The sequence below is a fragment of the Klebsiella sp. Sb-30 genome, from assembly GCF_057652795.1.
Genome location: NZ_CM172749.1, coordinates 459,262 through 572,256, shown reverse-complemented (window position 1 = coordinate 572,256; position 112,995 = coordinate 459,262). Strand labels below are relative to the sequence as shown.

The following is a 112,995-nucleotide window of genomic DNA, read 5'->3' as shown; positions in this document are numbered from 1 at the left end:
GCGAGTTATGTGTGCCGCCATCGGAGAATGAATCTGGCGTCACGTTAAGGATACCCATTACGTGAGGATGGGAGAGATCGAGGGTTGAGCCCTGGGCTACGAGTTTCATCGCGAAATCCATGAATCCGGAAGGTTAATAAAAAGAAAAACCCCGGAGCGGCAGGCGCCCCGGGGTTTCGATAGACATAACAACATCAATAGCGGCTAACTTATTTGTCGCCCAGTTGCTCTGACATGGTGTTACCCGGGTTTGGCGTACGCGGTTCATCGACCGGACGCGGCGCACTCGGGGTGCCATTGTTGCCAGAGTTATTGGTGCCGTTCGGATCTTCCCAGCCCGCAGGTGGGCGAACTTCGCGGCGAGCCATCAGGTCATCAATCTGCGGTGCGTCGATGGTCTCATATTTCATGAGCGCATCTTTCATCGAATGCAGGATGTCCATGTTGTCATTCAGAATCTGACGAGCACGGTTGTAGTTGCGTTCAACCAGCGATTTCACTTCCTGGTCGATGATACGTGCAGTCTCATCGGACATATGTTTCGCTTTCGCAACGCTACGACCCAGGAAAACTTCGCCCTCTTCTTCCGCATACAGCAGCGGACCGAGTTTGTCGGAGAAGCCCCACTGCGTCACCATGTTACGTGCCAGGTTCGTCGCGACTTTAATGTCGTTCGACGCACCGGTAGAAACATGTTCCACACCGTAGATAATCTCTTCCGCCAGGCGACCGCCGTACAGGGTCGAAATCTGGCTTTCCAGCTTCTGACGGCTGGCGCTGATAGCATCGCCTTCCGGCAGGAAGAAGGTCACACCCAGCGCACGACCGCGCGGAATAATCGTCACTTTGTGCACCGGATCGTGTTCCGGTACCAGGCGGCCGATAATCGCATGGCCCGCTTCGTGGTATGCGGTGGATTCTTTCTGCGCTTCCGTCATCACCATGGAGCGACGTTCCGCACCCATCATGATTTTGTCTTTCGCTTTTTCGAACTCGACCATCGATACCACGCGTTTGTTGCCACGGGCAGCAAACAGAGCGGCTTCGTTGACCAGGTTCGCCAGGTCAGCACCCGAGAAGCCCGGGGTACCGCGCGCAATGATTGCCGCGTCGATATCAGGCGACAACGGTACGCGACGCATGTGAACTTTCAGAATCTGTTCACGACCGCGGACATCCGGCAGCCCTACAACAACCTGACGGTCAAAACGGCCTGGACGCAGCAGCGCCGGGTCAAGTACGTCAGGACGGTTGGTCGCCGCGATAACGATAATGCCTTCGTTACCTTCGAAGCCATCCATCTCAACCAGCATCTGGTTAAGCGTCTGTTCACGTTCATCGTGACCACCGCCAAGACCAGCGCCACGCTGGCGACCGACGGCGTCGATTTCATCGATGAAGATAATGCACGGTGCCGCTTTCTTGGCCTGTTCGAACATGTCACGCACACGAGATGCGCCCACACCGACGAACATTTCAACGAAGTCAGAACCAGAAATGGTGAAGAATGGTACTTTCGCCTCACCGGCGATAGCTTTCGCCAGCAGCGTTTTACCGGTACCCGGAGGGCCGACCATCAGGACGCCTTTCGGGATTTTACCGCCCAGTTTCTGGAAGCGGCTCGGTTCACGCAGGTATTCAACCAGTTCACCGACTTCCTCTTTCGCTTCGTCGCAACCGGCGACATCGGCAAAAGTGGTTTTGATCTGGTCTTCCGTCAGCATACGGGCTTTGCTTTTGCCGAAGGACATCGCGCCCTTTCCGCCGCCGCCCTGCATTTGCCGCATGAAGAAGATCCAGACGCCGATCAGCAACAGCATCGGGAACCAGGAAATAAAGATGGAAGCCAGCAGGCTCGGTTCTTCCGGCGGTTCGCCAACCACTTTGACGTTTTTCGTCAACAGGTTATCGAGCAGCTTCGGATCGTTGACCGGAATGTAAGTCGTGTAACGGTTACTATCTTTCTTGGTAACGTTGATCTCACGTCCGTTGATACGCGCTTCGCGAACCTGGTCCTGGTTGACCTCTTGCAGGAAGGTTGAATAATCCACCTTACGGCCATTAGACTCGCTGGGCCCAAAGCTCTGGAATACTGACATCAGCACAACGGCAATGACCAGCCAGAGTATTAGGTTTTTCGCCATGTCACTCAAGGGATTAACCTCTTATTACAACTGTGTTAAAAACAGCGTCAGGATACTCTATATCCAGCGTCTTTCAAACTTTCGTTTGAAATCTACCGGTTATGGTTTACGCCCGGTCGCTACAATGTACACTTCACGCGAACGTGCGCGAGAAGAGTCCGGCTTACGAACTTTGACCTTCGTAAACAGGGAGCGAATTTCTCTTAGATACTCATCGAAACCTTCGCCCTGGAACACCTTCACTACAAAACTACCACCCGGCGCTAATACATCACGAGCCATTCCAAGCGCCAGCTCCACCAAATACATGGCCCGGGGAATATCCACCGCCGGTGTTCCACACATGTTTGGTGCCATATCGGACATGACAACCTGCACTTTACTGTCACCTACGCGTTCAAGTAACGCTTTCAGAACTAATTCATCACGAAAGTCGCCCTGAAGGAAGTCCACACCAACGATTGGATCCATAGGTAAAAGATCGCAAGCGATGATGCGGCCGCTGTTTCCGATCTGCGTAACCGCATATTGCGACCAGCCACCGGGTGCAGCGCCGAGGTCAACAATGGTCATCCCCGGTTTAAAAATCTTGTCACTTTGCTGTATTTCATCAAGTTTAAACCAGGCACGGGAACGTAACCCCTTTTTCTGTGCCTGTTGAACATATTTATCGCTAAAGTGTTCCTGAAGCCAGCGGCTTGAGCTGGCAGAACGCTTTTTACCTGTCATTTAACATTCCCGTTTCGGGTTCATCATACTTTGCGACGTAAAAATCGACACGGTAGTTTGGCGATATATGGGAGATGGCGGTAGAATGAACCGTTTTCAATCCCAACGTAAGCAAAAAAATACGATGAATCTGAGTACTAAACAAAAACAGCACCTGAAAGGTCTGGCACATCCGCTCAAGCCGGTAGTTATGCTTGGCAACAATGGTTTGACCGAAGGGGTACTGGCCGAGATCGAACAAGCGTTAGAGCACCATGAGCTCATCAAGGTGAAAATCGCATCGGAAGACCGCGAAACTAAAACCTTGATCGTGGAAGCTATCGTGCGCGAAACCGGCGCCTGTAACGTACAGGTCATCGGTAAAACGCTGGTCCTGTATCGCCCAACTAAAGAGCGTAAAATCTCGCTGCCACGCTAAGAATATCCTGAATCTCGACACAACTTTGTGTAAAACGAGGGATTTCTACGGGTAGACGAGCAAAATGCCATGCTCCGGACGTTGATAAAAGGCCGCTATGCGGCCTTTTTCCTTTCTTTACAATCCATCAACATGGTAGCGGGAAATACGGATTAAAGGTACTCGACCTTGATAATTTCGTATTCTACTTCGCCGCCTGGTGTGCGGATTGTCACTACATCGTCCTGTTCTTTACCGATCAAACCACGGGCAATCGGTGAATTCACAGAGATCAGATTTTGCTTAAAATCAGCTTCATCATCACCCACGATGCGGTAAGTCTGTTCTTCATCGGTATCGAGGTTCAGGACCTTTACCGTTGCACCAAAAATCACCCGCCCGTTGTTCGGCATTTTGGTGATATCGATAACCTGTGCATTGGACAGCTTAGCTTCAATATCCTTAATACGGCCTTCGCAGAAACCTTGCTGCTCGCGGGCTGCGTGGTACTCAGCGTTCTCTTTCAGATCGCCATGTTCGCGCGCATCGGCAATAGCAGCGATGATTTCAGGACGACGAACGGACTTCAGAAAATCCAGTTCTTCGCGAAGTTTTTCAGCACCACGTAAGGTCATCGGAATAGCTTGCATTTGTTATACCTCTTTATCATTCCTTCATAGAACGGACGCCGCCGTTCCGCCACCAGTCAGGCCTTCAGCAGGACAGGAGCAAAAAGAAAACCGACCCGGAAAACATTCCCCAGGTCAGCAGCAATTTTCAATTTGATACGTATTTTACCCTGAAGTTCACTATGGGTCATCGTTTACTTTACAGGGTGTTGCACCGTAGTATGACGGCCTGGTTTCAGGTTGTTAGCGCGAGATTATGCGATTTCCCAGATTTATCATCGGATTGACCGCCGGTATAGCGTTTAGCGCTCAGGCGGCGAACATTGACGAATATATCACCCAGCTGCCTGCGGGTGCCAACCTCGCCTTCATGGCGCAGAAGGTTGGCTCCCCGACGCCGGAGATAGATTTCCACAGTCAGCAGATGGCGCTCCCCGCCAGTACCCAGAAGGTGATCACTGCGCTGGCTGCTCTGCTGCAGCTCGGGCCGAACTTTCGTTTTACCACCACGCTGGAAACCAAAGGCAGCCTTGATGGCGGCGTGCTAAAAGGCGACCTGATTGCCCGTTTTGGCGGCGATCCCACGCTGAAACGTCAGGATATTCGCAATATGGTGGCGACGCTAAAAAAAGCGGGCGTCCAGCGGATCGAGGGGAACGTGTTGATTGATACCTCGGTCTTCGCCAGTCATGACAAGGCCCCAGGCTGGCCGTGGAACGACATGACGCAATGCTTTAGCGCCCCGCCGGCGGCTGCTATCGTCGATCGTAACTGTTTTTCTATCTCACTTTATAGCGCGCAGAAACCTGGCGACCTGGCCTTTATTCGCGTCGCATCGTACTACCCGGTGACGATGTTTAGCCAGGTAAGAACGCTGGCCCGCGGCTCCGCGGAGGCCCAGTATTGCGAACTCGACGTGGTGACCGGCGACCTGAACCGCTACACCCTGACGGGTTGCCTGCCACAGCGTAGTGAGCCCTTACCGCTGGCTTTCGCCATTCAGGACGGCGCAAGCTATGCGGGGGTTATCCTGAAGTCCGAACTGACCCAGGCAGGGATTACCTATAGCGGGACGCTGCTGCGCCAGACTCTGGCGAACGATCCGGGAACCGTGCTGGCTACGACGCAATCAGCTCCGCTGCACGATCTCCTGCGAATCATGTTAAAAAAATCAGACAACATGATTGCGGACACCGTCTTTCGCACCATTGGTCACGCTCGTCTTGGCGTTCCAGGGACCTGGCGTGCCGGTTCGGATGCGGTGCGCCAGATCCTGCGTCAACAGGCCGGCATTGATCTAGGCAATACGATTATTGCCGACGGTTCCGGTCTGTCGCGGCATAACCTGATTGCTCCGGCGACCATGATGCAGGTGCTGCAATATATCGCCCAGCACGATAATGAACTCAACTTCATCTCCATGCTGCCGCTGGCTGGCCACGATGGCTCGCTGCAGTATCGTGCAGGCCTGAATCAGGCTGGGGTCGATGGAAAAGTGTCGGCCAAAACCGGTTCTCTGCAGGGCGTTTACAACCTCGCAGGTTTCATCACTGCCGCCAGCGGGCAAAAAATCGCCTTCGTACAATACTTATCAGGCTATGCGGTACCGCCTGCGGATCAGCGCAACCGCCGGATCCCGCTGGTACGCTTCGAGAGTCGCTTGTATAAGGATTTGTACCAGAACAACTAATACGAAAGGGCCGCATCAAATGCGGCCCTTTTTAGTGCGCTCTGAACCGCTTCCCGGCATATCCGGGCAGCAGTCCCGCCGTCGCCCCGATCGGCAATGTACCGGGGCACTCCAGCAGCTTAACGCTTATAGATGAACTCAACGCCTTCTTCGTCGTCTTCGTCCCAGTCGTCATCCCAGTCTTCGTCGTCTTCGACTTCAACTTCGGCTTCTTCAAGCTGCTGACGGTGGTAGTCGTCCCACATAAACTCGACTTTTTCAGGCGCTTTCTCTTCCTGTGCATGAACGATTGGGTTTTCGATGATAAAGGTCATCACGTCCCAGCACAGATCTTTCACGCCCTGCTGACTTGCCGCGGAGATCAGGTAGAACTTCTCTTCCCAGCCCAGCGCATCGGCAATGGCTTTCGCCTTCGCTTCAGCTTCCGCTTTATCCATCAGGTCAATCTTATTGAAGACCAACCAGCGTGGTTTTTCAGCCAGCTTCTCGCTGTATTTTTCCAGCTCACCGATGATAATGCGCGCGTTCTCAACCGGATCGGAACCGTCGATCGGTTCGATATCGATGAGGTGCAGCAGCACGCGACAGCGTTCAAGGTGCTTCAGGAAGCGAATACCGAGGCCTGCGCCTTCCGCTGCGCCTTCGATAAGCCCAGGAATATCCGCAACAACGAAGCTCTTCTCGTTATCCATACGCACAACGCCAAGGCTCGGCACCAGCGTGGTAAACGGATAATCAGCCACTTTCGGCTTCGCCGCAGAAACGGCGCGAATGAAGGTAGATTTACCGGCATTCGGCATACCCAGCATCCCGACGTCTGCCAGCAGCATCAGCTCCAGCTGCAGATCGCGCTTGTCACCCGGCGTCCCCATCGTTTTCTGACGCGGAGTACGGTTGACGGACGATTTGAAACGGGTGTTGCCCAGACCGTGCCAGCCGCCTTTAGCGACCATCAGACGCTGACCATGCTTAGTCATATCGCCCATGACTTCGCCGGTGCCTTGATCGATAACACGGGTCCCTACAGGCACTTTGATCGACACGTCTTTACCACGTTTACCGGTACAGTCGCGACTCTGGCCATTCTGTCCACGCTCAGCGCGGAAGGATTTTTCAAAACGGTAATCGATCAGGGTGTTCAGGTTTTCGTCCGCTTCCAGCCAGACATCACCACCATCACCACCGTCGCCGCCGTCCGGGCCGCCTCTCGGGATATATTTTTCACGGCGGAAGCTAACGCAACCATTGCCGCCATCACCTGCTACGACCAGGATTGTTGCTTCATCAACAAACTTCATTTTACTCTCCGAAAATCATTCGCCTGAGCGGGGCAGCGGTACAACCGCTTCACGCTTACGTAAGCCACCCCAAAGACGGTGGCCTATGGCGGAATACATCGCGCCCGCAACCACGACAAACGCACCGAGATAACCTAACAGGTTTAACATCGGTCTGGCGAAAACATCGGGCCAGGCCAGTGATAATAAATCTGAAAAAAGCAGCGTAAACAATGGCGTTAAGGTAATCAACGCGCTCACCTGAGCTGCCTGCCAGCGCGCCATGGCTTCCGCCAGCGCACCGTAGCCTACCAGGGTATTTAACCCGCAGAAAATCAGGCACGCCAGTTGCCAGTTGCTTAACGCCAGAACTTGTGAGAGCGTCGCCAACGGCAGCAACGCTATCGTACATAAAGTGTACAGCAAAAAGAGGATCTGCTGTGACGCCAGGCGGCGTAATAACACCTTTTGCGCGACGCCGTAGCTGACCCAAACCGCAGCCGCTGCAACGCCAAAAATTACCCCCCACGTGTAATCCGTCAGGCGGGTAAAAATCTCAATCAGGCTGGTGTTAAAGAACATCACCAGCCCGCAAATCAACATCAGCGCCCCCACAACCTGGGTACCGCGCATTTTCTCCTTAAGGATGAATACGCTGGCCACCATCATGCCGACCGGAGATAGCTGTCCGATCACCTGAGAAGCCGTGGGGCTAAGATATTGCAGGGAAGAGCTGAACAGAATGAAGTTACCAAACAGGCCGCCCGTCGCAATGGCCAGTAGTACCAGCCAGCGCGGTTTGCGAAAGAGGCGCAGCGGCGGCAGTTTACCTCTGATAGCGAGGATTGTGCCAAGGCCGATACTTGCCATCAAAAAGCGATAAAACACCACCGTCGGCGGCGCCATCACTTCAAGAACCTGCTTCATTGCAATTGGCAACGCACCCCAGCACATCGCGGTGGTGAGGGCCAAAAGAATGCCAATGCCGGCCTGCTGCTTCATACCCGTTTTCCCTGCAGAAAAATATCCGGGATTCTAATGTAAAAAGCCCCGCAACACGTTGCGGGGCTTTAATCCGTTACCGGACCACGAAAAACTTACTCAGCAACGATGCTGATGTATTTACGGTTATTCGGGCCTTTAACTTCAAATTTCACTTTACCGTCTGCTTTAGCAAACAGAGTGTGGTCACGACCGCAACCTACGTTGGTGCCTGCGTGGAATTTGGTGCCACGCTGACGAACGATGATGCTACCCGCCAGAACGGATTCGCCACCGAAACGCTTAACGCCCAGGCGTTTAGCTTCTGAGTCGCGACCGTTACGAGTTGAGCCGCCAGCCTTTTTATGTGCCATTTAAATCTCTCCTCAGGTCTTAGGCGCTGATGCCAGTAATTTTCACATCAGTGAACCACTGACGATGGCCCTGCTGCTTACGGTAGTGTTTACGACGACGAAACTTAACGATTTTAACTTTCTCGCCACGACCGTGAGCAACAACTTCAGCTTTGATTACGCCGCCCTCAACGAAAGGAACGCCGATCTTGATTTCTTCACCGTTTGCGATCATCAGCACTTCAGCGAACTCAACAGCTTCGCCAGTTGCGATGTCCAGCTTTTCCAGGCGAATGGTCTGACCTTCGCTTACTCGGTGTTGTTTACCACCACTTTGGAAAACCGCGTACATATAAAACTCCGCTTCCGCGCACCTCTTTGTGTGATTCAGAGTGCGCTATAAATATTCACAATAGGGCGCGAATATTACGCAAAACGCGAGCCTTTGACAAGAGCGATTAGCGATCAACGCAGAAAAAAAACACAACTTTCACGCTAACGTTTATCTATGGCAATTTTTCAGTACAATCATAGCTTCGTTTAATTCTATCTTAATCCTTCTGTGAACCCACCTGGATTCGCGGTAACAGGACATGTGGCCCGGCTTTTGCGATGAATTTAGAAAAAATCAATGAGTTAACCGCGCAGGATATGGCGGGTGTCAATGCGACAATCCTTGAGCAACTTGACTCAGATGTTCAGCTTATCAATCAATTAGGCTATTACATCGTTAGCGGAGGCGGTAAACGTATTCGTCCGATGATTGCGGTTCTTGCCGCCCGGGCAGTGGGTTACCAGGGCGACGCGCACGTCACTATTGCCGCACTGATCGAATTTATTCATACCGCCACCTTGCTGCATGATGATGTCGTTGATGAATCCGATATGCGCCGCGGCAAGGCGACGGCAAACGCCGCTTTTGGCAACGCAGCCAGCGTGCTGGTTGGTGATTTTATCTATACCCGCTCTTTCCAGATGATGACCAGCCTCGGCTCGTTAAAAGTGCTGGAAGTGATGTCTAAAGCCGTTAACGTCATTGCCGAAGGCGAAGTGCTGCAGCTGATGAACGTCAACGACCCGGATATCACTGAAGAAAACTATATGCGGGTCATCTACAGCAAAACAGCCCGTCTGTTTGAAGCCGCCGCACAGTGCTCAGGCATCCTGGCCGGTTGTACCGCCGAACAGGAGCAAGCGCTTCAGGACTATGGTCGTTATCTCGGCACGGCATTCCAGCTGATCGACGATTTACTGGACTACAGCTCTGATGGCGAACGTCTCGGCAAAAACGTGGGTGATGACCTGAACGAAGGCAAACCGACTTTACCGTTATTGCATGCCATGCGTCATGGCACTCCAGAGCAGTCAGCGATGATTCGCGGAGCGATTGAACAAGGCAACGGGCGTCACCTTCTCGACGCGGTTCTCGAGACGATGGCGGCCTGCGGCTCACTGGAATGGACCCGTAAACGCGCGGAAGAAGAAGCGGACAAAGCCATTGCCGTGCTTCAGGTCTTACCGGATTCCCCGTGGCGTGAAGCGCTTATCGGTCTTGCCCATATTGCGGTTCAACGCGATCACTGATCTCCCCCTGCCCCGTTCCCGCGCCTGTCGCGGGAACGCCCCACAAAGTTCCAGCAAAATCCATATATCGCCTTGCCTCCTGGTATATTCCGAATATAAAGACACCTTACAAGAACTTGTTAGAACTTAATTAAACCTGGGAGTATAGTCATTCCGTTGCTCATATATCAGGCAATTGGGATCATCACCACCAGGAGAATTTATGGAAAAGTTCATCGACTGGCATCCGGCAGATATCATTGCTGGATTGCGCAAAAAAGGGACGTCGCTGGCAGCGGAGTCGCGGCGTAACGGCTTGAGTTCTTCAACGCTGGCGAATGCATTGACCCGGCCGTGGCCAAAAGGTGAGCTGATTATTGCTCATGCGCTGGATACCAAACCGTGGATTATCTGGCCCTCGCGCTATCATGACCCGGTGACGCATCAGTTTATCGACAGAACGCAAATGATACGTCAGAAGAAAGAGAGCCAATGAAAGCGGTTCGCTGAGTCAACAGAACGGAATAAAAAAACAGCCCCCTGACACACGTCAAGGGGCTGTTATCACGACAGAGTTACTCGCCTTTCACGCGTTCGATATTCGCGCCCAGCGCCTGCAGTTTATCTTCGATGCGCTCGTATCCACGATCGATGTGGTAGATGCGATCGACAATCGTGGTGCCTTCCGCGATACAGCCGGCCAGGACCAGGCTTGCTGACGCACGCAGGTCGGTTGCCATCACCTGCGCACCGGAGAGCTGCGCCACGCCGTGGCATATCGCCGTATTGCTTTCGATCTCCGCGTGTGCACCCATACGGATCAGTTCCGGAATATGCATGAAACGGTTTTCAAAGATCGTTTCGGTAATCACGCCGGTCCCTTCCGCAACCAGGTTCAACAGCGTGAACTGCGCCTGCATGTCGGTCGGGAAACCCGGGTGTGGCGCGGTACGCACATTGACGGCTTTCGGGCGGTTGCCGTGCATATCCAGGCTAATCCAGTCTTCGCCGGTTTCGATATCGGCGCCCGCATCGCGCAGCTTGGCCAGTACGGCATCCAGGGTATCAGGCTGTGCGTTGCGGCAAACAATTTTACCGCCGGAGATTGCCGCAGCGACCAGGAAAGTACCGGTTTCGATACGGTCAGGCAGAACGCGATATACGCCGCCACCCAGACGTTCTACGCCTTCGATGGTGATGCGGTCAGTCCCCTGACCTTTAATTTTCGCGCCCAGCGCGTTGAGGAAGTTCGCCGTATCGACGATTTCCGGCTCGCGAGCGGCGTTTTCAATCACGGTGGTGCCTTCCGCCAGCGTCGCGGCACTCATAATGGTCACGGTCGCGCCGACGCTGACCTTATCCATCACAATATGCGCGCCTTTAAGACGTCCGTTAACCGACGCCTTCACATAGCCTTCTTCCAGTTTGATCTCTGCGCCCAGCTGCTCAAGGCCAATAATATGCAGATCGACCGGACGCGCACCGATAGCACAACCGCCCGGCAGTGAAACCTGTCCCTGACCAAAGCGCGCCACCAGCGGGCCCAGCGCCCAGATAGAAGCACGCATCGTTTTGACCAGATCGTACGGCGCGCAGAAGACGTCGACCGGACCCGCATCGATCCAGACTGACCCATTGCGCTTCACTTTGGCGCCGAGCTGGCTCAGCAGTTTCATCGTGGTATCGATGTCTTTCAGTTTTGGTACGTTCTGGATCTCAATCGGCTCATCTGCCAGCAGGGCGGCAAAGAGGATCGGCAGGGCGGCATTTTTCGCACCGGAGATGGTGACTTCCCCCTGGAGGCGTGTCGGCCCCTGAACACGGAATTTATCCATTGATTCTGTTCTCTGTTAAGAATTCACATACGCTGCGGGGAACATCCCTGCAGCTTAAAAGCCGTTGAGTTTGCGGTCCCGGGCCCATTCTTGCGGGGTAAATGCTTTGATCGACAGAGCATGAATGCGGTTGTCGGCAATGTATTCCATCAGCGGAGCGTAGACAGCCTGCTGTTTCTTTACCCGGCTCATGCCGTCAAACATCTCACCCACAGCAATAACCTGAAAGTGACTGCCATCGCCAGAGACGTGGACTTCCTGAAGGGAGAGTGCGTTCATCAGCACGGTCTGAATTTCATGATTTTCCATGGGTTCAAATTTTATCTGGTAGTGAAAATAGCCCAACATCTTAGAGGAAAGTGGCGCGGTCTTAAATAAGCAAAAAGCCCCATCGAAGATATTGATGGGGCTTTCAGGATAACCTCAGCAGTAACGCACTGAAAAACTATGGGATCATATCGGCGGGAAGGTTGTAAAGACTGGCTAAAGTTTGCAGGTTGTCGCTCTTACCAATCAGTTTCGCCTCCCGGCCCTGGTGACGAATTAACGCCACAAAGTGCATCAGCAGCGCCAGGCCGGCGGTATCCACCCGGGTTAGTGCGCTCAGGTCGATAGTCGACACGCCATCGGTCGCCTGCGCACGGGCTTCCCAGAGCGGGACCAGCAGATCCTGGTCCAGCTCCCCGTGCAGCGCCAGTCGCTCGCCGTCGCGAGTCCAGCTCAGCTGCCCGGTCATTATTTTTTCTGTTCCAGAGTGATCGGCTGCGCGGAGATCGCCTTCAGTTGCGCGGTCAGGCCATCAACGCCTTTGGTGCGCAGCAGATCGCTCCACTCGTTTTGTTTGGTGGTGATCATGCTCACCCCTTCGGCAATCATATCGTAAGCCTGCCAGTTACCGGTCTGGGTGTTTTTACGCCACTGGAAATCCAGGCGTACCGGAGGGCGGCCATTGGGATCGACGATCGTCACGCGAATAGGGACGATCGTTGCATCGCCCAGCGGTTGTTCCGGAGCAATCTGGTAGGTTTGACCATGGTACATAGCCAGCGCCTGGCCGTAGGCCTGCTTCAGGTATTCACGGAAGGCGACAAAGTAGGCTTCGCGCTGCGCCGGGGTCGCATCTTTATAATACCGGCCCAGAACCAGCGCGCCGGCATACTTCACCTGGACATACGGCATCAGCTCCTGGTCAACGATATCACGCAGATAGTTCGGGTTAGCCTGAATCTTCGACTGTTCATTTTTCAGACGATCGAAGGTCTTCTGCGCCGCTTCGTTCATCAGCTTATAGGGGTTGGACTGATCCGCCGCCGTAGCAGCCGTCAAGGGAGCAATCACCAGCATGGCGATCATCAATAAACGTTTAAACATAGGGTGTCTCTCCTGAAATTAATGCGTCGTGGCGGCCGGTGGCGTGGCGTCAGTATGACTCTCTGTCGCTGCCGAATCATCGCCAGAATTCTTATTGTCACTGCCCTTACTGCTATAAAGGAACTGACCAATCAGGTCTTCCAGAACCATGGCTGACTTGGTGTCCTGAATAGTGCTGCCATCTTTAAGGATAGACGTCCCCAGTTCCGGATCGTCGAAACCGATATTCAGCGCCAGGTACTGTTCTCCCAGCAGGCCTGAGGTACGAATAGCCAGCGAGCTGGAATCAGGAATATGGTTGTAGCTCTCATCAATATCGAGCGCAACGCGCGGCAGGTAGGTTTTCGGGTCAAGCGTAATATCCGCAACCCGGCCCACGACCACACCGCCAATGCGGACCGGAGAACGCGCCTTCAGCCCACCAATATTGTCAAAGGTCGCATAGATACGGTACGTCGGTTCGGTACGTAAAGAGGTCACGTTGGCGGCTTTGAGACAGACAAACAGCGCAGCCAGCAACGCAACCAGTAAGAACACACCTACCCAGATTTCACTTTTTTTCGTTTGCATGAACTCAATTCCCAAACATCAGCGCAGTCAGCACAAAATCCAGCCCCAGAACCGCCAGCGACGAATGCACCACGGTACGCGTCGTTGCCCGGCTAATCCCGGCGGAAGTGGGGATAGCGTCATAACCATTAAATAACGCAACCCATGTCACCGTAATGGCAAACACCAGACTCTTAATCAGGCAGTTAACCAGGTCCATTCGCCAGTCAACGGCATTTTGCATCGCAGACCAGAAGAAGCCACTGTCGATCCCCTTCCAGCTTACGCCCACCAGCGAGCCGCCCCAGATGCCCACGGCGACAAAAATAATGGTCAACAGCGGCAGCGAGATAACCCCTGCCCAGAAGCGAGGGGAAATCACGCGCCGCAGCGGATCGACCGCCATCATTTCCATGCTGGAGAGCTGTTCGGTCGCACGCATCAGGCCAATTTCCGCGGTCAGCGCGGAACCCGCACGCCCGGCAAACAGCAGCGCAGCAACCACCGGCCCCAGTTCGCGCAGCAGGGATAACGCCACCAGCATGCCTAAACTGGTTTCCGCACTATAGGTGGTGAGCACCAGATAGCCCTGCAGCCCCAGCACCATGCCGATAAACAGCCCCGACACGATGATAATCAGCATCGATAGCACGCCAACGTTGTAGAGCTGACGGACCAACAGCGGCGCATGCTTACGAAATTCCGGCTTGCCCACTACCGCATTGAAAAGCATTAATCCGGCACGCCCGAAAGCCGCGGTCGTTTTAATTCCCCGGTGTCCGAGTGATGCCAGCACATTTAGCAGCATCAGTTGCTCGCTCCCTTGCCTAATAAATCATGCTGATAGTCCCCGGCCGGATAGCGGAACGGTACCGGACCATCGGCAATACCATCAATGAACTGGCGAACCCGCGGGTCGCCGTTTTCACGCAGCGACTGCGCGCTGCCGTGAGCCACGATTTTTTTGTCCGCCACGATATACGCGTAATCAGCAATGCTCAGCACTTCTGGCACGTCATGTGACACCACGATACAGGTCACGCCCAGCGTGCTGTTGAGTTCTGAGATCAGCTTAACCAGCACGCCCATGGTGATGGGATCCTGTCCGACAAACGGTTCGTCGAACATAATCAGGTCCGGCTCCAGCGCAATAGCCCTGGCCAGGGCGGCGCGGCGCGCCATCCCGCCTGAGAGTTCAGAAGGCATTAATTTCGCCGCTCCGCGCAGCCCGACCGCTTCAAGCTTCATCATGACGGTCGTATGCAGTAACGCCTCCGGCAAACGCGTATGTTCACGTAGCGGGTAGGCTACGTTATTGAACACGTTCATATCGGTGAACAGTGCTCCGGACTGGAACAGCATGCTCATGCGCTTACGCACGGTATACAGGCGCGAGCGTGACATCTGCGGCACGTTTTCACCATCGAACAGGATCTCACCTTTATCCGGCGGGATCTGCCCACCGATCAGGCGCAGCAGCGTCGTTTTACCGATCCCCGATGGTCCCATAATCGCCGTGATCTTACCGCGCGGCACTGACAGCGAGATATCGTCAAAGATGACGCGATCGCCGCGAGAGAAGCGGATACCGCGTACTTCGACCAAATTCGCCAGAGTTTGGCTCATAAAATCATCCTTACTAAACATCCCTCGGGCTAAGCATGGCGCGTACCTTCGCCACAAACCCAACATTTTTACAGAATCTTACCTGCCTGGGTTAGCGAAAGCTGGCATTTGTTTTACTTTTGACAAACATAAAGTCAAAATTAAGAATTCGTTACGCTGCAGATGGACCGCTACAGCGAATCAACGATTATACCTGAAGAAAGGACTTTAGATGCTCTTAGCGACGGCTCTGTTAATAATTGGTTTACTGCTGGTAGTCTACAGCGCCGATCGTCTGGTCTACGCCGCTTCAATACTTTGCCGCATGATAGGGATCCCCCCGCTCATTATCGGGATGACGGTGGTAAGTATCGGCACCAGCCTGCCGGAGATCATCGTTTCCGCCGCTGCGTCTCTGCACGGACAGACCGATCTGGCGATCGGCACGGCGCTCGGATCCAATATTACCAATATATTATTAATACTCGGCCTCGCTGCCTTGTTGCGTCCATTTACCGTGCATTCTGATATCCTGCGCCGCGAGTTACCGCTAATGTTGCTGGTCAGTTTGCTGGCAAGCTTTGTGCTGTACGATGGGCAACTGTCCCGTATGGACGGTCTTTTCTTACTGGCGCTCGCCCTGCTGTGGCTGCTGTTTACGATTAAAATCGCCCGGCTGGCGGAACGTCAGGGCAGCGATAGCCTGACCCGGGAACAGATGGCGGAGCTTCCGCGGGAAGGTTCGCTTCCCGTGGCCCTGCTCTGGCTGGGTGTAGCCATGATTGTGATGCCCATGGCAACCCGAATGGTCGTGGATAATGCTACCGTGCTGGCAAACTACTTCGCTATCAGCGAGCTCACCGTCGGCTTAACGGTGGTGGCGATCGGCACCAGCCTGCCGGAACTGGCAACGACGATTGCCGGGGCGCGAAAAGGGGAAGACGATATCGCTATCGGGAATATTATCGGCGCGAATATCCTGAATATCGCCCTGGTTCTCGGATTACCGGCACTGATCGCCCCGGGAGCATTCGCACCGGAGGCCTTTACGCGCGACTATGCCGTGATGCTGTTCGTCAGCGTGATATTCGTCCTGCTATGCTGGCGTCGCAAATGGCAACCCGGTCGCCTGGTGGGTGCGCTGCTGGTCGGCGGTTTTGTGGTTTGGTTGGCGATGCTGTACTGGGCAGCACCGCTCTTCGTTGAATGAATCGGGATAACACTATGTCGCAAATAGATTTGCCAACGGATTTTGACTTTCAACGGGTAGGACGTGAAGTTCTGGAAATTGAACGTGAAGGTCTGGCTCAACTCGATCAGTACATTAATGAAGATTTCACCCATGCCTGCGAGAAGATCTTCCGCTGCGCGGGCAAAGTCGTGGTGATGGGGATGGGCAAATCCGGTCATATCGGGCGTAAAATGGCGGCAACGTTTGCCAGCACCGGTACGCCGTCGTTTTTTGTGCACCCCGGCGAAGCGGCCCACGGCGATTTAGGCATGGTGACGCCGAAGGATGTGGTTATCGCGCTCTCGAATTCCGGCGAGTCGAACGAGATCCTGGCGCTGATTCCGGTACTTAAACGCCTGCAGGTGCCTCTTATCTGCATGACCAGCCGTCCGGAAAGCAGCATGGCGCGCGCCGCGGACATCCATCTTTGCGTGAAGGTACTGAAAGAAGCCTGTCCGTTAGGGCTGGCCCCGACCTCCAGCACCACCGCCGCGCTGGTTATGGGCGATGCGCTGGCGGTTGCCCTGCTGGAAGCGCGCGGCTTTACCGCTGAAGATTTTGCGCTGTCGCATCCTGGCGGCGCACTGGGTCGTAAGCTGCTGTTGCGGGTCAATGATATTATGCATACGGGTGATGAAATCCCGCACGTCAATGTGCAGGCCACCTTGCGCGATGCGCTGCTGGAAATCACACGTAAAAATTTAGGCATGACGGCTGTCTGTGATGATGACATGAACATCATCGGTATTTTCACCGATGGCGACCTGCGCCGGGTGTTTGATACCGGGGTCGATATGCGTAATGCCAGTATTGCCGATGTCATGACACCGGGCGGCATTCGCATTCGCCCCGGTATTCTTGCCGTCGATGCGCTGAACCTGATGCAATCTCGCCATATCACCTGTGTGTTAGTTGCCGATGGCGACCGCCTGTTGGGTGTGGTACATATGCACGATCTCCTGCGCGCAGGCGTAGTGTAAGTAAGGATAAAATAATGAATAATGCTGATGCTCTGCAGGAAACCTGCTACGGGCCAGTAAGCCCTGAATTTATCGATCGGGCGGCGAAGATCCGTTTATTGATCCTCGACGTAGACGGCGTGCTGTCCGATGGCCTGATCTACATGGGCAACAGCGGTGAAGAGCTGAAGGCGTTTAACGTTCGCGACGGTTACGGAATTCGCTGCGCGCTGACCTCAGGTATTGAAGTCGCGATTATTACCGGACGAAAAGCTAAACTGGTAGAAGATCGTTGTCAGACGCTGGGTATTACGCACCTGTATCAGGGGCAGTCCGATAAACTGCTGGCATTTCGCGAATTATTGCGCAAGCTGGCCGTTCGCCCGGACGAAGTTGCCTACATCGGCGATGATCTGATCGACTGGCCGGTGATGGCCGAGGTCGGTTTAAGCGTGGCAGTGGCGGATGCGCACCCGCTGCTGCTACCGCGCGCAGATTATGTTACCCGCATCAACGGTGGACGCGGAGCGGTACGCGAAGTCTGCGATTTGTTACTATTGGCGCAGGGCAAGCTGGATGAGGCCAAAGGGCAATCAATATGAGTAAAACCAGACGTTGGGTTATCATTTTACTATCGCTGGTCGCGCTTATTCTGATCGGCCTGAATCTGGCGGGTACGGACGATACCACTCAGCAAGAGATCAATCCTGATGACCCGACCTATACCAGTGAACATACCGACACCGTTGTTTACAGCCCGGAAGGGGCGCTTAACTACCGCTTAATCGCTGAGCACGTGGAGTATTTTTCCGCCCAGGAAGTCTCGTGGTTCACCAAACCGGTGATGACCACATTTGATACCAACAAGGTACCCACCTGGTCTATCAAAGCGGATAAAGCCAAACTGACTAAAGACCGCATGCTGTATCTTTACGGAAACGTAGAGGTGGACGCGCTGAGCGCGGACTCTCAATTGCGCAAAATTACGACGGATAACGCCCAGATAAACCTGGTGACGCAAGATGTTACCTCTGATGACATGGTGACGTTGTACGGGACGACATTTAATTCCAGCGGCCTGAAAATGCGCGGAAATTTACGCAGCAAAACTGCCGAGCTGATTGAAAAGGTTAGAACCTCTTATGAAATTCAGAACAAACAAACTCAGCCTTAAGATTGCGCTCGCCAGCGCCTTACTGGCCGCCAGCCTGCCGGCACTGGCAAAAACCGGCGATACCGATCAACCGATTCACATCGAATCCGATCAGCAGTCACTGGATATGCAGGGCAATGTCGTCACCTTCACCGGTAATGTCGTCGTCACCCAGGGGACCATTAAAATCAACGCCGATAAGGTGGTGGTGACCCGTCCTGGCGGTGAAAAAGGTAAAGAAGTGATCGACGGTTACGGTAATCCGGCAACCTTCTTCCAGATGCAGGACAACGGCAAGCCGGTGAAAGGCCGCGCGCAAAAAATGCACTATGAATTGCAGAATGATTTCGTCGTCCTGACCGGTAATGCGCATCTGGAACAGATCGATAGCAACATCCAGGGCGACAAAATTACCTATCTGGTGAAAGAGCAGAAAATGCAGGCGTTCAGCAATAAAGGCGGACGCGTGACGACGGTTCTGGTTCCTTCGCAGCTGCAAGACAAAAGCACCAACCAGCAAAAGAAGGGTAACTAATTCGTTATGGCAACATTAACCGCAAAGAATCTCGCCAAGGCGTATAAAGGCCGCCGCGTGGTGGAAGATGTCAGTCTGACCGTGAACTCTGGCGAGATCGTTGGCCTCCTCGGGCCAAACGGCGCCGGTAAAACCACGACCTTCTACATGGTGGTCGGCATTGTGCCGCGCGACGCTGGCAACATTATTATCGACGATGAAGATATCAGCCTGCTGCCGCTGCATGCCCGCGCGCGTCGGGGGATCGGCTATCTGCCGCAGGAAGCTTCCATTTTCCGCCGCCTGAGCGTGTACGATAATTTAATGGCGGTTTTGCAGATTCGCGACGATCTCAGCAGCGAGCAGCGTGAAGACCGCGCGAAAGAGCTGATGGAAGAATTTCACATCGAGCATCTGCGCGACAGCCTGGGACAGGCGCTTTCCGGCGGTGAACGCCGCCGCGTTGAAATCGCCCGCGCGCTGGCCGCTAATCCGAAATTCATTCTGCTGGATGAGCCTTTTGCCGGCGTTGACCCCATTTCCGTTATTGATATCAAACGCATCATCGAACATCTGCGCGACAGCGGTCTTGGCGTGCTGATCACCGACCATAACGTCAGGGAGACGCTGGCCGTCTGCGAACGCGCCTATATCGTCAGCCAGGGCCACCTGATCGCCCACGGCACCCCGCAGCAAATCCTTGAAGACGAGCAGGTTAAGCGCGTGTATCTTGGGGAAGACTTCAGACTCTGATAGGGTAGAGGTTACAGACGTTTTAGCCGGAGATATTAGCCCTGAATATGAAGCAAGGTTTGCAATTAAGGCTAAGCCAACAGCTTGCCATGACGCCACAACTGCAACAGGCTATTCGCCTGCTGCAGCTGTCCACGTTAGAACTCCAGCAAGAACTCCAGCAGGCGCTGGAGAGTAATCCGCTGCTTGAGCAAACCGATCTTCACGATGAGGTAGAAACCAAAGAGGTCGAGGACCGCGAATCGCTGGACACCGTCGACGCTCTTGAACAAAAAGATATGCCGGAAGAGCTGCCGCTCGACGCCAGCTGGGATGAAATCTACACCGCCGGCACCCCGTCCGGAAACGGCGTTGATTACCAGGACGACGAGCTGCCTGTCTATCAAGGCGAAACGACCCAAAGCCTGCAGGATTACCTGATGTGGCAGGTTGAACTGACGCCGTTTACCGACACCGACCGCGCCATTGCCACCTCGATTGTCGATGCCGTTGATGACACCGGCTATCTCACTATTCGGCTGGAAGATATTGTCGAGAGTATCGACGATGACGACATTGGTCTCGAAGAAGTGGAAGCGGTGCTAAAGCGTATCCAGCGCTTTGACCCGGTCGGCGTCGCGGCAAAAGATCTGCGCGACTGTCTGCTGGTTCAGCTTTCCCAATATGCTAAAGAGACGCCGTGGCTGGAAGAAGCCCGGCTGATCATCAGCGATCATCTCGATCTGCTCGCCAACCATGATTTCCGCTCCCTGATGCGCGTCACCCGACTGAAAGAAGAGGTGCTGAAAGAAGCCGTTAATCTCATCCAGTCCCTCGATCCGCGCCCCGGTCAGTCGATTCAGACCAGCGAGCCGGAATACGTCATTCCCGACGTGCTGGTACGTAAGGTCAGCGGCCGCTGGGTCGTGGAGCTTAACTCCGACAGCATCCCACGTCTGAAGATTAATCAGCATTACGCGGCCATGGGCAATAGCGCGCGCAATGATGCAGACAGCCAGTTTATCCGCAGCAACCTGCAGGAAGCTCGCTGGCTGATCAAGAGTCTGGAAAGCCGCAATGATACGCTGTTGCGCGTCAGCCGCTGCATCGTCGAACAGCAGCAGGCCTTCTTCGATCAGGGTGAAGAGTTCATGAAACCGATGGTGCTGGCGGATATTGCTCAGGCCGTCGAAATGCATGAATCCACCATTTCACGCGTTACCACCCAAAAATATCTGCACAGTCCGCGCGGTATTTTTGAGCTGAAATATTTCTTTTCCAGCCACGTGAATACGGAAGGCGGCGGCGAGGCATCGTCGACGGCCATTCGTGCGCTGGTGAAGAAGTTAATCGCCGCGGAGAATCCCGCGAAGCCGTTGAGTGACAGTAAGCTGACCACCATCCTGTCCGAACAGGGTATCATGGTGGCACGTCGTACCGTCGCTAAGTACCGAGAGTCTTTATCCATTCCGCCATCTAACCAGCGTAAACAACTGGTTTGATACAACCGATAAGGAAGACACTATGCAGCTCAACATTACAGGACACAACGTCGAGATCACCCCTGCACTGCGCGAATTCGTTAATGCGAAGTTCAGCAAGCTGGAGCAGTTTTTCGACAGGATCAATCAGGTCTATATTGTGTTAAAAGTAGAGAAGGTGACGCAAATTGCGGATGCCAATCTGCATGTCAACGGTGGCGAAATCCATGCCAGTGCGGAAGGGCAGGATATGTATGCCGCTATCGATGGACTCATCGATAAGCTGGCAAGACAGTTAACAAAACATAAAGATAAACTAAAACAACACTAATTGTCCGGGCGCCGCCCTTGCCTGCTGCCAGCCTTCATCGGTAGCAGGCAAGGGGCGCGCTCAGGTGAAATTATGATGAACAACGATTCGGCTCTACAACTGAGCAACGTCCTTAACCAGGAATGTACCCGTAGCCAGGTTCACTGCCAGAGCAAAAAGCGCGCGCTGGAAATCATCAGTGAACTGGCAGCAAAACAGTTAGGTTTGCCGCCGCAGGTGGTGTTTGAGGCGATCCTTACCCGCGAGAAAATGGGCAGTACCGGGATTGGCAACGGGATTGCCATTCCGCACGGTAAACTTGAAGAGGATACGCTGCGCGCCGTTGGCGTGTTTGTCCAGCTGGAGACTCCGATCGCATTTGATGCCATCGACAATCAGCCGGTCGATCTGCTGTTTGCGCTTCTGGTCCCGGCTGACCAGACCAAAACCCATCTGCATACGCTGTCTCTGGTTGCAAAACGACTGGCGGATAAAACGATTTGCCGTCGCCTGCGCGCAGCGCAAAGCGATGAAGAGCTGTATGAGATCATCACCGAAGCAGGAAGCAACGATGACGTATAACGGCCGTCGCCCCCTACCCTTTATCGTACTGAGGAGAAACGGTACATGGTACTGATGATCGTCAGCGGCCGCTCAGGCTCGGGGAAATCCGTCGCTCTGCGGGCGCTGGAAGATATGGGCTTCTACTGCGTAGATAACCTGCCGGTAGTGCTGTTGCCTGAGCTGGCGAGATCGCTGGCCGACAGAAACATCTCTGCCGCCGTCAGCATTGACGTGCGTAACATGCCGGAATCGCCAGAGATCTTTGAACAGGCGATGAAAAACCTGCCTGAGGCATTTTCCCCTCAGCTGCTGTTCCTTGATGCTGACCGCAATACGCTGATCCGCCGCTACAGCGACACCCGTCGTCTGCATCCGCTATCGAGCAAAAATCTGTCGCTGGAAAGCGCGATTGACGAAGAGAGCGCGCTGCTGGAGCCGCTGCGTTCCCGCGCCGACCTGATCGTCGACACTTCAGAGATGTCGGTACACGAGCTGGCGGAAATGCTACGTACCCGTCTGCTCGGCAAGCGCGAACGTGAGCTGACCATGGTCTTTGAATCCTTTGGCTTTAAGCACGGTATCCCGATTGATGCCGATTACGTCTTTGACGTACGCTTCCTGCCAAACCCACACTGGGATCCGAAACTGCGTCCAATGACCGGTCTGGATAAGCCGGTGGCCGCCTTCCTTGACCGGCACACGGAAGTTCACAATTTTATTTACCAGACCCGCAGCTATCTTGAGCTATGGTTACCGATGCTGGAGACCAATAATCGCAGCTATCTGACGGTGGCGATTGGTTGTACCGGCGGTAAACACCGTTCGGTCTACATTGCCGAACAGCTGGCTGATTACTTCCGCTCACGCGGTAAGAACGTGCAGTCTCGTCATCGGACGCTGGAAAAACGCAAATCATGACCGTAAAACAGATCGTTGAAATCACCAATAAACTGGGGATGCATGCCCGCCCGGCGATGAAGCTGTTTGAGCTGATGCAGAATTATGATGCGGAAGTCCTGCTGCGCAACGACGAGGGGACGGAAGCGGAGGCCAATAGCGTAATTGCCCTGCTGATGCTCGACTCGGCCAAAGGTCGGCAAATCGAGATTGAAGCCAACGGTCCGCAGGAAGTCGAGGCGCTGGCAGCGGTTATCGCGCTGTTCAACGCCGGTTTTGACGAAGACTAAACATTCCCGCCTCTTCCCCGGCTGCACGACGCTGACCGGGGCTATTGTTTCTGCCGCGACCTCACTTCAGCTTATTCGCCTGCATAAATCCTTCTCCGCCTAGCTGACGCATCTGACGCAGGATCCACGCCTGCCGACTGCGAACATAGCCGGACGGCGCATCGGCGCGAAAGCGAATCGGGTTGGGCAATACCGCAGCCAGGAGCGCCGCTTCAGAAGCCGTTAACTTGCTCGCAGGCTTGTGAAAGTAGCGCCGGGACGCCGCTTCGACGCCGAACGTTCCTTCCCCAAATTCAGCGATATTCAGGTAGACGGTCAGAATCCGTTTTTTACTCCACACCGTCTCAATCCCTACCGTTAACCCTGCCTCCAGCCCTTTGCGCAACCAGCTACGGCCATCCCACAAGAACAGGTTCTTAGCCGTTTGCTGCGAAAGCGTGGAGGCGCCGCGCACGCGGTTTTCCTGACGTTCATTGTGTGCCAGCGCTTTCTCTATCGCTGAGACATCAAAACCCCAGTGTTCAGGGAATTTTTGATCCTCCGCAGCGATTGCCGCCAGCCCCATCCACGGTGAGATCTCGTCCATCCCGACCCAGTCGGAGTGGGCGACATAATGAAAATCACCGCTCAGCCATGCGCCGATTTGTCGCTCGAGCATAACGGCTGAAAACGGCACCGGCAGTATGCTAAAGAGCGCGATGCCGCCTCCCCAAAAGGCTGCCGCAATCAGCAGAATGCGCAATAAAAGGCGTTTAATCATTCGCAACGGGGCCGAACGCACGCTCATGCAGTCAGAGCCAGCACGCGAGCCACCAGCTTCTCAATCCCGCTTGCCGCTTCCGCAATGTTCTGCGCCAGCATCCAGGCCGGGGTCGTCACCACCTTATGTTCTTCATCGACGACGATATCATCGACCGGGCAAGGAACGTGTTCTGCGCCCATCTCTTCCACCACCTCAGCGGTATCAAGATCGGTGCCGATGGTTATCCGCAGCGGGATCGGGAAAATTTTTGGCAGCAGCGCCGGGGCGATACACATAAAGCCCAGCGGTTTACCCGCCTCGTGCATCGCCAGCGTCAACGCTTTCAGGTCGCTATCGACCAGGCATTCAGCCCCTTGCGAGGCAAAATTGCTGAGGTTCTTCGCCGCGCCAAACCCGCCAGGGACAATCAGCGCATCCAGATCTTCAGCCCGGGCCGCAGCCAGAGGCTGGATATCGCCACGGGCAATACGCGCGGCCTCCACCAGAACGTTGCGGCTTTCGGCCATCGGCTCACCGGTCAGGTGGTTGATCACGTCCGTTTGCGTTTTATCCGCGGCGAAACAGATGGCCTGTGCGCCGCTACGGGCGATCGCCAACAGGGTAATGACCGCTTCATGGATCTCCGTTCCGTCATAGACGCCACAGCCGCTCAATACCACGCCAATCTTTTTCATACTGCCAGCTCCTTAGTGCAACTTGCTGAAACCAGTCAAAAATTTTGATTTACACGCATTGCTTCACATATTTTACTGATTCACGTAACAAATAATTTAAGGTTTGCTATCTTAATGAGCGAGCAAACCAAATCCTCAGGTTGCGCTACGTAAAAATATCTCTAAAAATTCTGGCGCAACGACCAGTTCCCTGGTGTTGGCGCAGTATTCGCGCACCCCGGTTTATCCGGGGTCATTTTTTATGTGCCGCCGCAACCCATGCTTTCAGCACCGCTACATCGTTCTGCCACTCGGATTTCATCTCTTCAACCCATTCACCAACGTTATCCGACCACGCCGGCAGGTCCGGAGTCTGAATCTGCTGTCCCAGCTGTTGGATATGCCGCAGGCCAATCGAGCCCGCCGCGCCTTTAATTTTATGCCCTTCATCGACGATCCCTTTCTGGTCGCGAGCGGTCAGATTAGACTCCAGTACCGCCATATAGCCCGGCATCATCTTCTCAAAAACCGCAAGACCATCGTTGATAAGCTTTGGCCCCACCAGCTCGATATACTGCTCAAGCATCGGAATATCCAGTACGGATGCCGATTTACTCACATCCACGGTCGGCATTTCGCACTCATCCTCTTCCGGCGAATCCCAGAATTTTTTAATCATTGCCGTCAGCGCCGGCACCGATAGCGGTTTACTCAGGACGTCGTCCATTCCGGCATCAAGATACTCTTTTTTATTCTTCAGGACGTTGGCGGTCAGGGCAACCAGCGGCGGTAGCTCGTCGGCGGCAAAGTGCTGCTTAAGATGACGAGAAATATCCAGGCCCGTCATATCCGGCAGCTGGATATCCAGCAGCACCAGGTCGTACTCGCCCGGTTCAAACATCTCCAGCGCGGCCTTACCGGTCATCGCCACATCGACGCTGTTACCCAGCTTCTCCAGCACCGAGCGCGCCACAATCACGTTGAGCTCGATATCCTCGACCAGCAGCACGTTCAGCGCCGGCAGGGGCATCTCATCTTCCGTCAGCATATCTTCCACTTCTTCCGCCACCGCCGGCGCATGCACGGTCAGCGTAAATGTGGCCCCCTGGCCCGGCTGGCTGGAGACGTTAATGTCGCCGCCCATATTGCGAGCCAGACGACGCGATACGGCAAGACCGATCCCGGTGCCCGTCGCAGGCTTGCCGCCGTGGCTGTCTTTCACCTGATAATACATCGCGAAGATCTTATCCTGCTCGGCTTCGGGAATGCCGATGCCGGAGTCTTCCACTTCAAAATGCAGGATATCGCCTTCATCGTAGCGAACGCGAACGGTGACGTTTCCACCTTGCGGGGTGAATTTCACGGCGTTACTGATGAGGTTCCACAGAATCTGCCGCAGACGCGTCCCGTCGGTCACCACTTTATGCGGCAGCGGCAGCGTCGGTTCCAGGACGAAGCGCAGCCCTTTCTGTTGCGCCTGCAGGCCGGAGAGGTTTTCCAGATCGGCCAGGAAACCGGTGAAGTCGACCTGCTGATTATCCAGCTGGACTTTGCGCCGCTCCATTTTATCCATGTCGATAATATCGTTGAAAATATTCCCCAGCGTAACGGCAGAGACATGGATGGTTTTGAGGTATTTTTCCTGCTCACCGGTCAGCTCGGTATCCAGCAGGATACGGCTCAGCCCGACGATGCCGTTGAGCGGCGTACGCAGCTCGTGGCTGATGGTTGAGATAAAGGTGGTCTTATCGCGGCTGGCGCGCTCCAGCGCATCCTGGTAGCGCTTACGTTCGGTAATATCGCGGCCAAAGCCCATCAGTCCACGGCGCTTGCCGACGCGGTCATAGTAAGGGACCTTGCGGATTTCAAAGCAGGCTTTACGCCCGTCCGGATAATCCAGCCACTGCTCGTAGGTCAGCGACACATTATGGCGGAAGACCTTTTCGTCAGTCTCCAGCACTTTAACCGCCGCTTCTTCGTTATAGACATCCTGAGGTTTCAGGTGGATAAGCTGCTTTTCGCTTTTCCCGGTCAGGAGCTCCATCGCCCGGTTACAGCCAGAAAACTCTTTGTCTTCATTGCGATAGAATACCAGGTCCGGCGAGGCATCAAGGAAAGAACGGAGGAAGGAGGATTGCTGTTCCAGCTGAATTTGCGTCTCTTCGCGCTCTTTCATCTCAATCTTCAGCTGTTCCAGCGTCGTCTCGCGCTCGGCTTCCGCCTTTTCACGCTCGCCAATCTCCTGATTGAGCTGCGCGATATTATCTTTGAGCTGCACGTTAAGCTGCAGGTCGCGCTCGCGCATCTCCTCCAGTTTTTCCACCAGCCGGGAGAGACGCTGCCGCGACTCTTCCAGTTGCTCCACCACCACCGACAAAAAATAAACTGCCCAGGGGGTGATCAGCAGACCAAAGAAGATAGAGCGGATAACGTCGATGCTCTCAACCTGGCCATGCAGAACCATCGTGACGGCCATCTGTACCACAATCGCCAGCACCACCAGGGCGAGGGCCAACAGCATGGAAAAACGCACCAGACCCAGCTTCATCATCAGGTCGACATAGTACTGCGCCAGCATACGGATTTGCTTCATAAGGGATTCCTTCGCGACAACTCCGCACAATAATACCCAATTCTGAGCAATACGCTGTAAGTTGTGCAAAAAATGCGGGCGCCCTTACTCTAAAGCTGCGCGCGGCACCCAGGCTCGTCCCAGCGCCGAGCCCTGCACGCCGTGTTGGTTGAGATAGCGGTCAAGTTCAACCATCCCGGTCCAGCGGTTCTCACACCACAGGGGCGCCAGCAGCGTCGGCCGCCGGGCGCTGGCGGAAATGCGGTGATAGATCACCTCGGGTGGCGTGTGGCGAATCATCTCCCCGGCAGTGATCGTATATTCATCCAGCGCAATCGCCTGCAACCGTCCCGCCTGCCAGGCTTTGGCCATCGTACTGCCGGTGACGATATGCAGCGGATGCAGTTTGATGCCATCCACGCCGGTATCCACAACCTGCTCCAGCGTTTGCAGGCAATGGCTCTGCGCCTCGCCCGGTAGCCCGACGATCAAATGCGCGCAGACCTTCAGCCCGCGCTCGCGCGCCAGCCGGGTCGTACGCTGATAACAGGCAAAATCATGCCCACGATTAATCCGCTGCAGCGTTTTGTCATGCACCGTCTGTAAGCCGAGTTCCAGCCATACTTCGTAGCCCTGTTCCCGATAGCCGCCGAGCAGATCCAGCACCGCCTCCGGGACGCAGTCAGGACGAGTACCCACGCACAGCCCGACGATATTGGCCTGACTCACCGCCTGCTGATACATCGAGCGCAGTACCTGAACTTCGGCAAAGGTGCTGGTGTAAGCCTGAAAATAAGCGAGATAGCGCCTGGCGCGATTAACCCGCTGCGCCTGATGTGCCAGCTGTTCAGCAATAGAGTGGTGCTGCTGCTCTTCGTCAGCAAAAGAGGCGACGTTGCAGAACGTGCAGCCTCCGCGGCCAATAGTGCCATCGCGATTCGGGCAGCTAAACCCGCCATGCAGCGTCAGTTTATGAACCTTTTCGCCATAGCGCCGCGAAAGATCCCCACCAAACATATTGACTAATTTTTGTAACTGCATAATCTGATAGACCGGCCTGAAGAAAGGGGCCAAGCCTGCCATTTTTAGCCACCGACGGCGATGACCTGGATCAATCGTCAGCGCGGCCGCTCACCTCATTGCATAAACACTCAAGATAACTGCAATTTCATTCACTCACTCTGTGATGACTTTTCCTTATACTTAACCTCAGGTTTGCCATTATCTTCATCAGGGCAAAAAACAGTGTTATTTACCGCGCTAGAGGTAACAGGCAGATAAATACTCTGCGATAAATAGGCAGTTCAGCACAGATCGATAATGTTACGCTATCGATATAGTGAGACAGATCACACTAGATTATGCTTTCCGCTACGTTTCAGCGCCGCTTAAAACACAGTTATTATCTTATTTATCATAATGTTAAACCATGTATAGCACATTTTTGTATAAATAAGATTGCCATTTGACGTAAGTGCCGATTCCCGATAAGTTGGGAATCCGCTGGAAGCTTTCTGGATGAGCACTCTGCTCATCATATTTATGCAGTAATTGAGATTCCCTCTTACAGCAAGTCCTCAAACTTGCGTACCGATGCGAAAAGGATTTAAAGAGGGCGAATGCGAGGTGCAAACCCCGTCGCCATGCTCTTTCTGTGCCCGTGCGCAATCGGTATCGGAGGGTGTCCCGTAGAGCCTGGGGAGGTTCACTGATATGTTGTACGATAAATCCCTTGAGAGGGATAACTGTGGTTTCGGCCTGATCGCCCACATAGAAGGCGAACCTAGCCACAAGGTAGTGCGTACCGCTATACACGCACTGGCCCGAATGCAGCACCGCGGCGCGATCCTTGCCGATGGTAAAACCGGCGACGGTTGTGGCTTGCTGCTGCAAAAACCTGACCGTTTCTTCCGTATCGTTGCGGAAGAGCGCGGCTGGCGTTTAGCCAAAAATTACGCCGTCGGGATGTTATTCCTTAATAAAGATCCTGAACTGGCGGCTACGGCACGCCGCATCGTTGAAGAAGAACTACAACGTGAAACCCTGTCTATCGTCGGCTGGCGCGAAGTGCCGACCAACGAAGGGGTTCTCGGTGAAATCGCCCTCTCCTCGCTGCCTCGTATTGAACAAATTTTTGTTAACGCCCCGGCAGGCTGGCGCCCGCGCGATATGGAACGTCGTTTGTTCATCGCCCGTCGCCGCATTGAAAAGCGTCTGCAGGAAGATAAAGATTTCTACGTTTGCAGCCTGTCGAATCTGGTGAACATTTACAAAGGTCTGTGTATGCCGGCTGACCTGCCGCGCTTCTATCTGGACCTCGCGGACCTGCGTCTGGAGTCGGCAATCTGCCTGTTCCACCAGCGCTTCTCCACCAACACCGTGCCGCGCTGGCCGCTGGCACAGCCGTTCCGCTACCTGGCGCACAACGGCGAAATCAACACCATCACCGGCAACCGCCAGTGGGCGCGCGCGCGTACCTACAAGTTCCAGACGCCGTTAATTCCGGACCTGCACGATGCGGCGCCGTTCGTGAACGAAACCGGCTCCGACTCCAGCTCGATGGATAACATGCTTGAGCTGCTGCTGGCCGGCGGGATGGATATCGTGCGCGCCATGCGTCTGCTCGTACCGCCAGCCTGGCAGAACAACCCGGATATGGATCCGGAGCTGCGCGCCTTCTTTGATTTTAACTCCATGCATATGGAGCCATGGGATGGCCCGGCGGGCATCGTGATGTCCGACGGTCGCTACGCCGCCTGTAACCTCGATCGTAACGGTCTGCGCCCGGCGCGCTACGTCATCACCAAAGACAAACTGATTACCTGCGCTTCAGAAGTCGGGATTTGGGATTACCAGCCTGACGAAGTGGTCGAAAAAGGCCGCGTAGGCCCGGGCGAACTGATGGTTATCGATACCCGCGGCGGACGTATTCTGCACTCCGCGGAAACCGATGATGACCTGAAAAGTCGCCACCCTTACAAAGAGTGGATGGAGAAAAACGTCCGCCGCCTGGTGCCGTTTGAAGATCTACCGGACGAAGACGTCGGCAGCCGCCAGCTGGATGACGACACGCTCGCCAGCTTCCAGAAACAGTTTAACTACAGCGCAGAAGAGCTGGACTCCGTCCTGCGTGTACTGGGTGAAAACGGCCAGGAAGCGGTCGGTTCAATGGGCGACGATACCCCGTTTGCCGTGCTCTCCAGCCAGCCGCGTATCATTTACGACTATTTCCGTCAGCAGTTCGCGCAGGTGACTAACCCGCCGATCGACCCGCTGCGTGAAGCTCACGTGATGTCGCTGGCCACCAGCATCGGCCGTGAAATGAACGTCTTCTGCGAAGCGGAAGGCCAGGCTCACCGCCTGAGCTTCAAATCACCGATCCTGCTGTACTCCGATTTCAAACAGCTCACCACCATGGAAGAGGAGCACTATCGCGCCGATACCCTGGATATCACCTTTAACGCCGCGGAAACCTCGCTGGCCGAAACGGTGAAGGCGCTGTGCGATAAAGCTGAACAGATGGTCCGTAACGGTACCGTTCTGCTGGTGCTCTCCGATCGTAATATCGCCAAAGATCGTCTGCCGGTTCCGGCACCGATGGCGGTAGGCGCGATTCAAACCCGCCTGGTGGATAAGAGCCTGCGCTGCGATGCCAACATTATCGTTGAGACCGCCAGCGCCCGTGACCCGCACCATTTCGCGGTGCTGCTGGGCTTCGGCGCCACGGCTATCTATCCGTACCTGGCCTATGAGACGCTGGCGAAACTGGTTGATAACAAGGCCATTGAGAAAGATTATCGTACCGTGATGCTGAACTACCGTAACGGCATCAACAAAGGCCTGTACAAGATCATGTCTAAGATGGGCATTTCGACCATCGCCTCCTACCGCTGCTCGAAGCTGTTCGAAGCGGTTGGCCTGCATCGTGAGGTTTCCGATCTGTGCTTCCTCGGCGTTGTCAGCCGCATCGGCGGCGCGGGCTTCGATGACTTCCAGCAGGATCTGCTGAATCTGTCCAAACGCGCCTGGCTGGTCCGTAAGCCGCTGGATCAGGGTGGTCTGCTGAAATACGTTCACGGCGGTGAATATCACGCCTACAACCCGGACGTCGTCCGCACGCTGCAGCAAGCGGTTCAGAGCGGTGAATACCACGACTATCAGCAGTATGCGAACCTGGTGAATGAACGCCCGGCCGCCACGCTGCGCGATCTGCTGGCGCTGAACCCTGGCGATGACGCCATCAGCATCGACCACGTCGAATCGGCCAAAGAGCTGTTCAAACGCTTCGATACCGCCGCCATGTCTATCGGTGCGTTAAGCCCGGAAGCTCATGAGTCGCTGGCGGAAGCCATGAACAGCATCGGCGGCTTCTCTAACTCCGGCGAAGGCGGCGAAGATCCGGCGCGCTATGGCACCAACAAAGTGTCGCGTATTAAACAGGTCGCTTCTGGCCGCTTCGGCGTCACACCGGCTTACCTGGTCAACGCCGACGTTATTCAGATTAAAGTCGCTCAGGGCGCGAAGCCGGGCGAAGGCGGGCAGCTGCCGGGTGACAAAGTCACCCCGTACATTGCCAAACTGCGCTATTCGGTCCCGGGTGTAACCCTGATTTCACCGCCGCCGCACCACGATATTTACTCTATCGAGGATCTGGCGCAGCTGATTTTCGACCTGAAACAGGTCAACCCGAAAGCGATGATTTCTGTGAAGCTGGTTTCCGAACCGGGCGTCGGCACCATCGCCACCGGCGTGGCCAAAGCCTATGCCGATCTTATCACCATCGCCGGTTACGACGGTGGTACGGGTGCCAGCCCGCTCTCCTCCGTGAAATACGCGGGTTGTCCGTGGGAGCTGGGTCTGGTGGAAACCCAACAGGCGCTGGTGGCGAACGGTCTGCGTCACAAGATCCGTCTGCAGGTGGATGGCGGCCTGAAAACCGGCCTCGATATCATCAAGGCGGCAATTCTTGGCGCAGAAAGCTTCGGCTTCGGCACTGGCCCGATGGTCGCGCTCGGCTGTAAATATCTGCGTATCTGCCACCTGAACAACTGCGCAACCGGCGTAGCAACTCAGGATGACAAACTGCGTAAGAATCACTATCACGGCCTGCCGTTCAAAGTGACCAACTACTTTGAATTCATCGCCCGCGAAACCCGCGAGCTGATGGCTGAGCTTGGCGTGAAGCGTCTGGTGGACCTGATTGGCCGTACCGACCTGCTGAAAGTGCTGGATGGCTTTACCGCGAAGCAGCAGAAGCTGGATCTCAGCAAACTGCTGGAAACCGCCGAGCCGCATCCGGGTAAAGCGCTGTACTGCACCGAAAGCAACCCGCCGTTTGATAACGGCGTGCTGAACGCGCAGCTGCTACAGCAGGCTAAACCGTTCGTGGACAGCAAGCAGAGCAAAACCTTCTGGTTCGATATCCGTAATACCGATCGCTCCGTTGGCGCGTCGTTGTCTGGCTATATCGCCCAGACCCATGGCGATCAGGGGCTGGCAGCAGATCCGATTACCGCGCACTTCAGCGGTACCGCAGGCCAGAGCTTCGGCGTGTGGAACGCCGGCGGCGTGGAACTGCATCTGACCGGTGACGCGAACGACTACGTGGGTAAAGGGATGGCAGGCGGTCTGCTGTCAATCCGTCCTCCGGTGGGCTCCGCCTTCCGCAGTCACGAAGCGAGCATCATCGGTAATACCTGTCTGTATGGCGCGACCGGCGGTCGTCTGTACGCTGCGGGCCGTGCAGGCGAACGCTTTGCGGTGCGTAACTCCGGTGCCATCACCGTGGTAGAAGGCATCGGCGATAACGGCTGCGAATACATGACCGGCGGCATCGTCTGCGTACTGGGTAAAACCGGCGTCAACTTTGGCGCAGGGATGACCGGCGGCTTTGCTTACGTCCTGGATGAAGACGGTGATTTCCGTAAACGTGTGAACCCGGAACTGGTGGAAGTGTTGGGCGTTGACTCTCTCGCTATCCATGAAGAGCACCTGCGTGGTCTGATTACCGAACACGTGCAGCTTACCGGTTCGTCTCGAGGCGAAGAGATCCTGGCCAACTGGCCGGCTTTTGCCGCGAAATTCGCGCTGGTTAAACCAAAGTCCAGCGATGTTAAGGCACTGTTGGGTCACCGTAGTCGTAGCGCAGCAGAGCTGCGTGTGCAGGCGCAGTAAGGAATTCAGATGAGCCAGAACGTATACCAGTTTATCGACTTACAGCGCGTTGATCCGCCAAAGAAACCGCTGAAGATCCGTAAAATTGAATTTGTTGAAATTTATGAGCCGTTTTCAGAAGGCCAGGCCAAAGCCCAGGCAGATCGCTGCCTGTCCTGCGGCAACCCGTACTGCGAATGGAAATGTCCGGTCCATAACTACATCCCGAACTGGCTGAAGCTCGCCAATGAGGGGCGTATTTTTGAAGCGGCAGAGCTGTCGCATCAGACCAACACCCTGCCGGAAGTCTGCGGGCGCGTCTGCCCGCAGGACCGTCTGTGCGAAGGCTCCTGTACGCTGAACGACGAGTTTGGCGCGGTGACTATCGGTAACATCGAACGCTACATCAACGATAAAGCGTTCGAGATGGGCTGGCGCCCGGATCTCTCCGGCGTGAAGCCCACCGGTAAAACGGTGGCGATCGTCGGTGCCGGTCCGGCAGGACTGGCCTGCGCAGATGTCCTGACCCGCAACGGCGTCAAAGCGGTAGTGTTCGATCGCCATCCGGAAATCGGTGGCCTGCTGACCTTCGGCATCCCCGCCTTTAAGCTGGAAAAAGAGATAATGACCCGTCGCCGTGAAATTTTCACCGGCATGGGTATTGAGTTCAAACTCAATACCGAAGTGGGCCGTGATGTTCAGCTCGACGCGTTACTGAAAGAGTATGATGCCGTGTTCCTCGGCGTGGGGACCTATCAGTCCATGCGCGGCGGACTGGAAAACGAAGACGCAAATGGTGTCTTTGATGCGCTGCCGTTCCTGATTGCCAACACCAAACAGACCATGGGCTTTGGCGAAACCGCCAGCGAGCCTTACGTCAATATGGAAGGCAAACGGGTGGTGGTTCTCGGCGGTGGCGACACCGCGATGGACTGCGTGCGTACTTCCGTACGTCAGGGCGCGACTCACGTTATTTGCGCCTACCGCCGTGACGAAGAAAACATGCCGGGCTCCAAACGCGAAGTGAAAAACGCGCGTGAAGAGGGCGTCGAGTTCCAGTTCAACGTTCAGCCTCTGGGCGTAGAAGTGAATGCTAACGGCAAAGTGTGCGGCGTGAAAATGGCGCGTACCGAGATGGGCCAGCCTGATGCCAAAGGGCGTCGTCGTGCGGAGATCGTCGCAGGCTCCGAGCACGTGGTCCCGGCAGATGCGGTGGTGATGGCGTTTGGTTTCCGCCCGCACAGCATGGAATGGCTGGCGAAGCACGATGTTGAGCTGGATTCTCAGGGCCGTATTATTGCGCCGGAAGGCCATGAAAACGCGTTCCAGACCAGTAACCCGAAAATCTTTGCCGGCGGCGATATCGTGCGCGGTTCCGATCTGGTGGTGACGGCGATTGCCGAAGGTCGTAAAGCGGCTGACGGGATCCTGAACTACCTGGAAGTGTAATCAACAAACCCGGACAAACTGTCTGTCCGGGTCTCTGACAGAGCCCGCTGGCGCAAGCCCGCGGGCTTTTTTTATCATGCCAGCAGGGCGGCGCGGACCTTAATGACCACTTTTTTAATCCCGGCGCTGTCCCCGACCTGGCAACCGGGTTTGTGCGGTTCATCGGGCATGAAAACCGCAAACATATCCGGATGCAATGTCAGTACCTGTTCCCCGCGTATCCGACGGCAAAGCTGATAATCCTCGTCAGGATGCGCTTCTTCGCACTCACAGGCCGACCCGGCGACGCCATAAAAGATCCGCTCTTCCCCCGCCAGTAAAATCTGGATATCAATAAACTGGCTATGCAGTTCGGCTTTTTTCTCTTCCGGCACACCGGTATGAAACGCCATGACGTTCATCAATACATTGTCGCCCTGAAGCTCATAGCTTCCGGGAGCGATAGTGTGTAAATCGTGGGCCTGCGCCAGGGCGATAGCCCGGACCAGAACCGCCGGAAGACCGGCATGCGAAGGCTGCTGTAGATGACCCAGAATCATATCTTTCCTCCCTGTGCCCATAATGCCGCTCCTGACAGGCCCGCATCATGCCGATAGTAAGCTTCCCGCAGCGGAACATGATAAAGCGCGGGTTCTTGTGACAAGTACGTCTCAACCAGCTTCAGGTAGCCGTCTGCAAGACCGATACTGCCGCCGATCACAACGCAGGCGCAGTCCGTCACGGCCTTCAGGTCGGCAATCAGTCGCGCCAGCGTGCGTGCCGATCGCTGAATTAATATCTGCGCCTGCGGGTGTCCCTCCCTCGCCAGAGCAAATATCGCTTTTGCATCCAGCCCGCAAAGCTCACCGCCGGCCGCCGCCGCGATACCGCGCCCGGAAGCGATAGCTTCGACACAGCCTTTCCGACCGCAGCCGCAGAGCGGCCCGGCAGGATCCGCCAGCGTATGACCGCAATGGCCGGCCAGGCCTCCGCGACCGGTCTGCAGCCTGCCCTGGCTGACGATCCCCCCGCCAACGCCGGTTGAAACGGTCAAAAAGAGCATCTCGCTGACTTTCTCCGGCAGCGCATGATATTCCGCCCACGCCGCTGCCTGAGCATCATTGAGGGCAATACCGGGCAACGCCGTGAGGTCGGATAAACACGCCTGCAGGGGAAAATGTGCCAGTCCGCCCAGGTTCGCTGGATTGATGGCGGTCAGAATGCCGTCCTGAATGATGCCGGTGGAGGCGATAGCAAAACGATCCGCGCGCGCCGAGAGGGGGGCCACCAGCGCCGCCAGCGCGGCAGCTAATGCCGCCGGCGTCTGACTGGCTGGCGTGGGGACTTCACGCCGCTCCAGGAGGGTCAATCGGCTGTCTATCAGTGCGGCGGCTAGCTTGGTGCCGCCAATATCAATCGCCAGCGTCGTCATTGCACCGCCTTTTTCAGCGCCGTGTTGTACCACTCGCAAATGTGTTCCAGCCGCGTAATGGCGGAGCCTACGGTCACCGCCCAGGCGCCATGACGCATGGCCTCTGCCGCCTGCGCTGGCGTGTTGTAGCGCCCTTCGGCAATCACCCGACATCCCGCTGCGTGTAGCGCCTGTACCAGCGCCAAATCAGGCTCTTCCGGCGTGTGCGCCGTGGTATAACCCGACAGCGTGGTGCCGATAATTTCCGTACCGAGCTGCTGACAGAAGATGCCATCTTCAACGGATGAACAGTCGGCCATTGCCAGCTTGTGCTGCTGATGGATACGGGCCAGCAGTGCCTCCACCGCCACCGGGCGCGTCCGACGGGTACCATCGAAAGCAATAATATCCGCCCCCGCCTGCGCCAGAGCATCAACATCCTCTAAAAATGGGGTAATGCGTACCGGTGAATCATCGAGGTCACGTTTGAGAATACCGATAATGGGTACTGTCACCCGGGCGCGGGTCGCCCGCAGATTCTCAACACCTTCGATACGCAATGCCACCGCGCCAGCCTGTTCGGCTGCCAGCGCCATCGCTGCGACAATCGCCGGCGTATCCAGCGGGCTACCGGGGACCGGCTGACATGAGACAATTAATCCGCCGTGGGCGCTGATGCGACGACCCAGTTGTTCAAGCAAAGACATAATAACTCCCTGATTTATCTCGTTGCCCGGCGCCAGCGCCGGGCACGGGTTACCTGGTTTTCACTAATCCACGTTTGCTGGCGCCGGGCATCACCGCCCCGCTCAGGGGCCTGCCATCAATCGCATCGTGCGTTCGCACCGCTTCCGGGCGGATCCAGCGCTGAACACGCGAGGGCATATCCAGTCCGATAAGCAGGATCACCACAAAGGTCAGGCCGAAAGAGAGCGATCCCAGCGTCGTGCCCAGATCCATCCGCTGCGCGATCAGCGCACCGAGCACCGGCGCGATCGCCCCACCTAAGGCACCGACGTTATAGGTAAAACCCAGACCCGCAGCACGCTGATCGGTATCGAAATAGCCGCCGATCAATTTAGGTAAGATCCCGGAGATCCCCTGCCCCAGCATCTGCTGGAAGAACAGTAACAGCCCCAGCACCCACACGTTGGTGCCGCCGATAGCAAAGACGGGAATAATCAACAGCTGGGAGGCCAGCAGGCTACAAACATAGGCTTTGCGCGTTCCCAGCCAGTCGCCGAGAAAACCGCCGACGCAACAGCCGACCGCAGCACCAAAACCGCTGAAGAACAGCACCCTGGCCACGGTCGTATGATCGTAAGCGAGCTCCGTTTTAAGATAGGTGGGCAAAAGCGCCTGGATAGGCCATGAATAGAGAAAGGCGAACAGGACGACAACCATCAGCGTCACGCCGGTTGGCCAGCGCTTACCGCTGCTTTGCACCATAAAGCTGATAAAGATCGTGGCACAAAGCAGCCCCAGTGCGACCACGATTCCGGCATTGTTGAGCTCGCCGGCGAAACAGAACCACAGCGCCGTCGCCGCCACAATGGTCAGGAAAATATTGATCGCCCGGTGTTTGCCACAATAGAGGATATCCACCATGGTCCGCACCGGCGCTTTACCCTGATGTTTCTCTTTCCAGTCTTCGGCTTCCGGGATGTTTTTCCGCAGCCACAGCGCAAAAATAATCGGCACGATGCCAATGAAAAAGAGCGCACGCCATCCCCAGACCGGTACCACCAGACTATAGATTTGCGCGGCAATCACCGCCCCGACGGAAAAGCCGGAAATCAGAAAACCACTGGCCTTATTGCGCAGCTGCTTTGGCCAGCTTTCAATAACATAGGTCGCACTGGATCCATACTCCCCCGCCATCCCCATGCCAATCACCAGACGCGCGATAAACATGGTGGTAAAACCGGGAGCAAAGCCGCAGGCCAGCGTTCCGAGGGAAAACAGAATAATACTGGTGACCATCGCCAGCCGCCGTCCGTAACGATCGCCCATTGCGCCCAACATCAGGCCGCCAAACCAGCGAGAAATGAAGGCGGCTGAGATCAGACTCGCTGCCTCTACGGTCGTCAAACCAAAGTCTGCCTGGATTTCTGTCAACACCAGGGCAATCAGGACAAAATCAAAACCATCAAGCAAATATCCCAGCCAGGCAGCGGAGAAAGCCCGCCACTGCGCCCGGTTGAGATGGCGATACCACGGGATGTTCTGGGTCGTTGCGATCATTTTACTCTCCCGCGATGGGTCAGACCCACGCTTGGTTTGCCATACCAGATGTCGCTATCACTGCATCCGATATAGCTCGTGTTATGACCCGGACCGGGCGCATAGCGCCTCCATCCGGGAATGCCCCGCTCGCACACGCGGCGGGGAAGCCGTTAGCCTCAACCCAGCTGCGCTTTCTCCTGCTGCAGCTGCTGCGCCAGCGCTTTCAGCTCCGGCAGGAACTGCTCAGCAACCGGAGCGAACGGTTTGCGACATAGCGGCTCAGCGACCACGTCCATGTAGTGCAGCACGGTTTTCAGCCCCCGGAATACGCCGGTTTTGATCAGCAGATCGATTGCCTTGTTGCATTCACACTGCAGCCTCTGCGCTTCCGCTATATCGCCCGACCGCAGCGCTTTCACGATCCCCTGATAGCGCCAGCCCATAATGTTATAGGTACTACCGATCCCGCCATCGGCACCGGCCAGCAAGCCAGAAGCAAAAATCTCGTCATAGCCGTTGTAAAGCACCAGATCCGGATGCGCCCGGCGGATCTGCTCCATCTGGAAAAGATCGCCTGATGTCTGCTTCAATGCCCCCACGCCCGGCAGCGTCACCAGCGTATTGATCTGATCCAGGGAGAGTTTCACGCCGCTCAGCGCCGGGATGTTGTAGACCACCATCGGTAAGCCATTAGCTGAATCAATAATGGCCTGGTAGTGAGCGCAGTGCTCTTCAAAGCTGAAGGGATAGTAGAACGGCGTGACGGCGGACACCGCATCGTAGCCATAGCTGTGCGCAGCTTCGGCAAGTTGCTGGCTCTCCAGCGTACTGACGCAGCCAACATGGGCAATCAGCGTCATTTTTCCCTTCGCTTCTTCAGCGACGATCTCCAGCACTTGCTGGCGTTCTGCGCTGCTTTGCACAAAAGCTTCCCCGGTCGAACCGCCAACGTACAACCCGTCGATTCCCTGGCTCAAATTGAAACGCACCAGCCGACGCAGGCTCTCTTTATCCAGCTTTTGTTGCCCGTCAAACGGCGTAAGCAGCGCTGCCATGACTCCACGTAAATTAACCGCCATATCTCACCTCGTATGCTAGTTGTTATGATTAACTATGTACCTTTATACCTGTTATACCAGATGAATTAAGCGACGGCCTCATAGGGAACGCTTATTATGCGATCGGCTTCACTAAACGAGGATCCAGACGATCGCTCTTGTTACTTACGTGATTGTTTTTTCTGGCCGAAGGCGTGCCAGGTGGCGGAAACGCTATTGAGGTGGGTCTGCAAGGCGCGATCGGCCTCGTCAGGGTCATGGCGGCGGATCGCATCGACGATGTCGATATGTTGTTGATAGCTCACGTTATTATGTTCGTGAAGCTCGTGCTCCGGGACGGTAGGGCGTGCGGCGATGAGCCAGTCCAGCAGGGCGACATGGATAGCCAGGAAGATAGGATTCCCGGGAATTTCCGCCAGTACGCGGTGAAATTCAACGTCTGAACGGATAAACAGCGCGTTATCATCAAGCGACTGGCTGTTGATCTTCAGCGCCTGCTCCAGCTTTGCAACCTGCTCGTCGCTGGCGTGTTCCGCAGCATAGCGAACCAGGCTGGACTCGAAAAACAGACGCAGCTGTTCAAAATGCGCAATCCCGCCGGGGTGAGAGAGAAAATCCTTCGCCATCCCCGAAAGTTCGCCAATGATGGTGTCGGCAGAAGGCCGTGAGACGCGGGCGCGTTCACCGTTGTTAATCTGCACCAGTCCTTTACGCTTTAAGGCGGCCAGAGCTTCGCGCACAGAAGGTCGTCCGACGTTGAAAAACGTCATCAGCTCACGTTCAGAAGGTAGCTGCTCGCCTTCGGCAAATTCACGGCGGCGAATCATATTCTCAAGCTCTTCTTCCACCATTTCCGACAGCTTTTTGCGCGCCAGAGGACGGCGGTGCAGGCTGTTACCGATTGGGGTGGATGCTTCTTCTGTCTGGGGATCAAATGCGCTCATAGGGACCATGTGTGATGTGTGACAGCAAGTGACGACCGGACCATCTTAACACAAGAATGCCATGCTGGCGGCGTAGATAACAGAACAGGCCCCGAAGGGCCTGCAATCTGAAATCCACGACCTGCTGGATTACTTCACGACGCGCAGCGCCGGACGCCCACCGCGCGGCGGCGGAGGCGTATCATCCGGGTCATCATCATGGCGATCCGGCTTATCACCGTCGATCACCGACATGACCGTCTCGCTTTCATTGCTTACCGATGCATCGTCATCATTCAGGGTGGTGACGTCTTCATCATAAGCCGCTTCAGGTTCGAACATGGTACCCGCACCGTTTTCACGAGCATAGATAGCCAGAACGGCAGCCATAGGCACGGAAACATTACGCGGGACACCGCCGAAGCGCGCGTTGAAGCGGACTTCGTCATTAGCCAGTTCCAGATTACCCACGGCGCGGGGAGCAATATTCAGAACGATTTGTCCGTCGCGCGCATACTCCATCGGCACCTGTACGTTTGGCAGTGTCACATCCACAACCAGGTGTGGAGTCAGCTGGTTATCCAGCAGCCACTCATAGAACGCCCGCAGCAGGTACGGGCGACGCGGCGTTAGCTGCGATACATCCATCGGTTAGCCCCGACCGAGACGCATTTCACGCTCGGCTTCAGTTAAAGAAGCGAGGAAGGAATCACGTTCAAAGACGCGAGTCATATAGCCCTTGAGCTCTTTCGCGCCGGCACCAATAACTTCAACACCGAGAACCGGCAAACGCCACAGCAGCGGCGCCAGATAGCAATCAACGAGGCTGAACTCATCGCTCAGGAAGTAAGGTTTCTGAGTGAAGACAGGCGCAATCGCCTGCAGCTCTTCACGCAGCTGTTTACGTGCGGTATCCGCTTGCGCTGCGGTACCGGTCTGAATGGTGTTCATCAACGAATACCAGTCTTTCTCGATACGCTGCATGTACAGACGACTTTCTCCACGCGCGACCGGATAGACCGGCATTAACGGTGGATGCGGGAAACGCTCATCCAGATATTCCATAATGATGCGGGATTCCCACAGAGTGAGCTCACGATCCACCAGCGTAGGTACGCTTTGATTCGGGTTGAGGTCAATCAGATCCTGAGGTGGGTTGTCCTTCTCCACGTGCTCTATCTCAAAACTAACACCTTTTTCTGCCAGCACGATGCGGACTTGGTGGCTATAGATGTCAGTAGGACCAGAAAACAGCGTCATTACCGAACGTTTGTTGGCAGCGACAGCCATGAAAACCTCCAGGTATATTCAGAATTTTTGTACTGCTACCAGCCACGCGTGGCCAGCCAGATGTAAAAACCCCATTCGCGTGAAGTCATTATTGTTTATGCGAAAAAAACAAAAAACGAACAATCACCAGCATTTGGGCAGAAAATTGGATGATAGTTTACCAGATCTTGAAGGCATTGTGGTGAGGGGATTCTGGAAATGCTGAAAAAGTGGTAAGAACAGGCGATTTGCTTGTGGATAACCGCAGGTTTATGCATAAAAAAACCCGCCGAAGCGGGTTTTTTCGCAAATTGTTCTGCGTAAGCAGAAAACAATTAACGTTTGGAGAACTGAGGACGACGACGTGCTTTACGCAGACCGACTTTCTTACGTTCAACCTGACGAGCATCACGGGTAACGAAGCCAGCTTTACGCAGTTCGCCACGCAGGGACTCATCATACTCCATCAGAGCGCGGGTGATACCGTGACGGATCGCACCAGCCTGACCAGAGATACCACCACCTTTAACGGTGATGTACAGATCCAGTTTCTCAACCATGTCGACCAGTTCCAGCGGCTGACGAACTACCATGCGGGCAGTTTCACGACCGAAGTACTGTTCCAGAGAACGCTGGTTGATAACGATTTTGCCGCTGCCTGGTTTGATGAAAACGCGAGCTGCGGAACTTTTGCGGCGACCAGTGCCGTAATATTGATTTTCAGCCATTGCCTATAATCCCGATTAGATGTCAAGAACTTGCGGTTGCTGTGCCGCGTGGTTGTGCTCGTTACCCGCGTAAACTTTCAGTTTACGGTACATAGCACGACCCAGCGGGCCTTTTGGCAACATGCCTTTAACCGCGATTTCAATCACACGCTCAGGACGGCGAGCAATCATCTCTTCAAAGGTCGCTTCTTTGATACCACCGATGTGGCCGGTGTGATGGTAGTACATTTTGTCTTCGCGCTTGTTGCCGGTTACAGCAACTTTTTCTGCGTTCAGAACGATGATGTAATCACCAGTATCGACGTGCGGAGTGTATTCCGCTTTATGCTTACCGCGCAGGCGACGAGCCAGTTCAGAAGCCAGACGGCCCAGAGTTTTACCGGTCGCGTCAACAACATACCAGTCGCGCTTTACGGTTTCTGGTTTAGCTGTAAAAGTTTTCATTAAAAGCTTACCCAAATAATAAGTTACACGTTGGTGAACACCCAAACGTTTAGTCAGTTGAGGTTCACACGACATTGTCCAGCAAACCTACCCCTTCGAATAGCCTATGCCGGCACTATAGAAAGTTTTGGGAAAAAAACCTTCTTGTAACGTGGGGTCGCAAGATTATAGAGAAGTCGGGGCCAAAGATCGACCCCTTTATGTGATTTGAACCTGCTTTTTTCGGCGGCGCGTTGCCGCGCGATATCCTTATGTCATGGCAACACGATGCGCGGGGGAACGCCCGCCAGTTAAGGCATATGCGGGCGTTTCAAATACTCTTCGCTTTGCATTTCCTGCAGGCGCGATAAGCAGCGCTGAAACTCAAACTTCAGCCGCTCTCCCTGATAAATGTCATACAGCGGCACCGCGGCGCTGACAACCAGCTTAACGTGCCGCTCGTAGAACTCATCCACCAGGGCGATAAACCGCCGGGCTTCACTCTCCAGCTGCGTCGTCATCACCGGTACATCAAACAACATGACGGTATGGAACAGGCGCGAAAGCGCGATGTAATCGTGCTGACTGCGCGCGTCCACGCATAGGGTAGCAAACGAGGCCGCCAGCGTCTGGTTTTCGACGCCTAATGTCGGGAGCGGTCGATGGTTAATTTCCAGCGTCGGCGTCTGCTCGCGTTTCGCCCCCGCTAAGGCCAGCCACAGTTTATCCATCTGCTGCTGCGTCTGCGCATCGAGCGGCGACAGCCAAAGATGGGCCTGCGTCAGCGTGCGCAGGCGGTAATCAATACCCGCGTCCACATTCATAATGTCGCAATGCTGTTTAATCGCCTCGATCGCGGGCAGGAAACGGGCGCGCTGCAGGCCGTTGCGATAGAGCTCATCTGGCGGGATGTTCGAGGTAGCCACCAGCGTGATGCCACGCGCAAACAGGGCTTTCATCAGACCGCCCAACAGCATGGCATCAGTAATATCGGAGACAAAAAACTCATCAAAACAGAGAACGTCGGTTTCCGCCTTGAAGCGATCGGCGAGGATTTCCAGCGGGTCGCTGTGTCCCTGCAGGGCCACCAGCTCTTCATGGACGCGCAGCATAAAGCGATGGAAGTGCAGGCGCTGCTTACGATCGCCGGGCAGGCTATGATAAAACAGGTCCATCAGCCAGGTTTTCCCTCGCCCGACGCCCCCCCACATATAGAGGCCACGTACGGCAGCCGTCTCGACGGTAGGTTCACGCTTACCCAGCAGTTTGCCGAATTTTGCCCGCAGGCCGCCGCTTTGCGGCGCCGGAACGGGTTTATTCTGCAGTTCATGATAGATAGTATCGAGGCGGCTTACCGCTTCCTGCTGGACGTCGTCAGGTTGATGGCTGCCCTCTTTGAGAGCTAAAAGGTAACGCGATGTTGGGGACAGGCTTTGCATGATCTAATTGTTATTCCTTGAAAACCGTAATGCTGAAGCTCACGATTGACGAAAAAAAGGCCGTTCTACACTACGCGATGATACGCCAGGATTCCACTTCTGTGGAATTAGCGGTTATAGTGGCACTATCGGGCGCAGGCGGAGAGCCTTACAGCCACCCTACGGAACCACAAAACAACGGGAGATGTACATGACCTGGGAATATGCGCTAATTGGGCTAGTTGTCGGTATCATCATCGGTGCCGTCGCCATGCGTTTTGGCAACCGCAAATTACGTCAACAGCAGGCGCTGCAGTTCGAACTGGAAAAGAATAAAACAGAGCTTGAAGAGTATCGTGAAGAGCTGGTCAGTCATTTTGCCCGCAGCGCTGAACTGCTGGATAACATGGCCGATGATTACCGCCAGCTGTATCAGCACATGGCTAAAAGCTCCAGCAGTCTGCTGCCGGATACCATGGCGGATGCAAACCCGTTCCGCAATCGCCTGGCAGAATCAGAAGCTGGTAACGATCAGGCTCCGGTCCAGATGCCGCGCGATTATTCTGAAGGCGCATCCGGCCTGCTGCGCGGTGGCGCAAAACGCGACTGATTTATCCCTGCCAGCAAAATATTATCCGGGCGCACTCTCTGCGCCCGCCTCAACCCCACATCCCAGCTATTATTTAATCATTGACCGCATTGTTAGCCGGTTGAAAATTCAATAACATCAGGCCATTCGGGACGTTTTTCCATACACCTCAGGTTACGAGAGCCAGCATCTAATGAAGAAACAGACTTTGCTGTTGAGTGCGTTAGCGTTAAGCATCGGGTTATCGTTGTCGGTTTTACCTACGGCGACGGCATCGTTACCCACGCAGGTACCCGGCCAGGGAGCTTTGCCAAGCCTTGCGCCGATGCTGGAAAAAGTGCTGCCCGCGGTCGTGAGCGTACAGGTTGAAGGGACCGCCGCCCCGGCGCAAAACATGCCGGAAGAGTTGAAAAAGTTCTTTGGCGACAATGCGCCGCAGGAGCAGGCTCAGCCTTTTGAAGGTCTGGGCTCCGGGGTCATCATCGATGCCGCCAAAGGCTATGTCTTAACCAATAATCACGTGATCAGCCAGGCACAGAAAATCAGCGTTCAGCTTAACGATGGCCGCGAATTTGATGCGAAGCTGGTCGGCAGCGACGATCAGAGCGATATCGCCCTGCTGCAATTACAAAACCCCAGCCATCTGACGCAAATCGCGATCGCCGATTCCGATAAACTTCGCGTTGGCGATTTCGCCGTGGCCGTCGGTAATCCGTTTGGCCTCGGGCAGACCGCCACATCCGGCATTATTTCCGCACTCGGTCGCAGCGGTCTCAACCTTGAAGGACTGGAGAACTTTATCCAGACCGATGCCTCTATCAACCGGGGTAACTCCGGCGGCGCGCTGCTGAACCTGAACGGCGAGCTGATTGGTATCAACACCGCGATTCTGGCGCCAGGCGGTGGCAGCGTCGGCATAGGCTTTGCCATTCCGAGTAATATGGCGAAAACCCTCGCTCAACAACTGATCCAGTTTGGTGAAATCAAACGCGGCCTGCTGGGAATTAAAGGCATGGAAATGAGCGCGGATATTGCTAAAGCGATGAATATCGACGCTCAGCGCGGGGCCTTCGTCAGCGAAGTCTTACCAAATTCAGGTTCAGCGAAAGCCGGGATTAAGTCCGGCGACGTGATTGTCAGCATGAACGGTAAACCGCTGAGCAGCTTTGCCGAGCTGCGTTCGCGAATTGCCACGACCGAGCCGGGCACCAAAGTGAAGCTGGGCCTGCTGCGCGACGGGAAACCGCTGGATGTCGAAGTCACTCTGGATAAGAGCACCTCGTCTACCGCCAGCGCCGATCTCATCATCCCTGCGCTTCAGGGGGCATCGCTGAGCGACGGTCAGTTGAAAGACGGCACCAAAGGCGTCGCCGTCGACAACGTCGATAAAGGAAGCCCGGCGGCGCAGGTTGGCCTGCATAAGGACGATATTATTATCGGCCTTAACCGCGAGCGCGTGCGCTCTATTGCCGAACTACGTAAAGTGCTGGAGAGCAAGCCGGCTGTCATAGCCCTGAACGTCATTCGCGGTAACGAAAGCATCTATCTGCTGCTGCGATAACACGCCTTTCCGGACATCGCCCGCAGTACGATGTCCGGATAACTCGTGCTATGCTGCGCATGTCCATCCATCAACGATACCGGTATCATGCCTGGAAAGTTTTTACGTTCTGTACTCATTGGTTTGATCGTCGGAGGCCTGCTTCTGGCCGTAATGCCTTCGCTGCGTCAATGGCAACTGTCGACGACGACCCAGTACGATAGCGCGGACGAGTCGCCCGCCAGCTATAATTCTGCCGTTCGCCGCGCTGCCCCTGCGGTGGTCAACGTCTATAACCGCGCGCTGAACGGTACCAGCCATAATCAGCTGACTCTGGGCTCCGGCGTTATCATGGACCAGCGTGGCTACATTCTGACCAACAAACACGTCATCAATGACGCGGATCAGATTATTGTCGCCCTGCAGGATGGTCGCGTTTTTGAAGCGTTGTTGGTTGGTTCTGATACCCTGACTGACCTGGCGGTATTAAAAATTAACGCCAATGCCGGCCTGCCGGTCATTCCTATCAACCCGAAACGGGTGCCGCATATCGGCGATGTTGTCCTCGCGATTGGTAACCCTTACAACCTCGGTCAGACGATTACGCAAGGGATTATCAGCGCTACCGGTCGTATCGGCCTGAACCCGACCGGACGGCAAAATTTCCTGCAAACCGACGCCTCAATCAACCACGGCAACTCCGGCGGTGCGCTGGTGAACTCGCTGGGCGAACTGATGGGCATCAACACGCTGTCATTTGATAAAAGCAACGATGGCGAAACGCCGGAAGGGATCGGCTTTGCGATTCCCTTCCAGCTGGCAACCAAGATTATGGATAAGCTGATCCGCGATGGCCGCGTGATCCGCGGTTATATCGGTATCAGCGGCCGCGAGATCGCGCCGCTGCATGCTCAGGGCGGCGGCATCGATCAGCTGCAGGGGATTGTGGTTAATGACGTTGCTCCGGATGGTCCGGCGGCCCAGGCCGGTATCCGCGCCAACGACGTGATCATTTCGGTGAATGACAAACCGGCGGTTTCTGCTCTCGAAACCATGGACCAGGTCGCGGAAATCCGCCCAGGCTCAGAAATTCCGGTGGTTATCATGCGCGATGACAAAAAAATCACGCTGCATATCGCCGTTCAGGAATATCCGGCAACCAACTAAAGCCCGAGACCGGGCTTTAGCTTTTGACAGTGACGTTAACGTCAATCAGGCGTTAACGTCGATCATCGTCTTAATTTCATTCGTCATCGGGAGCGTCCATGCTTCCTGGGCGCGCGCCAGCGGCAAACGTCGGCTGATCAAAATATCGGCGTTCAGCCTCTGCTCCTCCAGCGCCGCGATAACCGCAGGCCAGGTGAACTTATAGCGCATCACCCCGTGAATGGTGACTTCGCGTTCTATCACCGCTGACATGGGAAAGCCGCCCACCTGTTCACCCACGCCGATCATGATTGCCCGCCCGCCGGAAAGTACGCTCAGACAGGCGTCGTGGCGCACGGACTGTACGCCCGTGCATTCAAGCAGCACGTCATACTGCCGGTCGTTATCGGCCAGAGTACTCAGCGTTTCAGCCCCCAGCTCATGGGCAATTTTGCGCCGCCCCTCCTGAGGCTCAACCAGTACCACTTCCGTGGCGCCCAGCGTTTTAGCGACCTGAACGGCGAATAACCCCACCGGGCCGCCGCCGGTGATTAACACGCGGGACCCCAGACCAATCCGTCCTTTTTGCGCCCCTGCCAGAGCGACTGAAATCGTTTCAACCATCGCCGCCGCGCCGTCGCTAATGGCGTCGCTGATAGCGTGCGCGTTGCCTGACGGGACGCACAGATACTGCTGCATGGCGCCATAGGTACCCGGTACGCCGAAAAACTTCTGCGTCGGACAGATATTATAATTGCCCTGCACACAGTGCCGGCAGCGGCCGCAGGGTACCAGCGGATCCACCGATACGCGCTGCCCGACGCGGTGCGGCGAAATTCCCTGCCCCACCGCCACAATCGCCCCGCCAAACTCGTGTCCCATAATCATCGGCGCGGTAATCATTTCGCTGCCGCAGCGGCCGTCGAAGTAAAAATGCTTATCCGAACCGCACACGCCGACCGAGCCGATTTTCAGCAGCACTTCCCCGGCCTGCGGCTGCGGCACGGCGGTAGTCTGTAGCTCAAGGGTTTCTTTCGCCATCAGGAACAGCGCACGCTGGCTGTCCGGAATATCTGTTTCAAATGCCATAACGACCTCTCAGTCTGAGTTGATTTTATTGAGCAAAACGCCCGAAGAAACGGCATTGCGCGCGTTGAACTGCCCGTTAAGCAGGCTCTGTTCGATATCCTCCAGCGTTCTCCCCCGCGTCTCCGGGGCGTAGCGCCACACGAAGACCCAGGCGAGCGCGTTGACCGCGGCCAGCGCGCCGAACACCAGGCCGATGCCAAGCGCATCGGCCGTGAAATAGAGCAGCAGGGTGACGAGGAAGTTGACCACCCACAGCGCAAACGAGCACAAAGCCGTGCCTTTGCCCCGCACGCCAAGGGGGAAGATTTCGGCGCAGTACAGCCAGGTCACAACCGACAGGCTGCCGCCGTTGAAGGCGAAATATCCCAGCAGGCAGGCCAGCACGATAATTTTATGGCCGTCACTCAGCAGTTCCTGCGCGTGGGCGGACCATGGCAACAGCATCGACATCACCGCCAGCACCACCACCGCGCCGGGCAGGCCAATCAGCATCAGGCGCCGCCGCCCGAGCACGTCCAGCAGCCAAATGCCTAACAGGGTGAATACCGTGAGCACCACACCGATCCCGACGGAGCCGAGGATCGCCACCGACTTGCCAAACTGCGCCATCACCAGCAAGGAAGGGGCGTAATAGATGATGGCGCTGATGCCGGTAGCCTGAGAGAAAATAGCGATGCCCAGACCGGCGACCAGCGCGGGCCGCACCCAGGGCTGGAACAGCTCTCTCCAGCTCGACTGCTGGTCCTGATGCAGCCGCCCTATCTCCTTGACTTCCTGAGCGGCTTCGTGCCCGGTGCGCCCTACGCGGACGAGGATTTCCTCCGCCCGTTTAGGCTGCTGCTTGCCCACCAGCCAGCGCGGGCTTTCCGGCAGATACAGCATCATCACGATAAAAATCACCGCCGGGATAACCGCCAGCCCGAGCATCCACTCCCAGGCGCCGGACGGCCCAAGCAGATAGCCTACGGCGTAGGCCAGCAGCGTGCCGACGCAGATCATCATCTGGAACAGCACGCCCTGAGCGCCGCGCCGATGGGCAGGCGCCAGCTCGGCGATATACATCGGAACAATTTGCGAGGAGCCTCCGACGCCCAGGCCAAGCAGGAAACGCATGACAATCAGCATATTGAGGGAGGTCGCTAAAGCGCAGCCGAGAGCGAATAAAGCAAACAGTATTGAGATGACGATGACGGTTCTGCGCCGCCCCAGACGATCCGAGAGCGGGCCGGTCAGCAGCGCGCCAAATATCGCGCCGAGAAGCGTGGCGGAGGTGACCACCGACTGCATAAAGGCGTTGTCCGCGATGGCGAAATCCTCGCGCAGAAAGAGCAAGGCGCTGGCAATAATGCCCGTGTCGTAGCCATACAGCAGGCCGCCGATGCTTGCCCCGATGGCGACCAGAAAGCTGTAGCGTCTGCCGTGGGCGACGGCCGTGGGAGGGGTCGATAACGTGTTCATATTAACCTCACAAGAGAATAGTCAGGCTCCCCGGGCCAAATTTCGGCAAAGGGAGGCCAGGCGATAGCGGGTATCACAAAAAAGTAAGGATTAAATGGGAGAAAGCGGGCTTCCCACAGGTCGTACGGCGCGCGACAGCAATTGGATCAGGACGATCGTGCGCCTGAAGATCACACCTCGTGGACAGGGATCTTCAACAGCTGCCCAAGTTTATGAAACGCCTGGGCGTGGTATCCCCGTCCCATCGCGCAGTGATGGGTCGGGCCGCAGGCGGACCAGTCATCCACAAAAGCGCGCAGCCCTTTGCGGAAACGGAACAGGGCGTTCGTATCCCCAAGCTGCAGCGTTCTGCCTTCCACCAGCTCGCCCTCGGCCAGCACCAGCATGTACTGACCGTCGGCCCCCTGAGTAACGGAAGCCAGGGTTACCGGCCCGGTGGCCGGAGTGAACTGGGTCAGAAAACCGCTGCCTGGTTTACCGTGGAAGACGGCGCTCATTTTGAGCAGGGATTTTTCATCGGCGATGTCCGGATCGCCCGCCCCGCTGTGCCCGACGATGCAAAGATCCTGATTGAAATCCATCGAATACAGCTCGGTCAGCGTTGCGCTGCCGGCCAGGGATTTCATCAGCGTCAGCGCGATCGCCGTTTTGACGTCGGCCTCAACCGGGCAGGCGATCCCTTGCCGGGTCAGCATGGAGAAGACCGGATTCGATGCGGAGATAATCTGGTGCATATAGCCGCTGGGCTGCACCTCGAAGTGGTTCGACAGCGCAATCAGCCGGTGCTCATCCACCAACCTGCGGGTGGCCAGATAGACCTCAATCATTGAGGTCAGATGCTGCTCATCCAGATCCTCCGGCAGGCGGAAAACCTCTTTCACCTCCCGACCCGCCCGCTCGATGTCGTCCTGGTTAAAGCCGTGGGCAATATTGGCCGCGATATCCTCCCAGTTCAGATGCTTCACGTAGCTGCCGAAGGTGCGGAAAATCTGCGTCTCATCGACGTTGAGATCCATCATCCCCGGATACGGACGGCCAAGAATGCCGATGTTCCCTGACTTCAGGCGACGGCAGGCGTTGGCCGCGTCGCACCACTGGCTAATCTTCTCATCAAGGATCGTATCTCCTTCAAGGTAGCCGGAAACCACCGCAAAAGGATGCTCGAAACGGCGCAGCACGGCGGTCATTTCGGGCAGCCCGGCGCAGGTACAACCTTTGCCCAGCCAGTCGTCGATAGTCAGGGTTCTATCCAGATCCAACGCGGGAACCGACTGGACGTTCAGCAGCACCAGCGTCACGTTGCCCAGCGCGCGCACTACCGGCAACAGGGCCTCGGACGAGGCGTAGGTTGTCAGGTGGCAGAAAATAATATCCACATCTTCCGCCTGAAAGCGCAGCCCCGCCTCCCGCGCTCTTGCCGGATTGTCCACCATGCCTGCGGCAACGACGTCGCGCGGCGAGAATTTCTCCAGCAGCCGCTGATGATGCTCCATCAGTCGCTCTTTCATGCCCGAAAACTGCGGCCAGTACGCTTCAAGACCGATGGCGAAAATACCAATTTTTGCACTCATAAAGGTTCTCCTTTGCGGTTATACAATGCGGGTAGCCGTCACGCCGAGCAGACTGGCGAGCTTTTCAAGCGTCGTACCGTGGTGCCCGATACCGATGGCGCAGTGATGAGCCGCCCCGCCGCGCGACCAGCTTTCGGTGAAGGCCCGGGCGCCACAGGCGAAGCGGTAGCGGCTGTTGGTGTTGCCGATATCCAGTATTTCTCCCGCCAGCGATTCTCCTTCGGCGTACTGCAAAATCACCCGGTTGTTGACGTCCTCCACCACCGACAGGAAGGTGACCGGCCCGTTGCGTACACTCATCTGGATCGAGATCCCTTTGCCGGGCTTACCGTGATAAACCGGCAAAGGCACCAGGCGCACTTCACCTTCAGCCATCGCCGGATGAGCCGGGCCGTCATGCCCCCACAGCACGACATCATCATCGAAATCAATGCCGTAAGGTTCGGCAAACGAGCCTCCGGCCCCGAGTAAAGAGAGAATTTTCATCGCGATAACGTTTTTAACTTCGTACTCCCCGGCAACCGGAATATCCCGCCCGGTAAGCAGCGTGTTGCCCAGAATCAGCGAGGTGACGATATTTTCATTGGCGCTGCCCGGCGTGCCTTCGTAGTAGTACGCCAGCGCGTGCAGTTTGTTTTCCCGGACCAGGTCGTCGAGAGCGACGGCGGTATGCGTTGCCCGCAGCAACTCCCGCTCATCGCAGCTGTCATCGATGACCAGCTTTTCCCTTATTTCCCGCCGTTTCTCTTCTATTTGCCTGTCGGAAACCTGCTCGCGCCAGCTCAGCAGCTCGCACATCTCCAGCGGCTGGAAGCGAACGCCCAGCTTCGCTGAGAGGTTCGTCATGTTGGAATAGACGTCGTACATGCCGTTGTAGTAGTGGCCGAGCACGCCAATCTGCGTCTGCGCCAGCTGCTTTTTCAGCGTCAGCGCCGTCAGCCAGGCGCAGGTTTCCCGCCAGACGTGGGGATCGTTGTGCAATGCTCCGACGATCATTTCCCAGTGGATCCCGGCGCGATTAAAGACGTTCGCCAGTTCCGGCGCGCTGCACGCCTGGCAATGCGCCAGCCACTCGCCGGTGCGCGCCCCGCGATCGGGCAGATCGCGAATCACGCTGTACGGCAACGTCCGCTCCGGCTGGAGGGCCAGGATCAGCACCGGCACGCTAAACTGCTGCACCAGCGGCAGCACGGTGGAGCTCAGGGCATAGGTGCTGATGGCTATCACAATAACGTCCGGGGAAAACTGCCTGAGACGCAGGGCCAGCGCATCGCTTTTCTCCAGCGAATCCACCAGCCCACCGTTCAGCACCGTGAGCGATGGCGCAGAGAGCTGCTCTTCAATCTCCTGCAGGTAGCCCAGCAGGCGCTGTTCGAGGCCGCTGAACTGCGGCCAGTAGGTATTGAGCCCGATACCAAATAGCGCGGTATTAAGCGTGGCGGGTATATTCATAGGTTGTCTCCTGATGAGGATAAATCGTCTGAGAAAGGAAAATGTCCACGTCCCAGACCCCGCGCCTGAAGCGCTCGTCGACAATGGCTGGGAGACTGGTTAAAGCTTTTCTGAAAGATGACCGAGAAATAGTTGCTGTCGCTAAAACCGCTTACCTCCGCCACTTCTGCAATGGAGAGGTCGCTGGTGCCGAGCAGCGTGATGGCGCGGCACAGGCGGCGCTGCATCTGGTAGCGGCTGATGGTCATACCGGTTATCTGTTTGAAAGCGTCGCGTACCGAACGCGGAGAAAGCTGGTGCTGCGCGCAGAGGGATTCCAGCTCAAATCTCTCATTCAGCCGCGAGCCGAGGCTGGCGATGACCAGATCGATATCCTGACGGGCGTGAGAGGCCAGCTTGTCCGGCGCGTAGCGGTGGCGCATCAGCAGAAGCACCAGTTCGAGAAATATCGACTCGCTCAGGCGTAAAGAAACGGGGTCCCGCCTGCCGCACTCGCCGGCCAGGCGCTCGACGTGCTGGCGGATCACTGCCAGCGACTCCCGGGTTAATCGCCAGCTACGGCTTTGCTGGTGGGTTTCCGTGCCGGGCAGCAGATTGTGCCAGTCGGTGCCCAGGCGCAGGCGGTCGCGGCAAAACAGGATGTTGCCCAGCTCGAGGTTATCGACCGACTGGTAGTAATGGCTATCCTGCTGGGTCACATACAGCACGTCACCGTAGGTAATGCGGTACGGCAGCCCGTTCCAGATGTGTAATCCGTTGCCGCGCCAGACAATAACGATTTCGTCAAAATCATGGCGATGCAGGGGGAAGATATCCTGCGGGCAGCGGTGCTCCACCGCCACCGGATGGGCGGCACTCGTGAAGTAATCACTGCGCTTAAGCATTAAGGAGGTCATTTTTTTCCCGGTGATGGCGGCAAGGTGAAATCAATATAAGCCAGTCAAAACCAGCCCCGCCTTAAGAGCCGGGTGGAAATTCGGTCGTAGCGTGACCAAAAAATCAAGAATCAGGAAGGGATTGCCGAAGTTGCAGAGGCGATCACATTTTGATAACAATCAACAGCGCGGGAAGCGGCAGGGGCGTTAAAAACAGCGAGCGGGCAAGGCTGCCCGCTCGTTTATATCATTGGCAAATCAGAACAATTACTTGTTAACAAAATCTTCGCCCAGGGCGATATCTTTCTTCAGCGTATCGAGCATGCCTTCCAGCGCCTGTTGCTCAAATGCGCTCAGCTTACCGAACGACTGACGCTCTTCGATGCCGTTTTTGCCCAGCAGTAACGGTTGCGAGAAGAAACGCGCGTACTGGCCATCACCTTCAACATAAGCGCATTCGACCACGCCTTTCTCGCCCTGCATCGCACGCACTAAGGAAAGACCAAAGCGGGCGGCCGCCTGCCCCATAGAAAGCGTGGCAGAACCGCCACCGGCTTTCGCTTCAACAACTTCGGTGCCGGCGTTCTGGATGCGTTTTGTCAGATCGGCAACTTCTTGCTCGCTGAAGCTCACGCCAGCAATCTGTGACAATAGCGGCAGGATGGTCACGCCGGAGTGGCCGCCAATAACCGGCACTTCAACGTCGGATGCGGATTTACCTTTCAGCTCAGCCACAAAGGTATTTGAACGGATGATGTCCAGCGTGGTCACGCCAAACAGTTTGTTCTTATCGTAAACGCCGGCTTTTTTCAGCACCTCTGCCGCGATGGCCACCGTGGTGTTCACCGGGTTAGTAATGATACCGATGCAGGCCTGCGGGCAGGTTTTCGCTATCTGCTGTACCAGGTTCTTCACGATACCAGCGTTAACGTTAAATAAATCGGAGCGATCCATGCCTGGTTTACGGGCTACACCGGCGGAAATCAGCACCACATCAGCCCCAACAAGCGCCGGAGTTGCGTCTTCACCGGAGAAACCTTTGATTTTTACATCGGTAGGAATATGGCTAAGATCAACCGCCACGCCCGGCGTGACCGGAGCAATATCGTACAACGAGAGTTCTGAACCTGAAGGCAGTTGGGTCTTAAGTAGTAGGGCAAGCGCCTGGCCGATTCCACCAGCGGCGCCGAGGACTGCAACTTTCATCCTAAACTCCTTATTATGGTTAATATAGTCTTTCGTTACTCCGTCGCCTGGACCTTAATTCACAAGATGAACAATTACAATAAGTATGGTTGAAGAATGCGTTCTGGTGCGCAGCGATGCATCCGCTTCGCATTTTCATCCCTGAGACTGACCATCCAGCAAAACGTAGTACCGGATCGACTATTGGTTACAATACACCCAGCTCACTCGGCAAAACAACATCATTCTCATAACATTTAGTTTACTTTTACAGCGATTTACGCGCTGTGATGAAGGCATGTTCCTTAGCAGGGTTATTTGCTAAAATATGCCCCCTTCATAACATTATTTACTTTATCCCCCTGCGGATTATTTGCATAAAAATTCATTACTATGCATAATGATGTTGTTTTTACCACCATAATTTGGGTGACTTATGCGAAGTTCGGCAAAACAAGAAGAACTGGTTAAAGCGTTTAAACTGCTGCTTAAAGAAGAAAAGTTCAGCTCTCAAGGTGAAATCGTCCAGGCGCTGCAGGAAGAAGGTTTCGATAATATCAACCAATCGAAAGTCTCCCGCATGTTGACAAAATTTGGCGCGGTTCGTACCCGTAACGCCAAAATGGAGATGGTCTATTGCCTGCCTGCCGAACTTGGCGTTCCTACGACCTCCAGCCCGCTGAAAAACCTCGTGTTGGATATCGACTATAACGATGCGGTCGTGGTTATCCATACCAGCCCGGGCGCTGCGCAGCTGATTGCTCGCCTGCTGGACTCTCTCGGGAAGGCGGAAGGGATTCTCGGCAGCATTGCCGGCGATGACACTATCTTTACGACCCCGGCCAGAGGCTTCACCGTCAAAGATCTGTACGACGCCATTCTCGTCCTGTTTGAACAGGAACTCTGAGAGCCTCCCCTCTGGTTCCCACCAGAGGGTCTTTTCAAAAATATTGCATTTCTTTAACATTTAGTGTGGTTTTCGGCCTCTATACATACTTTTACCGAATGAACGGGCCAGAAGCGCACAAAATATCAAAATACCCTATCTATATGATTTTAATCGCTATATCAGACTTCTATGGCGAGTAAATGACATTTCTAATTCTTATACGTTATAAAAACGACAATTCTTTGTAATTATTTACTCATACAACCATTAGCGTGGTATTAATATTTTTGGTGATTAGTGTATACTTGATTTTGTGATGAGGGTCACGAAACGAAGAGCCCTCAATAATAAGATTCGACGAGGTGAACATCATGAAAATCAAAACAACTGTAGCTGCACTAAGCATCCTGTCTGTTCTGTCCTTTGGCGCTTTCGCCGCTGACTCTATCAACAGCGATCAGGCGCAAGGCCGTCAGTCAATCGGTACCATTTCCGTCGGCGCGGTGAGTTCTTCCCCGATGGATATGCATGAGATGCTGAACAAAAAAGCTCAGGAAGAAGGTGCGTCTTCTTATCGCATCATCGAAGCCCGTACCGGTGACCACTGGCACGCTACGGCAGAGCTTTATAAATAAGACGTAATGATTGTCGGTTACGAACTAAATACGAATAATTCACAGCGGCCCAGGCCCATATAAAGCCTCCCGCCGCTGCAACAAATGGTTGGAGTAAAGATTATGAAACGTTCAATGATCATCGCATCCCTGGGCCTGGCTTCCGTTCTCTCCTTCGGCGCTAGCGCCGCCGTACATCAGGTCAACGCGGAACAAGCTCAAAACCTGCAGTCGATGGGCACCATCTCTGTTTCTCAGGTAGGCAGCGCCCCGATGGATATGCGCCATGAACTGGCGGCTAAAGCCGAAAAAGAAGGCGCAAGCAGCTACCGTATTATTGAAGCCCGTACCGGCGATAGCTGGCACGCTACAGCTGAGTTGTACAAATAAACCCTCGTCGTCTTATCCGACGACTTGCCCCCGCTTGTCGGGGGCTTTTTTATGCCTGCCTGGCGTTAAACCGTAGCTCCCCTTCCAGCTCTTCTTCCGCTTCATCAAACAGCAATATCAAGGCGCCAAAGCGCCGACGCTGCTTATCGCTTAAGTGAATAAACTCAATCTCCAGCGGCAGCGGCAGCAGACCGCTGGTGACGGCTTCCCACAATGAGTCCAGATTGTTCACCTGCTCGCGGTTGAGCGAGAAGCTCCGCGAAAATTCACGATAGAAATCCTGCTGATCGGCTATATCATCAAAATCAAATGTATAGATAGTCATCGCCCACACCCTGTCAACATCGCGCTATTGCCACCTGCCAATACTGCCTATGCCTCCACGCGCCGGGTTTTCTCTCCCAGCTTCCCTGAACGAAACGCGAATATCCCCGACGATTAAGTATAGTGATAAAAAAACCGACGCTTCAGCGTCGGTTCAGGTAGTTAGCTATTGGTCAATACATGCTGGTACTTACGCAACATATCCACCAGCCGTCGGACCGGTTCCGTCACCTGCGGTGACGCCTCCCAGACCTGCAGTTTTTCCTGATAAACGTCCAGCTCTTCTAACAAACGAGCAAAATAGCGACGTCGTTTATCATCGCTGCCTGCGGAAATCACATGGTCCGCAGTGCGGCGCAGCTGGCGGTGAAATGCCGACAGATCGTCGTTCACCGGCACAGGCGCATCCCGCAGACGCTGATGGGCAATAATCAGGGTCAGCGCCAGGCGGAAACGGGCGATATCGCCGGGGAACTTATTCAGCAAGAGGAACAGCTGCTGATAAAGCGCCGGCAAATGGTTCTCTTTACGGCGAGAGGTATTGGTCGTCAGGGATGACACCGCGGCCGAAACAAACTGATTCAGCAGCACACGTCCGGTACGCGCTTGTGAATTATCCCGCACCAGCAGAATCACCATCAGCGCCAGAAAACAGCCGACGATCTGGCCCAGCGCGCTATCAAGAAACTGGCTGAACTGAAACTGCATAGGGTTATCCAGTACCAGAATGTTGATGGTACTCGCCAGCGCCCCCAGCGAACCCAGTCGCCGTTTTTGTACCTCAATACCAATAAAGAACGCCATCGCCGCCAGGCTGATACACAGCAGCAGCATACTCTGCTGCGTAGCGGGCATAATCACCAGGAAGAACAGCGCCCCCAGCGGTAAGGCCGCCAGCGTACCGTAGAGAAAATCTATTGCCACCATTCGTGGGTTGGGCAGGCGCATGGCGAGCGACGTCACCACCGCAATCATCACCATCGCCCCGCTACCGGACGTCCAGCCGGTCCACAGCCAGAACAGCGTCCCAAGAATGCAGGAAATGGAGGTGCGCCAGAAGTTGACCATCGCATGATGACGCTCGGCGGACCCTGCCTTTATCACCACCTCACCCTGCAGCACTTCATCTTCAACCCGGCTGATCCTGGTATTGCCGACCACGCCGCGCTTCAACAGCAGATAGCGTGTCGCGGCGCCAACCCAGCTGTAAATAGTGACCGGCGTATTGTGCTCCCCCTTCCAGGTCAGAAAACGGCGCATTCTTTTCAGCTGTCGATGGACGTCCTGTACGGTTTCAACCGGCTCGGCAAACAGCTCGCGGTAATCATTGGTCACGATTTCCGGGCGCGAATTCTGGATCAGGTACGTTTCGCAGGCCTGAGTAATCAGCGTTAAAGAAAGAGTATTAATGGCCTTCAGGCGCTGATTGACCCTGGCCCAGCGCGAGGACTCCATAATCAGGTTGCTGCGCATTCCTTCCAGCGCACTGGTCCGACGCACCAGCGAACCCCATGCTTTATCAACCACTTCGCTGTCGCCATGCGCCACACAAAGTTGCATCAGGCGGTACTGTTCGATCAGCAGGTTATCCAGCTCAAGATCGATCTCTTTCTTAATCGAGCGCGGGGAAAATAACAGGTCCGCCATAATGGCGCTGACAATCCCCACCACAATCTCGCTGCAACGCTCAACGGCAAACTGCGGCGCCAGCATCGGATCGGTATGAATGGTGATAATAATGATCAGCGCGGTATAGCCTGCCAGCCCCCAGGCATAGGAGTTTTCGACGCGAACCAGCGAGGAGATCCAGGTGCAGAAACCCGCCCACAGACAGCACACCAGCATCATCAGCAGCGGCGCGCGAATCATCAGAATGATTATCGCCAGCGCGGCAATACAGCCGATAAACGTCCCGACAATACGCAGCATCCCGCGATAGCGGATCGCGCCAGAATAAGGTTCTCCGCCGGCGGCAAACGCGGGACCCGCGGTGACAATGGCCGCCGTGAGTACCGCCCAGCGCGGCGTTTCCAGTTGAAAATGGAAGCCGACAAAGAGTGCCAGCACCACCGCACACGCTAATTTAATCGCGAAGCGCAGGTGCCGGGGAGAAATGGTGAAGATCCCCATGGCGATTAACCAAACTCACGCAGGCGCATCGCCAGTTTCTGGAAGAAGTTCACCTGGGTTGTATCGCGGTCTTCTTTACCGGTAATCACCACCGTCGCGGTTGTCCCCGCTGGCCACAGATTGCCCTGCTGCTTGTCGAGTCGAATGCGGACCGGCACACGCTGCGCCAGACGAACCCATTCAAGGTTAGAATCCACGGAAGCCATCCCTTTGGCGTCGCTGCTGCTGCTGGCGTTGGTCACCCCGGCGGCGATGCTATCCACCGTACCTTTAATCGAGCGGCTGCTTCCCAGCGGGGTAATTTCCGCACGGTATCCCTGACGTACCCCTTCCAGTTTGGTCTCTTCAAGGTAGGCCACCACGTAAAAGGTGTTTTGCTTAACCAGCGCCACGGCTGTCGAGCCACGGGTAATAAATTCACCGTTGTAAACGTTGAGGTTGGTCACCCAACCATCGGCCGGCGCGCGGACAACCGTGCGTTCAAGATCGAGCTTTGCCAGATCCCGGCTGGCCACGGCTTTCGCCAGCTGATGCTCTACCGTTTGTAAGACGTTATTGGCCTGGTCTATCTCTTCACGAGACATCGCCTGTACGCCCAGCCTGTTACGGCGGCCGGCTTCAACACGTTTTTCCTGCGCCAGAGTCTGGTAATAGGAAACGTCGGCCTGAGCTTCTTCGAGGGCTTTCTGATAACGCGGCTGGTCAATCACAAACAAAACCTGGTCTTTCTTAACCAGCTGGTTATCCTTGATATTTACCTGGGAAATCAGCCCGGATACATCGGGTGCGATAGCCACGATGTCGGCGCTGAATCGCGCGTCGCGCGTCCAGGGAGACGCGGTGTAATAGACCCAGGCGCGAAAAATCGCGACAAATGCCAGGATAACCAGTATCACAGTGATTGCGGTACGGAAGATATTTCTTGTTAGTGTTTTCACATCGACCTCAAACGAACAAACGCGATATCAGATAAAAAAGGCAGCAATATAACGCGGTATTAAACAGTGCAGGGTGCCAGACAAAATCATAGATGCCGGTGGGAACCAGCAGCCGGTGTACCAGCCAGAAAATGGCCAGCGATATTAGCAGCTCAAAGAAGATCGGCGGAAACGATAAGCCGAAAATCACGATGACAGGAAACAGACTCATGATGACCTTGATAAGAAGCGTACAGGTGATATGCGTGAAGCGTTTATTATGTAGCTAACAATATAGTAACGTAACAATTGCAGCATGATCTATATTATGTGATCTAAATCACTTTTAAGTCAGAGTGAACAATGGAACGATTAAAACGCATGTCCGTTTTTGCCAAAGTGGTTGAACTTGGTTCATTTACCGCCACGGCACACCAGCTCCAGATGAGCGTTTCATCCATCAGCCAGACTGTCTCCAGACTGGAAGATGAACTCCAGGTGAAGCTGCTCAACCGCAGCACCCGCAGCCTTGGCTTAACAGAGGCCGGCAAGATCTATTACCAGGGCTGCCGACGAATGCTGTTCGAAGCGCAGGACGTCCATGAGCAACTGTACGCGTTTAACAATACGCCCATCGGTACGCTGCGCGTCGGCTGCTCTTCAACTATGGCACAGAATGTCCTGGCCCACATTACCGCTGGAATGCTGAAAGAGTACCCGGGTTTATCCGTCAACCTGGTTACCGGAATTCCGGCGCCGGACCTGATTGCTGACGGGCTCGATGTGGTGATCCGTGTCGGGGCATTGCAGGATTCCAGTCTCTTCTCCCGCCGGCTTGGCTCGATGCCGATGGTGCTCTGCGCAGCGAAAAGCTACCTGCAGCAGGCGGGGATCCCGGAAAAACCGGCCGATCTCGCCAGCCATTCGTGGCTTGAGTACAGCGTGCGCCCTGATAATGAATTTGAAATTATCGCCCCGGAAGGGATCTCAACCAAACTGATTCCGCAGGGCCGCTTTGTCACCAACGACCCCATGACGCTGGTACGCTGGTTGACCGCAGGCGTCGGCGTGGCTTACGTTCCGCTGATGTGGGCGATCGAAGAGATCAACCGCGGAGAGCTGGAGATCCTGCTGCCAAGCTACCAGTCCGATCCTCGTCCGGTGTATGCGGTGTATACCGAGAAAGACAAGCTACCGCTGAAGGTTCAGGTCTGTATTAATTCACTGACGGAGTATTTCGTCGAGGTGGCAAAAATTTACCAGGGGATGCACGGCCGGGGAATTGCTCGCTAGCGACACGACACACACAGCAACGATGGCCGGTGCAAGGTGCGCCTCCGCAAGATGCGGAAGCGCATTCAGAATACTCAGGCGGTTCCGCCAACGGTAAGATTATCGACTTTCAGCGTCGGTTGACCCACGCCTACCGGCACGCTCTGGCCCTCTTTACCGCACACGCCGACACCGCTATCCAGCTTCAGATCGTTACCGACCATGGAAATCTGCTGCATCGCTTCAATCCCGGAACCAATCAGGGTCGCCCCCTTCACTGCTTTCGTGACCTTCCCTTTTTCGATCAGGTAGGCTTCTGAAGTGGAGAACACAAACTTACCTGAGGTGATATCGACCTGACCGCCGCCAAAGTTCGGGGCATAGATACCGTAATCAACCGATTCAATAATTTCCTGCGGCGTCGATTTACCTGCCAGCATGTAGGTGTTGGTCATCCGCGGCATGGGCAGATGGGCGTATGACTCGCGGCGGCCGTTACCGGTCGGCGCAACGCCCATCAAACGCGCGTTGAGTTTGTCCTGCATATAGCCTTTCAGGATACCGTTCTCAATCAGCACGTTGTATTGGCCCGGCGTCCCTTCGTCATCAACGGCCAACGAGCCGCGGCGATTGGCAATGGTACCATCATCCACCACGGTGCACAGTTCGGAAGCCACCAGTTCACCCATATGGCCGCTGAACACCGAAGTACCGCGACGATTGAAATCGCCTTCCAGACCGTGTCCTACCGCTTCATGCAGCAACACGCCAGGCCAGCCGGCACCCAGCACCACCGGCAGCATGCCCGCCGGGGCGGCAACGGCAGATAAATTCACCAGCGCCATCCGCACCGCTTCTTTCGCCCAGGCATCGGCACGAACTTCACCGTCTTCGGCAGCCAGGAAATAGTCATAGCCAAAACGACCGCCGCCGCCGCTGGAGCCGCGTTCACGTTTACCGTCGTCTTCCACCAGTACGCTGACCGACAGACGCACCAGCGGACGAACGTCCGCCGCTAAGGTCCCATCGGTCGCCGCGACCAGAATCAATTCATATACGCCGCTCAGGCTGGCGGACACTTCCTGCACGCGTTTATCAGCGGCGCGAGCCGCTTTATCGACGCGGCGCAGGATATCCAGTTTCTCTTCGCGGCTCATACTTTGCAGCGGATCGATACTGGTATACAGCGCGCTGTATTCTACCGCCTCCAGGGTACGCACTTTGCCGTCGCCGCTGTCGCGCACGATGGTACGCGCCGCCTGCGCGCTCTGTTCCAGCGCCAGCCGGCTGATTTGATCGGCATAAGCAAAACCCGTTTTCTCGCCGCTGACCGCACGAACGCCGACGCCCTGGTCAATGTTGTACGAACCATCTTTAATGATGCTGTCTTCCAGAACCCAGGATTCGTGATAGCTCGACTGAAAATAGAGATCGCCGTAATCCAGACGGCGCTCGGCCAACTGGCCAAGAATGGCAAAAAGATCCTGATGATTCAGGCCATTTGCTGACAGTAATTGTTCACTTACCAGGTTCAGACTCATCGTTATGCTACTCGTTTGTTGCCGCCGGTCAGGCGGAAATAAAAAACGCTATCCATTGAGAGTGCGGTAATTCCCCGCAATCGTCAAATCATTGCTTTTTGTCGCTGCGCGCCTGGCGCAGAACTTCATTGATCTGCGGCTGATCGATAGGGCCAGTGATGCGATAGCGCAGGATAGATACTTTGTTCCACAGCGGCCCCAGCACTTTACTGGCGGCAAATACCGCGGCGCCGACTATCGGGTTAATCACAAACGCTGTCGCAACACCGACGGTGGCCGAAATTTCCGGGGCCACGACGGCCTGCATATCCAGTCGGCGGCGTACCAGATCGACCGAGCCTTTCATAGCGATATCCGCCTCGAGGCCATCCACCAGCGTATCATCCGTATTCAGCACACCATCTTTAATCCATGCCGTGCTGTTGATCGAATCAAAATAGAAGCCTTCGCTGAAGGTATCGCTAAAGTCGAAACGCAGCTTCCGCAACAGCGCATCGACGCTCAGCAGACGCAACAGCTGCCCGGCATGACCGGTGCTGATGTCGGTAAATTCGCCTTTCCCGAGATGGCTTTTCAGCACCCCATTGAGCGATGCCACATCCGGCTGCCACGGCGGTGCGCGCCAGTGCAAATCGTAATCGACATCGAACGACGACCCTTTCACCGGCGTTGAAATACCGAAGAAGCTGGCAAAGGCATCCGTTTTATTCCCATGGAGTTTGCCTTTCAGCGACGTCCGCACGCCGCCCGGGGCGTTGACCCATACGCCGTCGGAAGTCAGACGGCCAAAACCGGTATCCACCAGCCCGTTAGCCAGCGTCAGGGTATCGCCTTTAATTGAGAAATCACCGTCGATGCGCCCGTATTTTTGCCCCCATAGCCAGCACTCTGCGCAGCGCAGCTGAAGATCCGGCCAGCCGCGAAAATCAAGGCGCTTACTGGCAAGCGGGCTCGCCCCGTCGGACGTCTCACCGCTCTTCTGAGCGGCGGCCGGGTTGTAATACAGGTAGCGAATAGCGGCCTGCCAGGGAGCATTTTGCCGCATTGTCAAAGAGGCGTTAATTTCGCGCCCCTGGGCTTCAACCTTCGAGCCACCGGCATCCGGTTGGCTCACCAGGCTCACGTTGTTCCAGCTTTGGCCAGCAAATGTCAGCGACGGCGTACGCAACGTTATACGTTCCGGGAAGAGAACATTGCTGCTGACCTCATTGACTGCGCCGCCCTGGAAAAGCGCCAGCCACTCCGCGCCATCCATCGGCGGCATATTCAGCTCAACGCCGGCCTGATCCGGCAGTGGAGAAATGGCTTTGCTATCAGAGGTTAAAATCGCCCGATCCAGCGTCAGCTTACGGCTCAGCAACCAGCGGCTGTTGAAATGATTTTTCGCACCAATCGCGCCGGTCAGCTCGAAGCTGTTTAACCCGCCAGCAACATTAATTTTCACCGGCAGCGGCTCACCCGCTTTTTTATCGACCGGAGAAGGTAAGTCGCTGCTTACGTTTTTCAGATCGCCGTTGATATCAACCTTATAGCTCGCATTCCCATGGTACGGCAGCTCAATGGCCACCTTACCGTCCCACGGCACGCTACCGCTCACGGCATCATTGACCGCTTTTGGCAGCAGACCGGTATGCGACGGCTGCCAGCTGGCGTTCATTCCAACGTTGACCAGGAAGGCCTTAGCTCCCTCGGTGGTGGAAAAATCGAGATTCAGCGGCTGATTAAACCAGCTGGCTTTCAGGGTCTCGCTTTTCAGATCGCCATTTGTAAAGCTGAACTTACCGGTCAGATCCTTCAGCGTCGTATCAATCGGTTTGATAAACAGGCTGTTATTCACCAGATTGACATCGCCTTTGGCGGTGGTCAGCTCGCCATCCAGCGGAATATCAAGATGTAAGCGAGCGCTCACATTCCCATCCAGCTGGAGCTCATCCAGTGCCGAACCCAGCGTCTCTTTCAGCGGCGTCTCTTTAAAATAGGGGCCGACATCTTTCCCCGGACCGTTGATATCGGCATCAATAAGCAGTTTTTCCCGCGAATAATCAGGGATAACCGCATCAAGGTTGCTGGCGGTGACGTTACCCAGCATGACCTTATCAGCCTTCATCCACAAACCGTTATTGATAAAGTCGAGGTTGATATCCAGCCCGGTTAATGCCGGCCAGTCCGGTTGAAAGGCAAAAGTGGCGTTGGTTAATGGCACAGAAACCTGGAACTGGCCTTCGTTATGCAGATAGGGGAACAGGTGCGGATTACCGCCGTAAACCAGGGTCGCGTTGGTTGACTGCCCGCCTTTTATCGCGCCGCTGAGATAATCCACCAGCTCTTTGCCCATCAGGTTTTCCGGGAAATAGCGCCATGCCTGACCGCCGTCATTGGTGCTGATCCCCGCCAGAATTCCCAGCCACGGCTCATCATCCTGCGGCTGTAAATAGCGGAATCCTCCTCGCGCACGTACACCGGTCGCCTGCACGTCAATGTTGCGTCCGTCGAGCATAAATCCTTTGTCATTCTTCACCCAGCTAAGGGTGGCATCGCCTTTGGCGATTTCCAGCGGGGCGCGGAAGACCGTGGCATAAGGCATTTTAGCCTCGCTCATACTGGCTTGCAGTGAGCCGTTCTCCACGCTTCCGGCAACGCTACCGGAGAAATGCTCGGCCCCTGGCAGCAGCTTCCACTGCTTCCAGGAGAGGTCGCTCCAGCTTGCCTGAAAACGGGACTTCTCCGCCGCCTGCAGCGGGATATCCAGCGCCAGCAGATCGATTTTGCCGGCAGGTTGCGTGGTGCGCCAGACCTCGCCCAGCTCAGGAGCCAGCTTATCGGCGATCGGTTGCAGCCCGGTCAGGCCTGTGAGATCGAGATTACTGGCGCGGACACGCAGCTCATCGCTGCGCGCGTGGTTATCGCCGCCAACATCCTGGGCCGGGATCCACGCCATCGCCAGCGCGCCGCGCGGCCAGGCTTTGCCATCGATCGAGATACGGGTATCCGGGATGTCGAAGCCCCAGCCCTGCTTCTCGCGGAAGATATGGGCCGTCAGATTATCCACCGTCAATCGATGAGGCTGACCGTCCCCCTGCCAGCTGGCGCCGCCCTTCTTCAACCAGACGTCGCCGCTGGCGATATCGCCTTTGTCGATGGTCATCCAGCCTTCGAGGCTAAAGCGCGCATTTTGCAATGCAATATTGTCCTGCATCCAGCGCCCCAGCCACGGCTTCACGTCAATATCGTCCGCCTGCAGCCATACGCGCCCTTTATTCAGCAGGCCATTTTCATCACGCAGATCCATGCGTACCTGCATCACCCCATGCTGGCCGTTCAGACTGGAGAGACTCAGTTGCCCTTCTGCACGATGGCGGTTATTGGTGTTCAGCCAGGTGAGCTGCGGAACAGCTAATTCCGCGCGTTGCCCGGAAATGGTCACGAAACTCAAATGGCTATCGCGGAGAATAAAGTGGTCGAACTGGCGCAGGAAAAGATCGCCGATATGGTCGGTTTTCAGGCTATCGCCGCCATCATTGGTCTGGATGGGCGAATTGGTATGGATTTTCAACTGCCAGAAGGTGAGGTCGCGGAACTGCCAGCGCATGTGCAGCAGACTTTGCCAGACATCCAGCGCCAGAGTGACCCGTTTAACAGAGAGCTGACCGCCGTCTTTCAGACCCGCGGAGACATCGCGCACGTCAAGCGTCGGACCAAAATTTTCCCAGCGGGCCGTAAGCTGTGAAGCATTGACCGGCGAGCCTGAAATCGCAGAGATTTTTTCCAGCAGCTGCGGGCGCCATGCGTCCAGCTGCGGCAGAACGAGACGCAGGCCGCTCACCAGCAGTGCGACGACAACTGTCAATGTTGCCGCGGTGAGCAGTAATATCCCGGGCAGTCGCCTCACGCCTCTCTCCTTGTCAGACTTTTACACGTCATCCGTCTCTTTGCCTCCGCGTCGGCGGCGTTGACTTCCGGGATAAGGCGTCGTTTAGCCATGCTCCCGGGCGCCAGAACAGAGGCAAACCAGATGATTACATCATAACGACATCGAACTGCTCTTGATTATAGAGCGGTTCAATTTGCACTTTGACCTGTTTGCCGACAAAGATTTCGACTTCCGCCAGCGCGTGCGACTCTTCCCCTTTCAGGGTTTCCGCAACCGCAGGAGAAGCATAGACCAGGAAACGATCGGAATCGTAGGCATGATGCACACGTACAATCTCACGCATGATTTCATAGCACACCGTTTCCACCGATTTCACCGTACCGCGTCCGTGGCAGGTAGGGCAATCCTTACACAGCACGTGCTCAACGCTTTCACGAGTCCGCTTACGGGTCATTTCTACCAGACCAAGCTGGGAGAAGCCGTTAATACTGGTTTTGACCCGGTCTTTACTCAACGCCTGTTCCAGTGAATGCAACACCCGGCGGCGGTGATCTTCATTATTCATATCAATGAAATCAATAATGATAATCCCCCCCAGATTGCGCAGACGCAGCTGGCGGGCAATCGCCTGAGTCGCCTCAATATTGGTATTAAAAATCGTATCGTCGAGATTGCGATGACCGACAAATGCCCCGGTATTGATATCCACGGTGGTCATCGCTTCGGTTTGATCGATAACCAGATAGCCGCCGGATTTCAGCTCCACCTTACGCTCCAGCGCGCGCTGAATTTCGTTCTCCACGTCAAAGAGATCGAAAATCGGCTGACGGCCGCTGTAATGCTCCAGCTTGCTGGTCATTTCCGGCATATATTCGGCGGTAAACTCCACCAGCGATTCATACGTCAGGCGGGAGTCGACGCGAATACGGTCCAGATGCTCATCGGCAAAATCGCGCAGCACGCGCTGAGCCAGCGCCAGTTCACCGTACAGCTGATAACGGGTCTGCTGCCGTTTTTTGCGCTCCATGACCTTAGTCCATACGCGCTTGAGGTAAGCCGCATCGGCGGCTAACTCCTGTTCATGCACCCCTTCCGCGGCGGTACGGATGATAAAACCGCCCTGCTCATCGCAGTACTCGGCCACCACCTTCTTTAACCGCTCGCGTTCAGCTTCACTCTCGATACGCTGTGACACGCCGACGTGAGAAGCTCCCGGCATAAAGACCAGATAGCGGGAAGGCAGCGTAATGTCCGTCGTCAGGCGGGCGCCTTTCGTGCCGAGCGGATCTTTCACCACCTGAACCATCAGGTCCTGGCCCTGACGAACCAGTTCGGAAATATCGCGCACCGTAAACTGCTTTTGTTCTTCCCCGGCGACGCATTCGGTATGCGGCATAATATCTGACGCATGCAGAAATGCGGCCTTGTCCAGACCAATATCTACAAAAGCCGCCTGCATCCCCGGCAGTACACGACTGACACGACCTTTGTAGATATTGCCTACGATTCCGCGCCGCGCTTCACGCTCAATATGAATTTCCTGAAGAATACCGCCATCAATGTACGCAACGCGCGTCTCCGATGGCGTTACGTTAACTAATAATTCTGCCGTCATCTTTATCCCTTTTCTTCACGCAGTGAGTTAAAGTTACTCAGCAACTCATACGTTTCTACCAGCGGTAAGCCGACCACGGCGTGATAGCTGCCATTAATCTTCCTGACGAAACAGCCACCCAACCCTTGAATACCGTATGCACCTGCTTTGTCCAGAGGTTCTCCGCTGGCCACATAGCTGGCAATATCCTGTTCTGAGAGCAGGCGGAAGGTGACTTCCGTCACCACCAGGCAATCCAGCGTCAGCTGCTTATCCGCCAGCGCCACGGCCGTCATGACCTGATGCGTCTTACCGGAGAGCATGCGCAGCATCTCGGCGGCGTGAGCGGCATCGCGCGGTTTTTCCAGCACTTCGCCGTTCAGGATAACAATGGTATCCGCCCCCAGCACCGGCAGATCGCGCGACGCCAGTGCGACCCCCGCCTGCGCTTTTTCACGCGCCAGACGCGCAACATAGTGCCCGGCGCTCTCCTGCGGCAAGCGTCGTTCTTCAATACCGGGAACCAGACGTTCAAAAGATAGCCCCAGCTGCGTCAGCAGTTCCTGCCGACGCGGAGAGCCTGAAGCGAGATACAGAGTCGTCATATCAACCTTATTGCACCGCAAATTGCTGACGGACTTTCCGCATCAGCAGGAATAACCATGGCCAGAGCACGCCGTTTACTACACTACTCCAGAACACTTCCGGACGGAAAGAGACGTTGATCACTAAAAACTCTGCCCAGAAAACAACGATATCCACAGCAAGGGATAGCATCATCACCACCAGCGCCTGCTGCCAGAGCGCCAGGTTGCGAAACAGCTGATATTTCAGCGCCACCAGATAAGCGATGATACTTAACGATAGCGCGCGAACGCCCAGTGTCGACCCACTGATAAGATCGAGGATAGCCCCCATGACGAAACCGGTGCCTACGTTCACCCGATGCGGTAAGGCGAGGATCCAGTAAAGCAGGATCAGGAACACCCAGTTTGGCCGGAAGACGGTCAAATCCGCCGGCCAGGGCATGACCTGCAGCAATAGTGCGATAAGAAACGAGAGCCAGATAACCCAGCGTCCCTGGCTTCGATAACTTGCCACTATTGTCCCCCTGCAGGCAGAGGTTGCGAAGGCGGCGTTATGCCGGTTGCCGGCGCAGGCATTTGCGGCCCCATGGCATCCGGTGCCGGCAGAACCTGCGGCATCATCTGCATCAGACGCTCATTGGCGACGCGGTGCACCTCTTCCGGCGTCATCGGGTTGGCCCCGTTACGATCGGCTCCCCACAGCAGCAGGAGATAGCGCAGACGCTGCAGACCCGCCGTTGGGCGCGCCTGAATGACCGTATACGCACGCTGCGTGTCGAGCTTCACCGAGGAGACCACGCCAACCGGATAGCCCTCAGGGAAGCGGCCACCGAGACCGGAGGTCACCAGCACATCGCCGACGCGAATATCGGTGTTCGCCGGCAGGTGCTCCAGCTGCAAATCGTCAGTGCATCCGTTACCCGCCGCAATCACGCGAATATCATTGCGCAGAACCTGAATCGGCAACGCATGCGTCGCGTCGCAGATGAGCAGCACGCGGCTGGTTAACTTCGCCACCGCGACGACCTGACCCACAACGCCTTTGTCGCTGATCACCGGCTGGCCTTCGTAAACGCCGTTAACGCTGCCCTTATCGATGACAACCTGATCGCTATAAGGATCGTTAACCGTAGAGATGACCTGAGTCACCATTTTTTGCTCATCCTGGCGCAGCGGCGAGCCCAGCAGCTCGCGTAGACGCGCGTTCTCCTGTTTGTACTGACCCAGCATCAGCAAATCGCTGTTCTTCAGCAGCAGTTCCTGACGCAGCGCGCGGTTTTCCAGTTCGAGCTGATCGCGGGTTGCCAGCGTTTGCGATACGCTATCCAGCAATTCCCGGGGACCATTTGAGATAAAGTAGAAAGGGCTGACGGCAGTGTCCATGTACGTTCTAATCTGACTGAACGTACCCAGGCGGCTGTCGGCGATAATCACGCCAAGCGCCACCAAAACCGCCAGGATAAGGCGAATCTGTAGCGACGGGCCACGGCTAAAAATTGGCTTCATAGGCTATGCGTATTCTCGTGTCAGTTAAGACCAAGGGTAGCTTTTGAGGCTACCCTGGACCTTCGGCTGACTACTCTTCGCTGAACAAGTCGCCGCCGTGCATGTCGATCATTTCCAGCGCTTTACCGCCGCCACGTGCGACGCAAGTCAGTGGATCTTCTGCAACTACGACAGGAATACCTGTCTCTTCCATCAACAGACGGTCGAGGTTGCGCAGCAGGGCGCCACCGCCAGTCAGAACCATACCACGCTCGGAGATATCGGAAGCCAGCTCCGGCGGACACTGTTCCAGCGCGACCATGACCGCGCTGACGATACCGGTCAGCGGTTCCTGCAGCGCTTCGAGAATTTCGTTCGAGTTCAGGGTAAAGCCGCGCGGCACGCCTTCTGCCAGGTTACGGCCGCGAACTTCGATTTCACGCACTTCATCGCCCGGATACGCCGAACCGATTTCATGCTTGATACGTTCAGCCGTCGCTTCACCGATCAGAGATCCGTAGTTACGACGCACATAATTAATCACGGCTTCATCGAAACGGTCACCACCGATACGAACGGAAGAGGAGTAAACCACGCCGTTCAGGGAGATAACCGCCACTTCTGTGGTACCGCCACCAATATCCACCACCATAGAACCGGTCGCTTCAGAAACCGGTAAGCCCGCGCCAATCGCAGCCGCCATCGGCTCTTCAATCAGGAAGACTTCACGAGCGCCAGCGCCCTGAGCAGATTCACGAATCGCACGACGCTCAACCTGGGTTGCACCGACCGGTACGCACACCAGAACACGCGGGCTTGGACGCATGAAGCTATTGCTATGCACCTGTTTGATAAAGTGTTGGAGCATTTTTTCGGTGACGAAGAAATCGGCGATAACGCCGTCTTTCATCGGGCGAATCGCCGCGATGTTGCCCGGTGTACGCCCGAGCATCTGCTTCGCTTCATGACCAACTGCAGCGACGCTTTTCGGCGAGCCGGCACGATCCTGACGAATGGCCACAACGGAAGGCTCATTCAATACGATGCCTTGTCCTTTTACATAAATCAGGGTATTCGCAGTACCCAGGTCAATGGACAGGTCATTGGAAAACATGCCACGAAATTTTTTTAACATACTAAGGGATAATCCTGAAAGCTGGGGCGGAAAACAAAATCCGCTTACTTTACCAACCACACGCAGCAGCGACAAGGCGCAAAAATCATCTGCTACGGTGAAAATTAGTGCAGCGCATTTCCTTCGTTACAAATTTACCGGGTCCATTCAGTGGCGAAATCATCAACAGCGCTCCGCGCCTGAATCTGTAACCCGTCAAAGGTCATTTACTGGCATTTACATTGCGATAATCCGGCAGGTAGACAAGCACACCCCCTTCACTATGGCGCGCGTTATTCTACGTGAAATCACGCCAAACGGCAGATCAAACCGAGTATCTTTGCGAATATTTTTTCACATTTGTGTCAAGTGGCTGTGAGGCGGCAAAAAATTCCCCCTGACCACCCGTGACACCGCACTGAGACAGCACCTGCCACTCACTGCGACTGCGAACGCCGGTTGCAAAAACCTGGACCGGCATGCCCTTACAGGCCTCCACCAGGCTCTGAACCAGCAGCTGGTTCTCACTGCGCTTTTCGATATTGCGCGACAGCCCCTGGTGCAGCTTAATCACTTCGACATCCAACTGCTTGATCCAACTGGTTCCAACCAGCGTTAATCCGGCCTGCACGACGGCGACACGAATACCCAGAGCATTGACCAGGCGCATTACCGGTTGTAAGCGGCCGATATATTGACAAACATCTGCCTCTGCAAGTTCAAAAATAATCCGTCGACGTTGCGATTTTTCACTCTGCATCAAGGTATCACGCAGCCAGCGCTGAAATCTCGGCCGGATCAATGACTCCACCGTCACCTGCAGCGCGAGGTTTTCCTCCGGCCAAAAACTTAAAAATGGCAGTAACCGCGTGATCTGCAGGCGGTCGTACTCTTCCGCCAGACCAAACTGTTGCACCATTGGCATATATTCTGCCGCGATCACCTCTTCCTTTCCGTCATACAGCCGCGACATCAGTTCACGATGATGGACGCGTCCATCGCGGGTAACGGCCGGCTTCTGGTACAGTCGCGGCCCGCCGCGGCTGAGCATTTGTTCAATCAGCGTACGCCAGCGGACGTTACCGCGCCCTTTCTCCGGTAACGAGTCATCGTAGACGGCCCAGCTATTGCTGCCCTGTAGCACCGCATTGCGCGTCGCGGCCTCGGCGCGTTCCATCACCTGGGCCGTTGTCTGCCCGCTGCGGAAAGCGCAAAGACCGATGTGCATCATGTCATCGCGGTCAAGAATCCGCGTCGGCGGCAGCGCATCCACCGCTTTTAACAGCAACCCGGCGATGCTATCGGCCTCTTTTAAGGTACGGTGAGGAAGGAGTACGGCAAAATCACTGCGGTGGTAGCGCGCCAGCAGCGCCCCGGGATAGCGCATAATAAAAGTCGACAGCAGGTTGATGAGCGTGAAGTAGTGTTCTTCGGCAGCGGCTCGTCCCCAGTTATCACGTAGCAGATCGAACTCCGGCAGGCGAATCATCATCACGATACCGTGCGAACCCACTTTTTCCTGATCTTCCAGCAGAGTTGCCAGCTGATTATCAAAGAACAGACGATTATTCAGCCCGGTTTTCGAGTCTTGTGCAGCATAAGAACGAATCAGCGTATCCATACGACTACGCTGATCGCTGGCAAACTGCAGTTCGGAAAGCAGCATATCCAGCGCGCTGCTGGTGCTGGCCGGCCACTCATGTACCGACCCTCGAACCTGCGGCCCGCGTTCGCCGTTGAGGATTCGCGCAGCGCGCACCTCCAGCAGCTCCTGGCCTGCAAGCTGACGGCGAATCCAGCGTACGGAGAAAAAGATAACCAGAACCATCAGACCGATAGCTATCGATAAGGGCCCGGTGATGTGCAGCGAGCGGAAATAATTCACCATCGGGTCGAGGTAGACCACGTGAATCGTCATACCGGGATGTTTTAACGACGGTACCGTTATTTCACGATACTGATTCTTACTCCCCGGCGGACGATAGCTGTCGCTACGCGAGTGACCGTACACCGGCTTGCCGTTAAGCAGAAAATCGACCTGCACAATCTCCACCGGCGTCATCAACTCATCCATTTGCGGTTCGAGCTTATCGAACGAGGATGAGATCAGGCGGTTATCCAGCATCGTCGCCACGGCCTGGACGCGATTCTCCATCTTCAGCTGGATACCGTTATAAAAACTCAGCGAAGCACCGATGAGCGTGACAAAGATGGTCAGGCTGGTAAGCAGCGTGACAAATGCTGAGAACTTCGTCGTTAATCGCATCCCTGTGTTAACTCCGCGAGTGAATGACCGCCCGATAGATTTTCAGGCTCGTGTACTGGCGCTTTACCTAAAGTAAGCACTAACTTTCTAAAGCGCGAGGCATACTATCAAAGCTGGCGTTTCTGGCAATTTATTGCGTTATATCGGCGTAATAATGTCGATAGCGAGTATAGTCTGCAGAAAAATTTTTCCAATCTTTGTACAAATAAGGACCCGCATATGCAGGCTTTAATATTAGAACAGCAGGATGGTAAAACAATCTCTTCGGTGCAAACCATCGACGCCGACCAGCTGCCGCCGGGCGATGTCACCGTCGATATTCACTGGTCGAGCCTTAACTATAAAGATGCGCTGGCGATCACCGGCAAGGGAAAAATCATCCGCAACTTTCCGATGATTCCTGGCATCGATTTCGCCGGTAGCGTTCACTCAAGCGAAGATCCGCGCTTCCACAGCGGCCAGAAAGTGCTGCTGACCGGCTGGGGCGTCGGTGAAAACCACTGGGGTGGTCTGGCCGAGCGTGCGCGCGTGAAAGGCGACTGGCTGGTCGCAATGCCGGAAGGTCTTGATGGCCGTAAAGCGATGGCGATCGGTACCGCCGGCTTCACCGCAATGCTGTGCGTCATGGCGTTGGAAGATGCCGGTATCCGTCCGCAGGATGGTGAAATCATTGTCACCGGCGCCAGCGGCGGCGTCGGCAGTACCGCCATTGCGCTGCTGCATCAGCTCGGCTATTCGGTCGTCGCAGTCTCTGGCCGCGAAAGCACCCATGAATATCTGAAAAGCCTCGGCGCGCAGCGCATTCTCGGTCGCGAAGAGTTTGCCGAAACCCGTCCGCTGGAAAAACAGCTGTGGGCTGGCGCGATCGATACCGTCGGGGACAAGGTGCTGGCGAAAGTGCTGGCGCAGATGAACTATGGCGGCTGCGTCGCCGCCTGTGGTCTGGCCGGAGGCTTTGCGCTGCCGACGACGGTAATGCCGTTTATTCTGCGCAATGTTCGCCTGCAGGGCGTCGATTCCGTCATGACGCCGCCCGCGCGTCGCGCTGAAGCCTGGCAACGTCTGGTGCGTGACCTGCCGGAATCCTTCTATTCAGCGAGCGCCACGGAAATTACCCTCGCAGAGGCCCCGGCATTTGCCGCTAAGATCATGAACAATCAGATCCAGGGGCGGACGCTGGTGAAGATCGCCTAATCTGCAATTTTTCGTGACATATTCGCGATAAATCGCCGCCTCCGTCATGCTTAGAAAAAAGCATGTCGGAGGATGTCATGAAACCTAAAAAACTCACGGAAGCCGATGTCACGGCAGAATCCGTATTTATGCTGCAGCGCCGCCAGGTGCTGAAGTCACTCGGGATCACCGCAACGGCCCTTTCTCTTTCCCCCACGGCGCGGGCCGATCTCCTGGACTGGTTTAAAGGTCACGACCGCCCGCCGGCCCCGGCAGGTAAAGCCCTGACGTTCAATAAACCCGCGGAGTGGCAAAGCTCGCTCACGCTGACGCCGGAAGATAAAGTCACCGGCTATAACAACTTCTATGAATTTGGTCTTGATAAAGCAGACCCCGCGGCCAATGCCGGCAGCCTGCGTACCGATCCCTGGACCCTCACGATTGGCGGAGAGGTGGCCAAACCGCTGACGCTTGATCATGACGATCTGACCCGGCGCTTTCCGCTAGAAGAGCGTATTTACCGGATGCGCTGCGTGGAAGCCTGGTCAATGGTGGTGCCCTGGGTCGGCTTCCCGCTACATAAACTGCTGGCGTTGGTTGAACCCACCAGCAACGCCCGTTTTGTCGCATTTAAAACCCTCTATGCACCGGATCAAATGCCGGGGCAAAAAGATCGCTTTATCGGCGGGGGACTGGCTTATCCTTATGTAGAAGGTCTGCGGCTGGATGAAGCCATGCACCCTCTGACGCTGCTGAGCGTCGGCGTTTACGGTAAAGCGCTGCCGCCGCAAAATGGCGCCCCTGTCCGGCTGACCGTCCCATGGAAATACGGTTTTAAAGGTATTAAATCCATCGTCAGTATCGAGCTGACGCGCGAGCAGCCCCCCACCACCTGGAATCTCGCCGGGCCGCAAGAATATGGCTTCTACGCTAACGTCAACCCGCACGTCGATCATCCGCGCTGGTCGCAGGCTACAGAGCGTGTTATCGGCTCTGGCGGCGTACTTGATGTTAAGCGCCAGCCGACGATGTTGTTTAACGGCTATGCTGACGAGGTGGCATCGCTCTATCGGGGACTGAATCTGCGGGAGTATTACTAGTGCGTCTGAGCGTAAAACAGATTACCTGGCTGAAGGTGGTCCTCCATCTGGCCGGTCTCTTGCCCTTTATCTGGCTCTTCTGGGCCGGACAACAGGGCTACTTTAGCGCCGATCCGGCAAAAGATATCCAGCATTTTACCGGTAGGATGGCTCTTAAATTTTTGCTTGCGACCTTGCTCGTCTCACCGCTCGCGCGCTACGCTAAACAACCTTTGTTGATTCGTACCCGGCGTTTACTCGGGTTGTGGTGCTTTGCCTGGGCAACGCTGCATCTCACCAGCTACACGCTGCTGGAGTTAGGTATCAACAATCTGGCGCTGCTGGGTTCGGAGTTAGTCAGCAGACCTTACCTGACTTTGGGTTTTATCAGCTGGTTGATTTTGCTGGCGCTGGCCGCCACTTCAACACAAGCGCTGCAGAGAAAACTGGGTCGCCGATGGCAAACTTTGCACAACTTCGTCTATCTGGTGGCAATCCTTGCTCCCATTCACTACCTGTGGTCGGTGAAGATTTTATCCCCGCAGCCGGTGATTTATGCCGTGCTGGCCGCGTTGCTTTTAGCATGGCGTTACAAGAAGTTCCGTCAGTGGTGGCGATAATCATCGGATATGTGCAGTTTCCCGCAGATCTTTTATCAACCGCGATGCTTTGAACGATAGCGGTTGATAATCTTCCCTGATAAGACCAGTATTTAGCTGCCAAATGCTACGAAATCGTTATAATGTGCGACTTTGGTTTTCCTGACGGGGTTTTCGAGCCCTGAAAAGGTGACAAGCGCGCTTCGAAGGTATATTTTGTTTTTTACCCGAGAATGGCAGGAGATAGCCACACAATGGCTGACAAGTTTCGCATTTTGCTTTTAAACGGACCCAACCTTAACATGCTCGGCACCCGTGAGCCTGAGAAGTATGGCACCCTTAAGCTTTCTGAGATTGTTAACCGTCTGGAATCAGAAGCTTCGGCTCTGAACGTGGCGCTGGATCACCTGCAGTCCAATGCGGAGTTCGCGCTAATCGACCGAATTCATCAGGCTAAAGACACTGTGGACTATATCCTGATTAATCCGGCCGCGTTTACGCACACCAGCGTGGCTATCCGCGATGCATTGCTTGCGGTCAGTATCCCGTTTATCGAGATTCACCTGAGCAACGTACATGCACGCGAACCGTTCCGTCACCACTCCTATCTGTCGGATATCGCCTCGGGCGTCATCTGCGGACTCGGTGCGGACGGCTATTCATACGCTTTACAGACGGCGGTAAAACGCCTGTCACAATCACACTAAACAAAGAGTACGGAACCCACTCATGGATATTCGTAAGATTAAAAAGCTGATCGAGCTGGTTGAAGAATCAGGCATCTCCGAACTGGAAATTTCTGAAGGCGAAGAGTCTGTACGCATCAGCCGTGCCGCGCCAAATGCGGGCTACCCGGTCATGCAGCAGGCTTATGCCGCGCCGATGATGCAGGCTCAGGCACCGGTTGCAGCAGCACCGGCCGCCGCCGCTCAGGCAGACGCGCCGGCGAAAGCAGAAATCAGCGGTCACATCGTACGTTCCCCGATGGTCGGTACTTTCTACCGCACCCCGAGCCCGGACGCAAAAGCGTTCGTGGAAGTCGGTCAGAAAGTTAACGTGGGCGACACCCTGTGCATCGTAGAAGCGATGAAAATGATGAACCAGATCGAAGCCGATAAATCCGGCGTGGTGAAAGCCATTCTGATCGAAAGCGGCCAACCGGTAGAATTTGATGAGCCGCTGGTAGTCATCGAGTAACGAGGCGAACATGCTGGATAAAATTGTTATCGCTAACCGAGGCGAGATTGCACTGCGTATCCTGCGTGCCTGTAAAGAACTGGGCATCAAGACCGTCGCTGTGCACTCCACTGCGGATCGCGATCTAAAACACGTACTGTTAGCGGATGAGACGGTCTGTATTGGCCCGGCTCCGTCCGTAAAAAGCTATCTGAATATCCCGGCAATCATCAGCGCAGCGGAAATTACCGGCGCGGTGGCCATCCATCCGGGTTATGGCTTCCTGTCCGAAAACGCCAACTTTGCTGAGCAGGTTGAACGTTCAGGCTTCATCTTCATCGGCCCGAAAGCCGACACCATTCGTCTGATGGGCGATAAAGTGTCTGCGATCACCGCGATGAAGAAAGCGGGCGTACCGACCGTTCCGGGGTCTGACGGCCCGCTGGGCGACGATATGGATGCGAACCGCGCTCATGCAAAACGCATCGGCTATCCGGTTATCATCAAAGCCTCCGGCGGCGGCGGCGGACGCGGTATGCGCGTTGTACGCAGCGATGCTGAACTGGCCCAGTCCATCTCCATGACCAAAGCTGAAGCAAAAGCTGCATTCAGCAACGACATGGTATATATGGAAAAATACCTGGAAAATCCGCGTCACATCGAGATCCAGGTACTGGCTGACGGCCAGGGCAACGCTATCTATCTGGCGGAACGCGACTGCTCCATGCAGCGTCGTCACCAGAAAGTGGTCGAAGAAGCGCCGGCGCCGGGCATTACCCCGGAACTGCGTCGCTACATCGGCGAACGCTGCTCTAAAGCGTGTGTCGACATCGGCTATCGCGGCGCAGGCACCTTTGAGTTCCTGTTTGAAAACGGTGAGTTCTACTTCATTGAAATGAACACCCGTATTCAGGTTGAACATCCGGTCACCGAAATGATTACCGGCGTTGACCTGATCAAAGAACAGCTGCGTATCGCGGCTGGCCAGCCGCTGTCCATCAAGCAAGAAGAAGTCCAGGTTCGTGGCCATGCGGTGGAATGCCGTATCAACGCCGAAGACCCGAACACCTTCCTGCCGAGCCCGGGTAAAATTACCCGCTTCCACGCGCCAGGCGGTTTCGGCGTACGTTGGGAGTCTCATATCTACGCAGGCTACACCGTACCTCCGTACTATGACTCAATGATTGGTAAGCTGATTTGTTACGGTGAAAACCGTGATGTCGCGATTTCACGCATGAAAAATGCGCTGCAGGAGCTGATCATCGACGGCATCAAAACCAACGTCGATCTGCAGATTCGCATTATGAATGACGAGCATTTCCAGCATGGTGGAACCAACATCCACTATCTGGAGAAAAAACTCGGCTTACAGGAAAAATAATCCTGTATTCGCAGCAAAAGGCCGGATTATCCGGCCTTTTTTCTTTTTCTCTCCTCTTGCCAGCCCCTTAAGGTACAATCCCCGCTTTAAATTGACCCCGGGAGCCTTATGGACGCGCGTTTTGTTCAGGCCCACAAAGAAGCCCGCTGGGCGTTGTGGCTTACCCTCCTCTATCTTGCAGCATGGTTAGCAAGTGCTTACATTCCAGGTTCTCAGCAGGGCTTTACCGGCCTGCCGCGCTGGTTTGAAATGGCTTGTCTGCTGATCCCCCTGATTTTCATTCTGCTGTGCTGGGCGATGGTGAAGTTTATCTACCGCGATATTCCGCTGGAGGATGATGATGCAGCCTGAAGTGATCCTGCCGCTTATTGCCTACCTGCTGGTGGTGTTTGGCCTGTCGATTTATGCGATGCGCAAGCGTTCGACCGGGGCATTCCTCAACGAGTATTTTCTCGGCAGCCGTTCGATGGGCGGCTTCGTGTTGGCCATGACCCTGACGGCCACCTATATCAGCGCCAGTTCGTTCATTGGCGGCCCGGGCGCGGCATATAAATACGGGCTCGGATGGGTGCTGCTGGCGATGATCCAGCTGCCTGCCGTGTGGCTGTCGCTCGGGGTACTGGGGAAAAAATTCGCTATTCTGGCCCGCCGGTATAACGCGGTAACGCTCAACGATATGCTGTTCGCCCGCTATCAGAGCCGTCTGCTGGTATGGCTGGCGAGCCTCAGTCTGTTGGTTGCGTTTATCGGTGCGATGACCGTGCAGTTTATCGGCGGCGCACGGCTGCTGGAAACCGCCGCAGGCATTCCTTACGAAACCGGTTTGCTGATTTTCGGTATCAGTATCGCGCTCTACACCGCTTTCGGCGGCTTCCGTGCCAGCGTATTGAATGATGCGATGCAGGGTCTGGTGATGCTGATAGGCACCATCGTACTGCTCGTCGGTATCGTTCATGCTGCGGGTGGTCTGAGCATGGCAGTGCAGACCCTGGAACATATCGATCCAAAGCTGGTGTCTCCCCAGGGAGCGGACGATATTCTGTCACCGACGTTTATGACCTCTTTCTGGGTTCTGGTCTGCTTTGGCGTTATCGGCCTGCCGCACACGGCAGTGCGCTGTATCTCCTATAAAGACAGCAAGGCGGTGCACCGCGGGATTATTCTCGGCACCATCGTGGTCGCTATCCTGATGTTTGGCATGCATCTCGCCGGTGCGCTGGGTCGCGCGGTGATCCCGGATCTGACCATCCCGGATCTGGTCATCCCTACGTTGATGGTGAAAGTACTGCCGCCGTTTGCCGCCGGGATCTTCCTTGCCGCGCCAATGGCGGCGATCATGTCGACGATCAACGCGCAGTTATTGCAGAGTTCCGCTACGATCATTAAGGATTTATACCTGAACCTGCACCCGGAACAGCTGAATAACGAGAAACGCCTGAAGCGGATGTCGGCGATGATCACGCTGATCCTCGGCGCGCTGCTGTTGCTGGCCGCATGGCGTCCGCCTGAGATGATCATCTGGCTGAACCTGCTCGCGTTTGGCGGGCTGGAAGCGGTCTTCCTGTGGCCACTGGTTCTGGGCCTGTACTGGGAGCGTGCCAACGCGGCAGGAGCCCTGAGCGCGATGATCGTCGGCGGCGTGCTGTATGCCGTGCTCGCCACCCTGAAAATTCAGTACCTGGGCTTTCATCCTATCGTGCCCTCGCTACTGCTAAGTTTGCTGGCTTTTGTGGTGGGCAACCGTTTTGGTCAGCCCGTTCCACCCGCCCCTGTTATGACTACTGACAAATAAAGAGTTTTGCTATGCCATGGATCCAACTGAAACTGAATACCACCGGCGCACATGCTGAAGACCTCAGCGACGCGCTAATGGAGGCCGGTGCGGTCTCCATCACCTTCCAGGATACCCACGATACGCCGGTATTCGAGCCGCTGCCGGGTGAAACTCGCCTGTGGGGAGACACCGACGTTATCGGCCTGTTCGACGCTGAAAGCGATATGCATGACGTGGTGGCTATCCTCGAGCAGCATCCGCTGCTGGGCGCCGGTTTCACACATAAAATCGAGCAGCTGGAAGATAAAGACTGGGAACGTGAATGGATGGATAATTTCCACCCAATGCGTTTCGGCGAGCGGCTGTGGATTTGCCCAAGCTGGCGTGAAGTACCGGATGCAAACGCGGTCAACGTGATGCTCGACCCGGGCCTGGCGTTTGGTACCGGCACGCACCCGACCACCTCGCTCTGCCTGCAATGGCTGGACGGACTGGATCTGACGGGCAAAACGATTATCGATTTTGGCTGTGGTTCGGGCATTCTGGCGATTGCGGCGCTGAAGCTGGGTGCCGCAAAAGCGATCGGTATTGATATCGACCCACAGGCAATTCAGGCCAGCCGTGATAACGCCGAGCGTAACGGTGTCTCCGATCGTCTGGAGCTCTATTTACCGCAGGACCAGCCAGAAGCGCTCAGCGCCGATGTGGTGGTCGCCAACATCCTGGCAGGGCCATTACGTGAGCTGGCCCCGTTAATCAGCGTGCTGCCCGTTTCAGGCGGTTTGATGGGCCTTTCTGGTATTCTCGCCAGCCAGGCGGAAAGCGTCTGCGAAGCCTATACCGAACGCTTTGCCCTCGACCCGGTGGTGGAGAAAGAAGAGTGGTGCCGAATCACCGGCCGCAGAAAGTAACTCTGGAAAGCGGCCTGCGGGCCGCTTTTTTGTTTCCAGTAACCGCTGAATGACGTCAAGAAATGGGAGCCAGATCGCATTACGATGCGCTTTTTTGACTACAAAAACAGCGTTTTATGCCGTTAACAGTCCCATTTTTCTAAGAAAAATCGAGAAGTTTTGCGATTTTATAAATGGACACAAATTATCCACCATCGATTAAGATGATGATTAATAGGATAATTTATCCATCCCTTTTCTCCCGATGTGGGATTCATTGATCTGTGACAGAGGATTGCTCAAAGTTTGGCCTTTCATCTCGTGCAAAAAATGCGTAATATACGCCGCCTTGCAGTCACAGTATGGTCATTTCTTAACTCATGCGCATCGGACACTATCAGCTCAGAAATCGCCTGATCGCAGCGCCTATGGCTGGCATTACTGACAGACCATTCAGGACGCTGTGCTACGAGATGGGAGCAGGTTTAACCGTTTCCGAGATGATGTCCTCCAACCCGCAGGTTTGGGAGAGCGACAAATCCCGTTTACGGATGGTGCACGTGGATGAGCCCGGTATTCGTACCGTGCAAATCGCCGGTAGCGTACCGGAAGAGATGGCCGCAGCCGCCCGTATTAACGTGGAAAGCGGTGCCCAGATTATTGATATTAATATGGGGTGCCCGGCGAAAAAGGTGAATCGCAAGCTCGCAGGTTCAGCCCTCTTGCAGTATCCCGATCAGGTGAAGTTAATCCTGACGGCGGTCGTCAAGGCAGTGGACGTTCCCGTGACACTCAAGATTCGCACCGGTTGGGAGCCGGAACACCGTAACTGTGTAGAAATTGCCCAACTGGCTGAAGAGTGTGGCATTCAGGCTCTGACTATTCACGGACGCACCCGCGCCTGTTTGTTTAACGGAGACGCTGAATACGACAGTATTCGGGCAGTTAAGCAGAAAGTTTCCATTCCGATTATCGCGAATGGTGACATTACTGACCCGCTTAAAGCCAGAGCTGTGCTCGACTATACGGGGGCTGATGCCCTTATGATAGGCCGCGCAGCTCAGGGAAGACCCTGGATCTTTCGGGAAATCCAGCATTATCTGGACACTGGGGAGCTGCTGCCCCCGCTGCCATTGGCAGAGGTTAAGCGTTTGCTTTGCGCGCATGTTCGGGAATTGCATGACTTTTATGGCCAGGCAAAAGGGTACCGAATTGCACGTAAACACGTCTCCTGGTATCTACAGGAGCACGCCCCAAATGACCAGTTTCGGCGCACATTCAACGCCATAGAGGATGCCAGCGATCAGCTGGAGGCGTTGGAGGCATACTTCGAAAATTTTGCGTAAACAGAAATAAAGAGCTGACAGAACTATGTTCGAACAACGCGTAAATTCTGACGTACTGACCGTTTCTACCGTTAACTCTCAGGATCAGGTAACTCAAAAACCCCTGCGTGACTCGGTTAAACAGGCACTGAAGAACTATTTTGCTCAACTGAATGGTCAGGATGTGAATGACCTGTATGAGCTAGTACTGGCTGAAGTTGAACAGCCCCTGTTGGACATGGTGATGCAATACACCCGTGGTAACCAGACCCGTGCGGCCCTGATGATGGGCATCAACCGCGGTACTCTGCGTAAGAAACTGAAAAAATACGGCATGAACTGATACTAATCAGTTAATTGCTTGTTATAAAAGGCGCTCTTCGGCATGGGGAAGCGCCTTTTTATTATCTGACGTATTGAATTTCTCCGGCTGCCAGGCGGACATCGGTATTTCGCATCGCTGAAGTGCAGACCACTGATCAGCAGCCTGACTCTGCAATGCCACTTTGTCGAAGAGCGTGATATCAAATCCGGGCAGCCGTTTTATCAAATCACACCTGCCAGACCGTATACCCGAACATAATAGTCGATGAAGCGAAAGCAGAAGCCGCTGCACATCTCTCGCCTGTTGAGCATTAAGCGCTATCACAACTCAATATATCAGCCGGGAGAATGAGACTCCTGTTCCTGCCTGCTGATCATTATTGAACCCGCCAGGGCTACCAGTTTTAACTTTGCGCTTATCGATCGGGTAACCCGACTCATCGCGCACTGACACCGTGCCGACAATCCACGTCCCGGTATCAATATCCGGACCCGCCAGTACGCATACCACCAAACGGGCTTGAGGGCACGTCGCATCTCCGGTGCGATATGCACCTGGAACAGACTGGCTCCTCAGGTTGCGACAAAACCCTCTCTGATGCACCAGGAGCGCGCTGATGGCCTGCCGTTAAAGGAGATTCAGGTTGGTTCTGGCATCCTGTTGTGGTGGCTTCTGTGGCTGTATTCCAGGGGGGCGGCATTTGGCCCTGATGTTAAGTCACGGCCAGCAAGCGGGGTAGAAAATATCGCCAGCATAAGTAAGCACTCCGTTCACGCGCAGCGGTCGCTTCACACTTTTTTCGCCAGGCGGCAAATAGATGGATATGTTAAAAATCAATTTGTTATATTCTCGGCCGACGAATAATATGGCTCTCACTTCTCTTTCGTTATTTTATTCTGCATATTTTCCTCATCATTCCATCGCGATCTCCACGATATTTACGCTGAACATAAATTGATATTATTTCGGCCGCTGGACTTGATATTACCGATGGTAAAATAGGCTATTCCGTCATATATCGACACCGGTACAACCCGACGGATTATTCAGAGGCCTACCATGAAAAAATTTATTTTAGTGACGCTGCTGACGACACTGCTCGCCGGCTGTGCCCATGACTCTCCCTGCGTACCGGTCTATGATTCTCAGGGGCGATTAGTCCATACTAATACCTGTATGAAAGGGACCACTCAGGATAACTGGGAGACAGCAGGCGCCATTGCAGGCGGTGCTGCAGCCGTTGCAGGCCTGACGCTGGGTATTGTGGCCCTGACCCGCTAAATTTTCATCTTAGCAGCATGCTGCACAATAAACGGCAGCTAAAACAAAGGGCTCAGTCTTCGACTGGGCCCTTTTTAGTTTAATAATCGTTCGTTTATCAGAATATTTGTGGCGACCATACGGGCCTGGCCGGGAGATATCCGGCTGCTTTACAGGGTGTACGCACGGTGCTGAAAATCAGAAAAGCAAAAAGGCCCAGTCTTTCGACTGAGCCTTTTGCTTTATTTGATGCCTGGCAATTCCCTACTCTCACATGGGGAGACCCCACACTACCATCGGCGCTACGGCGTTTCACTTCTGAGTTCGGCATGGGGTCAGGTGGGACCACCGCGCTCTCGTCGCCAGGCAAATTCTTTCTAAGTGCCAAACTTTAACCTAATAACTGGTGCTGATACCCAGAGTCGAACTGGGGACCTCACCCTTACCAAGGGTGCGCTCTACCAACTGAGCCATATCAGCACGCTAAATTTGATGCCTGGCAGTTCCCTACTCTCACATGGGGAGACCCCACACTACCATCGGCGCTACGGCGTTTCACTTCTGAGTTCGGCATGGGGTCAGGTGGGACCACCGCGCTATCGCCGCCAGGCAAATTCTGTTTCACCCCGCATTCCTGCGCGATGATGAATCTGTAATCAAGCTGAACATTGCGTCTCTTCGCCAAAACAGCTTCGGCGTTGTAAGGTTAAGCCTCACGGTTCATTAGTATCGGTTAGCTCAACGTATCGCTACGCTTACACACCCGACCTATCAACGTCGTCGTCTTCAACGTTCCTTCAGGACTCTCAAGGAGTCAGGGAGAACTCATCTCGGGGCAAGTTTCGTGCTTAGATGCTTTCAGCACTTATCTTTTCCGCATTTAGCTACCGGGCAATGCCATTGGCATGACAACCCGAACACCAGTGATGCGTCCACTCCGGTCCTCTCGTACTAGGAGCAGCCCCCCTCAATTCTCCAGCGCCCACGGCAGATAGGGACCGAACTGTCTCACGACGTTCTAAACCCAGCTCGCGTACCACTTTAAATGGCGAACAGCCATACCCTTGGGACCTACTTCAGCCCCAGGATGTGATGAGCCGACATCGAGGTGCCAAACACCGCCGTCGATATGAACTCTTGGGCGGTATCAGCCTGTTATCCCCGGAGTACCTTTTATCCGTTGAGCGATGGCCCTTCCATTCAGAACCACCGGATCACTATGACCTGCTTTCGCACCTGCTCGCGCCGTCACGCTCGCAGTCAAGCTAGCTTATGCCATTGCACTAACCTCCTGATGTCCGACCAGGATTAGCTAACCTTCGTGCTCCTCCGTTACTCTTTGGGAGGAGACCGCCCCAGTCAAACTACCCACCAGACACTGTCCGCAACCCGGATCACGGGTCTACGTTAGAACATCAAACATTAAAGGGTGGTATTTCAAGGTTGGCTCCATGCAGACTGGCGTCCACACTTCAAAGCCTCCCACCTATCCTACACATCAAGGCTCAATGTTCAGTGTCAAGCTATAGTAAAGGTTCACGGGGTCTTTCCGTCTTGCCGCGGGTACACTGCATCTTCACAGCGAGTTCAATTTCACTGAGTCTCGGGTGGAGACAGCCTGGCCATCATTACGCCATTCGTGCAGGTCGGAACTTACCCGACAAGGAATTTCGCTACCTTAGGACCGTTATAGTTACGGCCGCCGTTTACCGGGGCTTCGATCAAGAGCTTCTCCTTACGGATAACCCCATCAATTAACCTTCCGGCACCGGGCAGGCGTCACACCGTATACGTCCACTTTCGTGTTTGCACAGTGCTGTGTTTTTAATAAACAGTTGCAGCCAGCTGGTATCTTCGACTGATTTCAGCTCCACGAGCAAGTCGCTTCACCTACCATCAGCGTGCCTTCTCCCGAAGTTACGGCACCATTTTGCCTAGTTCCTTCACCCGAGTTCTCTCAAGCGCCTTGGTATTCTCTACCTGACCACCTGTGTCGGTTTGGGGTACGATTCGTTGTTACCTGATGCTTAGAGGCTTTTCCTGGAAGCAGGGCATTTGTTACTTCAGCACCGTAGTGCCTCGTCATCACACCTCAGCGTTGAATAAACGACCGGATTTACCTAATCGTTCCGCCTACATGCTTAAACCGGGACAACCGTCGCCCGGCTAACATAGCCTTCTCCGTCCCCCCTTCGCAGTAACACCGAGTACAGGAATATTAACCTGTTTCCCATCGACTACGCCTTTCGGCCTCGCCTTAGGGGTCGACTCACCCTGCCCCGATTAACGTTGGACAGGAACCCTTGGTCTTCCGGCGAGCGGGCTTTTCACCCGCTTTATCGTTACTTATGTCAGCATTCGCACTTCTGATACCTCCAGCAACCCTCACAGGCCACCTTCAACGGCTTACAGAACGCTCCCCTACCCAACAACACATAGTGTCGCTGCCGCAGCTTCGGTGCATGGTTTAGCCCCGTTACATCTTCCGCGCAGGCCGACTCGACCAGTGAGCTATTACGCTTTCTTTAAATGATGGCTGCTTCTAAGCCAACATCCTGGCTGTCTGTGCCTTCCCACATCGTTTCCCACTTAACCATGACTTTGGGACCTTAGCTGGCGGTCTGGGTTGTTTCCCTCTTCACGACGGACGTTAGCACCCGCCGTGTGTCTCCCGTGATAACATTCTTCGGTATTCGTAGTTTGCATCGGGTTGGTAAGTCGGGATGCCCCCCTAGCCGAAACAGTGCTCTACCCCCGAAGATGAGTTCACGAGGCGCTACCTAAATAGCTTTCGGGGAGAACCAGCTATCTCCCGGTTTGATTGGCCTTTCACCCCCAGCCACAAGTCATCCGCTAATTTTTCAACATTAGTCGGTTCGGTCCTCCAGTTAGTGTTACCCAACCTTCAACCTGCCCATGGCTAGATCACCGGGTTTCGGGTCTATACCCTGCAACTTAACGCCCAGTTAAGACTCGGTTTCCCTGCGGCTCCCCTATACGGTTAACCTTGCTACAGAATATAAGTCGCTGACCCATTATACAAAAGGTACGCAGTCACCTAACAAGTAGGCTCCCACTGCTTGTACGTACACGGTTTCAGGTTCTTTTTCACTCCCCTCGCCGGGGTTCTTTTCGCCTTTCCCTCACGGTACTGGTTCACTATCGGTCAGTCAGGAGTATTTAGCCTTGGAGGATGGTCCCCCCATATTCAGACAGGATACCACGTGTCCCGCCCTACTCTTCGAGTTCACAACGTGTGCATTTTAGTGTACGGGGCTATCACCCTGTACCGCCGGACTTTCCAGACCGTTCCACTAACACACGCGCTGATTCAGACTCTGGGCTGCTCCCCGTTCGCTCGCCGCTACTGGGGGAATCTCGGTTGATTTCTTTTCCTCGGGGTACTTAGATGTTTCAGTTCCCCCGGTTCGCTTCGTTAAGCTATGTATTCACTTAACGATAGTGCAACGAATTGCACTGGGTTTCCCCATTCGGAAATCGCCGGTTATAACGGTTCATATCACCTTACCGACGCTTATCGCAGATTAGCACGTCCTTCATCGCCTCTGACTGCCAGGGCATCCACCGTGTACGCTTAGTCGCTTAACCTCACAACCCGAAACTGTTTCGTAAAACAGTCCGCGTTGCGAAAATTTGAGAGACTCGAACACACCGCTTTTCCTCTCTTATTACGGAGAAAGGAAACAGTGTGTCGTTTCAATTTTCAGCTTGATCCAGATTTTTAAAGAGCAAAATTTCACAATGCACTTCTCAGTACATTTTGAAATTTATCATTCATCAGACAATCTGTGTGGACACTACAAAGGCAGGTTCTTTCAGGTAAGGAGGTGATCCAACCGCAGGTTCCCCTACGGTTACCTTGTTACGACTTCACCCCAGTCATGAATCACAAAGTGGTAAGCGCCCTCCCGAAGGTTAAGCTACCTACTTCTTTTGCAACCCACTCCCATGGTGTGACGGGCGGTGTGTACAAGGCCCGGGAACGTATTCACCGTAGCATTCTGATCTACGATTACTAGCGATTCCGACTTCATGGAGTCGAGTTGCAGACTCCAATCCGGACTACGACATACTTTATGAGGTCCGCTTGCTCTCGCGAGGTCGCTTCTCTTTGTATATGCCATTGTAGCACGTGTGTAGCCCTACTCGTAAGGGCCATGATGACTTGACGTCATCCCCACCTTCCTCCAGTTTATCACTGGCAGTCTCCTTTGAGTTCCCGGCCGAACCGCTGGCAACAAAGGATAAGGGTTGCGCTCGTTGCGGGACTTAACCCAACATTTCACAACACGAGCTGACGACAGCCATGCAGCACCTGTCTCAGAGTTCCCGAAGGCACCAAAGCATCTCTGCTAAGTTCTCTGGATGTCAAGAGTAGGTAAGGTTCTTCGCGTTGCATCGAATTAAACCACATGCTCCACCGCTTGTGCGGGCCCCCGTCAATTCATTTGAGTTTTAACCTTGCGGCCGTACTCCCCAGGCGGTCGACTTAACGCGTTAGCTCCGGAAGCCACTCCTCAAGGGAACAACCTCCAAGTCGACATCGTTTACAGCGTGGACTACCAGGGTATCTAATCCTGTTTGCTCCCCACGCTTTCGCACCTGAGCGTCAGTCTTTGTCCAGGGGGCCGCCTTCGCCACCGGTATTCCTCCAGATCTCTACGCATTTCACCGCTACACCTGGAATTCTACCCCCCTCTACAAGACTCAAGCCTGCCAGTTTCAAATGCAGTTCCCAGGTTGAGCCCGGGGATTTCACATCTGACTTAACAGACCGCCTGCGTGCGCTTTACGCCCAGTAATTCCGATTAACGCTTGCACCCTCCGTATTACCGCGGCTGCTGGCACGGAGTTAGCCGGTGCTTCTTCTGCGAGTAACGTCAATCACTAAGGTTATTAACCTTAATGCCTTCCTCCTCGCTGAAAGTACTTTACAACCCGAAGGCCTTCTTCATACACGCGGCATGGCTGCATCAGGCTTGCGCCCATTGTGCAATATTCCCCACTGCTGCCTCCCGTAGGAGTCTGGACCGTGTCTCAGTTCCAGTGTGGCTGGTCATCCTCTCAGACCAGCTAGGGATCGTCGCCTAGGTGAGCCATTACCCCACCTACTAGCTAATCCCATCTGGGCACATCTGATGGCATGAGGCCCGAAGGTCCCCCACTTTGGTCTTGCGACGTTATGCGGTATTAGCTACCGTTTCCAGTAGTTATCCCCCTCCATCAGGCAGTTTCCCAGACATTACTCACCCGTCCGCCGCTCGTCACCCGAGAGCAAGCTCTCTGTGCTACCGCTCGACTTGCATGTGTTAGGCCTGCCGCCAGCGTTCAATCTGAGCCATGATCAAACTCTTCAATTTAAGTTTGATGCTCGTGAATTAAACTTCGTAATGAATTACGTGTTCACTCAGAGACTTGGTATTCATTTTTCGTCCGAGGACGTTAAGAATCCATGTCACTTTGAGTGCCCACACAGATTGTCTGATAAATTGTTAAAGAGCAGTGCGACGGCGCTGAGCGCTCTGTCGCGAGGTGGCGTATATTACGCTTTCCTCTTTCAGAGTCAACCCTGAATTTCAGAATTTTTTCTCTGCCGACCCGGCTTACTCTGTGAACTCGTTCACATGTGCCGTGTCAGTGGGAGCGCATTATAGGGATCCCATTTTATTGCACAAGTCTTTTATCGATCTTTTTTTCCAAGTGATGTTTTTTCGCCCTTTTCGCGGCGTTATTGTTCAGATTGCTCAATTTTCACCACAATAAGGGGTTGCAGGTGGCAGCAAAAGCCACCAAAGTCTTCGTACAACCCAGGTTTATTGAGGTAACCATGTCCGCTAATTTACGTCCTTATAAAGATTTATTCCCACAAACCGGCCAGCGAGTGATGATCGATGCCACCAGCGTAGCGATCGGCGATGTCCGAATGGCCGATGATGTCAGCATCTGGCCGCTGGTCGCTATTCGCGGAGATGTTAACTACGTGGCAATCGGTGCCCGTACTAACATTCAGGACGGTAGCGTGCTGCATGTCACCCACAAATCCTCCTCTAACCCTGAGGGGAATCCGCTGATCATTGGCGAAGAGGTCACCGTCGGTCACAAGGTCATGCTGCACGGTTGTACTATTGGCAATCGGGTGCTGGTTGGCATGGGTTCGATTTTACTGGATGGCGTTGTGGTAGAAGACGATGTGATGATTGGCGCCGGTAGCCTGGTCCCGCAAAACAAACGGCTGGAAAGCGGCTATCTCTATTTTGGCAACCCGGTGAAACAAATCCGCCCCCTGACGGAGGCGGAGCGGGCAGGTCTGCTCTATTCAGCAAACAACTATGTGAAATGGAAAAACGATTATCTGGATCAGAAGACCCACACCCAGCCCTGATCATCTTCCTGCTGGTCGCGGATCAATGCTTCAGCTTCTTCTTCCAGATCCCAGCGATGGAGACAAAACGCGGCCAGCCACTGCTCAGGAGTATCACCGCCGAAGCGCTGCTGTAACGTTGCGCCTCTGATTGCACAGGTGAGCTGCATACCATTAACCAGCGCGGGAAAGGTGACACACTGCCGGTCGGTCTCCCACTCTTCTCTGTCAGGAAACTGAATCGCCTGATTCACGTATTCAGTTCCTTATGCAAAGCCTGAATAACCGGCGTAATCTCTGGCAGGACTCCATGCCAGAGCAGAAATGCGTGGGCGGCCTGCGCCACCAGCATACCCAGCCCATCGGCACACATTTTCGCACCATGACTCTGGCACCAGTGTAAAAACGGTGTGCAGCCCTTCTGATAAAACATGTCATAACAATAGACGTGCGTATCGATTAAGGACGCGGGAACTGCCGGCACATCACCGCTGATACCGCTGGAAGTTGCATTAATAATGAGATCGAACTCATGCCCAGCCAGCGATTCCATCTCAAGCGCGCATACACTACCGGTATGCGCAAAGAGCGTCGCCAGCTCCTGCGCGCGGGAATAAGTCCGGTTGACGATAGTGACAGCGCAATCCAGTGATAGCAGGGGTAACAAGACACCCCGCGATGCGCCGCCGGCCCCAATAAGCAATACCCGATAGCCCGGTTTAATGAACTCCAGCCGCTCCAGATCGCTCAGCAGTCCAATCCCGTCGGTGTTGTCCCCCAACAAACGCCCATCATCCAGCCTCTTTAGGGTATTCACCGCCCCCGCCAGAGCCGCGCGCTCAGTCAGTTCATCCGCTCGGGCAAACGCTTCTTCCTTGAATGGAACGGTAACGTTAGCGCCCTTTCCCCCTTCGGCGAAGAAGGTATCCAGGGTATGGATAAAATCGTCCAGCGGCGCCAGAACCCGCCCATACGGATGTGCAATCTGCAGCTGTTGCGCAAAGCGCTGGTGAATAGAGGGGGACTTACTGTGGGCGATCGGATTTCCGAAGACAGCGTAGGTTTGCATAAATTACCCCTGGCGAAAGAGTTCGCCCGTCAGGGCATCGCGAATTTCAGACGGATTCTGACGCCCCCCCGTTGCACCATCGACAACCGGGAAACTGGCGCCAAACTGAGCCAGAACTTCAGCCGTGGTGCGGCAAGGCGGCTGACCGGATAAATTCGCGCTGGTTGAAACCAGCGGTTTGCCATAGGCCTCACACAATTCGACCACCAGCGGATGATCGCTGACGCGTACCGCCAGGGAATCGAAGCGCCCGGTCAGCCAGCGTGGCGTTGTGGCACGAGCCGGAAAGACAAAAGTGACCGGCCCCGGCCAGCAGGAGAAGATCGCCGCTCGCTGTGTATCATTAAGCTGCGAATCATCAATATAAGGTATCAGCTGTTCGTAGCTGGCCGCGATCAGGATGAGCCCCTTCTCAACGGGGCGTTGTTTAAGCGCCAGCAGGCGCATGACCGCCGCTTCGCTGTCAGGATCGCAACCTACGCCAAAAACGGCTTCTGTTGGATAGGCGATGACATGTTCGTTATGCAGTACCGTCACGGCATGGGCGACGGTTTCTAAGTGCAGGTTCTTATTCACTGATTTGTTCCGCCGGGATCGGCTTTCCACATTGTTTACTGGCACAAAAGCGTCTGACGCCCTGCGCCGTTTTCTTTTCGATTAATAGCGGATAGTGGCATTCAGGGCATTCACCCGCTACCGGTTTGAAGTTGATAACGAACTGGCAATCGGGGTAACGATCGCAGGAATGAAAGGTTTTGCCGAAACGAGAACGGCGCTGAACCAGCTGCCCTTGCCCACACTGCGGGCAGGAAATTGCTGTTTCGTCAGGCTTATCAATAGTTTCAGTATGCTCACATTCCGGATAACGGCTGCAACCAATAAACATACCGAAGCGCCCCTGGCGCAACACCATAACGGCACCGCAAGACGGACACTCCTGCCCCTCCAGTACCTTTACGATATGTCCGTCCGCCTGATTTTTCAGCGGACGGACATAGTCACAGTCCGGATAGTGCGAGCAGCCGAGAAACGGCCCGTGTTTCCCGGAGCGGATTACCAGTTCAGCCCCGCACTGTGGGCAGGGCTCATTTTTACGCACCGAAAACAGTGCTGATTTGGTCATAACAACTCGATGTTGCCGCAATAAGATTAGTGCAGCATACCTTCATTTACTTCGAAGAGTAATTCTTCCATTTGTTGATAGGCATTTTCGCAGCCCGGAATATTAAACAGTACCATCAGGATCACCCATTTCAGGTCTTCCAGATCAAATTCTGCTGTATCCAGAGCCAGCACACGCTCTATCACCATTTCCCGCGTTTCGAGGTTCAACACCTGAATTTGCTCGAGGAATAATAAAAATCCCCGGCAACTGGCATCCAGACGCAGACACTCTTCTTCGGTATAAATCCGCAAAGAGAGCGGGTCAGAAGCAAGCTGCATGGGAGCAACGAGCCCCTCCTGATAGTCAGCCAGTTTCTCGAGCCACATCAACGCGTTGTAGATATCTTCCCGATCGAATCCTGCATCGGTGAGATCCCGGGTCAGTTTATCCTGGTCCACGCGCATTTCTGCTTCGTTTTGGATGTAAGTCTCAAACAAATACATGAGTACGTCGAACATGGCTTGCCCTCCTTAATCGGACATAGCCGCCGGGTACAGCTGCGATCCAGCCTGCTAACTCCAGTTCAAGTAGCTGAGCTACGGTCACTGGCACAGATTGGCCGGCACGTTCAGCGACAACGTCAACAGGTGTTACCTCATCTCCTACGTTAGCCAGGAGCTCTGGAAATGGCAATGCTACGGGAGGCGGATCCATGCAATTATTTATCTTGTCAGGCACATCCTGGAGCCATCGCAGCTCCTGCTGGCAATGGTCGATGATATCTTGCGCTGATGTCACGGGGATGGCGCCTTGTTTAATCAGCCAGTGTGGGCCTTCGGAACCCGGATTACCTACCGGCCCGGGTAATGCAAAAACCTCTCTTCCTTGTTCCAGCGCACAGCGAACCGTCACCAGCGAGCCGCTTTTCAGAGCGGCCTCAATCACCAGCACGCCAATACTGAGTCCGCTGATAATTCGATTCCGACGAGGGAAATTTCCCGGCCACGGGGAGGTTGAAAGGGGAAACTCAGACAGCAATGCTCCTCCGCTTTCCACTATCTTTCCGGCTAATGCATGATGACGACGTGGGTAGATTGCGCCTAACCCATTGCCAAGTACGCCGATAGTCTTCCCGCGCGCCTCAAGTGCGCCGCGGTGAGCGACGCCGTCAATGCCGATCGCCAGGCCGCTGGTAATGGTGATACCAAGATGCGCCAGGTCTTCACTGAACTGTTTCCCCCACCGGGCACCGTACCAGGAGTGGGAGCGGCTGCCGACAACGGCCAGCTGTAAACTGCTTAACACGGCTAAATCCCCACAAACGAAAAGCGCGCCGGGATAGTCAGCGATGGCGCGCAGTCGGGGTGGATAATAAGGACTATCGGCCAGCAGCAGGTGGCGCCCGGGTTGCTCCAGCCACAATAGGGTAGACTCAAGCTCTCGTTGGCTAACGGATAGAAATTGCTTCGCTTGCGCTGCGCTAAGCCCGCAGACGTACAATACTTCGCTATCTGGCACCGGGGCTGCATGCAGTATTCTGGCAGCCATCACCATCCCGTCACCATAAAGGCCGTTCACCTTCATCAGACGCAGCCAGATCTCCGTAGGTGCCATCCCTGTCCCCTGCCATAAGTGGCTTTAACAATCTTTGCGATTGGACAGCGAGACTGTCAATTACAGGGGGTTTTGTCTAGAATAGAGCTAATAATCTTATCAACTCCTGAATACGACTCTGGATCTTTATGGCAGTTTTGCAAGTGTTACACATCCCGGACGAGCGCCTTCGCAAAGTCGCTGAACCGGTAAAAGAAGTTAATGCGGAAATTCAACGTATCGTCGATGATATGTTCGAGACGATGTACGCGGAAGAAGGTATTGGTCTGGCCGCTACCCAGGTGGATATTCATCAGCGCATTATCGTTATCGATGTCTCAGAAAACCGTGAAGAGCAGCTGGTGTTAATCAACCCGGAGCTGTTGGAAAAAGACGGTGAAACGGGCATCGAAGAAGGTTGCTTGTCTATCCCGGAACAGCGTGCACTGGTGCCACGTGCCGAAACCGTGAAGATTCGTGCATTGGATCGCGAAGGCAAGCCGTTTGAACTGAATGCTGACGGCCTGCTGGCTATCTGTATCCAGCATGAAATGGATCACCTGGTAGGCAAACTGTTTATCGATTATCTGTCGCCGCTAAAACAACAGCGTATTCGCCAGAAAGTTGAAAAACTGGACCGTTTGCGTACGCGTGCCTGAGGACAAGGACTAACGTGTCACAATCACTACGTATTATCTTTGCGGGAACCCCCGATTTTGCAGCGCGTCATCTCGATGCGCTGCTGTCGTCTGGGCACCAGATCGTTGGCGTATTTACCCAGCCCGATCGCCCCGCTGGCCGCGGTAAAAAGCTCATGCCGAGCCCGGTAAAAGTGCTGGCTGAAGCTAACAATTTGCCGGTATTCCAGCCGGCATCCCTGCGTCCACAGGAAAACCAGCAGCTGGTCTCCTCGCTTAATGCCGATGTCATGGTCGTCGTCGCGTATGGACTGATTCTGCCAAAAGCGGTTCTGGATATGCCGCGCCTTGGCTGTATTAACGTCCACGGTTCTCTTCTGCCGCGCTGGCGCGGAGCGGCGCCTATACAGCGCTCACTCTGGGCGGGTGATGCCGAAACCGGTGTGACCATCATGCAGATGGATGTCGGTCTGGATACAGGAGACATGCTGCATAAACTCTCCTGCCCGATCGCTGCGCAAGATACCAGCGCCAGTCTGTATGACAAGCTGGCAGAGCTCGGCCCACAAGGGTTACTGGAAACGTTAACTCAGCTCGCAGACGGCTCGACTCAGCCGGAAGTCCAGGATGAGGCATTGGTGACCTACGCTGAGAAGCTCAGTAAAGAAGAAGCGCGCATTGACTGGTCTCTTTCCGCTGCGCAGCTCGAACGTTGTATTCGCGCCTTCAACCCGTGGCCCATGAGCTGGCTGGAAATTGATGAGCAACCGGTGAAAGTGTGGCAGGCATCCGTCATTGCTGAAACCAGCGGTGCTGAACCTGGTACGATCGTGGCCGCTGGCAAGCAAGGCATTCAGGTGGCAACCGGCAATGGCATCCTGAACCTCGAGTCATTGCAGCCGGCAGGTAAAAAAGCAATGAGCGCCCAGGACTTGCTAAATTCTCGCCGGGAATGGTTTATCCCCGGTAACCGTCTCTCCTGACGGTAGTCATTTCTAAGGCCCGGGTTTACCGGGCATTTTTATTTTGCGGTTATGAAAAAAAATCTAAATTTACGCAGTCTGGCGGCGAAAGCCGTTGAGCAGGTTGTCGAGCAAGGTCAGTCATTAAGTAACGTTCTGCCGCCATTACAGCAAAAGGTCGGGGAAAAGGACAAAGCGCTGCTGCAAGAACTGTGCTTTGGTGTCCTGCGCACCCTCAGCCAGCTGGACTGGCTGGTTAACAAACTGATGGCTCGCCCGATGACGGGCAAACAGCGAACCGTTCACTATTTAATTATGGTGGGGTTTTATCAGCTGCTCTATACCCGCATTCCGGCCCATGCTGCGCTGGCAGAAACGGTGGAAGGCGCGGTAGCCATCAAACGCCTGCAGTTGAAGGGACTTATCAACGGCGTTTTACGCCAGTTTCAGCGCCAGCAGGAAGCTTTGTTGGCCGAATTTGCCCAAAGTGAGAGTCGTTTTCTTCATCCGGCATGGCTGCTCAAGCGTCTGCAAAAATCATGGCCGCAGCAATGGCAGGCTATTGTCGATGCAAACAACCAACGCCCGCCCATGTGGCTGCGCGTAAACCGCAGTCATCATTCACGCGATGAGTGGCTTGCGCTGCTGGAAGAGGCCGGACTGCACGGGTTTACCCACCCTGATTATCCGGATGCGGTGCGTCTGGCCACGCCGGCCCCCGTTCAGGCATTACCAGGATTCGACCAGGGCTGGGTTACCGTCCAGGATGCTTCAGCCCAGGGCTGTATGCGCTACCTGACCCCGGAAAACGGCGAGAGAATCCTCGACCTGTGTGCTGCCCCCGGCGGTAAAACGACGCATATTCTGGAAGTTGCGCCGCAGGCCAGCGTCCTGGCGGTTGATATTGATGAGCAGCGCCTGTCGCGTGTCTATGACAACCTGAAGCGACTCGGCATGAAAGCGCAGGTGAAGCAGGGTGATGGCCGCTATCCCGCTCAGTGGTGCGAAGACGAACAGTTCGATCGCATTCTGCTCGATGCCCCCTGTTCAGCAACCGGCGTCATTCGTCGTCATCCGGATATTAAATGGCTACGCCGCGATCGCGACATTGCCGAGCTGGCCCAGCTGCAGGCGGAGATTCTTGACGCCATCTGGCCTCACCTGAAACCTGGCGGAACACTGGTCTACGCGACCTGCTCAATTCTTCCGGAAGAGAATAGCCAGCAAATTGCTGCATTCCTGAAGCGTACGCCAGATGCAGAGCTCAGCCTCACCGGCACGCCTGAGCAGCCGGGCGTGCAAAATTTGCCCGGCGCAGAAGAGGGTGACGGGTTCTTTTACGCTAAGCTGATCAAACATCGGAAATAATGGATCACTGCTGATGAAGATTATTATTCTGGGCGCCGGTCAGGTAGGCGGAACTCTCGCGGAAAACCTCGTGGGAGAGAACAACGATATCACCCTGGTCGACACCAATGGTGACCGCCTGCGCAGCCTGCAGGATAAATTCGACCTTCGCGTTGTTCAGGGGCACGGTTCCCATCCACGCGTGCTGCGTGAAGCAGGCGCCGATGATGCCGACATGCTGGTTGCCGTAACCAGTTCAGATGAAACCAATATGGTCGCCTGCCAGGTTGCCTATTCACTGTTCAATACGCCTAATCGTATTGCGCGTATCCGTTCTCCGGATTATGTACGGGATGCCGAAAAACTGTTCCACTCGGAAGCGGTGCCTATCGATCATCTGATCGCCCCTGAACAGTTAGTTATCGACAACATCTACCGACTTATTGAATACCCGGGAGCACTGCAGGTCGTAAACTTTGCCGAAGGTAAAGTCAGCCTCGCGGTGGTAAAAGCCTACTACGGCGGTCCACTGGTGGGGAATGCGCTCTCGACAATGCGCGAACATATGCCGCATATCGATACTCGCGTAGCGGCCATTTTCCGCCACGACAGGCCCATTCGCCCGCAGGGTTCGACAATCGTTGAAGCCGGCGATGAAGTATTCTTCATTGCCGCATCGCAGCATATTCGTGCCGTCATGAGTGAGCTACAGCGCCTGGAAAAACCCTATAAGCGCATCATGCTGGTTGGCGGGGGGAATATCGGCGCAGGTCTTGCTCGTCGTCTTGAGAAAGATTACAGCGTTAAGCTGATCGAACGCGATCAGCAACGCGCCGCCGAGCTTGCGGAGAAACTACAGAATACGATCGTCTTCTATGGCGATGCCTCGGATCAGGAGCTGCTGGCGGAAGAACACATCGATCAAGTGGATCTCTTTATTGCCGTCACCAACGACGATGAAGCTAATATCATGTCCGCAATGCTGGCCAAACGGATGGGCGCTAAAAAAGTCATGGTGTTGATCCAGCGGAAAGCCTACGTCGATCTGGTGCAGGGTAGCGTGATCGATATTGCTATATCGCCGCAGCAAGCCACGATCTCCGCCCTGCTGAGCCATGTCCGTAAGGCTGATATTGTTGGCGTCTCCTCACTGCGCCGCGGTGTCGCGGAGGCCATTGAAGCTGTGGCTCACGGCGATGAAAGTACCTCCCGTGTAGTAGGTCGCGCGATCGATGAGATCAAGCTACCGCCGGGCACGATCATCGGTGCTGTCGTCCGTGGCAATGACGTAATGATCGCGAATAATAACCTGCGTATTGAACAGGGCGATCACGTCATTATGTTTCTGACCGACAAAAAATTTATATCCGACGTCGAGCGTCTTTTCCAACCCAGTCCTTTCTTCCTCTAATTGCACGGGCGCCTGTATGGCGCCCTTTTTGATTATCCTTTATATATCAGGGGATAATATTTTTTAGCAATTATTCAACAGCAATGGCAAATGGAAATACATTTGATAAACTTACTTCTGTTAGCGGGTTTATGGAGAATAAAATGAGTATTTTAAAAGAGTTTCGCGACTTCGCGATGCGCGGGAATGTTGTTGATTTAGCAGTGGGTGTCATCATTGGTGCGGCATTTGGTAAAATTGTATCGTCACTGGTTGCCGATATTATTATGCCGCCACTTGGCCTGCTGATTGGTGGAATTGATTTTAAATCGTTCGCCGTCACGTTACGCGATGCACAGGGCGATGTCCCGGCTGTTGTAATGCATTATGGGGTGTTTATCCAGAACGTGTTTGATTTCGTGATCGTGGCCTTTGCCATTTTTATGGCAATCAAGCTGATGAATAACCTGAATCGCAAAAAGGCAGAAGCTCCTGCTGCGCCACCGGCACCAACGAAAGAAGAAGTCTTGTTGAGTGAGATTCGCGATCTGCTGAAAGAACAGAATAACCGTTCGTAATCAGGCAACAGAAAGCAGAAGGCCAGTGGTAAAAAAGTGATTCACTCTTTTGCCACTGGCCTCCCGGTCATTCCGCCCCACATGTTTATCTTTACGTTGGTAGCTGCCTTTCCCCTTCCGGTTTTTTTCTACTCTCTGTCTGAATAACGGGTCATGTAGCAACGCCTCAATGGCATTGTCTTTTATTTGCCCTTTCGTATGTTGATAGCGACTCATAATAGCTCCTGAATGTGAATGAGATCGGCGCGAGTGTAGATCCGCGCGATGAAAAAATCAACGTTCCACCGTAGCACTACTGGCTCCTTGCTCAAGGGCCTCGAGAATAGAACAGTACACGCTGCTATGAGCTGTGCCGCAGCAGGCCTCATTGAGTCGTTGCAATGAACGGCGCATTGTTTGTAGCTCTTTAATTCGTGCGTCGACTTCGCTCAGGCGTGCCTGAACAATGCCTTTTGACTCCTGACAGGTATGATGCTCCGGATCGACACGGATCGACAATAATTCGCGGATCGCTTCAAGGGTAAACCCGAGCTGACGGGCATAGCGGATGAAACGCAGGCGCTGAAGGTCGTTCTCGGTATAGAGGCGAAATCCACCTTCTGTACGTACATCGTGAGCCATCATCTGCTGTTTTTCATAATAGCGAATGGTATCGGGTGTGACATCAGCCAGCTTTGCGAGTTCACCAATACGGTACATACCTACTCCTCATCAATTTTATTCTGAAGCCTGTCAGCATATTCACCGCGTAAAAAATCGGTATTCAATCCTGCCTGGCGTAACTTCAGTTCCAGTAACGCAAGTCGGCGGCTGAGCTCTGCATAGTGCGGATCGTCCGGACGGGCCGCTTTTAATAAATCGACCAGCGCAACGGCTTCTCGTCGTTGCTCAAGTTCAGGAGGCAGACAGCCGGCATTTTTGAGTAAGCGGTAGCCCGCGCGTAGTTCAGGTGGCACATGCAGGTCATCGTCCAAAGTCAGTGGCTCTCCACGACCAGGAAGATCATCAAACTCGCCTTTGGTTTGTGCGTCAAGGATATGGCGTTCTGCCCACTGATCCAGCAACCACATCATTCGGCTCCGGGGATGAACAAAAAGAATACAGATATTGTAGTGAAGCAGCCGTAGCGAGGATATAAAAAAACCCGCCGAGGCGGGTTTTTTTACGTTACTACAGATTACTCTGCAGCAGCTTCTGCTTTCAGCTCAGCACGATCAACCAGCTCGATGTATGCCATCGGCGCGTTGTCGCCTGCACGGAAGCCACACTTCAGAATGCGAGTGTAACCACCGGCGCGGCTCGCGAAACGCGGGCCCAGCTCGTTAAACAGTTTTGCCACGATCTCGTTATCACGAGTACGGGCGAATGCCAGACGACGATTAGCAACGCTATCAGTCTTGGCAAGAGTAATCAGCGGCTCAACTACGCGACGCAGTTCTTTCGCTTTCGGCAGGGTCGTCTTGATGATTTCATGACGAACCAGCGAACCAGCCATGTTACGGAACATAGCCTGGCGATGGCTGCTGTTGCGGTTCAGTTGACGACCACTCTTACGATGGCGCATGACCTTATCCTTCTCAGTAAAACCTTAACCTGTGATCCGGTTACTCGTCAGCAATGCTTGCCGGTGGCCAGTTTTCCAGGCGCATGCCCAGAGACAGACCACGTGAAGCCAGCACGTCTTTAATCTCGGTAAGAGATTTTTTACCCAGGTTCGGCGTTTTCAGCAACTCAACCTCGGTACGCTGTACCAGATCACCGATATAGTGGATAGCTTCTGCCTTGAGGCAGTTAGCAGAGCGGACAGTCAATTCGAGATCGTCAACAGGGCGCAGCAGGATCGGATCGAATTCTGGTTTCTCTTCTTTCACTTCCGGCTGACGTACATCACGTAAGTCAACGAAAGCTTCCAGTTGTTCTGCCAGGATGGTTGCCGCACGACGAATCGCCTCTTCAGGATCGATTGTGCCGTTGGTTTCCATTTCGATGACCAGCTTGTCCAGGTCGGTACGCTGTTCTACACGCGCTGCTTCAACATTGTAGGCAATACGCTCTACCGGGCTGTAGCATGCGTCGACCAGCAGACGGCCGATTGGGCGCTCATCTTCTTCCGAATGAATTCGGGCAGAAGCCGGCACATAACCGCGACCGCGCTGAACTTTGATACGCATGCTAATAGCAGCGTTCTCATCGGTCAGGTGGCAGATCACATGTTGCGGCTTGACGATTTCGACATCACCGTCATGGGTAATGTCGGCTGCGGTCACAGGGCCAATGCCAGATTTATTCAAAGTAAGGATGACTTCATCTTTACCCTGAACTCTCACCGCAAGCCCTTTCAGGTTGAGCAGGATTTCAAGGATATCTTCCTGAACGCCTTCTTTGGTGCTGTACTCGTGCAGTACACCATCAATCTCAACCTCGGTCACCGCGCAACCCGGCATCGATGAGAGCAGAATACGGCGCAGTGCGTTACCCAGAGTATGGCCAAAGCCACGCTCTAAAGGCTCAAGGGTCACCTTGGCGTGCGTCGAACTCACTTGCTCGATATCGACCAGGCGCGGTTTTAGAAACTCTGTCACAGAACCCTGCATTGTGTCCTCTCTTTGGTACTAAGCTTTACTTGGAGTAAAGCTCGACGATCAGGTGTTCGTTAATGTCCGCAGACAGATCAGAACGTTCCGGCTGACGCTTGAACGTACCTTCCATCTTGCCAGCATCAACTTCCAGCCAGGTTGGCTTTTCACGCTGCTCAGCCAGCTCCAGAGCGGCTTTCACGCGAGATTGCTTTTTCGCTTTCTCACGAATGCTAACAACGTCGTTCGCTTTAACCTGATAAGAAGCAATGTTAACAACACGACCGTTTACCATGATAGCTTTGTGGCTAACCAGCTGACGTGATTCAGCACGAGTCGCGCCGAAGCCCATACGGTATACAACGTTGTCCAGACGACCTTCCAGCAGAGCTAACAGGTTTTCACCGGTGTTGCCTTTCAGACGTGCTGCTTCTTTATAGTAGTTACGGAACTGACGCTCCAGCACACCGTACATACGGCGAACTTTTTGCTTTTCACGCAACTGCACACCATAGTCAGACAGACGCGGCTTACGCGCACCGTGCTGGCCAGGAGCTTGTTCAATTTTACACTTGGTATCGATCGCGCGAACGCCAGACTTAAGGAATAAGTCGGTGCCCTCACGACGGCTCAGCTTGAGCTTAGGACCCAAATATCTTGCCATTTTCTTTCTCCAACAATCCTAGAAACGAGCGCGTTATACGCGACGTTTTTTCGGCGGACGACAACCGTTATGAGGGATCGGAGTCACATCAGTAATATTAGTGATGCGGAAACCAGCGGCGTTCAGTGCACGAATGGTAGATTCGCGACCCGGACCCGGACCTTTGACCATAACTTCCAGATTCTTGATGCCGTATTCTTTTACGGCTTCAGCGCAACGCTCTGCTGCAACCTGAGCTGCAAACGGAGTGGATTTGCGAGAACCACGGAAACCGGAACCACCGGCTGTTGCCCAACCCAGTGCGTTACCCTGACGATCGGTAATGGTAACGATGGTGTTGTTAAAAGAAGCATGGACATGAGCCACGCCATCAGAGACTTGTTTTCTTACACGCTTACGTGCACGAACTGGTGCCTTTGCCATTATTCAATCACCCCGATTATTTCTTGATCGGTTTACGCGGACCCTTACGGGTACGTGCGTTGGTCTTAGTACGCTGACCGCGAACCGGAAGACCACGACGATGGCGTAAACCACGATAGCAACCAAGGTCCATCAGACGCTTGATGCTCAGGGTGATTTCACGGCGCAGATCACCTTCAACGACAAATTTACCTACTGCTTCACGCAGGGATTCAATTTGTTCTTCAGACAGCTCACTGATCTTAACATTTTCAGCGATACCCGTGTCAGCACAGATGGCTTTAGAGCGGGTCTTGCCGATACCGAAAATAGCAGTTAATGCGATTACGGTATGTTTCTGATCAGGAATGTTAATGCCTGCTATACGGGCCACTATGCACTCCTACTATTTAATATGTACGCACCATGCTGAAAAGCCCGTTTTCAGGATACTCAAATGGAAACGCACAGACATACAAAAGATTGGCTGGCTAATCTAGCCAGCTCAATCCAACTTTGCAAGAAAAATATGCGAAAAAATCAGCCTTGGCGCTGTTTATGCTTTGGCTCGGCACTGCAAATCACGCGGATGACGCCATCACGCTTAACGATTTTGCAGTTACGGCATAATTTCTTGACGGAAGCACGAACTTTCATTTTTACTCTCCGTAACTTCTCGGGCGCCCTGTTAGCGGCCGTAGCCTTTCAGGTTCGCCTTCTTCAATGCAGACTCGTACTGACTTGACATCATCAGAGTTTGCACTTGAGCCATAAAGTCCATAATCACAACGACAACAATAAGCAGCGAGGTTCCACCGAAGTAGAACGGCACTTTCATTGCATCACGCATGAACTCCGGGATCAGGCAGATAAAGGTAATGTATAACGCACCAACCAAGGTCAGGCGAGTCATCACTTTATCAATATACTTCGCCGTTTGCTCTCCCGGACGAATTCCTGGTACAAATGCACCGGACTTCTTCAGGTTATCTGCTGTTTCACGCGGGTTGAAAACCAACGCCGTGTAGAAGAAACAGAAGAATATGATTGCAGACGCATAGAGTAACACATAAAGCGGTTGCCCAGGCTGCAAATACAGCGAAATTGTTGTCAGCCAGTTCCAACCGGTTCCGCCCCCGAACCATGACGCGATGGTCGCAGGGAACAGAATAATACTGGAAGCGAAGATTGCCGGGATAACCCCTGCCATATTCACTTTCAGCGGTAAATGTGTGCTCTGTGCAGCATAGACACGACGACCTTGTTGACGCTTCGCGTAGTTCACCACAATGCGGCGTTGACCACGTTCTACGAATACAACAAAGAAGGTCACGGCAAATACTAATACTGCAACCAACAGCAACAGGAGGAAGTGCAGGTCGCCTTGACGCGCTTGCTCGATAGTATGGGCGATGGCTGGCGGGAGACCCGCAACAATACCAGCGAAGATAATGATCGAAATACCGTTACCGATACCACGTTCAGTAATCTGTTCGCCGAGCCACATCAGGAACATCGTCCCTGTGACCAGACTTACAACAGCGGTGAAATAGAATGCAAAGCCTGGATTCATCACCAGGCCCTGCATACCAGGCATATTCGGCAGACCGGTAGCAATACCGATCGACTGGAATATCGCCAGCACCAGAGTACCGTAGCGGGTGTACTGGCTGATCTTACGACGACCAGACTCCCCTTCTTTCTTTATTTCTGCCAGCGGCTGATAAACAACCGTCAACAGTTGGACAATAATCGATGCCGAAATATACGGCATGATACCCAAAGCAAAGATAGAAGCACGGCTGAGAGCACCACCAGAGAACATGTTGAACATTTCAATGATGGTGCCTCGCTGTTGCTCAAGCAGTTTGGCAAGTACAGCGGCATCAATACCAGGGATCGGAATAAAAGAACCAATACGGAACACAATCAGCGCACCGATAACAAACAAAAGTCTGCGTTTCAGTTCGCCAAGTCCACCTTTGGCACTTTGAAAATCTAATCCCGGTTGCTTAGCCATCTGCTACTTATTCCTCAATTTTACCGCCAGCAGCTTCGATAGCAGCACGAGCACCTTTAGTCACACGCAGGCCACGAACAGTTACCGGACGAGCTACCTCACCAGACAGGATCACTTTCGCGAACTCAATCTGAATACCGATAATGTTAGCTGCTTTCAGCGTGTTCAGGTCGACTACATCGCCTTCTACGTGAGCCAGATCAGACAGACGAACTTCTGCAGTGATCATCGCTTTACGAGAAGTGAAGCCGAATTTCGGCAGACGACGGTACAGAGGCATCTGACCACCCTCGAAACCGCGACGTACGCCACCGCCAGAACGAGAGTTCTGACCTTTGTGACCACGACCACCGGTTTTACCGAGGCCAGAACCGATACCACGACCAAGGCGTTTACCCGCCTTTTTGGAGCCTTCGGCCGGAGACAGAGTATTTAAACGCATCTCTTACTCCTCAACTTTAACCATAAAGGAAACCGCGTTGACCATACCACGAACAGCAGGAGTATCCTCGCGTTCTACGGTGTGACCAATACGACGCAGACCCAGGCCAAGCAGCGTTGCCTTGTGTTTCGGCAGACGACCGATTGCACTGCGGGTTTGAGTAATTTTAATAGTCTTTGCCATGGTTTATTTCCCCAGAATTTCTTCAACGGATTTACCACGCTTGGCAGCGACCATTTCTGGAGAATTCATATTTTCCAGGCCATCAATAGTTGCACGAACCACGTTGATCGGGTTGGTGGAACCATATGCTTTAGCCAGAACGTTATGAACTCCAGCAACTTCCAGAACGGCGCGCATTGCACCACCGGCGATGATACCGGTACCTTCGGAAGCTGGCTGCATGAATACACGAGAACCCGTGTGAACACCTTTAACCGGGTGTTGCAGGGTGCCGTGGTTCAGCGCGACGTTAATCATATTGCGACGGGCTTTTTCCATCGCTTTCTGGATCGCTGCTGGAACTTCACGCGCTTTACCGTAACCAAAACCTACGCGGCCATTACCATCACCAACTACAGTCAGAGCTGTGAAGGAGAAAATACGACCACCTTTAACGGTTTTAGATACGCGGTTAACCGCGATCAGCTTTTCCTGCAGTTCGCCAGCTTGTTTTTCGATGTGAGCCATCTTACACCTCTACCTTAGAACTGAAGGCCAGCTTCACGGGCAGCATCTGCCAGTGCCTGGACACGACCATGATATTGGAACCCGGAACGGTCAAAGGAAACATCTTTGATGCCTTTTTCCAGAGCGCGTTCAGCAACAGCTTTACCCACAGCTGCAGCCGCGTCTTTGTTACCGGTGTACTTCAGTTGTTCAGCGATAGCTTTTTCTACAGTAGAAGCAGCTACCAGAACTTCAGAACCGTTCGGTGCAATTACCTGTGCGTAAATATGACGCGGGGTACGATGTACCACCAGGCGAGTTGCACCCAGCTCCTGGAGCTTGCGGCGTGCGCGGGTCGCACGACGGATACGAGCAGATTTCTTATCCATAGTGTTACCTTACTTCTTCTTAGCCTCTTTGGTACGCACGACTTCGTCGGCGTAACGAACACCCTTGCCTTTATAAGGCTCAGGACGACGGTAGGCGCGCAGATCTGCTGCAACCTGACCGATCACCTGCTTATCAGCGCCTTTCAGCACGATTTCAGTTTGAGTCGGGCATTCTGCAGTGATACCGGCCGGCAGTTTGTGTTCAACAGGATGAGAGAAACCTAAAGCCAGGTTTACTACATCCCCTTTAACCGCTGCACGATAACCTACACCAACCAGCTGAAGCTTTTTAGTGAAGCCTTCGGTAACACCGATAACTACTGAGTTAAGCAGGGCACGCGCGGTACCAGCCTGAGCCCAACCGTCTGCGAAACCATCACGCGGACCGAAGGTCAGTGCATTATCTGCATGTTTAACTTCAACAGCATCGTTGAGAGTACGAGTCAGCTCGCCATTCTTACCTTTGATCGTAATAACCTGACCGTTGATTTTTACGTCAACGCCGGCAGGAATAACGACCGGTGCTTTAGCAACACGAGACATTTTTTCCTCCGATTAGGCTACGTAGCAGATAATTTCGCCACCAAGACCAGCTTGGCGCGCTGCACGATCAGTCATAACACCTTTAGAGGTAGAAATAACTGCGATACCCAGACCCGCCATAACTTTTGGCAGCTCATCTTTACGCTTATAGATGCGCAGACCTGGGCGGCTGACACGCTGAATGCTTTCTACAACAGCTTTACCCTGGAAATACTTAAGAGTCAGTTCCAGTTCCGGCTTGATGTCGCCTTCAACTTTAAAATCTTCAATAAAGCCTTCTTCCTTCAGCACGTTGGCAATTGCCACTTTCAGCTTGGAGGAAGGCATGGTGACCGCAGCTTTATTCGCGGCCTGACCGTTACGGATACGGGTCAGCATATCCGCGATCGGATCTTGCATGCTCATCTGTCTTTACTCCCGTGATTCAATTGGTGACAATTACCAGCTAGCCTTTTTCAGACCCGGGATTTCACCGCGCATTGCGGCTTCACGGACCTTGATACGGCTCAACCCGAACTTCCGCAGGAAACCATGCGGACGACCTGTTTGACGGCAGCGGTTACGCTGACGAGACGGGCTGGAATCACGCGGCAGAGTCTGCAGCTTGAGAACGGCATTCCAACGATCTTCGTCGGTTGCGTTCACATCAGAGATGATAGCTTTCAGTTCAGCGCGTTTAGCGAAGAATTTATCAGCTAAAGCCACGCGCTTTACTTCGCGTGCTTTCATTGATTGCTTAGCCATTAAGTAACCCTACCTTACTTGCGGAACGGGAAGTCAAAGGCAGCCAGCAGAGCGCGGCCTTCTTCATCAGATTTCGCAGTAGTGGTAATGGTAATATCCAAACCACGAACGCGGTCGACTTTATCGTAGTCGATTTCTGGGAAGATGATCTGCTCACGGACACCCATGCTGTAGTTACCACGACCGTCGAAAGACTTAGCGGACAAGCCACGGAAGTCACGGATACGCGGTACAGCAATAGTGATCAGGCGCTCAAAGAACTCCCACATGCGTTCGCCACGCAGAGTTACTTTACAGCCGATCGGATAGCCCTGACGGATTTTGAAGCCTGCAACTGATTTGCGTGCTTTGGTGATCAACGGCTTTTGACCGGAGATTGCTGTCAGATCAGCTGCTGCGTTATCCAGCAGTTTCTTGTCAGCGATCGCTTCACCAACACCCATGTTCAGGGTGATCTTCTCGACCCGAGGGACTTGCATGACAGAATTGTAGTTAAACTCAGTCATGAGTTTATTAACTACTTCGTCTTTGTAGTAATCATGCAGTTTCGCCATCGTACTACTCCAAATTACTTGATAGTTTCGCTGTTAGACTTGAAGAAACGGACTTTTTTGCCGTCTTCGAATCTAAAGCCTACACGGTCAGCCTTGCCGGTTGCCGCATTGAAGATTGCAACGTTAGAAACCTGAATAGCAGCTTCTTTTTCAACGATGCCGCCTGGTTGGTTCAGAGCCGGAACCGGCTTCTGGTGTTTCTTAACCAGGTTGATACCTTCAACAATGAGCTTGCCGGAAGACAAGACATTCTTAACTTTACCGCGTTTACCTTTATCTTTACCGGTTAACACGATAACTTCGTCATCACGACGGATTTTCGCTGCCATGATTCGCTCCTTAGAGTACTTCTGGTGCCAGAGAGATAATTTTCATGAACTTCTCGGTACGAAGCTCACGAGTTACCGGCCCAAAAATACGCGTACCGATGGGCTGCTCGCTGTTATTGTTCAGAATAACGCATGCATTACCATCGAAGCGAATGACAGAACCGTCCGGGCGACGAACACCCTTCTTGGTGCGCACCACTACCGCCTTCAGCACATCACCTTTCTTGACCTTACCACGCGGAATTGCTTCCTTGATGGTGATCTTGATGATGTCGCCTACGCCTGCGTAGCGACGGTGCGAGCCACCCAGAACCTTGATACACATTACGCGACGTGCACCGGAGTTGTCGGCGACGTTCAGCATAGTCTGTTCTTGGATCATTTTAGTGCTCCGCTAATGTCAACTACTACTGAGACCCAAAGTCGGGCCGTTAAAAATCCCCATATCGAGGGCGCGGCATTATAACACCGGAAATCGGATATGGGTAGAAAAAATAAACGGCTCATCGCTGAGCCGTTTATCCGTTGAGAATGCAGGCTCTATTACAGAACTGCTTTCTCTACAACGCGAACCAGCGTCCAGGACTTAGTCTTGGACAGCGGACGGCATTCGTGGATTTCGACCACGTCGCCGATACCGCATTCGTTGTTCTCGTCATGTACGTGCAGTTTGGTCGTACGCTTGATGAATTTACCGTAGATCGGGTGTTTCACAAAACGTTCGATAGCAACAACGATGGATTTCTCCATTTTATTGCTAACTACGCGACCTTGCAGAGTACGGATTTTATCGGTCATTACGCACCCGCCTTCTCAGTCAGTAAAGTCTTAACGCGTGCAACATCACGACGCACTTGCTTCAGCAGATGAGTCTGTTGCAGCTGGCCACTTGCAGCCTGCATACGCAGGTTGAACTGCTCACGCAGCAGGTTCAGCAGCTCAGCGTTCAGCTCTTCAACGCTTTTTTCACGCAGCTCTTTTGCTTTCATTACATCACCGTCTTAGTTACAAAGGTGGTTTTGATAGGCAGTTTCGCTGCTGCCAGGCCGAAGGCTTCACGGGCCAGCTCTTCCGGTACGCCGTCCATTTCATAAAGGACTTTACCCGGCTGAATCAAGGCAACCCAGTACTCCACGTTACCTTTACCTTTACCCATACGAACTTCCAGCGGCTTCTCGGTGATCGGTTTGTCCGGGAATACACGGATCCAGATCTTACCTTGACGCTTAACTGCACGGGTCATAGCACGACGTGCTGCTTCGATCTGACGTGCAGTCAGACGACCACGGCCAACAGCTTTCAGACCGAAAGTGCCGAAGCTAACATCCGTACCCTGCGCCAGACCACGGTTGCGGCCTTTGTGCACTTTACGGAATTTTGTACGCTTTGGTTGTAACATCAGCGACGCTCCTTATTTACGGCCTTTACGCTGCTGCTTTTTAGGTTGAGCAGCCGGTTCCGGTTGTTCAACAGCAGCCATACCACCCAGGATCTCGCCTTTGAAGATCCATACCTTAACGCCGATTACACCGTAAGTGGTGTGCGCTTCAGAGGTGTTGTAGTCGATGTCAGCACGCAGAGTGTGCAGCGGTACGCGACCTTCACGGTACCATTCGGTACGTGCGATTTCCGCGCCGCCCAGACGGCCGCTAACTTCAACTTTGATACCTTTAGCGCCCAGACGCATTGCGTTCTGTACAGCACGCTTCATCGCACGACGGAACATAACGCGACGTTCCAGCTGAGAAGTGATGCTGTCAGCAACCAATTTAGCGTCCAGTTCTGGCTTACGAACTTCGGCGATATTGATCTGTGCAGGAACGCCAGCGATATCCGCTACGACCTTGCGCAGTTTTTCTACGTCTTCGCCTTTCTTACCGATCACGATGCCCGGGCGAGCAGTGTGAATAGTCACACGGATGCTCTTAGCCGGACGCTCGATAACGATACGAGATACGGACGCTTTAGCCAGTTCTTTAGTCAGGAACTGACGTACTTTAAAATCGCTGTCCAGGTTGTCAGCGAATTCTTTGGTGTTCGCGAACCAGGTAGAGTTCCATGGTTTGACAATACCCAGGCGAATACCATTAGGATGTACTTTCTGACCCATTGCTAGTCTCCAGAGTCTCAGCGATCGGACACAACCACAGTGATGTGGCTGGTGCGCTTCAGGATGCGATCTGCACGACCTTTCGCACGCGGCATAATGCGCTTCATGCTCGGGCCTTCGTCTACGAAAATTTTCGCAACTTTCAGATCGTCAATGTCAGCGCCATCGTTGTGTTCAGCGTTAGCAATGGCAGATTCCAGTACCTTCTTGACCAGTACAGCAGCTTTCTTGTTGGTGTAGGTCAGAATATCCAGGGCCTGCGACACTTTCTTACCGCGAATCAGGTCAGCTACAAGGCGAACCTTCTGAGCAGAAGAACGAGCATGGCGATGTTGAGCTAAAGTTTCCATCTCTTCCTCCTACCTTATTTCTTCTTCGCTTTTTTATCAGCAGCGTGGCCGCGATAAGTACGAGTCGGTGCGAATTCACCCAGTTTGTGACCAACCATTTCGTCGGAAACAAAAACTGGAACGTGCTGACGACCATTATGGACAGCGATGGTCAAACCGATCATGTTAGGAAAGATCGTTGAACGACGGGACCAAGTGCGCAGGGGCTTCTTGTCTCCGCTTTCCACCGCTTTCTCTACCTTCTTCAGCAAGTGCAGGTCAATAAAAGGACCTTTCTTGAGAGAACGTGGCATGGCTTATCCTCTAAAATTATTTGCTACGGCGACGTACGATGAATTTATCAGTACGCTTGTTGCTGCGGGTCTTCTTACCTTTGGTCTGCAGGCCCCACGGGGATACCGGGTGCTTACCAAAGTTACGACCTTCACCACCACCATGTGGGTGGTCGACTGGGTTCATCGCAGTACCGCGAACGGTAGGACGAACACCACGCCAGCGTGCAGCACCTGCTTTACCCAGTACGCGCAGCATATGCTCAGCATTGCCAACTTCGCCCAGAGTAGCGCGGCAGTCTGCTTCGACTTTACGCATTTCACCAGAACGCAGACGCAGGGTGACATAAGCACCGTCGCGAGCAACGATCTGAACGTAAGTACCAGCGGAACGAGCCAGCTGACCGCCTTTACCTGGTTTCATTTCTACGTTATGAACGGTAGAACCAACCGGGATATTGCGCATCGGCAGGGTGTTGCCTGCTTTGATTGCAGCATCAACGCCAGACTGAATCTGGTCGCCAGCTTTCAGGCCTTTAGGGGCCAGGATGTAACGGCGTTCGCCATCTTTGTACAGAACCAGCGCGATGTTCGCGGAACGGTTCGGATCGTACTCAAGACGCTCAACAACTGCCGGGATACCATCTTTGTTGCGTTTGAAGTCAACAATACGGTAAGCCTGCTTGTGGCCACCACCGATATGACGG

The 112,995-nt window shown here is 54.5% G+C and carries 124 protein-coding genes, 1 tRNA gene and 4 rRNA genes (2 of these 129 cut by a window edge); 42 read left to right on the top strand and 87 right to left on the bottom strand.

Annotated elements, in window-relative coordinates; genetic code table 11:
- From folP to rlmE, 3 genes are all read right to left on the bottom strand, one after another.
- Positions 1-109, bottom strand: the 5' portion of a protein-coding gene (gene folP, locus AC236I_RS02750) for a dihydropteroate synthase (RefSeq protein WP_004868096.1). It extends 740 nt beyond the left edge of the window; the window shows 109 of its 849 coding nt (coding positions 1-109); its start codon is at positions 107-109; its stop codon lies off the left edge, out of view.
- A gap of 100 nt (positions 110-209) precedes the next feature.
- Complete coding sequence (gene ftsH / locus AC236I_RS02745; protein WP_015585660.1) at positions 210-2,144, bottom strand: ATP-dependent zinc metalloprotease FtsH; 1,935 nt, start codon at positions 2,142-2,144, stop codon at positions 210-212.
- Positions 2,145-2,243: 99 nt separating this feature from the next.
- On the bottom strand, positions 2,244-2,873 hold the full coding sequence (rlmE, locus tag AC236I_RS02740; RefSeq protein ID WP_004106110.1) for a 23S rRNA (uridine(2552)-2'-O)-methyltransferase RlmE: 630 nt from the start codon (positions 2,871-2,873) through the stop codon (positions 2,244-2,246).
- A gap of 124 nt (positions 2,874-2,997) precedes the next feature.
- On the opposite strand from rlmE, the gene yhbY reads away from it, so the two are divergent.
- The gene (gene yhbY, locus AC236I_RS02735; RefSeq protein WP_004139797.1) at positions 2,998-3,291 is read left to right on the top strand and encodes a ribosome assembly RNA-binding protein YhbY; all 294 of its coding nucleotides are present in this window, start codon (positions 2,998-3,000) and stop codon (positions 3,289-3,291) included.
- A 152-nt stretch (positions 3,292-3,443) separates the two neighbouring features.
- Here yhbY and greA read toward each other — a convergent pair whose 3' ends face one another.
- Complete coding sequence (greA, locus tag AC236I_RS02730; protein WP_004868107.1) at positions 3,444-3,920, bottom strand: transcription elongation factor GreA; 477 nt, start codon at positions 3,918-3,920, stop codon at positions 3,444-3,446.
- A 235-nt stretch (positions 3,921-4,155) separates the two neighbouring features.
- On the opposite strand from greA, the gene dacB reads away from it, so the two are divergent.
- Positions 4,156-5,589: a serine-type D-Ala-D-Ala carboxypeptidase gene (dacB, locus tag AC236I_RS02725; protein ID WP_004868111.1), complete on the top strand. Its 1,434-nt coding sequence runs from the start codon at positions 4,156-4,158 to the stop codon at positions 5,587-5,589.
- A 119-nt stretch (positions 5,590-5,708) separates the two neighbouring features.
- Here dacB and cgtA read toward each other — a convergent pair whose 3' ends face one another.
- From cgtA to rplU, 4 genes are all read right to left on the bottom strand, one after another.
- Positions 5,709-6,887: an Obg family GTPase CgtA gene (gene cgtA, locus AC236I_RS02720; RefSeq protein WP_004868113.1), complete on the bottom strand. Its 1,179-nt coding sequence runs from the start codon at positions 6,885-6,887 to the stop codon at positions 5,709-5,711.
- 15 nt (positions 6,888-6,902) lie between these two features.
- Positions 6,903-7,868, bottom strand: a complete 966-nt coding sequence (locus AC236I_RS02715; RefSeq protein ID WP_015585658.1) for a DMT family transporter — start codon at positions 7,866-7,868, stop codon at positions 6,903-6,905.
- A 95-nt stretch (positions 7,869-7,963) separates the two neighbouring features.
- Entirely contained in the window at positions 7,964-8,221 is a 258-nt protein-coding gene (rpmA, locus tag AC236I_RS02710) for a 50S ribosomal protein L27 (protein WP_003861831.1), read from the bottom strand.
- 19 nt (positions 8,222-8,240) lie between these two features.
- The gene (gene rplU, locus AC236I_RS02705; RefSeq protein WP_004106123.1) at positions 8,241-8,552 is read right to left on the bottom strand and encodes a 50S ribosomal protein L21; all 312 of its coding nucleotides are present in this window, start codon (positions 8,550-8,552) and stop codon (positions 8,241-8,243) included.
- Positions 8,553-8,812: 260 nt separating this feature from the next.
- On the opposite strand from rplU, the gene ispB reads away from it, so the two are divergent.
- Both ispB and sfsB read left to right on the top strand, forming a co-directional pair.
- Entirely contained in the window at positions 8,813-9,784 is a 972-nt protein-coding gene (gene ispB / locus AC236I_RS02700) for an octaprenyl diphosphate synthase (RefSeq protein ID WP_004868118.1), read from the top strand.
- A gap of 202 nt (positions 9,785-9,986) precedes the next feature.
- Positions 9,987-10,259: a DNA-binding transcriptional regulator SfsB gene (sfsB, locus tag AC236I_RS02695; RefSeq protein WP_004868119.1), complete on the top strand. Its 273-nt coding sequence runs from the start codon at positions 9,987-9,989 to the stop codon at positions 10,257-10,259.
- A gap of 79 nt (positions 10,260-10,338) precedes the next feature.
- On the opposite strand, the gene murA is transcribed toward sfsB, so the two are convergent.
- From murA to mlaF, 7 genes are all read right to left on the bottom strand, one after another.
- Positions 10,339-11,598 (bottom strand): UDP-N-acetylglucosamine 1-carboxyvinyltransferase, encoded by a 1,260-nt coding sequence (gene murA, locus AC236I_RS02690; protein ID WP_004868122.1) that lies wholly within the window; start codon positions 11,596-11,598, stop codon positions 10,339-10,341.
- Positions 11,599-11,652: 54 nt separating this feature from the next.
- The gene (gene ibaG, locus AC236I_RS02685) at positions 11,653-11,907 is read right to left on the bottom strand and encodes a BolA family iron metabolism protein IbaG (protein ID WP_015585657.1); all 255 of its coding nucleotides are present in this window, start codon (positions 11,905-11,907) and stop codon (positions 11,653-11,655) included.
- 136 nt (positions 11,908-12,043) lie between these two features.
- Complete coding sequence (gene mlaB / locus AC236I_RS02680; RefSeq protein ID WP_004868129.1) at positions 12,044-12,334, bottom strand: lipid asymmetry maintenance protein MlaB; 291 nt, start codon at positions 12,332-12,334, stop codon at positions 12,044-12,046.
- Positions 12,334-12,969, bottom strand: coding sequence for a phospholipid-binding protein MlaC (mlaC, locus tag AC236I_RS02675; RefSeq protein WP_004868133.1), 636 nt, complete (start codon positions 12,967-12,969; stop codon positions 12,334-12,336). Before mlaC ends, mlaB begins: the two co-directional genes overlap by 1 nt.
- Before the next feature lie 18 nt (positions 12,970-12,987).
- Positions 12,988-13,539, bottom strand: a complete 552-nt coding sequence (gene mlaD / locus AC236I_RS02670; RefSeq protein ID WP_004868136.1) for an outer membrane lipid asymmetry maintenance protein MlaD — start codon at positions 13,537-13,539, stop codon at positions 12,988-12,990.
- Between the two features lie 4 nt (positions 13,540-13,543).
- On the bottom strand, positions 13,544-14,326 hold the full coding sequence (gene mlaE, locus AC236I_RS02665) for a lipid asymmetry maintenance ABC transporter permease subunit MlaE (protein ID WP_004868139.1): 783 nt from the start codon (positions 14,324-14,326) through the stop codon (positions 13,544-13,546).
- Positions 14,326-15,144, bottom strand: a complete 819-nt coding sequence (gene mlaF, locus AC236I_RS02660) for a phospholipid ABC transporter ATP-binding protein MlaF (RefSeq protein ID WP_004868142.1) — start codon at positions 15,142-15,144, stop codon at positions 14,326-14,328. The genes mlaE and mlaF overlap by 1 nt, the downstream gene beginning before the upstream one ends.
- Positions 15,145-15,355: 211 nt before the next feature.
- Between mlaF and AC236I_RS02655 the strand changes: the two genes are divergently transcribed.
- The 11 genes from AC236I_RS02655 (at position 15,356) to npr (ending at position 23,254) form a co-directional block, all read left to right on the top strand.
- Positions 15,356-16,333, top strand: a complete 978-nt coding sequence (locus AC236I_RS02655) for a calcium/sodium antiporter (RefSeq protein ID WP_004868144.1) — start codon at positions 15,356-15,358, stop codon at positions 16,331-16,333.
- Positions 16,330-17,334 (top strand): arabinose-5-phosphate isomerase KdsD, encoded by a 1,005-nt coding sequence (gene kdsD, locus AC236I_RS02650; RefSeq protein WP_369973985.1) that lies wholly within the window; start codon positions 16,330-16,332, stop codon positions 17,332-17,334. Before AC236I_RS02655 ends, kdsD begins: the two co-directional genes overlap by 4 nt.
- Before the next feature lie 14 nt (positions 17,335-17,348).
- Positions 17,349-17,915 carry a 3-deoxy-manno-octulosonate-8-phosphatase KdsC gene (gene kdsC / locus AC236I_RS02645; RefSeq protein WP_004868149.1) on the top strand — a complete coding sequence of 189 codons (567 nt, stop codon included), beginning with the start codon at positions 17,349-17,351 and terminating at the stop codon, positions 17,913-17,915.
- The gene (gene lptC, locus AC236I_RS02640) at positions 17,912-18,487 is read left to right on the top strand and encodes an LPS export ABC transporter periplasmic protein LptC (protein ID WP_004868154.1); all 576 of its coding nucleotides are present in this window, start codon (positions 17,912-17,914) and stop codon (positions 18,485-18,487) included. The genes kdsC and lptC overlap by 4 nt, the downstream gene beginning before the upstream one ends.
- On the top strand, positions 18,456-19,001 hold the full coding sequence (gene lptA, locus AC236I_RS02635) for a lipopolysaccharide ABC transporter substrate-binding protein LptA (protein ID WP_004868159.1): 546 nt from the start codon (positions 18,456-18,458) through the stop codon (positions 18,999-19,001). Before lptC ends, lptA begins: the two co-directional genes overlap by 32 nt.
- 6 nt (positions 19,002-19,007) lie before the next feature.
- Positions 19,008-19,733 carry an LPS export ABC transporter ATP-binding protein gene (gene lptB / locus AC236I_RS02630; RefSeq protein ID WP_004206203.1) on the top strand — a complete coding sequence of 242 codons (726 nt, stop codon included), beginning with the start codon at positions 19,008-19,010 and terminating at the stop codon, positions 19,731-19,733.
- Positions 19,734-19,780: 47 nt separating this feature from the next.
- On the top strand, positions 19,781-21,214 hold the full coding sequence (rpoN, locus tag AC236I_RS02625) for an RNA polymerase factor sigma-54 (protein ID WP_004868164.1): 1,434 nt from the start codon (positions 19,781-19,783) through the stop codon (positions 21,212-21,214).
- A 22-nt stretch (positions 21,215-21,236) separates the two neighbouring features.
- Positions 21,237-21,524: a ribosome hibernation promoting factor gene (gene hpf / locus AC236I_RS02620; RefSeq protein WP_004868168.1), complete on the top strand. Its 288-nt coding sequence runs from the start codon at positions 21,237-21,239 to the stop codon at positions 21,522-21,524.
- Positions 21,525-21,596: 72 nt separating this feature from the next.
- On the top strand, positions 21,597-22,085 hold the full coding sequence (gene ptsN / locus AC236I_RS02615; protein ID WP_015585655.1) for a PTS IIA-like nitrogen regulatory protein PtsN: 489 nt from the start codon (positions 21,597-21,599) through the stop codon (positions 22,083-22,085).
- Between the two features lie 45 nt (positions 22,086-22,130).
- Entirely contained in the window at positions 22,131-22,985 is an 855-nt protein-coding gene (rapZ, locus tag AC236I_RS02610; RefSeq protein WP_004868172.1) for an RNase adapter RapZ, read from the top strand.
- Positions 22,982-23,254: a PTS phosphocarrier protein NPr gene (gene npr / locus AC236I_RS02605; protein WP_004868176.1), complete on the top strand. Its 273-nt coding sequence runs from the start codon at positions 22,982-22,984 to the stop codon at positions 23,252-23,254. Before rapZ ends, npr begins: the two co-directional genes overlap by 4 nt.
- 61 nt (positions 23,255-23,315) lie before the next feature.
- Here the strand turns inward: npr and mtgA are convergent, their stop codons facing one another.
- The 4 genes from mtgA to mnmL form a co-directional block, all read right to left on the bottom strand.
- Positions 23,316-24,041, bottom strand: a complete 726-nt coding sequence (gene mtgA / locus AC236I_RS02600) for a monofunctional biosynthetic peptidoglycan transglycosylase (RefSeq protein WP_004868178.1) — start codon at positions 24,039-24,041, stop codon at positions 23,316-23,318.
- Positions 24,038-24,691, bottom strand: coding sequence for an isoprenoid biosynthesis glyoxalase ElbB (gene elbB / locus AC236I_RS02595; RefSeq protein ID WP_069476400.1), 654 nt, complete (start codon positions 24,689-24,691; stop codon positions 24,038-24,040). Before elbB ends, mtgA begins: the two co-directional genes overlap by 4 nt.
- A 232-nt stretch (positions 24,692-24,923) precedes the next feature.
- Positions 24,924-27,263, bottom strand: a complete 2,340-nt coding sequence (arcB, locus tag AC236I_RS02590) for an aerobic respiration two-component sensor histidine kinase ArcB (protein ID WP_015585653.1) — start codon at positions 27,261-27,263, stop codon at positions 24,924-24,926.
- Positions 27,264-27,347: 84 nt separating this feature from the next.
- Positions 27,348-28,283 (bottom strand): tRNA modification radical SAM protein MnmL/YtqA, encoded by a 936-nt coding sequence (gene mnmL / locus AC236I_RS02585; protein WP_118842555.1) that lies wholly within the window; start codon positions 28,281-28,283, stop codon positions 27,348-27,350.
- 672 nt (positions 28,284-28,955) lie between these two features.
- Between mnmL and gltB the strand changes: the two genes are divergently transcribed.
- Entirely contained in the window at positions 28,956-33,416 is a 4,461-nt protein-coding gene (gltB, locus tag AC236I_RS02580; protein WP_004868192.1) for a glutamate synthase large subunit, read from the top strand.
- A 9-nt stretch (positions 33,417-33,425) separates the two neighbouring features.
- A complete protein-coding gene (locus AC236I_RS02575; RefSeq protein ID WP_487608683.1) occupies positions 33,426-34,844 on the top strand; it encodes a glutamate synthase small subunit in 1,419 nt (472 codons plus the stop codon).
- 74 nt (positions 34,845-34,918) lie between these two features.
- Here AC236I_RS02575 and nanQ read toward each other — a convergent pair whose 3' ends face one another.
- From nanQ to zapE, 11 genes are all read right to left on the bottom strand, one after another.
- Complete coding sequence (gene nanQ, locus AC236I_RS02570) at positions 34,919-35,383, bottom strand: N-acetylneuraminate anomerase (protein WP_048024710.1); 465 nt, start codon at positions 35,381-35,383, stop codon at positions 34,919-34,921.
- Positions 35,380-36,255, bottom strand: coding sequence for an N-acetylmannosamine kinase (gene nanK, locus AC236I_RS02565; protein ID WP_004868203.1), 876 nt, complete (start codon positions 36,253-36,255; stop codon positions 35,380-35,382). The genes nanQ and nanK overlap by 4 nt, the downstream gene beginning before the upstream one ends.
- The gene (locus AC236I_RS02560) at positions 36,252-36,941 is read right to left on the bottom strand and encodes an N-acetylmannosamine-6-phosphate 2-epimerase (RefSeq protein ID WP_032718289.1); all 690 of its coding nucleotides are present in this window, start codon (positions 36,939-36,941) and stop codon (positions 36,252-36,254) included. Before AC236I_RS02560 ends, nanK begins: the two co-directional genes overlap by 4 nt.
- Before the next feature lie 49 nt (positions 36,942-36,990).
- Positions 36,991-38,478, bottom strand: a complete 1,488-nt coding sequence (locus tag AC236I_RS02555; RefSeq protein WP_015585648.1) for an MFS transporter — start codon at positions 38,476-38,478, stop codon at positions 36,991-36,993.
- 158 nt (positions 38,479-38,636) lie between these two features.
- Positions 38,637-39,539 (bottom strand): N-acetylneuraminate lyase, encoded by a 903-nt coding sequence (gene nanA, locus AC236I_RS02550; protein ID WP_004868212.1) that lies wholly within the window; start codon positions 39,537-39,539, stop codon positions 38,637-38,639.
- Between the two features lie 140 nt (positions 39,540-39,679).
- The gene (nanR, locus tag AC236I_RS02545) at positions 39,680-40,471 is read right to left on the bottom strand and encodes a transcriptional regulator NanR (protein WP_015585646.1); all 792 of its coding nucleotides are present in this window, start codon (positions 40,469-40,471) and stop codon (positions 39,680-39,682) included.
- Between the two features lie 120 nt (positions 40,472-40,591).
- Positions 40,592-41,089 carry a ClpXP protease specificity-enhancing factor gene (gene sspB / locus AC236I_RS02540; protein ID WP_048024708.1) on the bottom strand — a complete coding sequence of 166 codons (498 nt, stop codon included), beginning with the start codon at positions 41,087-41,089 and terminating at the stop codon, positions 40,592-40,594.
- A gap of 3 nt (positions 41,090-41,092) precedes the next feature.
- On the bottom strand, positions 41,093-41,731 hold the full coding sequence (gene sspA, locus AC236I_RS02535) for a stringent starvation protein SspA (RefSeq protein WP_004868218.1): 639 nt from the start codon (positions 41,729-41,731) through the stop codon (positions 41,093-41,095).
- A 314-nt stretch (positions 41,732-42,045) separates the two neighbouring features.
- Entirely contained in the window at positions 42,046-42,438 is a 393-nt protein-coding gene (gene rpsI, locus AC236I_RS02530; RefSeq protein WP_003025138.1) for a 30S ribosomal protein S9, read from the bottom strand.
- Between the two features lie 15 nt (positions 42,439-42,453).
- Positions 42,454-42,882, bottom strand: a complete 429-nt coding sequence (gene rplM, locus AC236I_RS02525) for a 50S ribosomal protein L13 (RefSeq protein ID WP_004868222.1) — start codon at positions 42,880-42,882, stop codon at positions 42,454-42,456.
- Between the two features lie 290 nt (positions 42,883-43,172).
- Complete coding sequence (zapE, locus tag AC236I_RS02520) at positions 43,173-44,300, bottom strand: cell division protein ZapE (protein ID WP_004868224.1); 1,128 nt, start codon at positions 44,298-44,300, stop codon at positions 43,173-43,175.
- A 190-nt stretch (positions 44,301-44,490) separates the two neighbouring features.
- Here zapE and zapG point away from each other — a divergent pair, with 190 nt between their 5' ends.
- From zapG to degS, 3 genes are all read left to right on the top strand, one after another.
- Complete coding sequence (zapG, locus tag AC236I_RS02515; protein WP_004868227.1) at positions 44,491-44,889, top strand: Z-ring associated protein ZapG; 399 nt, start codon at positions 44,491-44,493, stop codon at positions 44,887-44,889.
- 172 nt (positions 44,890-45,061) lie between these two features.
- Entirely contained in the window at positions 45,062-46,429 is a 1,368-nt protein-coding gene (degQ, locus tag AC236I_RS02510) for a serine endoprotease DegQ (RefSeq protein ID WP_004868228.1), read from the top strand.
- An 87-nt stretch (positions 46,430-46,516) separates the two neighbouring features.
- Positions 46,517-47,575, top strand: a complete 1,059-nt coding sequence (gene degS, locus AC236I_RS02505) for an outer membrane-stress sensor serine endopeptidase DegS (protein WP_004868231.1) — start codon at positions 46,517-46,519, stop codon at positions 47,573-47,575.
- 45 nt (positions 47,576-47,620) lie between these two features.
- Here degS and AC236I_RS02500 read toward each other — a convergent pair whose 3' ends face one another.
- The 6 genes from AC236I_RS02500 to mdh all read right to left on the bottom strand — a co-directional run bounded on the left by AC236I_RS02500 (position 47,621) and on the right by mdh (position 55,205).
- Positions 47,621-48,643 (bottom strand): alcohol dehydrogenase catalytic domain-containing protein, encoded by a 1,023-nt coding sequence (locus tag AC236I_RS02500; protein WP_182952173.1) that lies wholly within the window; start codon positions 48,641-48,643, stop codon positions 47,621-47,623.
- Between the two features lie 9 nt (positions 48,644-48,652).
- A complete protein-coding gene (locus AC236I_RS02495) occupies positions 48,653-50,101 on the bottom strand; it encodes a sugar porter family MFS transporter (RefSeq protein WP_064367926.1) in 1,449 nt (482 codons plus the stop codon).
- 170 nt (positions 50,102-50,271) lie between these two features.
- A complete protein-coding gene (locus tag AC236I_RS02490; RefSeq protein WP_004868237.1) occupies positions 50,272-51,672 on the bottom strand; it encodes a hypothetical protein in 1,401 nt (466 codons plus the stop codon).
- An 18-nt stretch (positions 51,673-51,690) separates the two neighbouring features.
- Positions 51,691-53,124, bottom strand: a complete 1,434-nt coding sequence (locus AC236I_RS02485; RefSeq protein ID WP_325995493.1) for an L-fucose/L-arabinose isomerase family protein — start codon at positions 53,122-53,124, stop codon at positions 51,691-51,693.
- Positions 53,121-54,020 carry a helix-turn-helix domain-containing protein gene (locus tag AC236I_RS02480; RefSeq protein WP_032718295.1) on the bottom strand — a complete coding sequence of 300 codons (900 nt, stop codon included), beginning with the start codon at positions 54,018-54,020 and terminating at the stop codon, positions 53,121-53,123. The genes AC236I_RS02485 and AC236I_RS02480 overlap by 4 nt, the downstream gene beginning before the upstream one ends.
- Positions 54,021-54,266: 246 nt before the next feature.
- Positions 54,267-55,205, bottom strand: a complete 939-nt coding sequence (gene mdh / locus AC236I_RS02475; RefSeq protein ID WP_004868243.1) for a malate dehydrogenase — start codon at positions 55,203-55,205, stop codon at positions 54,267-54,269.
- Between the two features lie 415 nt (positions 55,206-55,620).
- Between mdh and argR the strand changes: the two genes are divergently transcribed.
- The 3 genes from argR (at position 55,621) to yhcN-B (ending at position 57,077) form a co-directional block, all read left to right on the top strand.
- Positions 55,621-56,091: a transcriptional regulator ArgR gene (gene argR / locus AC236I_RS02470; RefSeq protein WP_004868245.1), complete on the top strand. Its 471-nt coding sequence runs from the start codon at positions 55,621-55,623 to the stop codon at positions 56,089-56,091.
- Between the two features lie 353 nt (positions 56,092-56,444).
- Positions 56,445-56,708: a peroxide/acid stress response protein YhcN gene (yhcN, locus tag AC236I_RS02465; protein ID WP_004868247.1), complete on the top strand. Its 264-nt coding sequence runs from the start codon at positions 56,445-56,447 to the stop codon at positions 56,706-56,708.
- 102 nt (positions 56,709-56,810) lie between these two features.
- Positions 56,811-57,077: a DUF1471 family stress response protein YhcN-B gene (gene yhcN-B / locus AC236I_RS02460; RefSeq protein ID WP_004868249.1), complete on the top strand. Its 267-nt coding sequence runs from the start codon at positions 56,811-56,813 to the stop codon at positions 57,075-57,077.
- Positions 57,078-57,126: 49 nt separating this feature from the next.
- Here the strand turns inward: yhcN-B and AC236I_RS02455 are convergent, their stop codons facing one another.
- The 4 genes from AC236I_RS02455 to aaeX form a co-directional block, all read right to left on the bottom strand.
- Positions 57,127-57,402: a barstar family protein gene (locus AC236I_RS02455; protein WP_004868252.1), complete on the bottom strand. Its 276-nt coding sequence runs from the start codon at positions 57,400-57,402 to the stop codon at positions 57,127-57,129.
- A 161-nt stretch (positions 57,403-57,563) separates the two neighbouring features.
- Positions 57,564-59,531, bottom strand: a complete 1,968-nt coding sequence (gene aaeB, locus AC236I_RS02450; protein WP_004868256.1) for a p-hydroxybenzoic acid efflux pump subunit AaeB — start codon at positions 59,529-59,531, stop codon at positions 57,564-57,566.
- Positions 59,532-59,536: 5 nt separating this feature from the next.
- Positions 59,537-60,469 (bottom strand): p-hydroxybenzoic acid efflux pump subunit AaeA, encoded by a 933-nt coding sequence (aaeA, locus tag AC236I_RS02445; protein ID WP_004868258.1) that lies wholly within the window; start codon positions 60,467-60,469, stop codon positions 59,537-59,539.
- Positions 60,470-60,476: 7 nt separating this feature from the next.
- Positions 60,477-60,680 (bottom strand): p-hydroxybenzoic acid efflux pump operon protein AaeX, encoded by a 204-nt coding sequence (gene aaeX / locus AC236I_RS02440; RefSeq protein WP_004868260.1) that lies wholly within the window; start codon positions 60,678-60,680, stop codon positions 60,477-60,479.
- Between the two features lie 131 nt (positions 60,681-60,811).
- Between aaeX and aaeR the strand changes: the two genes are divergently transcribed.
- Positions 60,812-61,741 carry an HTH-type transcriptional activator AaeR gene (gene aaeR / locus AC236I_RS02435; protein ID WP_004868263.1) on the top strand — a complete coding sequence of 310 codons (930 nt, stop codon included), beginning with the start codon at positions 60,812-60,814 and terminating at the stop codon, positions 61,739-61,741.
- Positions 61,742-61,815: 74 nt separating this feature from the next.
- On the opposite strand, the gene tldD is transcribed toward aaeR, so the two are convergent.
- The 8 genes from tldD to csrD form a co-directional block, all read right to left on the bottom strand.
- Positions 61,816-63,261: a metalloprotease TldD gene (tldD, locus tag AC236I_RS02430; protein ID WP_015585640.1), complete on the bottom strand. Its 1,446-nt coding sequence runs from the start codon at positions 63,259-63,261 to the stop codon at positions 61,816-61,818.
- 88 nt (positions 63,262-63,349) lie between these two features.
- Positions 63,350-67,150, bottom strand: coding sequence for an AsmA2 domain-containing protein YhdP (gene yhdP / locus AC236I_RS02425; RefSeq protein WP_407284488.1), 3,801 nt, complete (start codon positions 67,148-67,150; stop codon positions 63,350-63,352).
- 127 nt (positions 67,151-67,277) lie between these two features.
- Positions 67,278-68,747 (bottom strand): ribonuclease G, encoded by a 1,470-nt coding sequence (rng, locus tag AC236I_RS02420; protein ID WP_004868271.1) that lies wholly within the window; start codon positions 68,745-68,747, stop codon positions 67,278-67,280.
- A gap of 2 nt (positions 68,748-68,749) precedes the next feature.
- Positions 68,750-69,331 carry a Maf family protein gene (locus AC236I_RS02415; RefSeq protein ID WP_004868273.1) on the bottom strand — a complete coding sequence of 194 codons (582 nt, stop codon included), beginning with the start codon at positions 69,329-69,331 and terminating at the stop codon, positions 68,750-68,752.
- A gap of 7 nt (positions 69,332-69,338) precedes the next feature.
- On the bottom strand, positions 69,339-69,827 hold the full coding sequence (gene mreD, locus AC236I_RS02410; RefSeq protein WP_004868276.1) for a rod shape-determining protein MreD: 489 nt from the start codon (positions 69,825-69,827) through the stop codon (positions 69,339-69,341).
- Positions 69,827-70,819 (bottom strand): rod shape-determining protein MreC, encoded by a 993-nt coding sequence (gene mreC / locus AC236I_RS02405; RefSeq protein WP_004868280.1) that lies wholly within the window; start codon positions 70,817-70,819, stop codon positions 69,827-69,829. The genes mreD and mreC overlap by 1 nt, the downstream gene beginning before the upstream one ends.
- A gap of 70 nt (positions 70,820-70,889) precedes the next feature.
- On the bottom strand, positions 70,890-71,933 hold the full coding sequence (gene mreB, locus AC236I_RS02400) for a rod shape-determining protein MreB (RefSeq protein ID WP_002918653.1): 1,044 nt from the start codon (positions 71,931-71,933) through the stop codon (positions 70,890-70,892).
- A gap of 304 nt (positions 71,934-72,237) precedes the next feature.
- Positions 72,238-74,178: an RNase E specificity factor CsrD gene (csrD, locus tag AC236I_RS02395; protein WP_004868284.1), complete on the bottom strand. Its 1,941-nt coding sequence runs from the start codon at positions 74,176-74,178 to the stop codon at positions 72,238-72,240.
- Positions 74,179-74,397: 219 nt separating this feature from the next.
- Between csrD and acuI the strand changes: the two genes are divergently transcribed.
- The 11 genes from acuI to fis all read left to right on the top strand — a co-directional run bounded on the left by acuI (position 74,398) and on the right by fis (position 83,918).
- Positions 74,398-75,372 (top strand): acrylyl-CoA reductase (NADPH), encoded by a 975-nt coding sequence (gene acuI / locus AC236I_RS02390; protein WP_004868287.1) that lies wholly within the window; start codon positions 74,398-74,400, stop codon positions 75,370-75,372.
- A gap of 77 nt (positions 75,373-75,449) precedes the next feature.
- Positions 75,450-76,451, top strand: coding sequence for a protein-methionine-sulfoxide reductase catalytic subunit MsrP (gene msrP, locus AC236I_RS02385; protein ID WP_103072932.1), 1,002 nt, complete (start codon positions 75,450-75,452; stop codon positions 76,449-76,451).
- Entirely contained in the window at positions 76,451-77,050 is a 600-nt protein-coding gene (gene msrQ / locus AC236I_RS02380) for a protein-methionine-sulfoxide reductase heme-binding subunit MsrQ (RefSeq protein WP_015585637.1), read from the top strand. Before msrP ends, msrQ begins: the two co-directional genes overlap by 1 nt.
- 233 nt (positions 77,051-77,283) lie before the next feature.
- Positions 77,284-77,736, top strand: a complete 453-nt coding sequence (aroQ, locus tag AC236I_RS02375) for a type II 3-dehydroquinate dehydratase (protein WP_004868300.1) — start codon at positions 77,284-77,286, stop codon at positions 77,734-77,736.
- Between the two features lie 22 nt (positions 77,737-77,758).
- Positions 77,759-78,226: an acetyl-CoA carboxylase biotin carboxyl carrier protein gene (gene accB / locus AC236I_RS02370; protein ID WP_004868302.1), complete on the top strand. Its 468-nt coding sequence runs from the start codon at positions 77,759-77,761 to the stop codon at positions 78,224-78,226.
- Between the two features lie 10 nt (positions 78,227-78,236).
- Positions 78,237-79,586 (top strand): acetyl-CoA carboxylase biotin carboxylase subunit, encoded by a 1,350-nt coding sequence (gene accC / locus AC236I_RS02365; RefSeq protein WP_004868303.1) that lies wholly within the window; start codon positions 78,237-78,239, stop codon positions 79,584-79,586.
- A 108-nt stretch (positions 79,587-79,694) separates the two neighbouring features.
- Complete coding sequence (locus AC236I_RS02360; protein ID WP_004868304.1) at positions 79,695-79,937, top strand: YhdT family protein; 243 nt, start codon at positions 79,695-79,697, stop codon at positions 79,935-79,937.
- Complete coding sequence (gene panF / locus AC236I_RS02355; protein WP_015585636.1) at positions 79,927-81,378, top strand: sodium/pantothenate symporter; 1,452 nt, start codon at positions 79,927-79,929, stop codon at positions 81,376-81,378. Before AC236I_RS02360 ends, panF begins: the two co-directional genes overlap by 11 nt.
- A gap of 11 nt (positions 81,379-81,389) precedes the next feature.
- On the top strand, positions 81,390-82,271 hold the full coding sequence (prmA, locus tag AC236I_RS02350) for a 50S ribosomal protein L11 methyltransferase (protein WP_487608682.1): 882 nt from the start codon (positions 81,390-81,392) through the stop codon (positions 82,269-82,271).
- Between the two features lie 359 nt (positions 82,272-82,630).
- A complete protein-coding gene (gene dusB, locus AC236I_RS02345) occupies positions 82,631-83,596 on the top strand; it encodes a tRNA dihydrouridine synthase DusB (RefSeq protein ID WP_004868308.1) in 966 nt (321 codons plus the stop codon).
- A gap of 25 nt (positions 83,597-83,621) precedes the next feature.
- The gene (fis, locus tag AC236I_RS02340) at positions 83,622-83,918 is read left to right on the top strand and encodes a DNA-binding transcriptional regulator Fis (protein ID WP_000462905.1); all 297 of its coding nucleotides are present in this window, start codon (positions 83,622-83,624) and stop codon (positions 83,916-83,918) included.
- A gap of 21 nt (positions 83,919-83,939) precedes the next feature.
- Here the strand turns inward: fis and AC236I_RS02335 are convergent, their stop codons facing one another.
- Positions 83,940-84,125 (bottom strand): hypothetical protein, encoded by a 186-nt coding sequence (locus AC236I_RS02335; protein WP_071359802.1) that lies wholly within the window; start codon positions 84,123-84,125, stop codon positions 83,940-83,942.
- An 834-nt stretch (positions 84,126-84,959) separates the two neighbouring features.
- On the opposite strand from AC236I_RS02335, the gene AC236I_RS02330 reads away from it, so the two are divergent.
- Positions 84,960-85,181, top strand: a complete 222-nt coding sequence (locus AC236I_RS02330; RefSeq protein ID WP_004868310.1) for a lipoprotein — start codon at positions 84,960-84,962, stop codon at positions 85,179-85,181.
- A 230-nt stretch (positions 85,182-85,411) separates the two neighbouring features.
- Here the strand turns inward: AC236I_RS02330 and rrf (AC236I_RS02325) are convergent.
- The 5 genes from rrf (AC236I_RS02325) to AC236I_RS02305 all read right to left on the bottom strand — a co-directional run bounded on the left by rrf (AC236I_RS02325) (position 85,412) and on the right by AC236I_RS02305 (position 90,541).
- A 5S ribosomal RNA gene (gene rrf, locus AC236I_RS02325) occupies positions 85,412-85,527 on the bottom strand.
- Positions 85,528-85,564: 37 nt separating this feature from the next.
- A tRNA-Thr gene (locus AC236I_RS02320) sits at positions 85,565-85,640 on the bottom strand.
- A 14-nt stretch (positions 85,641-85,654) separates the two neighbouring features.
- A 5S ribosomal RNA gene (gene rrf / locus AC236I_RS02315) occupies positions 85,655-85,770 on the bottom strand.
- A gap of 92 nt (positions 85,771-85,862) precedes the next feature.
- A 23S ribosomal RNA gene (locus AC236I_RS02310) occupies positions 85,863-88,769 on the bottom strand.
- Between the two features lie 232 nt (positions 88,770-89,001).
- Positions 89,002-90,541: ribosomal RNA gene (locus AC236I_RS02305) — 16S ribosomal RNA — on the bottom strand.
- The 16S, 23S and 5S rRNA genes sit together here with 1 tRNA gene alongside, the layout of an rRNA operon.
- A 467-nt stretch (positions 90,542-91,008) precedes the next feature.
- On the opposite strand from AC236I_RS02305, the gene AC236I_RS02300 reads away from it, so the two are divergent.
- The gene (locus tag AC236I_RS02300) at positions 91,009-91,563 is read left to right on the top strand and encodes a gamma carbonic anhydrase family protein (protein WP_487608681.1); all 555 of its coding nucleotides are present in this window, start codon (positions 91,009-91,011) and stop codon (positions 91,561-91,563) included.
- Here AC236I_RS02300 and AC236I_RS02295 read toward each other — a convergent pair.
- The 6 genes from AC236I_RS02295 to dprA are packed head-to-tail and all read right to left on the bottom strand — an operon-like array spanning position 91,539 to position 95,330.
- Positions 91,539-91,796, bottom strand: a complete 258-nt coding sequence (locus AC236I_RS02295; protein ID WP_487608680.1) for a DUF1488 family protein — start codon at positions 91,794-91,796, stop codon at positions 91,539-91,541. The two genes, AC236I_RS02300 and AC236I_RS02295, sit on opposite strands and share 25 nt — an antisense overlap.
- Positions 91,793-92,611 carry a shikimate dehydrogenase gene (gene aroE, locus AC236I_RS02290; RefSeq protein WP_004868316.1) on the bottom strand — a complete coding sequence of 273 codons (819 nt, stop codon included), beginning with the start codon at positions 92,609-92,611 and terminating at the stop codon, positions 91,793-91,795. Before aroE ends, AC236I_RS02295 begins: the two co-directional genes overlap by 4 nt.
- 3 nt (positions 92,612-92,614) lie before the next feature.
- Positions 92,615-93,187, bottom strand: coding sequence for an L-threonylcarbamoyladenylate synthase type 1 TsaC (tsaC, locus tag AC236I_RS02285; RefSeq protein WP_268961852.1), 573 nt, complete (start codon positions 93,185-93,187; stop codon positions 92,615-92,617).
- Positions 93,180-93,734: a DNA topoisomerase family protein gene (locus tag AC236I_RS02280; RefSeq protein ID WP_004868321.1), complete on the bottom strand. Its 555-nt coding sequence runs from the start codon at positions 93,732-93,734 to the stop codon at positions 93,180-93,182. Before AC236I_RS02280 ends, tsaC begins: the two co-directional genes overlap by 8 nt.
- A 26-nt stretch (positions 93,735-93,760) precedes the next feature.
- Positions 93,761-94,234 carry a DUF494 family protein Smg gene (gene smg / locus AC236I_RS02275; protein WP_004868322.1) on the bottom strand — a complete coding sequence of 158 codons (474 nt, stop codon included), beginning with the start codon at positions 94,232-94,234 and terminating at the stop codon, positions 93,761-93,763.
- Entirely contained in the window at positions 94,206-95,330 is a 1,125-nt protein-coding gene (gene dprA, locus AC236I_RS02270; RefSeq protein WP_004868325.1) for a DNA-protecting protein DprA, read from the bottom strand. The genes smg and dprA overlap by 29 nt, the downstream gene beginning before the upstream one ends.
- 128 nt (positions 95,331-95,458) lie before the next feature.
- Here dprA and def point away from each other — a divergent pair, with 128 nt between their 5' ends.
- The 5 genes from def (at position 95,459) to mscL (ending at position 100,224) form a co-directional block, all read left to right on the top strand.
- Positions 95,459-95,968 carry a peptide deformylase gene (gene def / locus AC236I_RS02265; RefSeq protein WP_004868326.1) on the top strand — a complete coding sequence of 170 codons (510 nt, stop codon included), beginning with the start codon at positions 95,459-95,461 and terminating at the stop codon, positions 95,966-95,968.
- Between the two features lie 14 nt (positions 95,969-95,982).
- Positions 95,983-96,930 (top strand): methionyl-tRNA formyltransferase, encoded by a 948-nt coding sequence (gene fmt, locus AC236I_RS02260; RefSeq protein WP_015585632.1) that lies wholly within the window; start codon positions 95,983-95,985, stop codon positions 96,928-96,930.
- Between the two features lie 51 nt (positions 96,931-96,981).
- Complete coding sequence (rsmB, locus tag AC236I_RS02255) at positions 96,982-98,277, top strand: 16S rRNA (cytosine(967)-C(5))-methyltransferase RsmB (RefSeq protein ID WP_065907151.1); 1,296 nt, start codon at positions 96,982-96,984, stop codon at positions 98,275-98,277.
- A 13-nt stretch (positions 98,278-98,290) separates the two neighbouring features.
- Positions 98,291-99,667 (top strand): Trk system potassium transporter TrkA, encoded by a 1,377-nt coding sequence (trkA, locus tag AC236I_RS02250; protein WP_004868333.1) that lies wholly within the window; start codon positions 98,291-98,293, stop codon positions 99,665-99,667.
- 143 nt (positions 99,668-99,810) lie between these two features.
- Positions 99,811-100,224, top strand: a complete 414-nt coding sequence (gene mscL, locus AC236I_RS02245; RefSeq protein ID WP_004868336.1) for a large-conductance mechanosensitive channel protein MscL — start codon at positions 99,811-99,813, stop codon at positions 100,222-100,224.
- Here the strand turns inward: mscL and AC236I_RS02240 are convergent, their stop codons facing one another.
- The 27 genes from AC236I_RS02240 to rplB form a co-directional block, all read right to left on the bottom strand.
- Positions 100,225-100,440: an alternative ribosome-rescue factor A gene (locus AC236I_RS02240; RefSeq protein WP_004868338.1), complete on the bottom strand. Its 216-nt coding sequence runs from the start codon at positions 100,438-100,440 to the stop codon at positions 100,225-100,227.
- A 57-nt stretch (positions 100,441-100,497) separates the two neighbouring features.
- Entirely contained in the window at positions 100,498-100,923 is a 426-nt protein-coding gene (gene zntR, locus AC236I_RS02235) for a Zn(2+)-responsive transcriptional regulator (protein WP_015585629.1), read from the bottom strand.
- A gap of 2 nt (positions 100,924-100,925) precedes the next feature.
- Complete coding sequence (locus tag AC236I_RS02230; RefSeq protein ID WP_004868343.1) at positions 100,926-101,294, bottom strand: DnaJ family domain-containing protein; 369 nt, start codon at positions 101,292-101,294, stop codon at positions 100,926-100,928.
- Positions 101,295-101,401: 107 nt separating this feature from the next.
- A complete protein-coding gene (gene rplQ / locus AC236I_RS02225; protein ID WP_004868344.1) occupies positions 101,402-101,788 on the bottom strand; it encodes a 50S ribosomal protein L17 in 387 nt (128 codons plus the stop codon).
- Between the two features lie 40 nt (positions 101,789-101,828).
- Positions 101,829-102,818 (bottom strand): DNA-directed RNA polymerase subunit alpha, encoded by a 990-nt coding sequence (locus tag AC236I_RS02220; protein WP_002919219.1) that lies wholly within the window; start codon positions 102,816-102,818, stop codon positions 101,829-101,831.
- Between the two features lie 25 nt (positions 102,819-102,843).
- The gene (rpsD, locus tag AC236I_RS02215; protein ID WP_004868345.1) at positions 102,844-103,464 is read right to left on the bottom strand and encodes a 30S ribosomal protein S4; all 621 of its coding nucleotides are present in this window, start codon (positions 103,462-103,464) and stop codon (positions 102,844-102,846) included.
- Between the two features lie 33 nt (positions 103,465-103,497).
- Positions 103,498-103,887 carry a 30S ribosomal protein S11 gene (gene rpsK, locus AC236I_RS02210; RefSeq protein ID WP_004138423.1) on the bottom strand — a complete coding sequence of 130 codons (390 nt, stop codon included), beginning with the start codon at positions 103,885-103,887 and terminating at the stop codon, positions 103,498-103,500.
- Positions 103,888-103,903: 16 nt separating this feature from the next.
- A complete protein-coding gene (rpsM, locus tag AC236I_RS02205) occupies positions 103,904-104,260 on the bottom strand; it encodes a 30S ribosomal protein S13 (protein ID WP_004868349.1) in 357 nt (118 codons plus the stop codon).
- A 146-nt stretch (positions 104,261-104,406) separates the two neighbouring features.
- Positions 104,407-104,523 (bottom strand): 50S ribosomal protein L36, encoded by a 117-nt coding sequence (gene rpmJ, locus AC236I_RS02200; RefSeq protein ID WP_000868187.1) that lies wholly within the window; start codon positions 104,521-104,523, stop codon positions 104,407-104,409.
- Positions 104,524-104,554: 31 nt separating this feature from the next.
- A complete protein-coding gene (secY, locus tag AC236I_RS02195; RefSeq protein ID WP_004868351.1) occupies positions 104,555-105,886 on the bottom strand; it encodes a preprotein translocase subunit SecY in 1,332 nt (443 codons plus the stop codon).
- 7 nt (positions 105,887-105,893) lie between these two features.
- Positions 105,894-106,328: a 50S ribosomal protein L15 gene (gene rplO / locus AC236I_RS02190; RefSeq protein WP_004868352.1), complete on the bottom strand. Its 435-nt coding sequence runs from the start codon at positions 106,326-106,328 to the stop codon at positions 105,894-105,896.
- Between the two features lie 3 nt (positions 106,329-106,331).
- A complete protein-coding gene (gene rpmD / locus AC236I_RS02185) occupies positions 106,332-106,511 on the bottom strand; it encodes a 50S ribosomal protein L30 (protein WP_001140434.1) in 180 nt (59 codons plus the stop codon).
- Positions 106,512-106,514: 3 nt separating this feature from the next.
- The gene (gene rpsE, locus AC236I_RS02180; protein ID WP_004106339.1) at positions 106,515-107,018 is read right to left on the bottom strand and encodes a 30S ribosomal protein S5; all 504 of its coding nucleotides are present in this window, start codon (positions 107,016-107,018) and stop codon (positions 106,515-106,517) included.
- A 14-nt stretch (positions 107,019-107,032) separates the two neighbouring features.
- Positions 107,033-107,386 carry a 50S ribosomal protein L18 gene (rplR, locus tag AC236I_RS02175; protein WP_000358960.1) on the bottom strand — a complete coding sequence of 118 codons (354 nt, stop codon included), beginning with the start codon at positions 107,384-107,386 and terminating at the stop codon, positions 107,033-107,035.
- 9 nt (positions 107,387-107,395) lie between these two features.
- Entirely contained in the window at positions 107,396-107,929 is a 534-nt protein-coding gene (gene rplF, locus AC236I_RS02170; RefSeq protein WP_004868354.1) for a 50S ribosomal protein L6, read from the bottom strand.
- A 12-nt stretch (positions 107,930-107,941) separates the two neighbouring features.
- Complete coding sequence (rpsH, locus tag AC236I_RS02165) at positions 107,942-108,334, bottom strand: 30S ribosomal protein S8 (RefSeq protein WP_004106343.1); 393 nt, start codon at positions 108,332-108,334, stop codon at positions 107,942-107,944.
- A 33-nt stretch (positions 108,335-108,367) separates the two neighbouring features.
- The gene (rpsN, locus tag AC236I_RS02160) at positions 108,368-108,673 is read right to left on the bottom strand and encodes a 30S ribosomal protein S14 (protein ID WP_002919667.1); all 306 of its coding nucleotides are present in this window, start codon (positions 108,671-108,673) and stop codon (positions 108,368-108,370) included.
- Between the two features lie 14 nt (positions 108,674-108,687).
- Positions 108,688-109,227, bottom strand: coding sequence for a 50S ribosomal protein L5 (gene rplE / locus AC236I_RS02155; RefSeq protein WP_001096206.1), 540 nt, complete (start codon positions 109,225-109,227; stop codon positions 108,688-108,690).
- 14 nt (positions 109,228-109,241) lie between these two features.
- Positions 109,242-109,556, bottom strand: coding sequence for a 50S ribosomal protein L24 (rplX, locus tag AC236I_RS02150; RefSeq protein ID WP_004106345.1), 315 nt, complete (start codon positions 109,554-109,556; stop codon positions 109,242-109,244).
- 10 nt (positions 109,557-109,566) lie between these two features.
- Entirely contained in the window at positions 109,567-109,938 is a 372-nt protein-coding gene (gene rplN, locus AC236I_RS02145; RefSeq protein WP_002919748.1) for a 50S ribosomal protein L14, read from the bottom strand.
- Positions 109,939-110,099: 161 nt separating this feature from the next.
- Positions 110,100-110,354: a 30S ribosomal protein S17 gene (gene rpsQ / locus AC236I_RS02140; protein ID WP_004868357.1), complete on the bottom strand. Its 255-nt coding sequence runs from the start codon at positions 110,352-110,354 to the stop codon at positions 110,100-110,102.
- Positions 110,354-110,545, bottom strand: coding sequence for a 50S ribosomal protein L29 (rpmC, locus tag AC236I_RS02135; protein ID WP_004868359.1), 192 nt, complete (start codon positions 110,543-110,545; stop codon positions 110,354-110,356). The genes rpsQ and rpmC overlap by 1 nt, the downstream gene beginning before the upstream one ends.
- Positions 110,545-110,955, bottom strand: coding sequence for a 50S ribosomal protein L16 (rplP, locus tag AC236I_RS02130; RefSeq protein WP_002919759.1), 411 nt, complete (start codon positions 110,953-110,955; stop codon positions 110,545-110,547). Before rplP ends, rpmC begins: the two co-directional genes overlap by 1 nt.
- Before the next feature lie 12 nt (positions 110,956-110,967).
- Positions 110,968-111,666, bottom strand: coding sequence for a 30S ribosomal protein S3 (rpsC, locus tag AC236I_RS02125; RefSeq protein ID WP_002919766.1), 699 nt, complete (start codon positions 111,664-111,666; stop codon positions 110,968-110,970).
- A 17-nt stretch (positions 111,667-111,683) separates the two neighbouring features.
- Positions 111,684-112,016, bottom strand: coding sequence for a 50S ribosomal protein L22 (rplV, locus tag AC236I_RS02120; RefSeq protein WP_002919773.1), 333 nt, complete (start codon positions 112,014-112,016; stop codon positions 111,684-111,686).
- A 14-nt stretch (positions 112,017-112,030) separates the two neighbouring features.
- Entirely contained in the window at positions 112,031-112,309 is a 279-nt protein-coding gene (gene rpsS / locus AC236I_RS02115; protein WP_001138115.1) for a 30S ribosomal protein S19, read from the bottom strand.
- A gap of 16 nt (positions 112,310-112,325) precedes the next feature.
- On the bottom strand, positions 112,326-112,995 hold the 3' portion of the coding sequence (gene rplB, locus AC236I_RS02110; RefSeq protein ID WP_002919786.1) for a 50S ribosomal protein L2. It continues 152 nt past the right edge of the window; 670 of the gene's 822 nt are visible here — the last part of the coding sequence; the start codon falls outside the window, past its right edge; its stop codon occupies positions 112,326-112,328.

Coding starts and splice junctions, on each gene's coding strand:
- nanA (WP_004868212.1), bottom strand. CDS start 39,539: ATGGCGGTTAATTTACGTGGAGTCATGGCAGCGCTGCTTACGCCGTTT.
- AC236I_RS02330 (WP_004868310.1), top strand. CDS start 84,960: ATGAAAAAATTTATTTTAGTGACGCTGCTGACGACACTGCTCGCCGGC.
- AC236I_RS02415 (WP_004868273.1), bottom strand. CDS start 69,331: ATGACGACTCTGTATCTCGCTTCAGGCTCTCCGCGTCGGCAGGAACTG.
- AC236I_RS02555 (WP_015585648.1), bottom strand. CDS start 38,478: ATGATCGCAACGACCCAGAACATCCCGTGGTATCGCCATCTCAACCGG.
- murA (WP_004868122.1), bottom strand. CDS start 11,598: ATGGATAAATTCCGTGTTCAGGGGCCGACACGCCTCCAGGGGGAAGTC.
- ibaG (WP_015585657.1), bottom strand. CDS start 11,907: ATGGAAAATCATGAAATTCAGACCGTGCTGATGAACGCACTCTCCCTT.
- mlaD (WP_004868136.1), bottom strand. CDS start 13,539: ATGCAAACGAAAAAAAGTGAAATCTGGGTAGGTGTGTTCTTACTGGTT.
- mlaF (WP_004868142.1), bottom strand. CDS start 15,144: ATGAGCCAAACTCTGGCGAATTTGGTCGAAGTACGCGGTATCCGCTTC.
- greA (WP_004868107.1), bottom strand. CDS start 3,920: ATGCAAGCTATTCCGATGACCTTACGTGGTGCTGAAAAACTTCGCGAA.
- fis (WP_000462905.1), top strand. CDS start 83,622: ATGTTCGAACAACGCGTAAATTCTGACGTACTGACCGTTTCTACCGTT.
- panF (WP_015585636.1), top strand. CDS start 79,927: ATGCAGCCTGAAGTGATCCTGCCGCTTATTGCCTACCTGCTGGTGGTG.
- AC236I_RS02575 (WP_487608683.1), top strand. CDS start 33,426: ATGAGCCAGAACGTATACCAGTTTATCGACTTACAGCGCGTTGATCCG.
- rpoN (WP_004868164.1), top strand. CDS start 19,781: ATGAAGCAAGGTTTGCAATTAAGGCTAAGCCAACAGCTTGCCATGACG.
- argR (WP_004868245.1), top strand. CDS start 55,621: ATGCGAAGTTCGGCAAAACAAGAAGAACTGGTTAAAGCGTTTAAACTG.
- ptsN (WP_015585655.1), top strand. CDS start 21,597: ATGATGAACAACGATTCGGCTCTACAACTGAGCAACGTCCTTAACCAG.
- zntR (WP_015585629.1), bottom strand. CDS start 100,923: ATGTACCGTATTGGTGAACTCGCAAAGCTGGCTGATGTCACACCCGAT.
- dacB (WP_004868111.1), top strand. CDS start 4,156: ATGCGATTTCCCAGATTTATCATCGGATTGACCGCCGGTATAGCGTTT.
- tldD (WP_015585640.1), bottom strand. CDS start 63,261: ATGAGTCTGAACCTGGTAAGTGAACAATTACTGTCAGCAAATGGCCTG.
- zapG (WP_004868227.1), top strand. CDS start 44,491: ATGACCTGGGAATATGCGCTAATTGGGCTAGTTGTCGGTATCATCATC.
- AC236I_RS02240 (WP_004868338.1), bottom strand. CDS start 100,440: ATGAGTCGCTATCAACATACGAAAGGGCAAATAAAAGACAATGCCATT.
- trkA (WP_004868333.1), top strand. CDS start 98,291: ATGAAGATTATTATTCTGGGCGCCGGTCAGGTAGGCGGAACTCTCGCG.
- aroE (WP_004868316.1), bottom strand. CDS start 92,611: ATGCAAACCTACGCTGTCTTCGGAAATCCGATCGCCCACAGTAAGTCC.
- accB (WP_004868302.1), top strand. CDS start 77,759: ATGGATATTCGTAAGATTAAAAAGCTGATCGAGCTGGTTGAAGAATCA.
- rpmD (WP_001140434.1), bottom strand. CDS start 106,511: ATGGCAAAGACTATTAAAATTACTCAAACCCGCAGTGCAATCGGTCGT.
- rpsC (WP_002919766.1), bottom strand. CDS start 111,666: ATGGGTCAGAAAGTACATCCTAATGGTATTCGCCTGGGTATTGTCAAA.
- mlaC (WP_004868133.1), bottom strand. CDS start 12,969: ATGTTTAAACGTTTATTGATGATCGCCATGCTGGTGATTGCTCCCTTG.
- rplF (WP_004868354.1), bottom strand. CDS start 107,929: ATGTCTCGTGTTGCTAAAGCACCGGTCGTTATTCCTGCCGGCGTTGAC.
- AC236I_RS02230 (WP_004868343.1), bottom strand. CDS start 101,294: ATGTGGTTGCTGGATCAGTGGGCAGAACGCCATATCCTTGACGCACAA.
- def (WP_004868326.1), top strand. CDS start 95,459: ATGGCAGTTTTGCAAGTGTTACACATCCCGGACGAGCGCCTTCGCAAA.
- rpsQ (WP_004868357.1), bottom strand. CDS start 110,354: ATGACCGATAAAATCCGTACTCTGCAAGGTCGCGTAGTTAGCAATAAA.
- smg (WP_004868322.1), bottom strand. CDS start 94,234: ATGTTCGACGTACTCATGTATTTGTTTGAGACTTACATCCAAAACGAA.
- yhcN-B (WP_004868249.1), top strand. CDS start 56,811: ATGAAACGTTCAATGATCATCGCATCCCTGGGCCTGGCTTCCGTTCTC.
- rpsK (WP_004138423.1), bottom strand. CDS start 103,887: ATGGCAAAGGCACCAGTTCGTGCACGTAAGCGTGTAAGAAAACAAGTC.
- mnmL (WP_118842555.1), bottom strand. CDS start 28,283: ATGCAGTTACAAAAATTAGTCAATATGTTTGGTGGGGATCTTTCGCGG.
- rplM (WP_004868222.1), bottom strand. CDS start 42,882: ATGAAAACTTTTACAGCTAAACCAGAAACCGTAAAGCGCGACTGGTAT.
- nanQ (WP_048024710.1), bottom strand. CDS start 35,383: ATGATTCTGGGTCATCTACAGCAGCCTTCGCATGCCGGTCTTCCGGCG.
- rpsI (WP_003025138.1), bottom strand. CDS start 42,438: ATGGCTGAAAATCAATATTACGGCACTGGTCGCCGCAAAAGTTCCGCA.
- acuI (WP_004868287.1), top strand. CDS start 74,398: ATGCAGGCTTTAATATTAGAACAGCAGGATGGTAAAACAATCTCTTCG.
- kdsC (WP_004868149.1), top strand. CDS start 17,349: ATGAATAATGCTGATGCTCTGCAGGAAACCTGCTACGGGCCAGTAAGC.
- rng (WP_004868271.1), bottom strand. CDS start 68,747: ATGACGGCAGAATTATTAGTTAACGTAACGCCATCGGAGACGCGCGTT.
- hpf (WP_004868168.1), top strand. CDS start 21,237: ATGCAGCTCAACATTACAGGACACAACGTCGAGATCACCCCTGCACTG.
- AC236I_RS02715 (WP_015585658.1), bottom strand. CDS start 7,868: ATGAAGCAGCAGGCCGGCATTGGCATTCTTTTGGCCCTCACCACCGCG.
- sfsB (WP_004868119.1), top strand. CDS start 9,987: ATGGAAAAGTTCATCGACTGGCATCCGGCAGATATCATTGCTGGATTG.
- lptC (WP_004868154.1), top strand. CDS start 17,912: ATGAGTAAAACCAGACGTTGGGTTATCATTTTACTATCGCTGGTCGCG.
- mdh (WP_004868243.1), bottom strand. CDS start 55,205: ATGAAAGTTGCAGTCCTCGGCGCCGCTGGTGGAATCGGCCAGGCGCTT.
- rpsN (WP_002919667.1), bottom strand. CDS start 108,673: ATGGCTAAGCAATCAATGAAAGCACGCGAAGTAAAGCGCGTGGCTTTA.
- rpmJ (WP_000868187.1), bottom strand. CDS start 104,523: ATGAAAGTTCGTGCTTCCGTCAAGAAATTATGCCGTAACTGCAAAATC.
- rplR (WP_000358960.1), bottom strand. CDS start 107,386: ATGGATAAGAAATCTGCTCGTATCCGTCGTGCGACCCGCGCACGCCGC.
- aaeX (WP_004868260.1), bottom strand. CDS start 60,680: ATGAGTCTGTTTCCTGTCATCGTGATTTTCGGCTTATCGTTTCCGCCG.
- sspB (WP_048024708.1), bottom strand. CDS start 41,089: ATGGATGTATCGCAGCTAACGCCGCGTCGCCCGTACCTGCTGCGGGCG.
- mreC (WP_004868280.1), bottom strand. CDS start 70,819: ATGAAGCCAATTTTTAGCCGTGGCCCGTCGCTACAGATTCGCCTTATC.
- yhcN (WP_004868247.1), top strand. CDS start 56,445: ATGAAAATCAAAACAACTGTAGCTGCACTAAGCATCCTGTCTGTTCTG.
- elbB (WP_069476400.1), bottom strand. CDS start 24,691: ATGAAAAAGATTGGCGTGGTATTGAGCGGCTGTGGCGTCTATGACGGA.
- AC236I_RS02655 (WP_004868144.1), top strand. CDS start 15,356: ATGCTCTTAGCGACGGCTCTGTTAATAATTGGTTTACTGCTGGTAGTC.
- arcB (WP_015585653.1), bottom strand. CDS start 27,263: ATGAAGCAAATCCGTATGCTGGCGCAGTACTATGTCGACCTGATGATG.
- csrD (WP_004868284.1), bottom strand. CDS start 74,178: ATGCGATTAACGACGAAGTTCTCAGCATTTGTCACGCTGCTTACCAGC.
- zapE (WP_004868224.1), bottom strand. CDS start 44,300: ATGCAAAGCCTGTCCCCAACATCGCGTTACCTTTTAGCTCTCAAAGAG.
- rplP (WP_002919759.1), bottom strand. CDS start 110,955: ATGTTACAACCAAAGCGTACAAAATTCCGTAAAGTGCACAAAGGCCGC.
- AC236I_RS02455 (WP_004868252.1), bottom strand. CDS start 57,402: ATGACTATCTATACATTTGATTTTGATGATATAGCCGATCAGCAGGAT.
- secY (WP_004868351.1), bottom strand. CDS start 105,886: ATGGCTAAGCAACCGGGATTAGATTTTCAAAGTGCCAAAGGTGGACTT.
- npr (WP_004868176.1), top strand. CDS start 22,982: ATGACCGTAAAACAGATCGTTGAAATCACCAATAAACTGGGGATGCAT.
- AC236I_RS02300 (WP_487608681.1), top strand. CDS start 91,009: ATGTCCGCTAATTTACGTCCTTATAAAGATTTATTCCCACAAACCGGC.
- ispB (WP_004868118.1), top strand. CDS start 8,813: ATGAATTTAGAAAAAATCAATGAGTTAACCGCGCAGGATATGGCGGGT.
- rapZ (WP_004868172.1), top strand. CDS start 22,131: ATGGTACTGATGATCGTCAGCGGCCGCTCAGGCTCGGGGAAATCCGTC.
- nanK (WP_004868203.1), bottom strand. CDS start 36,255: ATGACGACGCTGGCGATTGATATTGGCGGCACCAAGCTAGCCGCCGCA.
- dusB (WP_004868308.1), top strand. CDS start 82,631: ATGCGCATCGGACACTATCAGCTCAGAAATCGCCTGATCGCAGCGCCT.
- AC236I_RS02490 (WP_004868237.1), bottom strand. CDS start 51,672: ATGAGTGCAAAAATTGGTATTTTCGCCATCGGTCTTGAAGCGTACTGG.
- mlaB (WP_004868129.1), bottom strand. CDS start 12,334: ATGACCGGGCAGCTGAGCTGGACTCGCGACGGCGAGCGACTGGCGCTG.
- AC236I_RS02220 (WP_002919219.1), bottom strand. CDS start 102,818: ATGCAGGGTTCTGTGACAGAGTTTCTAAAACCGCGCCTGGTCGATATC.
- mlaE (WP_004868139.1), bottom strand. CDS start 14,326: ATGCTGCTAAATGTGCTGGCATCACTCGGACACCGGGGAATTAAAACG.
- AC236I_RS02500 (WP_182952173.1), bottom strand. CDS start 48,643: ATGGCATTTGAAACAGATATTCCGGACAGCCAGCGTGCGCTGTTCCTG.
- degS (WP_004868231.1), top strand. CDS start 46,517: ATGCCTGGAAAGTTTTTACGTTCTGTACTCATTGGTTTGATCGTCGGA.
- lptB (WP_004206203.1), top strand. CDS start 19,008: ATGGCAACATTAACCGCAAAGAATCTCGCCAAGGCGTATAAAGGCCGC.
- AC236I_RS02495 (WP_064367926.1), bottom strand. CDS start 50,101: ATGAACACGTTATCGACCCCTCCCACGGCCGTCGCCCACGGCAGACGC.
- nanR (WP_015585646.1), bottom strand. CDS start 40,471: ATGGTCCCTATGAGCGCATTTGATCCCCAGACAGAAGAAGCATCCACC.
- rplE (WP_001096206.1), bottom strand. CDS start 109,227: ATGGCGAAACTGCATGATTACTACAAAGACGAAGTAGTTAATAAACTC.
- mtgA (WP_004868178.1), bottom strand. CDS start 24,041: ATGAGCGTGCGTTCGGCCCCGTTGCGAATGATTAAACGCCTTTTATTG.
- rpsS (WP_001138115.1), bottom strand. CDS start 112,309: ATGCCACGTTCTCTCAAGAAAGGTCCTTTTATTGACCTGCACTTGCTG.
- rlmE (WP_004106110.1), bottom strand. CDS start 2,873: ATGACAGGTAAAAAGCGTTCTGCCAGCTCAAGCCGCTGGCTTCAGGAA.
- gltB (WP_004868192.1), top strand. CDS start 28,956: ATGTTGTACGATAAATCCCTTGAGAGGGATAACTGTGGTTTCGGCCTG.
- prmA (WP_487608682.1), top strand. CDS start 81,390: ATGCCATGGATCCAACTGAAACTGAATACCACCGGCGCACATGCTGAA.
- AC236I_RS02485 (WP_325995493.1), bottom strand. CDS start 53,124: ATGAATATACCCGCCACGCTTAATACCGCGCTATTTGGTATCGGGCTC.
- msrP (WP_103072932.1), top strand. CDS start 75,450: ATGAAACCTAAAAAACTCACGGAAGCCGATGTCACGGCAGAATCCGTA.
- AC236I_RS02280 (WP_004868321.1), bottom strand. CDS start 93,734: ATGACCAAATCAGCACTGTTTTCGGTGCGTAAAAATGAGCCCTGCCCA.
- aaeB (WP_004868256.1), bottom strand. CDS start 59,531: ATGGGGATCTTCACCATTTCTCCCCGGCACCTGCGCTTCGCGATTAAA.
- AC236I_RS02480 (WP_032718295.1), bottom strand. CDS start 54,020: ATGACCTCCTTAATGCTTAAGCGCAGTGATTACTTCACGAGTGCCGCC.
- AC236I_RS02560 (WP_032718289.1), bottom strand. CDS start 36,941: ATGTCTTTGCTTGAACAACTGGGTCGTCGCATCAGCGCCCACGGCGGA.
- accC (WP_004868303.1), top strand. CDS start 78,237: ATGCTGGATAAAATTGTTATCGCTAACCGAGGCGAGATTGCACTGCGT.
- lptA (WP_004868159.1), top strand. CDS start 18,456: ATGAAATTCAGAACAAACAAACTCAGCCTTAAGATTGCGCTCGCCAGC.
- rplV (WP_002919773.1), bottom strand. CDS start 112,016: ATGGAAACTTTAGCTCAACATCGCCATGCTCGTTCTTCTGCTCAGAAG.
- dprA (WP_004868325.1), bottom strand. CDS start 95,330: ATGGCACCTACGGAGATCTGGCTGCGTCTGATGAAGGTGAACGGCCTT.
- rsmB (WP_065907151.1), top strand. CDS start 96,982: ATGAAAAAAAATCTAAATTTACGCAGTCTGGCGGCGAAAGCCGTTGAG.
- ftsH (WP_015585660.1), bottom strand. CDS start 2,144: ATGGCGAAAAACCTAATACTCTGGCTGGTCATTGCCGTTGTGCTGATG.
- cgtA (WP_004868113.1), bottom strand. CDS start 6,887: ATGAAGTTTGTTGATGAAGCAACAATCCTGGTCGTAGCAGGTGATGGC.
- rpmC (WP_004868359.1), bottom strand. CDS start 110,545: ATGAAAGCAAAAGAGCTGCGTGAAAAAAGCGTTGAAGAGCTGAACGCT.
- degQ (WP_004868228.1), top strand. CDS start 45,062: ATGAAGAAACAGACTTTGCTGTTGAGTGCGTTAGCGTTAAGCATCGGG.
- mreB (WP_002918653.1), bottom strand. CDS start 71,933: ATGTTAAAAAAATTTCGTGGCATGTTTTCCAATGACCTGTCCATTGAC.
- rpsD (WP_004868345.1), bottom strand. CDS start 103,464: ATGGCAAGATATTTGGGTCCTAAGCTCAAGCTGAGCCGTCGTGAGGGC.
- AC236I_RS02360 (WP_004868304.1), top strand. CDS start 79,695: ATGGACGCGCGTTTTGTTCAGGCCCACAAAGAAGCCCGCTGGGCGTTG.
- yhbY (WP_004139797.1), top strand. CDS start 2,998: ATGAATCTGAGTACTAAACAAAAACAGCACCTGAAAGGTCTGGCACAT.
- rplX (WP_004106345.1), bottom strand. CDS start 109,556: ATGGCAGCGAAAATCCGTCGTGATGACGAAGTTATCGTGTTAACCGGT.
- rplQ (WP_004868344.1), bottom strand. CDS start 101,788: ATGCGCCATCGTAAGAGTGGTCGTCAACTGAACCGCAACAGCAGCCAT.
- kdsD (WP_369973985.1), top strand. CDS start 16,330: ATGAATCGGGATAACACTATGTCGCAAATAGATTTGCCAACGGATTTT.
- mscL (WP_004868336.1), top strand. CDS start 99,811: ATGAGTATTTTAAAAGAGTTTCGCGACTTCGCGATGCGCGGGAATGTT.
- aroQ (WP_004868300.1), top strand. CDS start 77,284: ATGGCTGACAAGTTTCGCATTTTGCTTTTAAACGGACCCAACCTTAAC.
- aaeR (WP_004868263.1), top strand. CDS start 60,812: ATGGAACGATTAAAACGCATGTCCGTTTTTGCCAAAGTGGTTGAACTT.
- sspA (WP_004868218.1), bottom strand. CDS start 41,731: ATGGCTGTCGCTGCCAACAAACGTTCGGTAATGACGCTGTTTTCTGGT.
- rpsE (WP_004106339.1), bottom strand. CDS start 107,018: ATGGCTCACATCGAAAAACAAGCTGGCGAACTGCAGGAAAAGCTGATC.
- rplO (WP_004868352.1), bottom strand. CDS start 106,328: ATGCGTTTAAATACTCTGTCTCCGGCCGAAGGCTCCAAAAAGGCGGGT.
- rpsH (WP_004106343.1), bottom strand. CDS start 108,334: ATGAGCATGCAAGATCCGATCGCGGATATGCTGACCCGTATCCGTAAC.
- rplN (WP_002919748.1), bottom strand. CDS start 109,938: ATGATCCAAGAACAGACTATGCTGAACGTCGCCGACAACTCCGGTGCA.
- rplU (WP_004106123.1), bottom strand. CDS start 8,552: ATGTACGCGGTTTTCCAAAGTGGTGGTAAACAACACCGAGTAAGCGAA.
- rpmA (WP_003861831.1), bottom strand. CDS start 8,221: ATGGCACATAAAAAGGCTGGCGGCTCAACTCGTAACGGTCGCGACTCA.